The 98715-nt window shown below is 38.2% G+C and carries 116 protein-coding genes and 1 other annotated feature (1 of these 117 running past the window's edge); of the genes, 89 read left to right on the top strand and 27 right to left on the bottom strand.

Annotation, left to right across the window (positions count from 1 at the left end; all coding sequences use genetic code 11):
• From HNQ80_RS04140 to HNQ80_RS04125, 5 genes are all read left to right on the top strand, one after another.
• Window positions 1–694 (top strand): collagen-like triple helix repeat-containing protein (locus HNQ80_RS04140; protein WP_184308428.1); only part of this gene is annotated, 694 nt, incomplete at its 5' end.
• 492 nt (window positions 695–1186) lie between these two features.
• Complete coding sequence (locus tag HNQ80_RS04135; RefSeq protein WP_184308426.1) at window positions 1187–1384, top strand: hypothetical protein; 198 nt, start codon at window positions 1187–1189, stop codon at window positions 1382–1384.
• Window positions 1385–1492: 108 nt separating this feature from the next.
• Window positions 1493–2161 (top strand): hypothetical protein, encoded by a 669-nt coding sequence (locus HNQ80_RS04130; RefSeq protein WP_184308424.1) that lies wholly within the window; start codon window positions 1493–1495, stop codon window positions 2159–2161.
• Window positions 2162–2376: 215 nt separating this feature from the next.
• The gene (locus HNQ80_RS26210; RefSeq protein ID WP_279288954.1) at window positions 2377–2511 is read left to right on the top strand and encodes a hypothetical protein; all 135 of its coding nucleotides are present in this window, start codon (window positions 2377–2379) and stop codon (window positions 2509–2511) included.
• Between the two features lie 484 nt (window positions 2512–2995).
• Window positions 2996–3145, top strand: coding sequence for a hypothetical protein (locus HNQ80_RS04125; RefSeq protein WP_184308423.1), 150 nt, complete (start codon window positions 2996–2998; stop codon window positions 3143–3145).
• 112 nt (window positions 3146–3257) lie between these two features.
• Here the strand turns inward: HNQ80_RS04125 and HNQ80_RS04120 are convergent, their stop codons facing one another.
• From HNQ80_RS04120 to HNQ80_RS04115, 3 genes are all read right to left on the bottom strand, one after another.
• Window positions 3258–4196, bottom strand: coding sequence for a DUF1848 domain-containing protein (locus HNQ80_RS04120; RefSeq protein WP_184308421.1), 939 nt, complete (start codon window positions 4194–4196; stop codon window positions 3258–3260).
• A gap of 186 nt (window positions 4197–4382) precedes the next feature.
• Window positions 4383–4718, bottom strand: a complete 336-nt coding sequence (locus HNQ80_RS25565; RefSeq protein ID WP_207726842.1) for a hypothetical protein — start codon at window positions 4716–4718, stop codon at window positions 4383–4385.
• Window positions 4719–5175: 457 nt separating this feature from the next.
• Window positions 5176–5421, bottom strand: coding sequence for a hypothetical protein (locus HNQ80_RS04115; protein ID WP_184308419.1), 246 nt, complete (start codon window positions 5419–5421; stop codon window positions 5176–5178).
• A 208-nt stretch (window positions 5422–5629) separates the two neighbouring features.
• Between HNQ80_RS04115 and HNQ80_RS04110 the strand changes: the two genes are divergently transcribed.
• Both HNQ80_RS04110 and HNQ80_RS26205 read left to right on the top strand, forming a co-directional pair.
• On the top strand, window positions 5630–5806 hold the full coding sequence (locus HNQ80_RS04110) for a hypothetical protein (RefSeq protein WP_184308417.1): 177 nt from the start codon (window positions 5630–5632) through the stop codon (window positions 5804–5806).
• Window positions 5807–5992: 186 nt separating this feature from the next.
• Entirely contained in the window at window positions 5993–6127 is a 135-nt protein-coding gene (locus HNQ80_RS26205) for a hypothetical protein (RefSeq protein WP_279288953.1), read from the top strand.
• Between the two features lie 329 nt (window positions 6128–6456).
• Here the strand turns inward: HNQ80_RS26205 and HNQ80_RS04105 are convergent, their stop codons facing one another.
• Complete coding sequence (locus tag HNQ80_RS04105; RefSeq protein WP_184308415.1) at window positions 6457–6930, bottom strand: copper amine oxidase N-terminal domain-containing protein; 474 nt, start codon at window positions 6928–6930, stop codon at window positions 6457–6459.
• An 88-nt stretch (window positions 6931–7018) separates the two neighbouring features.
• On the opposite strand from HNQ80_RS04105, the gene HNQ80_RS04100 reads away from it, so the two are divergent.
• The 4 genes from HNQ80_RS04100 to HNQ80_RS04085 all read left to right on the top strand — a co-directional run bounded on the left by HNQ80_RS04100 (window position 7019) and on the right by HNQ80_RS04085 (window position 9787).
• The gene (locus HNQ80_RS04100) at window positions 7019–7249 is read left to right on the top strand and encodes a hypothetical protein (protein WP_184308413.1); all 231 of its coding nucleotides are present in this window, start codon (window positions 7019–7021) and stop codon (window positions 7247–7249) included.
• 110 nt (window positions 7250–7359) lie between these two features.
• The gene (locus HNQ80_RS04095; protein ID WP_207726841.1) at window positions 7360–7854 is read left to right on the top strand and encodes a manganese catalase family protein; all 495 of its coding nucleotides are present in this window, start codon (window positions 7360–7362) and stop codon (window positions 7852–7854) included.
• Window positions 7855–8016: 162 nt separating this feature from the next.
• A complete protein-coding gene (locus HNQ80_RS04090) occupies window positions 8017–8712 on the top strand; it encodes a DUF421 domain-containing protein (protein WP_184308411.1) in 696 nt (231 codons plus the stop codon).
• A gap of 757 nt (window positions 8713–9469) precedes the next feature.
• Complete coding sequence (locus HNQ80_RS04085) at window positions 9470–9787, top strand: carboxymuconolactone decarboxylase family protein (protein WP_184308409.1); 318 nt, start codon at window positions 9470–9472, stop codon at window positions 9785–9787.
• A 292-nt stretch (window positions 9788–10079) separates the two neighbouring features.
• Here HNQ80_RS04085 and HNQ80_RS04080 read toward each other — a convergent pair whose 3' ends face one another.
• Window positions 10080–10244: a hypothetical protein gene (locus HNQ80_RS04080; protein WP_184308407.1), complete on the bottom strand. Its 165-nt coding sequence runs from the start codon at window positions 10242–10244 to the stop codon at window positions 10080–10082.
• Between the two features lie 347 nt (window positions 10245–10591).
• The gene (locus tag HNQ80_RS04075) at window positions 10592–10954 is read right to left on the bottom strand and encodes a YmaF family protein (protein WP_184308406.1); all 363 of its coding nucleotides are present in this window, start codon (window positions 10952–10954) and stop codon (window positions 10592–10594) included.
• A gap of 463 nt (window positions 10955–11417) precedes the next feature.
• On the opposite strand from HNQ80_RS04075, the gene HNQ80_RS04070 reads away from it, so the two are divergent.
• Complete coding sequence (locus tag HNQ80_RS04070; RefSeq protein ID WP_207726840.1) at window positions 11418–12323, top strand: CsxC family protein; 906 nt, start codon at window positions 11418–11420, stop codon at window positions 12321–12323.
• Between the two features lie 134 nt (window positions 12324–12457).
• Here HNQ80_RS04070 and HNQ80_RS04065 read toward each other — a convergent pair whose 3' ends face one another.
• Both HNQ80_RS04065 and HNQ80_RS04060 read right to left on the bottom strand, forming a co-directional pair.
• Window positions 12458–12904 (bottom strand): CBO0543 family protein, encoded by a 447-nt coding sequence (locus HNQ80_RS04065; RefSeq protein WP_184308404.1) that lies wholly within the window; start codon window positions 12902–12904, stop codon window positions 12458–12460.
• Between the two features lie 361 nt (window positions 12905–13265).
• Window positions 13266–13937, bottom strand: a complete 672-nt coding sequence (locus HNQ80_RS04060; RefSeq protein ID WP_184308446.1) for a L,D-transpeptidase family protein — start codon at window positions 13935–13937, stop codon at window positions 13266–13268.
• A 414-nt stretch (window positions 13938–14351) separates the two neighbouring features.
• Window positions 14352–14577: a binding site (T-box leader), on the top strand.
• A 193-nt stretch (window positions 14578–14770) separates the two neighbouring features.
• On the opposite strand from HNQ80_RS04060, the gene aspS reads away from it, so the two are divergent.
• Both aspS and HNQ80_RS04050 read left to right on the top strand, forming a co-directional pair.
• Window positions 14771–16060, top strand: coding sequence for an aspartate--tRNA(Asn) ligase (aspS, locus tag HNQ80_RS04055; protein WP_184308402.1), 1290 nt, complete (start codon window positions 14771–14773; stop codon window positions 16058–16060).
• A 390-nt stretch (window positions 16061–16450) separates the two neighbouring features.
• Window positions 16451–17116, top strand: coding sequence for a class I SAM-dependent methyltransferase (locus HNQ80_RS04050; protein ID WP_184308400.1), 666 nt, complete (start codon window positions 16451–16453; stop codon window positions 17114–17116).
• Between the two features lie 62 nt (window positions 17117–17178).
• Here the strand turns inward: HNQ80_RS04050 and HNQ80_RS04045 are convergent, their stop codons facing one another.
• Window positions 17179–17658 carry a CBO0543 family protein gene (locus tag HNQ80_RS04045; protein ID WP_184308398.1) on the bottom strand — a complete coding sequence of 160 codons (480 nt, stop codon included), beginning with the start codon at window positions 17656–17658 and terminating at the stop codon, window positions 17179–17181.
• A gap of 464 nt (window positions 17659–18122) precedes the next feature.
• Complete coding sequence (locus HNQ80_RS04040) at window positions 18123–18311, bottom strand: hypothetical protein (RefSeq protein ID WP_184308396.1); 189 nt, start codon at window positions 18309–18311, stop codon at window positions 18123–18125.
• 234 nt (window positions 18312–18545) lie between these two features.
• Between HNQ80_RS04040 and HNQ80_RS04035 the strand changes: the two genes are divergently transcribed.
• The 4 genes from HNQ80_RS04035 (at window position 18546) to HNQ80_RS04020 (ending at window position 22115) form a co-directional block, all read left to right on the top strand.
• Window positions 18546–18713, top strand: coding sequence for an aspartyl-phosphate phosphatase Spo0E family protein (locus HNQ80_RS04035; protein WP_184308394.1), 168 nt, complete (start codon window positions 18546–18548; stop codon window positions 18711–18713).
• Between the two features lie 470 nt (window positions 18714–19183).
• Window positions 19184–19828 (top strand): alanyl-tRNA editing protein, encoded by a 645-nt coding sequence (locus tag HNQ80_RS04030; RefSeq protein WP_184308392.1) that lies wholly within the window; start codon window positions 19184–19186, stop codon window positions 19826–19828.
• Window positions 19829–19964: 136 nt separating this feature from the next.
• On the top strand, window positions 19965–20390 hold the full coding sequence (locus HNQ80_RS04025; RefSeq protein ID WP_184308390.1) for a thioesterase family protein: 426 nt from the start codon (window positions 19965–19967) through the stop codon (window positions 20388–20390).
• Window positions 20391–20561: 171 nt separating this feature from the next.
• A complete protein-coding gene (locus HNQ80_RS04020) occupies window positions 20562–22115 on the top strand; it encodes a sensor domain-containing diguanylate cyclase (RefSeq protein ID WP_184308388.1) in 1554 nt (517 codons plus the stop codon).
• A gap of 204 nt (window positions 22116–22319) precedes the next feature.
• On the opposite strand, the gene HNQ80_RS04015 is transcribed toward HNQ80_RS04020, so the two are convergent.
• The 3 genes from HNQ80_RS04015 to HNQ80_RS04005 all read right to left on the bottom strand — a co-directional run bounded on the left by HNQ80_RS04015 (window position 22320) and on the right by HNQ80_RS04005 (window position 23651).
• The gene (locus HNQ80_RS04015; RefSeq protein WP_184308384.1) at window positions 22320–22517 is read right to left on the bottom strand and encodes a hypothetical protein; all 198 of its coding nucleotides are present in this window, start codon (window positions 22515–22517) and stop codon (window positions 22320–22322) included.
• A 142-nt stretch (window positions 22518–22659) separates the two neighbouring features.
• Entirely contained in the window at window positions 22660–23346 is a 687-nt protein-coding gene (locus HNQ80_RS04010; protein WP_184308386.1) for a hypothetical protein, read from the bottom strand.
• Window positions 23347–23453: 107 nt separating this feature from the next.
• Window positions 23454–23651, bottom strand: a complete 198-nt coding sequence (locus HNQ80_RS04005; RefSeq protein ID WP_184308384.1) for a hypothetical protein — start codon at window positions 23649–23651, stop codon at window positions 23454–23456.
• Between the two features lie 283 nt (window positions 23652–23934).
• On the opposite strand from HNQ80_RS04005, the gene HNQ80_RS04000 reads away from it, so the two are divergent.
• The 4 genes from HNQ80_RS04000 to rlmD all read left to right on the top strand — a co-directional run bounded on the left by HNQ80_RS04000 (window position 23935) and on the right by rlmD (window position 28131).
• On the top strand, window positions 23935–24579 hold the full coding sequence (locus HNQ80_RS04000) for an HAD family hydrolase (RefSeq protein WP_184308382.1): 645 nt from the start codon (window positions 23935–23937) through the stop codon (window positions 24577–24579).
• Window positions 24580–24681: 102 nt separating this feature from the next.
• Window positions 24682–26052 carry an RsmF rRNA methyltransferase first C-terminal domain-containing protein gene (locus HNQ80_RS03995; RefSeq protein ID WP_184308381.1) on the top strand — a complete coding sequence of 457 codons (1371 nt, stop codon included), beginning with the start codon at window positions 24682–24684 and terminating at the stop codon, window positions 26050–26052.
• A gap of 25 nt (window positions 26053–26077) precedes the next feature.
• A complete protein-coding gene (locus tag HNQ80_RS03990; protein ID WP_184308379.1) occupies window positions 26078–26722 on the top strand; it encodes an HD domain-containing protein in 645 nt (214 codons plus the stop codon).
• Between the two features lie 35 nt (window positions 26723–26757).
• The gene (gene rlmD, locus HNQ80_RS03985; protein WP_184308376.1) at window positions 26758–28131 is read left to right on the top strand and encodes a 23S rRNA (uracil(1939)-C(5))-methyltransferase RlmD; all 1374 of its coding nucleotides are present in this window, start codon (window positions 26758–26760) and stop codon (window positions 28129–28131) included.
• Between the two features lie 406 nt (window positions 28132–28537).
• Here rlmD and HNQ80_RS03980 read toward each other — a convergent pair whose 3' ends face one another.
• The 6 genes from HNQ80_RS03980 to HNQ80_RS03955 are packed head-to-tail and all read right to left on the bottom strand — an operon-like array spanning window position 28538 to window position 36839.
• Complete coding sequence (locus HNQ80_RS03980) at window positions 28538–31045, bottom strand: DEAD/DEAH box helicase (protein WP_184308374.1); 2508 nt, start codon at window positions 31043–31045, stop codon at window positions 28538–28540.
• A complete protein-coding gene (locus HNQ80_RS03975) occupies window positions 31046–33499 on the bottom strand; it encodes a site-specific DNA-methyltransferase (RefSeq protein ID WP_184308372.1) in 2454 nt (817 codons plus the stop codon).
• 20 nt (window positions 33500–33519) lie between these two features.
• Window positions 33520–35157: a DUF2326 domain-containing protein gene (locus HNQ80_RS03970; RefSeq protein WP_184308370.1), complete on the bottom strand. Its 1638-nt coding sequence runs from the start codon at window positions 35155–35157 to the stop codon at window positions 33520–33522.
• The gene (locus HNQ80_RS03965; protein WP_069980556.1) at window positions 35141–35374 is read right to left on the bottom strand and encodes an ABC-three component system middle component 7; all 234 of its coding nucleotides are present in this window, start codon (window positions 35372–35374) and stop codon (window positions 35141–35143) included. Before HNQ80_RS03965 ends, HNQ80_RS03970 begins: the two co-directional genes overlap by 17 nt.
• Window positions 35358–36596 carry an ABC-three component system protein gene (locus tag HNQ80_RS03960; RefSeq protein WP_184308368.1) on the bottom strand — a complete coding sequence of 413 codons (1239 nt, stop codon included), beginning with the start codon at window positions 36594–36596 and terminating at the stop codon, window positions 35358–35360. Before HNQ80_RS03960 ends, HNQ80_RS03965 begins: the two co-directional genes overlap by 17 nt.
• Before the next feature lie 27 nt (window positions 36597–36623).
• Entirely contained in the window at window positions 36624–36839 is a 216-nt protein-coding gene (locus HNQ80_RS03955) for a helix-turn-helix domain-containing protein (RefSeq protein ID WP_069980558.1), read from the bottom strand.
• 362 nt (window positions 36840–37201) lie between these two features.
• On the opposite strand from HNQ80_RS03955, the gene HNQ80_RS03950 reads away from it, so the two are divergent.
• The 54 genes from HNQ80_RS03950 (at window position 37202) to HNQ80_RS03685 (ending at window position 82631) form a co-directional block, all read left to right on the top strand.
• The gene (locus HNQ80_RS03950; RefSeq protein WP_184308366.1) at window positions 37202–37345 is read left to right on the top strand and encodes a hypothetical protein; all 144 of its coding nucleotides are present in this window, start codon (window positions 37202–37204) and stop codon (window positions 37343–37345) included.
• Between the two features lie 296 nt (window positions 37346–37641).
• Window positions 37642–38190: a sigma-70 family RNA polymerase sigma factor gene (locus tag HNQ80_RS03945; RefSeq protein WP_184308364.1), complete on the top strand. Its 549-nt coding sequence runs from the start codon at window positions 37642–37644 to the stop codon at window positions 38188–38190.
• A gap of 64 nt (window positions 38191–38254) precedes the next feature.
• Window positions 38255–38917, top strand: a complete 663-nt coding sequence (locus HNQ80_RS03940; protein WP_184308362.1) for a Rha family transcriptional regulator — start codon at window positions 38255–38257, stop codon at window positions 38915–38917.
• 14 nt (window positions 38918–38931) lie between these two features.
• Window positions 38932–39153, top strand: a complete 222-nt coding sequence (locus HNQ80_RS03935) for a hypothetical protein (protein WP_184308360.1) — start codon at window positions 38932–38934, stop codon at window positions 39151–39153.
• Complete coding sequence (locus HNQ80_RS03930) at window positions 39140–39571, top strand: DUF7768 domain-containing protein (RefSeq protein ID WP_184308359.1); 432 nt, start codon at window positions 39140–39142, stop codon at window positions 39569–39571. The genes HNQ80_RS03935 and HNQ80_RS03930 overlap by 14 nt, the downstream gene beginning before the upstream one ends.
• Window positions 39568–41925: a virulence-associated E family protein gene (locus HNQ80_RS03925; protein WP_184308357.1), complete on the top strand. Its 2358-nt coding sequence runs from the start codon at window positions 39568–39570 to the stop codon at window positions 41923–41925. Before HNQ80_RS03930 ends, HNQ80_RS03925 begins: the two co-directional genes overlap by 4 nt.
• A gap of 225 nt (window positions 41926–42150) precedes the next feature.
• The gene (locus tag HNQ80_RS03920; protein WP_184308355.1) at window positions 42151–42432 is read left to right on the top strand and encodes a VRR-NUC domain-containing protein; all 282 of its coding nucleotides are present in this window, start codon (window positions 42151–42153) and stop codon (window positions 42430–42432) included.
• Complete coding sequence (locus HNQ80_RS03915) at window positions 42413–43765, top strand: DEAD/DEAH box helicase (RefSeq protein WP_184308353.1); 1353 nt, start codon at window positions 42413–42415, stop codon at window positions 43763–43765. The genes HNQ80_RS03920 and HNQ80_RS03915 overlap by 20 nt, the downstream gene beginning before the upstream one ends.
• Complete coding sequence (locus HNQ80_RS03910) at window positions 43762–43986, top strand: hypothetical protein (protein WP_018659556.1); 225 nt, start codon at window positions 43762–43764, stop codon at window positions 43984–43986. Before HNQ80_RS03915 ends, HNQ80_RS03910 begins: the two co-directional genes overlap by 4 nt.
• The gene (locus tag HNQ80_RS03905) at window positions 43983–44435 is read left to right on the top strand and encodes a DUF1492 domain-containing protein (protein ID WP_018659555.1); all 453 of its coding nucleotides are present in this window, start codon (window positions 43983–43985) and stop codon (window positions 44433–44435) included. The genes HNQ80_RS03910 and HNQ80_RS03905 overlap by 4 nt, the downstream gene beginning before the upstream one ends.
• Window positions 44436–44553: 118 nt before the next feature.
• Window positions 44554–44913, top strand: a complete 360-nt coding sequence (locus HNQ80_RS03900) for an HNH endonuclease (protein WP_184308351.1) — start codon at window positions 44554–44556, stop codon at window positions 44911–44913.
• Between the two features lie 118 nt (window positions 44914–45031).
• Window positions 45032–45571 carry a P27 family phage terminase small subunit gene (locus tag HNQ80_RS03895; RefSeq protein ID WP_184308349.1) on the top strand — a complete coding sequence of 180 codons (540 nt, stop codon included), beginning with the start codon at window positions 45032–45034 and terminating at the stop codon, window positions 45569–45571.
• Window positions 45572–45573: 2 nt separating this feature from the next.
• Window positions 45574–46737 carry a methionine adenosyltransferase gene (metK, locus tag HNQ80_RS03890; RefSeq protein ID WP_237729708.1) on the top strand — a complete coding sequence of 388 codons (1164 nt, stop codon included), beginning with the start codon at window positions 45574–45576 and terminating at the stop codon, window positions 46735–46737.
• The gene (locus HNQ80_RS03885) at window positions 46727–47962 is read left to right on the top strand and encodes a site-specific DNA-methyltransferase (protein ID WP_184308346.1); all 1236 of its coding nucleotides are present in this window, start codon (window positions 46727–46729) and stop codon (window positions 47960–47962) included. The genes metK and HNQ80_RS03885 overlap by 11 nt, the downstream gene beginning before the upstream one ends.
• Window positions 47955–49691 (top strand): DNA (cytosine-5-)-methyltransferase, encoded by a 1737-nt coding sequence (gene dcm, locus HNQ80_RS03880; RefSeq protein WP_184308344.1) that lies wholly within the window; start codon window positions 47955–47957, stop codon window positions 49689–49691. The genes HNQ80_RS03885 and dcm overlap by 8 nt, the downstream gene beginning before the upstream one ends.
• Window positions 49692–49785: 94 nt before the next feature.
• Window positions 49786–50478 carry a virulence protein gene (locus tag HNQ80_RS03875; RefSeq protein ID WP_184308342.1) on the top strand — a complete coding sequence of 231 codons (693 nt, stop codon included), beginning with the start codon at window positions 49786–49788 and terminating at the stop codon, window positions 50476–50478.
• A complete protein-coding gene (locus HNQ80_RS03870; protein WP_110133559.1) occupies window positions 50462–50692 on the top strand; it encodes a DUF4314 domain-containing protein in 231 nt (76 codons plus the stop codon). The genes HNQ80_RS03875 and HNQ80_RS03870 overlap by 17 nt, the downstream gene beginning before the upstream one ends.
• Window positions 50682–50861, top strand: a complete 180-nt coding sequence (locus HNQ80_RS03865) for a DUF5049 domain-containing protein (RefSeq protein ID WP_184308340.1) — start codon at window positions 50682–50684, stop codon at window positions 50859–50861. The genes HNQ80_RS03870 and HNQ80_RS03865 overlap by 11 nt, the downstream gene beginning before the upstream one ends.
• A gap of 4 nt (window positions 50862–50865) precedes the next feature.
• A complete protein-coding gene (locus HNQ80_RS03860; protein WP_069980575.1) occupies window positions 50866–51090 on the top strand; it encodes a DUF7678 domain-containing protein in 225 nt (74 codons plus the stop codon).
• Window positions 51091–51234: 144 nt separating this feature from the next.
• Window positions 51235–52800: a terminase TerL endonuclease subunit gene (locus tag HNQ80_RS03855; protein ID WP_202695228.1), complete on the top strand. Its 1566-nt coding sequence runs from the start codon at window positions 51235–51237 to the stop codon at window positions 52798–52800.
• 12 nt (window positions 52801–52812) lie between these two features.
• Window positions 52813–54075: a phage portal protein gene (locus tag HNQ80_RS03850; protein ID WP_456298207.1), complete on the top strand. Its 1263-nt coding sequence runs from the start codon at window positions 52813–52815 to the stop codon at window positions 54073–54075.
• Entirely contained in the window at window positions 54072–54752 is a 681-nt protein-coding gene (locus tag HNQ80_RS03845; RefSeq protein ID WP_184308338.1) for a head maturation protease, ClpP-related, read from the top strand. Before HNQ80_RS03850 ends, HNQ80_RS03845 begins: the two co-directional genes overlap by 4 nt.
• 12 nt (window positions 54753–54764) lie before the next feature.
• On the top strand, window positions 54765–55964 hold the full coding sequence (locus tag HNQ80_RS03840; RefSeq protein ID WP_184308336.1) for a phage major capsid protein: 1200 nt from the start codon (window positions 54765–54767) through the stop codon (window positions 55962–55964).
• Between the two features lie 15 nt (window positions 55965–55979).
• Complete coding sequence (locus tag HNQ80_RS03835) at window positions 55980–56198, top strand: Head fiber protein (protein ID WP_184308334.1); 219 nt, start codon at window positions 55980–55982, stop codon at window positions 56196–56198.
• A 19-nt stretch (window positions 56199–56217) separates the two neighbouring features.
• A complete protein-coding gene (locus tag HNQ80_RS03830; RefSeq protein WP_184308332.1) occupies window positions 56218–56526 on the top strand; it encodes a head-tail connector protein in 309 nt (102 codons plus the stop codon).
• Between the two features lie 3 nt (window positions 56527–56529).
• Window positions 56530–56865, top strand: a complete 336-nt coding sequence (locus HNQ80_RS03825; protein ID WP_184308330.1) for a phage head closure protein — start codon at window positions 56530–56532, stop codon at window positions 56863–56865.
• Window positions 56858–57289 carry an HK97-gp10 family putative phage morphogenesis protein gene (locus HNQ80_RS03820; RefSeq protein ID WP_184308328.1) on the top strand — a complete coding sequence of 144 codons (432 nt, stop codon included), beginning with the start codon at window positions 56858–56860 and terminating at the stop codon, window positions 57287–57289. The genes HNQ80_RS03825 and HNQ80_RS03820 overlap by 8 nt, the downstream gene beginning before the upstream one ends.
• The gene (locus tag HNQ80_RS03815) at window positions 57286–57639 is read left to right on the top strand and encodes a hypothetical protein (RefSeq protein WP_069980583.1); all 354 of its coding nucleotides are present in this window, start codon (window positions 57286–57288) and stop codon (window positions 57637–57639) included. The genes HNQ80_RS03820 and HNQ80_RS03815 overlap by 4 nt, the downstream gene beginning before the upstream one ends.
• Window positions 57640–57642: 3 nt before the next feature.
• On the top strand, window positions 57643–58245 hold the full coding sequence (locus HNQ80_RS03810; RefSeq protein WP_184308326.1) for a major tail protein: 603 nt from the start codon (window positions 57643–57645) through the stop codon (window positions 58243–58245).
• An 11-nt stretch (window positions 58246–58256) separates the two neighbouring features.
• Window positions 58257–58640, top strand: coding sequence for a hypothetical protein (locus HNQ80_RS03805; RefSeq protein WP_184308324.1), 384 nt, complete (start codon window positions 58257–58259; stop codon window positions 58638–58640).
• Between the two features lie 213 nt (window positions 58641–58853).
• The gene (locus HNQ80_RS03800) at window positions 58854–61139 is read left to right on the top strand and encodes a phage tail protein (RefSeq protein ID WP_184308322.1); all 2286 of its coding nucleotides are present in this window, start codon (window positions 58854–58856) and stop codon (window positions 61137–61139) included.
• A gap of 13 nt (window positions 61140–61152) precedes the next feature.
• A complete protein-coding gene (locus HNQ80_RS03795) occupies window positions 61153–61926 on the top strand; it encodes a distal tail protein Dit (protein ID WP_184308320.1) in 774 nt (257 codons plus the stop codon).
• A 4-nt stretch (window positions 61927–61930) separates the two neighbouring features.
• Window positions 61931–64453, top strand: coding sequence for a phage tail spike protein (locus HNQ80_RS03790; RefSeq protein ID WP_184308318.1), 2523 nt, complete (start codon window positions 61931–61933; stop codon window positions 64451–64453).
• A 14-nt stretch (window positions 64454–64467) separates the two neighbouring features.
• The gene (locus HNQ80_RS03785) at window positions 64468–64662 is read left to right on the top strand and encodes a hypothetical protein (protein WP_069980589.1); all 195 of its coding nucleotides are present in this window, start codon (window positions 64468–64470) and stop codon (window positions 64660–64662) included.
• Window positions 64663–65253, top strand: a complete 591-nt coding sequence (locus tag HNQ80_RS03780; protein ID WP_330583665.1) for a hypothetical protein — start codon at window positions 64663–64665, stop codon at window positions 65251–65253.
• Entirely contained in the window at window positions 65250–67721 is a 2472-nt protein-coding gene (locus tag HNQ80_RS03775; RefSeq protein ID WP_069980591.1) for a glycosyl hydrolase family 18 protein, read from the top strand. The genes HNQ80_RS03780 and HNQ80_RS03775 overlap by 4 nt, the downstream gene beginning before the upstream one ends.
• 86 nt (window positions 67722–67807) lie before the next feature.
• Window positions 67808–68215, top strand: a complete 408-nt coding sequence (locus HNQ80_RS03770) for a phage holin family protein (RefSeq protein ID WP_069980592.1) — start codon at window positions 67808–67810, stop codon at window positions 68213–68215.
• On the top strand, window positions 68215–69159 hold the full coding sequence (locus HNQ80_RS03765) for an N-acetylmuramoyl-L-alanine amidase (protein ID WP_069980593.1): 945 nt from the start codon (window positions 68215–68217) through the stop codon (window positions 69157–69159). Before HNQ80_RS03770 ends, HNQ80_RS03765 begins: the two co-directional genes overlap by 1 nt.
• A gap of 130 nt (window positions 69160–69289) precedes the next feature.
• Window positions 69290–69508, top strand: coding sequence for a hypothetical protein (locus HNQ80_RS03760; RefSeq protein ID WP_069980594.1), 219 nt, complete (start codon window positions 69290–69292; stop codon window positions 69506–69508).
• Window positions 69477–69800, top strand: coding sequence for an rRNA biogenesis protein rrp5 (locus HNQ80_RS03755; protein ID WP_334292684.1), 324 nt, complete (start codon window positions 69477–69479; stop codon window positions 69798–69800). Before HNQ80_RS03760 ends, HNQ80_RS03755 begins: the two co-directional genes overlap by 32 nt.
• Window positions 69793–70929 carry a DUF2800 domain-containing protein gene (locus HNQ80_RS03750; protein ID WP_069980596.1) on the top strand — a complete coding sequence of 379 codons (1137 nt, stop codon included), beginning with the start codon at window positions 69793–69795 and terminating at the stop codon, window positions 70927–70929. The genes HNQ80_RS03755 and HNQ80_RS03750 overlap by 8 nt, the downstream gene beginning before the upstream one ends.
• Window positions 70930–70934: 5 nt before the next feature.
• On the top strand, window positions 70935–71486 hold the full coding sequence (locus HNQ80_RS03745; RefSeq protein WP_069980597.1) for a DUF2815 family protein: 552 nt from the start codon (window positions 70935–70937) through the stop codon (window positions 71484–71486).
• Window positions 71470–73500: a DNA polymerase gene (locus tag HNQ80_RS03740; protein WP_330602751.1), complete on the top strand. Its 2031-nt coding sequence runs from the start codon at window positions 71470–71472 to the stop codon at window positions 73498–73500. The genes HNQ80_RS03745 and HNQ80_RS03740 overlap by 17 nt, the downstream gene beginning before the upstream one ends.
• A 55-nt stretch (window positions 73501–73555) precedes the next feature.
• A complete protein-coding gene (locus tag HNQ80_RS03735; protein ID WP_003762658.1) occupies window positions 73556–73771 on the top strand; it encodes an SHOCT domain-containing protein in 216 nt (71 codons plus the stop codon).
• A gap of 61 nt (window positions 73772–73832) precedes the next feature.
• Window positions 73833–75395, top strand: coding sequence for a recombinase family protein (locus HNQ80_RS03730; protein ID WP_069980598.1), 1563 nt, complete (start codon window positions 73833–73835; stop codon window positions 75393–75395).
• Window positions 75396–75812, top strand: a complete 417-nt coding sequence (locus HNQ80_RS03725) for a recombinase (RefSeq protein WP_069980599.1) — start codon at window positions 75396–75398, stop codon at window positions 75810–75812.
• A 1-nt stretch (window position 75813) separates the two neighbouring features.
• On the top strand, window positions 75814–77379 hold the full coding sequence (locus HNQ80_RS03720) for a recombinase family protein (RefSeq protein ID WP_179948113.1): 1566 nt from the start codon (window positions 75814–75816) through the stop codon (window positions 77377–77379).
• 588 nt (window positions 77380–77967) lie between these two features.
• Window positions 77968–78333 carry an ArsR/SmtB family transcription factor gene (locus HNQ80_RS03715; protein ID WP_061106158.1) on the top strand — a complete coding sequence of 122 codons (366 nt, stop codon included), beginning with the start codon at window positions 77968–77970 and terminating at the stop codon, window positions 78331–78333.
• A 148-nt stretch (window positions 78334–78481) separates the two neighbouring features.
• Window positions 78482–78703, top strand: a complete 222-nt coding sequence (locus HNQ80_RS03710; RefSeq protein WP_061106156.1) for a cation transporter — start codon at window positions 78482–78484, stop codon at window positions 78701–78703.
• 171 nt (window positions 78704–78874) lie between these two features.
• Complete coding sequence (locus HNQ80_RS03705) at window positions 78875–79096, top strand: cation transporter (protein ID WP_184308316.1); 222 nt, start codon at window positions 78875–78877, stop codon at window positions 79094–79096.
• 13 nt (window positions 79097–79109) lie between these two features.
• Window positions 79110–80954 (top strand): heavy metal translocating P-type ATPase, encoded by a 1845-nt coding sequence (locus tag HNQ80_RS03700; protein ID WP_069980600.1) that lies wholly within the window; start codon window positions 79110–79112, stop codon window positions 80952–80954.
• Between the two features lie 120 nt (window positions 80955–81074).
• Window positions 81075–81554 carry a Csac_0668 family 2Fe-2S cluster-binding (seleno)protein gene (locus tag HNQ80_RS03695; RefSeq protein ID WP_061106147.1) on the top strand — a complete coding sequence of 160 codons (480 nt, stop codon included), beginning with the start codon at window positions 81075–81077 and terminating at the stop codon, window positions 81552–81554.
• 42 nt (window positions 81555–81596) lie between these two features.
• On the top strand, window positions 81597–82199 hold the full coding sequence (locus HNQ80_RS03690; protein WP_003762639.1) for a CadD family cadmium resistance transporter: 603 nt from the start codon (window positions 81597–81599) through the stop codon (window positions 82197–82199).
• 273 nt (window positions 82200–82472) lie between these two features.
• Window positions 82473–82631, top strand: a complete 159-nt coding sequence (locus HNQ80_RS03685; RefSeq protein ID WP_184308314.1) for a hypothetical protein — start codon at window positions 82473–82475, stop codon at window positions 82629–82631.
• 114 nt (window positions 82632–82745) lie between these two features.
• Here HNQ80_RS03685 and HNQ80_RS03680 read toward each other — a convergent pair whose 3' ends face one another.
• Together HNQ80_RS03680 and HNQ80_RS03675 are read right to left on the bottom strand one after the other, a co-directional pair.
• Window positions 82746–83096, bottom strand: coding sequence for an MmcQ/YjbR family DNA-binding protein (locus HNQ80_RS03680; RefSeq protein WP_184308312.1), 351 nt, complete (start codon window positions 83094–83096; stop codon window positions 82746–82748).
• Window positions 83097–83236: 140 nt separating this feature from the next.
• A complete protein-coding gene (locus tag HNQ80_RS03675) occupies window positions 83237–83407 on the bottom strand; it encodes an aspartyl-phosphate phosphatase Spo0E family protein (protein WP_184308310.1) in 171 nt (56 codons plus the stop codon).
• 392 nt (window positions 83408–83799) lie between these two features.
• Here HNQ80_RS03675 and HNQ80_RS03670 point away from each other — a divergent pair, with 392 nt between their 5' ends.
• Window positions 83800–84108, top strand: a complete 309-nt coding sequence (locus HNQ80_RS03670) for an STAS domain-containing protein (protein WP_207726838.1) — start codon at window positions 83800–83802, stop codon at window positions 84106–84108.
• A gap of 89 nt (window positions 84109–84197) precedes the next feature.
• On the opposite strand, the gene HNQ80_RS03665 is transcribed toward HNQ80_RS03670, so the two are convergent.
• Window positions 84198–84428: a hypothetical protein gene (locus HNQ80_RS03665; RefSeq protein ID WP_184308306.1), complete on the bottom strand. Its 231-nt coding sequence runs from the start codon at window positions 84426–84428 to the stop codon at window positions 84198–84200.
• Window positions 84429–84672: 244 nt separating this feature from the next.
• Between HNQ80_RS03665 and HNQ80_RS03660 the strand changes: the two genes are divergently transcribed.
• Both HNQ80_RS03660 and HNQ80_RS03655 read left to right on the top strand, forming a co-directional pair.
• On the top strand, window positions 84673–85335 hold the full coding sequence (locus tag HNQ80_RS03660; protein ID WP_184308304.1) for a B3/B4 domain-containing protein: 663 nt from the start codon (window positions 84673–84675) through the stop codon (window positions 85333–85335).
• 201 nt (window positions 85336–85536) lie between these two features.
• Window positions 85537–86229 carry a TIGR01906 family membrane protein gene (locus HNQ80_RS03655; RefSeq protein WP_184308302.1) on the top strand — a complete coding sequence of 231 codons (693 nt, stop codon included), beginning with the start codon at window positions 85537–85539 and terminating at the stop codon, window positions 86227–86229.
• 58 nt (window positions 86230–86287) lie between these two features.
• On the opposite strand, the gene HNQ80_RS03650 is transcribed toward HNQ80_RS03655, so the two are convergent.
• A complete protein-coding gene (locus tag HNQ80_RS03650; RefSeq protein WP_184308300.1) occupies window positions 86288–86506 on the bottom strand; it encodes a helix-turn-helix domain-containing protein in 219 nt (72 codons plus the stop codon).
• Window positions 86507–86842: 336 nt separating this feature from the next.
• On the opposite strand from HNQ80_RS03650, the gene HNQ80_RS03645 reads away from it, so the two are divergent.
• The 4 genes from HNQ80_RS03645 to HNQ80_RS03630 all read left to right on the top strand — a co-directional run bounded on the left by HNQ80_RS03645 (window position 86843) and on the right by HNQ80_RS03630 (window position 90653).
• Window positions 86843–88078 carry an MFS transporter gene (locus HNQ80_RS03645; RefSeq protein ID WP_184308298.1) on the top strand — a complete coding sequence of 412 codons (1236 nt, stop codon included), beginning with the start codon at window positions 86843–86845 and terminating at the stop codon, window positions 88076–88078.
• Window positions 88079–88177: 99 nt separating this feature from the next.
• Window positions 88178–88645: a YkvA family protein gene (locus HNQ80_RS03640; protein ID WP_184308296.1), complete on the top strand. Its 468-nt coding sequence runs from the start codon at window positions 88178–88180 to the stop codon at window positions 88643–88645.
• Window positions 88646–88720: 75 nt separating this feature from the next.
• Complete coding sequence (locus HNQ80_RS03635; RefSeq protein ID WP_184308294.1) at window positions 88721–89239, top strand: peptidylprolyl isomerase; 519 nt, start codon at window positions 88721–88723, stop codon at window positions 89237–89239.
• A 73-nt stretch (window positions 89240–89312) separates the two neighbouring features.
• Complete coding sequence (locus HNQ80_RS03630) at window positions 89313–90653, top strand: MATE family efflux transporter (protein WP_184308292.1); 1341 nt, start codon at window positions 89313–89315, stop codon at window positions 90651–90653.
• Between the two features lie 36 nt (window positions 90654–90689).
• On the opposite strand, the gene HNQ80_RS03625 is transcribed toward HNQ80_RS03630, so the two are convergent.
• Together HNQ80_RS03625 and fba are read right to left on the bottom strand one after the other, a co-directional pair.
• Window positions 90690–91058 carry an NUDIX hydrolase gene (locus tag HNQ80_RS03625; RefSeq protein ID WP_184308290.1) on the bottom strand — a complete coding sequence of 123 codons (369 nt, stop codon included), beginning with the start codon at window positions 91056–91058 and terminating at the stop codon, window positions 90690–90692.
• A gap of 111 nt (window positions 91059–91169) precedes the next feature.
• Window positions 91170–92099 (bottom strand): class II fructose-1,6-bisphosphate aldolase, encoded by a 930-nt coding sequence (gene fba, locus HNQ80_RS03620; RefSeq protein ID WP_184308288.1) that lies wholly within the window; start codon window positions 92097–92099, stop codon window positions 91170–91172.
• Window positions 92100–92534: 435 nt separating this feature from the next.
• On the opposite strand from fba, the gene pssA reads away from it, so the two are divergent.
• From pssA to HNQ80_RS03605, 3 genes are all read left to right on the top strand, one after another.
• Window positions 92535–93050, top strand: a complete 516-nt coding sequence (pssA, locus tag HNQ80_RS03615; RefSeq protein ID WP_184308286.1) for a CDP-diacylglycerol--serine O-phosphatidyltransferase — start codon at window positions 92535–92537, stop codon at window positions 93048–93050.
• An 82-nt stretch (window positions 93051–93132) separates the two neighbouring features.
• Window positions 93133–94491: an RsmF rRNA methyltransferase first C-terminal domain-containing protein gene (locus tag HNQ80_RS03610; protein WP_184308284.1), complete on the top strand. Its 1359-nt coding sequence runs from the start codon at window positions 93133–93135 to the stop codon at window positions 94489–94491.
• Window positions 94492–94500: 9 nt separating this feature from the next.
• Window positions 94501–95223 (top strand): pseudouridine synthase, encoded by a 723-nt coding sequence (locus HNQ80_RS03605; RefSeq protein ID WP_184308282.1) that lies wholly within the window; start codon window positions 94501–94503, stop codon window positions 95221–95223.
• A gap of 26 nt (window positions 95224–95249) precedes the next feature.
• On the opposite strand, the gene HNQ80_RS03600 is transcribed toward HNQ80_RS03605, so the two are convergent.
• Window positions 95250–95957, bottom strand: a complete 708-nt coding sequence (locus HNQ80_RS03600; protein WP_184308281.1) for a hypothetical protein — start codon at window positions 95955–95957, stop codon at window positions 95250–95252.
• A gap of 151 nt (window positions 95958–96108) precedes the next feature.
• On the opposite strand from HNQ80_RS03600, the gene HNQ80_RS03595 reads away from it, so the two are divergent.
• Together HNQ80_RS03595 and HNQ80_RS03590 are read left to right on the top strand one after the other, a co-directional pair.
• Complete coding sequence (locus HNQ80_RS03595; RefSeq protein ID WP_184308279.1) at window positions 96109–96405, top strand: hypothetical protein; 297 nt, start codon at window positions 96109–96111, stop codon at window positions 96403–96405.
• 281 nt (window positions 96406–96686) lie between these two features.
• Window positions 96687–97430, top strand: coding sequence for an epoxyqueuosine reductase (locus HNQ80_RS03590; RefSeq protein WP_184308277.1), 744 nt, complete (start codon window positions 96687–96689; stop codon window positions 97428–97430).
• A 91-nt stretch (window positions 97431–97521) separates the two neighbouring features.
• Here the strand turns inward: HNQ80_RS03590 and HNQ80_RS03585 are convergent, their stop codons facing one another.
• Entirely contained in the window at window positions 97522–98040 is a 519-nt protein-coding gene (locus HNQ80_RS03585; protein WP_184308275.1) for an MltG/YceG/YrrL family protein, read from the bottom strand.
• Between the two features lie 171 nt (window positions 98041–98211).
• Between HNQ80_RS03585 and HNQ80_RS03580 the strand changes: the two genes are divergently transcribed.
• Window positions 98212–98715, top strand: the 5' portion of a protein-coding gene (locus HNQ80_RS03580) for a nucleotide triphosphate diphosphatase NUDT15 (protein ID WP_243182963.1). It continues 15 nt past the right edge of the window; the window shows 504 of its 519 coding nt (coding positions 1–504); the start codon lies at window positions 98212–98214; its stop codon lies beyond the right edge, outside the window.

Below are 98715 nucleotides of genomic sequence, written 5' to 3'. Positions count from 1 at the left end.
AGGAGCAACAGGAGTGACAGGTCCAGCAGGAGCAACAGGAGTGACAGGTCCAGCAGGAGCAACAGGAGCGACAGGTCCAGCAGGTCCAACAGGAGAGATAGGTCCAGCAGGAGCAACAGGAGCGACAGGTCCAGCAGGAGCAACAGGAGCAACAGGAGCAACAGGGGCCACCGGAGCAACGGGAGCAACAGGGCCAGCAGGTGCGGCTGTATTAGGGGAAGGTTTTTCAGCATTTCTACCGGCTGTTTCAACTGCCGCTAGTACCCAGCTAACAGGATTTACCGTGACTTCTCCGTATTTTGACAGCGCTACCTTTGATGAGGTAACGGGTAATTATACGGTTCCAGCGACCGGTGTATATATGATTGAAGCTACAATCAACTACTCGACAACTGCTGCCATTACGCTTTCCTTAGGCGCCGGTGTCAATCCCGCATTTGTTGTAAGAAGGACATCACCAGTAGTAACAGATTTGGTTAGTGGTCTGTTCCCGTTACTGAACGTGAATGTGGCACTAGTACTGACCCTAAGAACAATACTCGGAAACGGAACGGTCACTTTAGCAGGGACTGTGGAATTAACTGCAGGCGATGTTATTGGCCTCTTTTATGAGGCAAACGGTTTAACCATACCGCTGGATCTGGGAGGAGCAGGTACGCCAGGAATTGTATGGTCAATAAATCGCTTAACTTAGCATATGGTACGTGAACGGGAAAGCAGGGACTCCTGCTTTCTTGTTACTTATATGTATCAATTTTAGTTGTTTATAATATTAGGTGATTTGTTATCAATGGAGCAGTAGTTGTTTTCTTTAGGTAACTCATGGGGGAATTCCAGAAAATGCTGTGGATATAGCATTGTTAGTGAGAAATATAACAACTGGCCTTCCGCATGTTCCTTTAAGTGAGTTGGCTATTAATAACAGCAATGCTGCTATTAGTGACCAAAGATAGATAGGCAGGATAGATTAAATTTCACTTAATTTAAAAAAGGGCAGAGCTTGACTCTGTCTTTTGGCATTAAATACATATTTGGCGACAGAATACAGAAAAGAACTGTTCCCATATCGCAGAATTATACACCTCATGGATAAGCTATTTTAATTATAATGATGCACATTTTAGCTCGTCCTACATATTTATGTAGTGCCCAAGCCCCATGGACATTAGAAAGGGGAGGTGCCTATATGTATAACCAATTGCAACCTAACAAATATCCACCTCATTGCTGCGGTCAGAATTTTGACTGGATGTTCCTTTTGATAATAGTCATTTTACTATTATTATTAGGAGTTGATGACTTTGGTGGAGATGATGATAATGATTTGATATTGATCATCATAATTATCATCGTGCTATTTGTATTCTTTGGTTGTAGATTATAGGGGTAATTGAGAGCTGGGGGAAACTCCAGCTTTCAAACCAAGCTTCAGATTTTTTGTGTTAAACAACTAAAGTATTAATTTACACATTGATCGAAGGGAGGTAGAAAAATGAGAAAGTCTAAACATACAACCCCTTACTCTAATAATTCTAAAATAGCAGAGTCTTATTATAAACCTATAGAAGATCCTTATTATAGACTTGGGAAAAATCCTTATTATAATACACCTGTAGAAAATCCTTACAATGGATATTCTACTCAAAACCCAATCTATCCAGCTAATTCGAATAATGCAATTAGTATTAACATAACACCAGAACACCTATTGGCTATGGCAGGTGTTTTTATAGTGTTATTTACACAAGGAGAGAATTTGAATATAAAAGATTTTATAAATAACCTAGATATAGGAAAGATACTCAATATATTAGGAAATTTTAAGACTGAAGAGAGTAATTCTAATATGAGCCCAATAATAAGTATGTTAAGCAAAACTAAAGGAGGTCAGTCTATAGTGTCCGATATAAATATAAATCCAAGTAACCTGAAAGATATAATAAAACAAGCTGTTGAAATAGCAAATGAACTTAAAAAAGATCCCAATATAGTAGATACTATAAAAAGCTCTAAAGAAAAAGTTGACACGAATACAATTGAAAATATAATCAATAAACTAAAAAATTTAGATGGACACAAGAATATCGATCCTAGCAATCTTGAAAGTATAGTAGAACAAGTTAATGTAATAGCAAATGAACTAAAAAAAAATAACGTATAATAACCTAAAAAGACCATCTGGTATTCATTATTAGATGGTCTTTTTTAAAAATTTTAAAACATAATAATACACCTTTTAGGTTGTCCTACATATTAATGTAGTGCCAGAGGGGCCTGGGACATCCTATAAAGCGAGGTGTCTATATGAATAATCATAAGAGCCAACACAACTACCCGCAATGGTATTACGGTCAAAATTTTGACTGGATGTTCCTTTTGATAATAGTCATTTTACTATTATTATTAGGAGTTGGTATCTTTGATGGCGATGATGGTGATGATGGTGATGATTTGATATTGATCATCATAATTATCATCGTGCTATTTGTATTCTTTGGTTGTGGCTTGTAGGAATAATTGAAGCTGGGGGAAACCCTAGCTTCAATTATTATAGACACAATTATTACTCAAATATGAACTGATCCTTAAATAGAATTCTTGAGAATGAATGTCTTTTTGGTAGATACTAAGGGGGTTAATTATGAAGTAGTAAGATATTTAGTGAGCAATTGAAATTGAACACCTATCAGGCAAGGTTAGAAATCACCGTCAAATACATATTTAGAGACAGAACAGAATCGCCTTTTGTTACATTTAAATAGTTTTGTTGTTCTTCAGAATGTAATAATAATAGGTATTACCAATCTTATCATATAATAAATGCTCGAGGTAATCCAAAAAACATTTAAATGTTACCCAATTACTATTGAGTTGTGATCAGAAAAATAAATTTTTCTGGATATTCCTGACAGATTACGACAATATTTTTAAAAATAATTCTATATAATCTTTTATTGGTGATTTTTATAAAAGTAAAATGGAGGTTATTATTAAAGTGGGTAAAAGTAATTTGATCGAGGTTTTATATGAAATTTTAGATGGTGTAGATGTAGAACACCATAGCGACACTACATTTATTTGGTCTAAAGGATACCGTAAAGCAGTTCTAGATATCATTGATGCTATAGAAAATATTGAACTATAAAGCCTATATTTAAGAAAGAGCTTAACAGTGTAAATAAATTTTACACTGTTAAGCTCTTTCTTGTCGCAGATACTTTTTCGCATTTAAAGAACGTTTTACAATGAAACGTCCTTTAATAATCGAATAAACTGATCTGACTTTTCTTATAGAATATCATTTCTCGTTCATATATCCTTTCATCACCATTGAGATTATCGATCAGAAGAGGTGAGTTACTATCGTGTAATGCAACATTTTTTTGGACAGTACCTTTACTAAAATTAGCATAACAATATAAACATTCATGGTTACAAGTATTGTATTCGCCGATATCGATACTTTTCACACAACCACATTCTAGTCTCTGATTAGGGTCCTTATCAACATCAATTTTTATCTTAAGAATATCTGAAATCAATTTGGGATCAATGCATTTACCGTGTTTGATATTAAATCTCTGCAAATCGATTTCTTCGGAACAAGATTCAATAGCCAAATTATAGGAAGCAGCAATTTTAGATATATTGGATGCGATATCATTCATGTCTTCTAATTGAATCGATAATAGAGGAATAGCTTTTAAGTTACGCTTAGTTTTTCTATACAAGTCTAGAAAACTAATTACACACTTATTAGTGTAATCAGATAATCGACTTGCTAAGTATTCAAACCATTTGAAGTGATATTCTTTATCAAAACTATCAGTTAATAAGATCGGATCATATCGCCAAATGACTCTTTCCTTTCCGATCTTATTTGATAACGCGATAAATGCATCAATCAAATGCTTCTTTTTGGGTACATTAAGTTCCAAACTTAGATCATAGGAATTCAATGTAAACTGAAAATAATATGGATAATCTTTAATTTCATCTAATCTGTGGATCATTGGAGTGGGGTCTTTAGTCCAGAAGACAATGCAGTCTATAGTTTCAGGATTTAATATAACTTTGCTGATTTGCTTAGTGTTCATTGGATTTTTAACTAGAACATATCCCTCTCTCAATCTATTGAAAAACCAGTCGCTATAAAAAGCGGGAATATCAGTACGTCTACTTACACTTAGTATCATTTAAATCTCCCCGTTTCATAATTACAATAAGAAAGAAGTAGCTACCTCATCTGTAGGTGGGGCACAATTATATACATATTTTGTGCAATAAAATGAGGGTAGACAAATTCCCATACCAAAGAAATAACTGTGTAACATGCAACAGATCAGAACCATCCGAGGCCACTGAAAAAATCTAGAATTTTGTCATTCTGAATGAAACATAGTGAAATGAAGAGTCTCTAAAGCCTTTAAATACTGGATTCTTCGCTGCGCTCGGAATGATAGGCTCAAAGATTTTCCTCTAATTGAAACTTTTTCAGTGGCTTTGAGCCGTTCCCTTGTCGGATATATATCATCAAAATTTCTATACAAATAATCTATATATCTCTGATCAATAAACTCTCGGTAAAACGCCTCTAATGATTCACTTTCAAATAAGTCTTTTAGTTGTATAATATTTCGCCATTCAGTCCTTCTTACAGCGTTCCAAGGGCTTGCCTTTTGATAATCGGCTAAATCATCCAAGATTCCGAGTGCCATAATGAAAGCGGTCAGACCATACTTCTCTTTGCATAACTATAAAAGGGAATGGGATCTGTAAGTTTATTTTCATAATCATTTCACTTGAAAGTTGTTGATTAAGTCACATATTTTTAGTTCTAAAACACCCTCAAGTATTTTGATATTATCTGGATTTTTTTATATTTATGTATACTCTAAACATAACCCACTTTTATAGCTTATCACTTCGCTTATCTCAGAAACGAAAGTAATTCTATTAAGCGTAATATTTGTCATATTAATCTCTTAAAGTTACAATGCAACTGCGCTAAACATAACTTTAGGGAGGTGAGGTGGGTGGATAATTCTTTAAAAAGCAAAGTAGAGTATCTGAAAAGATTAGCTGAACTGGAAGTGTAAGTTCCAATTCAGCAAAGAGAAATTATAAAAACGGAGCAATTAATTCTGATGAAAAAGAAGCAAATGGTTGAAAAGATCATAGATCCAAGTTGATATTTAGCTGTTTAAGCTGTTGCATTAACACTTCATTATTTTTTTCAATCATCAATGCAACTGTATTAATTAATGCTTCTTCACGTGCGATAGTAAACCCAGCTTTAAGCTCGGCTACATCAGATTTTTCACCATCTAACATTTCGTTAATCTTATCAGATGAAACGCTTAAGTTTGTTATTATCCCAAAATGGAATAATTCATCAGCCGTTAATCCCAATCTTGTCATGATTTCAGCTCCTTCCAATTTACATAATTCTACAGGAAAAAGGTAAAACCTTTATACAAAAATCGACATAAGGGCTAAACGTAACTTTATTCTATGAAATGAATTTATTACAGATATAATTCTGATCGCATTAGAAATTAGGCAAATAGATCGTAAGAATCACGAACCCATTCACTTTTTTAAAAATAGTATGTATTGAGGTGATATTATGGCACGAAAAGAATTGACTGTAACTTCCTATATCTTAAGAGATGGCAAAAGAGAATTAATCAGTAGTTTACCAAAAGAAGAACAAGTGAAAATCGCTACTGCCTTGACGGATAAATTCATGGCAGCTTTGGGATACGTGCCAGAGAATAGAGAAAATATCAAAAAAGATGCTTAATATCAATCAGTACATAGGAAAAGTGCTTCATGCACTTTATTTTATAGAGAATTTGAGGACAACTTTGTGGATTAAATAATTATTTTATCAAGAAATAGGAAAGATGCTCCTAGTGAGATAGAAGCATCAGAATAGATCAATTCAAGTAAGAGGTCATTGGCTGATTACGAGACAGGAGGTACAAGGGTGAGTATTCAGCTTGCTATGTGGTTATATGAAAAATTTCAATTGATATCTATCGTTGAGAATGGGAGATTCAAAGATTTTGATAAAGAAAAAGACCAACCCACAGCGGCAAGTGTTCAGCGATCTGCATGCTAAAAAATATTTAACCATGGCTATTTTACCATAGTTACTGCTGGATAAAGGTGAGCAAATAGAATTTTAGTGCAGTTGTGATGTAATCTAGCTAGAGTATGTCGCTAGAATAAGATTTAATGCATAAAGAAACTACCCGAGGGGGATCGGGTAGTTTGAGGAGGAGTCCCTAAAGCATGCATGGAACGGACAATCCCAGGGACTTGTCCCAGTACATACTATTCACAAATGCCGGATAAGGTTACACAATAAAAATCACCCCAAATAATTTGGGGCGAATAACGACAAATGTGGCTTCTCAAATTTTCGTGCAGAGTCGCGGAGGGGGGAAACTATTGAATACCTAGTTCAGTTAATATGTTTTTGTTAAAATACGTCTTACCTTCAATTATTTGATAATCATCAGTTTCTATAGTTTTATCACCGTATGTCAATCTTACAAGTTTGGTAAGAGGACCAGGAATCGCTGATATTTTAACACCGTATTTGTCAGTAAGATCTCTTCCCAAAATAAGATTATCTTTGTTGTTTTCAATAGAAACTGAAGGTAAGTCTTTCGGAGTAGATTCAGAAACTGAAGTCACGATAACAGCTCTATATTTCTCATCCCATTCAACTTTAGCATTCAAGGCCTCAGCTAATGGACGTGCTGGAACTAGAGTACGTCCATTGATTATTTGAGGAGGAACATCAGATTGAATTTCTTTACCGTTTACAATTAACTTAATCACAGACTGATCTGCGAAGACAAAGGTCATCGAGGCAGCCATAATACCTACTATTAGTCCACTTATAAATTTTTTCATTTGTAACAACTCCTTTTTTCTTTTAATTATATATGAAAGATAGCATTTCGTGACAATCTTTTACATTTTAGGAGTATACAACTATATTTTGATAAAGGATCTAATCAAGTGGAATGTGCTATATGGCAGTGGTGATTATAAAGACCCGCTAGAAATTTGTGATGATAAGGAGATTGAGTGTTTTTATATTGAATTTGAATCTATGACACAAAAAGATAAGATTGATTCTACAAGGGGTGGATTTTTGACCTTAACAGAAGCAATTGCTGAAACAGAGCAAGTAACTAATCAGAAGATTAATTGGATACGACAGATATAGGTCAAGTTATAATATTCCTATATTGCGAACGATACACTTAATGAAGATTATTCGTAACACCATAGCAATAAGATATAAACATTTTAAACACTTGTAGATATCATATCCTATTGCGATTCGGAGGTCCAGATGGAGAACTGTCTGCTGCGTTGAGATATTTGCATCAAAGATATAATATGCCTACAGATCAGGCAAAAGCACTATTAACTGATATTGGTACCGAGGAGATGGCACACTGGGAAATGATCTGTACCATGGTAAAAATGCTAATGACAGGGGCAACCGTTGAAGAAATCAAAGAAGCTGATATGGGTGCAATGTATGCTATCCGTGATAAAGCTATCTATCCCCAAGATTCTACAGGTAACCCATGGACTGCAGCCTATATCCAATCCATTGGAGACCCAGTAACCGATTTGTATGAGGATATGGCTGCTGAGCAAAAAGCCAGGGCGGTATATGAACAACTTTTGAATTTGACTGATGATCCTTTGTTAAAGGATGCTTTGAGATTCCTAAGAGAACGTGAAATTGTTCACTTCCAAAGATTCGGAGAAGCACTCAGAAGTGTAGAAGAGTTTCATTCAGCCAAGAGAATTTTCTAGATAAAATGCCAGGAGAGATCCTGGCTTTATTTAGTAGAAATATGCCTTAATATTTAGAACTAAATTTACAAGTAACATGATCGAAATTGCTTAGAAAATAATAACAATTAAATTGTGCAAAATAAAATAGAGCATATTATTACGAACATATGAGGAGGCTATATGCATTCTATTTTTGTTACGGTATTTAGAACCTTATTGGGATTTACAGTATTGTTTTTATTGACACGTATGCTAGGGAAAAAGCAAATTGGACAACTGACTCACTTTACATACATTACTGGAATTGCCCTAGGAAATATAGTTGGAGATATGGTGGTACACCGGGATATTAAGCTTATGGACGGCTTGGTTGGTGTGACATTATGGGCCGTACTTACATTTTTATTAGAATATTTAAGCTTAAAATCTTCAAAAGCTAGAGTGCTATTAGATGGTGAACCTATGATTGTTATCAAGAAAGGAAAAATTCAGGAAAAGGCATTGTCTAAATCAAAACTGAACATTGATGATCTATCGATGCTCCTTCGTAATAAAGAAGTTTTTTCATTTTCTGATGTGGACTATGCTATTTTAGAGACTAATGGAAAATTAAGCGTATTAAAAATACCTGAATCAGAATCTCCGACTAGAAAAGATCTAAAAATACTAACTCATCAAAGAGTACATATACCTAGCGAGATTATTGTAGATGGCAAAGTAGTAATCGGAAACCTAGAAGAATTCAGTTTAAGTCAAGCGTGGCTGGATAATCAATTGAAATTGTTTGGAATTGAATCTGTAAGTGATGTGATTTATGCTGAGCTACAAAGTGATGGAAGACTTTACATAAATAAACGAAAAGAAAGGAATTCATAAAATAGCACAAAGTATAAGTTTGTTTAAAGTTTATCATGAAAAGAAAACTATATCATAATAAATAATTAAAAGCATAAAGGGAAAAAAGTATAACACATACCGATAAAGAAAAAGACAGGAGATCCCTGCCTTTACCTTTTTGACTTAACGGTTGACCAACCTAGCATATCCATAATGATTCAGTATCCAAGTATTCCTTCAATTAATAAGAATGAACCTAGAAGAATTCTTATTGTTCTATCCTTGTTTCCTAGATTTCGTTTAAATGAAATTATCATAAATACTCACCTCAAACTTATTTTTTGTCAATTGATCAACTATATGCAGAAGTGAATACACATTTAACATAAATGCCAAAGGTAAAAACTATTTTATATCAAAAAAGGAAATAATCAGGATGTGTAGAAAAATGGTGTTTTAGGAGAATAAATATAGATTTAAGAATTATATGAATCGAGAGGAAGTATTATGGACAATGGATTTGGTAAGTTTATCGCTATTTATGAGATGGACTGAGCTCGTTTTCATTTTAATGGCTAAAAGCACAGAATTTCTTTTTCGCATCGCAAGGCTAAGAATGTCTTTAATCAGATAAGTAGAAGAAATTTTATTTTTTATTTGGAAGGTAATTTATGGGATATGTAGAAGTAATAGTTTAAGAAATCTTGATTCCTATTTTTTAAACACTGCATCATGGATGCTTAAATAGTCATGGCATTGTAGTAGAGTGATAATATGGTAAAGGAGATTGGTAATTATGGATAAACCGCTTATTAGTAATGCGTTTCAGATGTTCATGACTGAAGCGCCAGAACAAGCAAAGGCGTGGATGGAAGTAGTGGAAAAATTAGATACGGCAAGTAAGCTTGACAAAAAAACAGAAGAACTTGCTTATATTGCAGTTCTTGCTGCAGCTAGGTTAGAAAGTGGAATTCCATTTCATGTAAAACAGGCGAAAGAGCATGGGGCAAGTAGAGAAGAAATAATCAGTGCTGTACTTGTAGGTCTGCCAGCAGTAGGAAATGTCGTAACAACATCATTACCTTCAGCAATAAATGCATATGATGCAGATTAGTCATTAGATAATAAGTATATATCCCTAAGTACACCTTTAAATTAGAAAAGAGTAGGTTAAAATTCCTGCTCTTTTCTAATTTAAAGGTAAAAGTGATAGATGTAGAAAGGAATTATTAAACTAAGATCTTGCAGAGCTATTTTTCTAGAGATAAGTAGCAGATATTTATTAGGATCATAAAGCAGTGCTGTATTTTATACTAATTAAACGTTTGTGGCAAATAAAATGAAATGATAAGTGTTAGGTAAGTATATCAGAAAATATAGCTCCTAGAATAACTCTGGGAGCTTGATTATGCACTTAAGCTTCGAATATAGGCTACGATATATTCATCTATTGCTCTATTAATAGAGACTACGGTTTCATCATGAAAGTTCCACTGGCATTCTTCTAGAAAACTATAAAGAATGTTTTTAAGAGAATTAATAGTTTCCAAATTACTTTCATGTTCATTCATTTAAGGTCCCCCACTAGCATTATATACAAATTATCAAAAAAATTGCTTGGAGCGAAATAGAAAGAGAGTCAAAAATTTAGAGACTCTAAAAACAGTACAAAATAGGATAAGCGTTTTTTCTGAGTCATAAGGTTGAAGCATAAAATATCTTACATATATCACCAGTATTTTTTATTCTGTGATATATAGGAAGAAGATACCATTTTTATAGTGAAAGCAAGTAAGGGTTAGTATGAGTTAAGACCTATAAATAACTGACTAGAAAGTATGATACGATCAGAATGCTGTATGTAAACTAGAGCAATCTACAAATTGCCCTAGTCTGGGAGCAACTGATTAGCAAAGAACTATCCGATGGGATCTTCTATGAGGGTAGCAAAAACTGCTTCATGTGCATGACCCAGGTCTAATGTTGTTAATGTTTCTACAAAGTGGACGTGTTTTCCACCTCCAACAGGAATTGCAGGTCCAGTTTCTGCACCAATTTCATGAAGATGCCCAATCGCAAAGTCTGTATTGGTTAATAAAGCATGCTTATGGTCGCCACCAGGAAGTGGAATTGCTTCGCTTGTGACACCTGCAAAACGATGATTGTGTGTGATTTGTCCGGCAAGTCTTGTACTACCTAAAAATTCATGAACGTGTGTTTGTGCTAGAATTGTATTATGCTTTTTATCGTATTCTGGTGTAAATTTAACTTTAACATCCATAAAAAATTTTCAACCCCCAGATAATATATTACAAGCATGGTGAAGCATAGAAAATTACGTCTGCTTCATCTTCTTGCAATATATATTACTAGCAACATGTCCCAAATGTGATATTCAGTAATACGAAATGCTTAAAATTCTTGAAGTGTCGTTATTTGAAATAAGAGTAATGTATTAAAAGTTTAGCGCTGTTAGAAAAAGTAGTTTAGATAAGATCACCTAGGTGCATTTAAACGATACAAATGAATTGAAGATGGATTATTCGTTGGCTGAAGATCGAAAGCGTTACATACTTAAATTTAATTTAGTATAGGCTATTTGGACTAAATGTATTTTTAGATACATATATCGAAAAATTCTTTTTATTTTTGTAGCATTCTTGTCTTTAAAGAATATCATGTACTAGGTGAGGGACATGCATTGGACCTTGCTAAAAATAAATTTATAAGGGGGTTCCTTCATAATGTCAATGAAGAAGCAATACGATTTTGAGAAAGGATACTATCCAACAAATGATTATTACGGTGGTAAGCAGTATGAGAAAAGTATGTATTATGGTGGAAATAATGCTGTCGATAGTGCGAATGCAGAAATAACTTCACTAAAACACTATAAACCAAATTGTGCAAAGGTAACAGGTGGGACTATAGGAGACTGCGTGAGTACACCCGCTCCTATTACTCCATTGACTACTGGTGCCGTAGCTAAAGTGCCTGTTGTTCTCGCAGAACTAACTGTCCAAGTCAATGTAAATTCAATTATCGATCTACCAGAATATGCATGGGAAATCAAAGATATCAAAAAGCATTTGAAAGTTACTCAATGTCTCCTTATTCAGGACACAAACGTGCTCTTTATTAAAGGATTCGTTCGTAAGAATATCCAATATGCAACACGTACCTGCTCTAGCAGCCAAAGTTTTTGTGGAGATATTAAGCATTGTACAGTAGACGTACCATGGAGTTGTACAACACCTGTATTCTTTAATGGTATCGCACCATTAGGTCCTATTCCTAGAACTTCTGTGGAATTTGAATATCTAAAACAGCAAAAGATTCACGGCCATGGATTTGCCGAGAAGGATCACTTAATGTCTGGTGATTTGTCAGAGTTTAATCAAATCAGCACAGAATACTTCAATGAACTTCCTTTCTGTGAATTAATAAGCAGCAGAATTGTAGAGTTTGATGAACAATTGTGCCGTACTCGACCAGACGGCTATAAAATGCCTTTTGAAGAAAAACAATTTAAGAGTATTGAAGAAAAAATGGTTATCTTCCTAACCTTAAAGATATTGCAAAATCGTCAGGTTGCTATTCCACCTACCGGTATGGGTGTCATTCCTGACAAACATTGTTATCAAGAATAGTACCATCAAGTTCTCAACTGCGTAAAAGTGGATTTGTATTTATATAAGGATGGAGCTGCTGGGCAGTTCCATCCTTATATACTAAAATTTGAATTGTATAGGTACCCTTAGATTAAAAAGGAGCTAAGTAGAATTTATGAAAAGCTTATCTTTTTAAAGTATTTATAATAGCAATGTATAAATACATAGGGGGTCAAATATGAAAAAAAAGTAAATCCAATGTTCCAACCATTATGGTAAGTAACATGTTTAAATAGTACCGCGACATATTCAGCAACTGTTGTAAAAATGGCAAAAGCTAGAATGAGCAGTTTGCTGTTAAATCCCTTATGATGAATTAGATAAATGAGTAAACTTGATAAAAATGGATACAAACCTAAATCCATGGGTAAAGCAGCTATACAACCCATTTTTTCAGGTTTAAGCATCCAATAATCTAATGTAAATCCAAATATATTGTAGATACATGCAAAACTGATGGCTATAGGATAGATGAGCATTACGAGTTTCACATCTTTCTTAAAAAGATAGGCAGAAAGCAATGTTGGTAAGATAAAACCCAATACGATATTTAGAGTCATAAAACACCTCCTAAAGCAGCTATAAGAATTAGTATATGTCTTTATGGTCCATCTATACCAATATTCGTATCAGTAAAATAAGATTTAGGACATAACGAAAGAACACAATATAGCGGGCTGATGAATAACAAAAGATGATAATACAACCACTAACATTATGTTCTCCATACAAATATTATATGAGCATAATAAGAAATTATACTAGAAAAAAATTATTATCTACAAAGAAAGTAAGTGATTTATATATTGTGAGATATACATGTAATGAAGAGATTGAGGCTATGCTACCTATTTCAGTAGATAAACCGAAAAAGTTATGAATCGAATTAGCAAAAGAGAGCATAGATCAAGTACAAATTCTTCACTCAAACAGATATATATTTAATGCCTTATAAAATTCAAGATCAATATTGTGAGATAATGATAAGCCGTTATCTTTTCGAAATTTAATTACGTAGGCTTTCATTCCTTCACCATATATCCCATCTATATAACCAGGATAATACCCCATTCTTTTCATTCGTTTCTGTACTTCAAAAACATCAGCACCTCGATCACCTGGTACTAAAACTTTGAAGCCATTTCCAAACGGACCAAAAGTTCCACCTAAAATGTTTACAGGGGTTCCCACCTTAACATAACGATATAAATCTTCCACATCTTTATTTTGCATTCTTATACATCCGTGGGAAGCAGGTCGCCCTATAGAACTAGGATTATTGGTACCATGTATGCCATATTTACCCCATGGAACATTCAGCCCCATCCACCTTGTGCCAAATCCTTTACCCCATCTGGCCTTTTCAGTAATTGTCCAGTTCCCGATGGGAGAAGGGGTTTTGGCTTTACCGGTAGCAATTAAATATCTTTTTAATACACTATTATTGTCTAGATTAACGAGTTCTAAGGTTTTCATATTGATATCAATATAAATTGCTAAATTATCATAGTCTGGATGTTTTTTCATTTCTTTTTCTTCCCAAAGCATATATTCATTGTTTTTCAGAGATTGAATGGAAATGTTTTTATTCATCAAAGTATGAGTGGGAGAAAAGAAAATTTTTAAAATTATTAATAAGGGTATATATACTATACAAATAGTCCTCCAATTTAACCATTTCTTCAAGATTTTCCCTCCTTTACCTATAATATTATATGCTTGATATATAAGCGCATTACTAAAGTCAGTAAAATAGAGAAGGGAGTTTATCCTCTTTCACCTTTATAGAATTATGATTTAACACATATTGAATATACCTGCATTGAAGTAGATCAATATAAAATCCCTCTACGCTTTAATTTTAGAAGAAAATAAATGAAACGCTGGTGGGGAATTTAAAACTGTTCTTATAACTCATATGCCTAATTGTAGAATAATTTAATTAATTTTGAATATAATAGTATTGACATATAGGTGTATAACCTATATAATAAATAAAAAATATTTTTAATTACTGTGAAGGGAAGAGTAGGTGTTAGGAGCCTCCCAGCGAGTCAGGGTTGGTGGAAGCCTGATGAGATAAATAACACTGAAGGACCTCCTGGAGTAGGTTATCTGAAAACCGATATAGGTAAATAGGATAACTCGGGTTTCCCCGTTATCGGAAGTAAAGAGAACTATTTATCAAGAATAGTTAATAAGAATGGTACCGTGGGCAAAACTCACTTCTTGCAGAGAAGTGAGTTTTTTATTATTTGTCAGCCTATGGAAAGTGGAGCTTGTGCACACTCTGCTTTATTCTTGTAATCTATTTTTAATAGGTAGTTAAAAAGAGTGGTACCGCGGTCGAATCGCCTCTTATAGATAGAAGAGGCGATTTTTTGTTTATCATGGACGTCCTTTTATTAATGAAAAGGAGGATATGTATGAAAAGAGTATTAATTAGCGAAATCAAAAATCATATGGGTAAAGAGGTCAGGATAAATGGGTGGATACACAGAATAAGAAAAATTGGTAAAATTGGATTTTTGCTAGTAAGAGACAGAAGTGGGATTGTACAGTGTGTGGTCAATACGAAAGAGGTTGAAATAAAAGGGCTGAAACTCGAGAGTGTTGTTGAAATTACAGGACAATCAATCGAGAATGAATCATGCAAAACTGGTATTGAAATACAGGTTTCTACATTAATAATAATATCTGCAGTAAAAGAAGATTTGCCTATAGAGATTAACAAAGAATCGATGGACATCAATTTGGATGTGCTCTTAAATAATCGAGTGATTGGTTTAAGAAACCCAAGAATTAATGCAGTGTTTAAGATACAGGCTGCCTTAGCTCAAGGATTTTCTCAATTCCTTATCCAGCAGGGTTTTACACAGATATTCACACCTAAAATTGTGGCAGAGGGAACCGAAGGCGGAACCAACTTATTTACTGTTAAATATTTTGACAAGGAAGCCTATCTTGCACAAAGTCCCCAATTTTATAAGCAAATGATGGTAGGTGCAGGTTATGAAAGGGTTTTTGAGATTGGACATGTATATAGAGCGGAAAGTCATGATACAAAACGTCATCTGAATGAATACGTCAGTATGGACTTAGAAATGGGGTTCATTGAGAATGAATTCGAGATTATGGAGTTAGAAACTCAGCTGCTAAGATATATGCTGCAATACGTTGGTAAAACATGTGCTTCGGAGTTAGAATTACTCGATACAAATATACCTGTCATACCAGCGGAGATACCTAGATTGAAGTTATCAGAAGCGATACAACTGTTAGGAACCCAATATGGTAAAGAGAATCTTGAAGGAGACCTAGATCCTGAAGGAGAAGTGCTCATATCTAAATATATAAAGGAAAAGTATGATTCTGATTTTGTTTTTCTTACTCATTATCCCCAGTCAAAGAGGCCAATGTATACTATGCCTGCTGAGAGTTGGGAAACCCATAGTTTTGATTTAATATTCAGAGGGCTCGAAATCACTACGGGGGGTCAAAGGATACATCAGTATGAACAGTTAAAGGACAATATGGTAAAACATGGTCTGGATCCTAACAAATTTGAAGGATATCTATCTGTATTTAAATTTGGCATGCCTCCCCACGGTGGACTTGCCATAGGACTTGAACGAATTACAGCTATGCTTTTGGGATTTGATAATGTTCGTGAAGCGACACTCTTCCCGAGGGATAAAAGTAGATTAATACCGTAGATGGAAAAAATTTTAGAAATAAAAGATAAGAATATCCTTTAGTAATTAAGGAGATCTAATTTTAAATTAGCAAATAAAAAAGACCAATTAGAGAAGGTCTTTTTTATTTGCTCAAAACGAGGCGATTATCTGCTAATGTAATAAGATAGTATAAAAAATAATTCTTATAAACTGTAATCTTATGGGATGAAAGAAGAAAATATGTGAAGATTTAAACTTTACTTTTTTCTTATTGCGCAAAGTGCAAATTTAGCGAAGGACAGCGGAATTTAGATTCTACGATCTTTTGATAGATGAAGGAAAACTTTGGGATTCGGTGAATATAAATAAAGTAGAAAAGATGAACAAGTATTATGCTGAGAGGATATGTTAAGGATAGGAGGTAAATTTTTGAATACGACTGAAATTCAATTTGATAGAGTAGCGGAAGAATATGATTTTGTAGCCAGTCTCATGAATGACAATACGTTTTTTATTTCAAATATGCCTTCGAAAAAAGAGAGGGTTTTAGACATTGGGTGCGGTTCAGGGCTACTAGCGGATGAGTTATCCACTTATTTCAATGAGGTAATAGGTATTGATATTTCAAATGAAATGCTTGAGGTTGCAAAAAGGAAACACCAGCGTTCCAATATTACTTACTTAAATATGGACGCTGAATACCTTAGTTTTGGTAACAAGTTCGATTATATCGTAAGTAGGACAACATTTCATCATCTAAACAACATATCAAGTATAATCAGACAAATGAAAGAATTAGTGAATGATGATGGAAAAATTGTTATTCTTGACAATGTATCTGAAATTGAGACTCTTCCAAGGTATGTATACATATTAGGAGCAATACAAGAGTTTATTCCTCATTGTGTCAGGTTTGGTATAAAAAATGCCATGAGAATATTCAAACATAATATTTCAAAGCCGTGGCTTGAACATTTGGCATCGGATAAGTATCTTTCCGAACAAAGCTATTATGATATATATGGACAGTTATTGCCAAATTGTAAGTTTTATAAAATGGGTTGGGCAATAGGAATTATTTGGGAAAACCAATGAGTATTACTTATAGTTTTAAGAGTGAGTGAAAACCTTATTCAGTTGAATATTCAAGTAAATAGTTAATGATGTTGTGAGTTGTTTGGAGGCTTGCAGAGTAAAATTGAAACGTGCTTCAGTGCAATATAATAGCTATAAACTAAATAATAAGGTGTCAAATAAGAAATGAAGGTCCACCAGATATTCCAACTATTTGAGTAATGAACAATGCCTAAAAAAAAGCTTAATTGTTCAAGCAAGGTTGTTGAAGCTCCAAATATAAGAATAATCAAGTGATGGTTAAGCTTAGTACGTTGAATGGTATATACTAATAAACTGCCTAGAATTGCATATAAGCCGAGTTCGAAAGGTAGTACAGAGACATCAAATAAGTGAAAAGGAGTAACTTGCCATAATCCTAGATGCATACCCAACATATTAAATAAATGAGCTACCAAACTAGAAAATGGAGCAATAGATAAAACTGTTTTTTTATCTTTTAGGTACAAATAGAATCCAAGTAACCAAGGAAATAGAAATCCTAATAGAATATTAAAATGCATAAATTTGGTTTCTCCTTTTTCTAGAGTTCGATCAATGGTTATAGTTTTGGATATATCGAAAGACATTATTCGACAAAAATAGCTAATTTATTTAAAAAATGAAGTGAACTAGGAGAGTTTCCATGCTGTACATAAGGATACCAGTAGGATTATTGGTTGGATTTGCTTCAGTAAATAGGCTAAAGTGAGATTTAGAGCATAAAAACTACCCGAAGAAATCGGGTAGTTTGATAAGGAGGAAGATAAACCATATATGAGACAAACAACCATGAACGCTTGTCCCAGTACATAGTATTCGTATATAGAGGACAAGGTTACAACGTTAGGATTTATTATTTCCTACAGAAAATTAAACTGAACTTCCTCTATTTATGGGAAAAATATGCTTGGTCCAATAATAGGGGAGAAGTGTTCTATGTTCCTGAAAATTAAAAGCATATTTAGACAAAAGAAAAGGACAGAAGTTATTTCTGTCCAAATCCTTTATCAATTGTTTCTCCACAATTGTTGAGAAACGCTACTTTTAATTTGATATGTTCTTCATAATCATCTTCGCTAATGATTCCTCTATCTTTCATTTTCCCAAGAATATCTAACATTTTAATGCATAATAATTCTAAATCCTTCCCTATTTTATATGGACTTATACTCATATAGAGACTCCTGTCTTCATAAAATGACCTTTCCTCATTTGTACTCTCCGCTAATTTGCGCGCTCCGCTACAAAACTTATATATTCGATAAGAAATCTAATTATCCTCTGAATCCAGGAAAAAAAGATAAAAAAACCAATAATTTGAAATTTTATGTATTGAAGTAAAAATATTTGAGATATATAATAGTTTTGTGTTTATTTATCAAATGTTTAAAAGTAAAGGGGCTACACTATGGATAGTTTAGAGAAGATATCATTCGAAATAGAAGAAATAAGAGTTACTATGCATGAACTGATTTCGAAAGATCCAGCGCTTATCGATCCTAAAATATTGGTAATAAGTCAGGAACTTGACATGAAAATAAATGAATTTAACGAGATTTTGAGAAAGAAAGGGTAGAGCTGTCTACCCTTTCTTTTCTATATTTTTAGCTTTTAAATACATTCTCCTAGATATAAATAAATTAGGATACTCTGAAATTTAATTGAAGATTGAACTTATAACGATATAAGGACTTAGATATATAAAATTAAAATCATCTATGGGTTTTGATTCCTTGAATATCTCTGCAAATTATTTATTACCCAAATCAGCCAAATAAATAGTAAAAGTGCTCCCAACCAGCAATAGGAGCACATTACTATTTAAGGGGGGGTTTTTACCAGCAATTATATTGTAACGTATAACTGTGAGTATATTGTGAAGAAGCGGTTAAAAAATTATGAAGAATTCAGGCTAAAATGCTCCTAAGCATACAATCAAAATACATAAATTTACGAACTCAGCTCTTTTCATTGCTCTGAAGGAAATATATGAAATGATATGGAAATATATAAATCAACGAGTATCTTTAGAAATGAGGGACAATGATGGCGGTTAAGAAGCTCTTTTGGGAAAATCCATATTTAACTGAGATGAAAGCGATGGTAACAAGCGTAAATAATGATTGTATAACGCTCGACCAGACAATTGCCTTTGCTTTCTCAGGAGGACAACAGTCTGATTCTGGAACGATAGGTGGGTATGAAGTCATCGAAGCAAGAAAAGAAGGAAAAGAAATTTACTATATCATTCAACAAAATCACAATTTAAAACCGTGGGATAATGTTTTGGTTAAAATTGATTGGCAAAAAAGATACAGACTAATGAAGTTACATTTTGCAGCGGAGATTATTTTGGAATTAGTGTATCAGAACTATAACCATCCTGAAAAAATTGGAGCGAATATAACTGAAGAAAAAGCAAGGTTAGATTTCTATTGGAAAGGAAATATATCTGAAATATTCCCGGAGATTATAAGTAAATTGAGCAATCTCGTAGACGCAAACTTGAATATAAATAGTGACTTTAGTGATGAGGAGCATGAAAGAAGATACTGGGAAATAGATGGTTTTGCCAAAGTAGCCTGTGGGGGAACTCATTTAAGAAAGACAGGGGAGATTGGACGAGTAGCTTTAAAAAGAAATAACTTGGGTAGTGGAAAGGAAAGAATTGAAATATATTTGCAATCCTAACAGAGTATAATTCTTCTGCCATTTCACATTACCATAGGTTATAGGAGATCATCATAGACCTTGATAAACAAATACATGCTTATTTATTCTATTTGGTGGTACATATAGAATATAAATGAATAAAGGGGTGATGACAATGTTAGAACTTCCTAAAATTCAGAAAGGTGCTTTCATCGTTATTCAGAAAGAAATCAAGGAGGAGGACACTGCATTAAACTATGGTAGTGGAAGGTTAGAAAATTTATTGGCTACACCATCCTTGGTTGCTTTGATGATTGAAGGAGCCGTAAAGATGGTGGACGATAAGCTTCCAGAAGGTATTATTACTGTTGGAAAAATGATTCAGATTGAGCATGAAAAGCCAACTGGGTTGGGAGCAACAGTCAGTGTAAAGGTTGAAGTGAAATCCTTCGATGGCGTAAAAATTGTATTTGATATGACTGCGTATGATGAGATCGGCAGGATTGGTAGCGGCAGTCATGAAAGATGGATTGTCAACAAAAATGCCTTACTACAGAGAGCTACAGAGAGAGCGGATAAACTGAAAAACAAAGATTTTTAATAAAAGACGGATGCTGCATTTCAATGCAGCATTTTCCTTTATAGAAAAAGTTTTTATATGTTTAGTTATAGTAGGCATAGGTATATATAAAATAATTCTTTTGGAATAAACATTTTCCTAAAGAATAGAGTTTAAGACCGAAAGGCATAAATGTTGAGAGGGGACATACCAATGAAGATGGGTATTAAGATGAAAATGAGCCTTACAATGTTTATATTGATCAGCATTCCTATCTATATGTTGGGATCCTTATCTTATGAAAAAGCGAAAGAGATATTGATAGAAGAGCTGAATGCAGCAAACCTTAGAACCATAGAACATATGAATGATTATTTTATACATCACTACATGGAGGAAATAGAATTAGCCATAGATATATTTTCAAGTGATCAGAAACTGCTAGAATCCCTGACGATGGAAAGGGATGTTTTGGTTGGGATGGATGACTGGAATATTATACGCAGATTAAATTCAGACCTTTGGCATGTATTTATAGGGACGAGCAATGGAAGATTTTATATCGTTCCAGAGTGGCAGCCACCGGATAGGTATGATCCTAGCATACGCCCTTGGTATATAGCTGCTATGAAGGAAAAAGGAAAGATTGTTTGGAGTGAACCCTATGAAGAGTTGGTTACTCATGAGAAGGTGATCAGTGCTTCCAAGACCATAGAAGATCATAATGGAGAAGTGATAGGGGTATTTGCAATCAACACCTCCCTCCAACAGCTTTCAAAGGCGGTAAAAGGAACGAATCTGGGTGAAGGCGGGTTTGTGATGATTCTAGACAAAAGAGGACAGATCATCGCCCATCCAGATGAGGATGCATTAGGAAAAGATATGACGTCACAGATGTGGTATTCTTCCCTCGACATGGAGAAGGGTGCGTTTTATACCATCGCAGATGGAAAGGGAATGTTCATAAGCTATATGATGATTCCCAAAACAGAATGGCAACTAGTGGCGCTGATGCCAAAGGAAACGTTAGAAAAGGAGATTGAGCCAATTCGGCAACGAACGATTTCTATCGGTGTGATTAGCGGTCTGGCGGCAGTTCTTGTAGGTATATTTTTCTCCCACACGGTGGTCGGAAGAATTAGAAGAATCATGGATTATATGGAAGCTGTTGAAAAAGGAGATTTACAAGTTCAGAGCTATTGCCAGGGAAATGATGAGATTGCAGAATTAAATATGAAGTTTAATCATATGGTAGCCAACTTGCATCATGTAATGTCAGAGATGAAGAAAATCTCCATGGTGGATGGTCTGACAAAGGTATACAATCATAAGTATATGTATGACCGCTTAGATCAGGAAATCAAGGAAGCTAGACGATACGGCAAACGATTATCGGTGATTATGGTAGATATTGATCATTTTAAAGCAGTAAATGATAAATATGGACACCAAGTTGGTGATCAAGTGTTATCGAAATTGGCTGCATTCATTAGGAATAGTCTAAGAAGCATTGATATCGTAGGTCGTTATGGTGGAGAGGAATTCATGATAATTTTGCCGGAAACCATGCTTGAGCAAAGCTTTATACTGGCAGATAAGATACGTCAGCGGGTGGAATGCCTTCAGTGGCAGGAAGAGGAGCTAAAGATCACCATTAGCGGAGGGGTTACGGAGTGGAAAGATGAGAATGCGTTAGAAATAGTGAAAAAGGCCGACGATCTATTATATAAAGCAAAAAATAATGGAAGAAACAGGATAGAGAAATAATTACAATGGAAGATGTAAGTTGTAATAAAGTTTGTCTTTTTCTAAAAAAAGTATGACTAGAATCACCTTCCAGAGAAAACAATATTTCTCAAGGATGATGATTTTTCTGTGGGCAAGAGAAATTTATCTATTTAGCACCAAAACGGTCATTGGCTTTGCATCTAGAATAATTGAAGCTGGGGTTTCCCCCAGCTTCAATTATTCCTATAATCCACAACCAAAGAATACAAATAGCACGATGATAATGATAATGATCAATATGAAATCATTATCATCTTCGCCATCAAAGATACCAACTCCTAATAATAATAGTAAAATGACTATTATCAAAAGGAACACCCAGTCAAAATCTTGACCGTGGCAATGTGGTGGATAGTATTGTTGGCTCATCTGGTTATTCATACAGACACCTCGCTTTATAGGATGTCCCAGGCCCCCCTGGCACTACATTAATATGTAGGACAACCTAAAAGGTGCGTCATTGTACTTTAAAATGTTTAAAAAAACCATCTGATAATGAATACCAGATGGTCTTTTTAGGTTGTTATACGTTATTTTTCTTTAGTTCATTTGCTATTACAACAGCTTGCTCTACTATACTTTCAAGCTTGCTAGGATCGATATTCTTGTTCTCGTCTGAATTTTTTAATTTATTTGTTATATTTTCAATTGTATTCGTGTCAACTTTTTCTTTGGAGCTTTTTATAGTATCTACTATACTTGGATCTTTTTTTAGTTCATTTGCTATTTCAACAGCTTGTTTTATTATATCTATCAGATTAGTAGGATTTATATTTTTATCGGGCACTATAGGATGACCTCCTTTAGTTTTAATTTTGCTTAACATATTCATTATTGGACTCATATCAGAATTACTTTCCTCTGTCTTAAAAATTCCTAATATATTGAGTATCTTTCCTATATCCATGCTATGTTTATTTATAAAATCTTTTGTATTCAAATTCTCTCCTTTAGCAAATAACACTATAAAAACAACTACTATAGTTAATAGGTGTTCTAGTGTTATGTTAATACTAATTACACTATTCGAATTAGCTGGATAGTTTGGTTTTTGAGTAAAATATATAGATCTATTATAAGGATTTTCTACAGGAGTATTATAATAAGGGTTTTCCATAGGTCTATAATAAGGATTTTCTACAGATCCATTATAAGAATTTTCTATTTTAAGACTATTACAGTGAGGGGTTACCTGTGTAGATCTTATCATTTTCTTTCCTCCCTTCCACTATTTTGTAGATTAACACTTTCGTTATTTACACTGCGAAATCTGAAGTTTAGTTTGAAAGCTGGGGTTTCCCCCAGCTTCAATTATTCCTATAATCCACAACCAAAGAATACAAATAGCACGATGATAATGATAATGATCAATATGAAATCATTATCATCTTCGCCATCAAAGATACCAACTCCTAATAATAATAGTAAAATGACTATTATCAAAAGGAACACCCAGTCAAAATCTTGACCGTGGCAATGTGGTGGATAGTATTGTTGGCTCATCTGGTTATTCATATAGGGCACCTCCCATTTCAAATGTCCATGGGGCTTGGGCACTACAATAATATGTAAGACGATAGAAAATGTGCATCATTAAAGCTAAAATATCATATCAATGAGATGAAAAATCCCAAGTGGCATCATTTTTGATACCTCAAACCCTTGTCTTTACAAATTCAATCCGATACAGATATTTATAATCTACAGAAGAATTTCTAATTTTATTGATCAAGGAGAATAGATATGGTAACCTAGATATGAAACAAAATGACCTAGGGCGAGCGAAGGGGGATTCGTAATGTTTAATAGTATTCAAGGTGTCATATTCGATTTAGACGGAACCCTTGTAGATTCTATGTGGATTTGGACACAGATCGATATCGACTATTTAGAAAAAAGAGGCTTATACCTGCCTGAGGACTTACAAAAGGAAATAGAGGGTATGAGCTTTACGGAAACAGCCCATTATTTTAAGGAAAGATTTTCTTTGCCAGATACGATCGAGGAAATTAAAGAAGAGTGGTTAGGCATGGCAGAAGATTTTTATGCCAGAAGGATCTCGTTAAAAAAAGGTGTGGTTCCTTTCTTGACTTTACTGAAAGAAAACAATATCAAGATAGGTATAGGTACAAGCAATGCTAGGGATTTGGCGGAGGCAGTTTTAAAAAAACACAATATTCTTCATTATTTTGATTCCATCCGAACCTCCTGTGAGGTGGAAAAGGGAAAACCCTATCCCGATGTGTTTTTAAAAGTAGCTGAAGATTTGCAGGTTGCCCCTGAACAATGTCTTGTTTTCGAGGATACCTATGCTGGTGTTTTGGCAGGGAAGCGAGCAGGTATGCAAGTCGTTGCCATTGCTGATGAGCATTCTTTCCCATATAAGCACGATATCTGCGCATTGGCAGACAAATATATCGAGGATTACGAAGAAATAGCCTAAAGCCGAGTATACACTCGGCTTTATAAATGTTTTGGAAAGTGCATATTCAAGGTAGAATGATAGGAAAATAGAATTAGGTAGAAATATTGGGGTGATCAATCGATGAATTTGCCAAAAGATTTTTTAGAAAAAATGCAGGCTTTGTTGAAGAATGAATATGAAGCTTTTGTTGCCAGTTATGAAGAAAACAAATTACAAGGACTGCGTGTAAACACATTAAAAGTATCTGTAGAAGATTTTTTAAAACAAAATATGTTTCAATTGGAGCAAATTCCATGGGTAGAAGAGGGATTTTATTATCCTTCCAATGAAAGACCAGGCAAGCATGCCTTTCATGAGGCTGGCTTATACTATATTCAAGAGCCTAGTGCCATGGCGGTAGGAGGCACCCTAGATCCCCAGCCAGGAGAAAGGATTTTAGATCTATGTGGAGCACCTGGAGGGAAATCCACCCATGTTGGAGCCAGATTAAAGCATGAAGGCTTCTTGCTTGCCAATGAAATCCATCCAGCCAGAGCAAAGATCCTCGCTCAAAATGTAGAGCGGATGGGAATCAGAAACTGTGTGGTAACCAATGAAACTCCTGAAAAGTTAGCTCAGCGATTCCCCGGATATTTTCATAGGATTTTGGTGGATGCCCCATGCTCTGGTGAAGGTATGTTTCGAAAGGATCCAGAGGCTTGTGAAGAATGGAGTTTAGAGAATGTGGCCCTGTGTGCCAGCCGTCAGCTTCAAATATTGGAGGAAGCAGGGAAGATGCTGATGCCAGGGGGAAGATTGGTATATTCGACATGTACATTTGCACCAGAGGAGAATGAAGGGGTCATTGACCTGTTTTTAAAGAGACACCCAGAATATTCCGTTGAAGACGCAGTTTTCTATGAAGGCTTTAAGTCGGGAAGAAAAGAGTGGGTTGGAACATCCAATGCGTCCATTGAAAAAACGATACGATTGTGGCCCCATCACCTAAAGGGAGAAGGTCACTTTGTGGCAGTGCTAACCAAAACTGATGGAGAGGATCCTGGAAAAATAAAAACCCTGACAAAGTCAGTGGATCGTAAGCTGCTGAAGGATTATTTTGACTTTGGGGAAGCCTATTTAAATAAAACCCCAGAAGGGCAATACATATTATTTGGGGAGCAATTATATATTATACCTAGGGAGATGGTGCCCTTAGAAAATCTAAAAGTCCTCAGACCTGGATGGCATTTGGGAGCTATCAAGAAAAGTAGATTTGAGCCATCCCATGCCTTGGCCCTATCTTTAACCAGGGAAGATTGCAAATATAATATTAGCCTCGGCCTAGAAGATGATCGGCTTCTTGGCTATCTGAAAGGCGAGGCTCTTAGCATAGATGGGAATAAGGGGTGGAATCTTGTTCATGTGGAGGGTTACTCTTTGGGGTGGGGTAAACTGGCAGAGGGAGTATTGAAAAATCATTATCCCAAAGGCCTAAGATGGACGGGTATTTAATCCTTTCGTAAAGTGGTGAAGAAATATGATCTTAATTTTAAAAAAAGAACAACAGGAAGCGTTAGACTACTTATACCAGCAATTAAAAGAGGATGAGTTAAGGATAAAAAGAAAGAGGAATACAAAAGAGGCTTTTCGACATAGCGCAGAGGGACGTTTCAACCATACAATGACTGTACTCTATCATGCTAGGGAGATTCTTGGCAAGGTGGTCTGCAGCAAAGAGGTTGTGGAGATGGCAGTAATCCTCCATGATATTGCTAAAATCGCAGATGATGCCAATCATGAAGAAACAGGCGCTGTCATTGCTAAGGGCTATTTGGAACAAAAAGGATATGGGCAAGCCTTTACCCGCCAAGTGATAGAGTGTATTCGACTACACAATCGAAAAGGAGAAACACCCACAGCTTCTATTGAGGCAAAGGTCGTTCAAGATGCTGATCTGTTGGATAAAAGAGTACTTCATGAAATGCAACACTTACAGAACAAAAGATTGAAAGAGGAAGAAAGAAAAAAGGCGTATAAAAGAATACTGAAGGCTTACAAAAAAGATCTGAAAGATTATGCTGATCGGGCGAATTTTCCTTTTGTAAGACTGCAAATATTGGATGTCATCGACAGGATGGAAAAAGAAATCTATCAAAACAAGGTGAAATGCCAGATGATTTGAGAATGGCATCTATGAACAAAGGAGGAGTGGCTTGGATGAAAAAAAGAGATTTGCTAGAATTGAAAATTGAAGAGGTAGAGTTTCCTTCCAAGGGTATTGCTTATCATGAAGGAAAACCTGTGTATATAAAAAATGCCCTTCCAGGACAAACGGTAAAGGTGATGATTAATAAGGTTAGAGAAGATTATGCAGAAGGGAAAGTTCAGGAAATCATAGAACGATCACCTGTGGAACAGGAGTCCTTCTGCGCCCACTATGGAATATGTGGTGGATGTGCCCACCAAACCTTAACTTATGAAAAACAGTTGGAAATGAAGGAAGAGCAGGTAAAGAGATTATTGGGTGCTGCGGGAATCGAAGATTATACCTTCCTGGGAATTGAAGGCAGCCCTGAGGAATTTGCTTATCGAAATAAGATGGAGTACTCTTTTGGCGATGCAGAGCGGGGTGGGGAGCTAACGCTAGGTATGCATGAAAAGGGGAAGTTTAATTCCGTTGTGACAGTAGACCAGTGTAAAATTGCCGATGAGGATTTTAACCAAATTCTTAGAACGACCTTGGAATATTTCAAAAATAAAGGTGTTTCCAAATACAATAGCAAATCCCATGAAGGATACCTAAGACATTTTATTATACGGAAGGCAAAGCGAACAGGAGAGACTTTGGTCAATATCGTTACCTCTACCCAGATCCAATTTGATATGGATGAATGGGTGAAATTAATCAAAGAACTTGATCTAGAAGGTAAATTGGTGGGTATTCTCCATACCTTTAATGATAATATTTCGGATGTGGTTATCAGTGAAAGAACTGATATTTTATGGGGGCAGGACTATTTTACAGAGGAGATTCTAGGCTTGAGGTTTAAGATCTCTGCCTTTTCCTTCTTCCAAACAAATTCTCTTGGAGCAGAAAAACTCTATAGTATGGTCCTGGATTTCATGGGAAATGCTGATAATAAGACCATATTTGATCTCTACAGCGGTACGGGAACGATTGGACAAATCGTAGCGAAAAAGGCAAAAAAAGTGATTGGCATCGAGCTTATTGAAGAAGCCGTAGAAGCAGCCAATAAGAATGCAAAGATGAACGGTTTAGACAACTGCACATTCCTCGCTGGGGATGTATTGAAGAAGATTGATGAACTAAAAGCAAAACCAGATATCATCATTCTTGATCCACCAAGGGTAGGTGTGCATCCAAAGGCATTACAGAAGATAATGAGGTATAAAGCACCGGAGATCATCTATGTATCCTGTAACCCTAAGACTCTGGCAGAAAATTTAAAAGATGCCCAACAAGCAGGGTACAGGGTAGACAAGGTAAAGGTCATGGATATGTTCCCCCACACCCCTCACGTTGAGACGGTAGTATTGATGTCAAGGGTTAAGGTAAATACGATGTTTTAGGGATAAAAAACTTTATAAATAAAGGGTTTCCGTGATTTGAGATCTGGCTCCAAGCCGGAAGGATAATCACGGGATTTTTCTTTGTGGGAACTTGTCCAAGATAGGCGGGTTAGATGATCAAGAAGATGATATGGATATTGATGTGGTGAGTTGACACGATTGCTGGCAAAGACGTGGTGAGTTGATAAGATGACTAACGAAATCAGCATAGGTGTCGTTGGTGAAAAGAATTCGAAGTAACTTTCCTAAGAATGATAATAATAAAATAAAGGGTTCCTGACATTGCATCTTTAGTGCCATTGTTTTTACCATGATGCTAATACCAGGAAACCCTTATTTTTTTTCGTGGGGACTTATCAGCTACTATGAAATCAATGATGTGAGGCTGACATGATATATGAAGAGATTAATCCTCTCTCACAGCATCCTCATCGAAAATTCTATCAAGCTCTTCATTTGAGGTAATACCCCTAACCTTGTTTCTGATGGTTGTTTTTTCCATATCAAGTCGATAGAAATGCTCGCGACCATCAACACCTTTTTTTAGCCTAATGAGCTGAATCCTACCAAATTTATCCCAGTGTTTTTCTGCAAACTTTGCTAAACCAACTGCTTTAGGGTAATTGTCTTTACGACTAGGATCATGTGGTTCAAGAATATCGAAAATGTAACCGTCTGTATCAACTCTTACTACTACCAAATCTGGGAACATGGAAGTGGTGACACCGTTAACTTCATATGGAATTTCAAGGGACCACTTTTTACGATCAAGATTACGCAACCAGCAGATAACTCCATTTTTAAGCTCTTCATCAAGCAATCCACTTTCCCAACTATTTAGTGTTGTTTGGAATGTACCATCTTCATTACAGTAGAGGTGTTGTTCAAACTTTACACTATCTTCTGGCAGATAAAAATCGATTGAATCTGGCATTATCCATGGAACAGAAATAGGTTGTACTGAAGCGTTGATTAATCTTTCGTAGCTTGTTTTACGAGCCTCATTTAATTTTGCAATGGAACGTTTGTTGTTTTCATACAATCTAATAAACTCTTTCTCTGCGAAATCATTAATTCTTTCCATTGCATCTGTATCGTTAGTAAGAACTATAATTTCAACTTTTACATCAATATGATCTCTAGTACTATTCCTAATCCAGTATTCTTTGTGTAACCCTTCTCCTAAAATTTTTCCAGACTGTTCAAAATGACGAGAAATATCAAAATCTGACACTGTCATAGTCTGTGAGGACTCATCAAAAGAATAGGCATTGTCACCATAGTCAAATGTCAGCGTTCCAAGCGAAAAGCCAGTGATTGTAGCTACTATGTTTTCAAAAACACCACTTTCTTTGAGATTTGTGATTTCATCAATCATTTTTAATAACACTGCGTTTTTTACAGTCTTCTGAGCTTCTAAATCGATACCATCCATGGTTAGAGCACGAGAAATCTGTATTAATAATTTTAAAGGTGCCTGTTTACGAGCTGAATCTATCCTGTATGTGATAAGATTATCCATCGCATCAAATACATCTGTATAAGTCAAGTTTCTCCCTAATGTTACTAGCTCTTTGTTGGTCCCAGTTTCAGTTGGCATAATAGCTTCACTATCACGTAAAGCATTGACAACACTTTTAACTGTTTCTTCATCAAAGTATGGAAGGAATAAACTGACGCTGTTAAGTTCAGCATCAGAAGATATCCTTCTAGCTAAAGGGGTACGAATAACTCTCCCTAATAATTGAGCAATGTAAGTATAATCCTGTGCACTCCGGAATGACATCATTGTTTCGGCACGTGGACAATCCCATCCAGTAGAGAGATTCATTTTAAAGAATACAACCATTACATTTTCTTCGTCATTTATTCTTGATGCTTCTATTTGTTGTATTTCAATGTCGCGTACTTTAAGTGTGCCGCGGTCATTGAATGTGTGAACAACCTCGCCGGGTTGTAATTTTTGTCCTATCGACTCTTCTAATAAATCAATACAAGTTCCTAAGTCTGTATGAGTTGCTTCACGATCGTTGCCATCCTCAACCTGGATAACAAGAATAGGGTTTACCATTTTCTCGTCTTCGTTCTCACAGTAAGTTTTCCAATGAGCACATTTCTTTCTCCAATTATCTACCGCCCCTTTAAACATTGTCATATCGGCACTTAATTGAATATCAGGATAGTGTATAATAATTCTATCTTTCAAGAGCCCGGATTCACGTACCTGCTCAGGAGGGACGATGACTTTCTGGACGGTTGAGGTTGTACCAGCTATTAAATTATCAAATCTCTGGGGTGTCGCTGTTACACCGATTACTAAAGGCATAATGCAAAGTCCGTCTTCTTTACTTCCTTTAATAAATTTTTGCATTATAGATTGTGCTTTGTTTTCAGCTTGAACAGATGTATAGGTGCCTCTATGAGCCTCATCAATAACTACATAAAACTTTTTAGGACTACGCTTCGCAGTATTAGTAAGTGTTTCCCATATTGAATATTGTCGTATATCTGAAGTTCCTGTAAGCAGTTTATCAGAACCAAGTTTCTGAGTATTTAAAAAGTAAATGCTGCCACCTTCAAAATATTCAGCATTAAAGGTTGAATCTATAGTTACCAGATCCCGAACACGGATTTTGTCCGACTTACTTTCGATCTTCAGTCTAGTTTGTTCATTGAGTTCTGGTGAATCTGAGAGCCAAATAAAAACGGAATCTGGATCTCCAATGCTGTCGGCACTACCATATAATAAATCTTCAAAGAGTGTTGTCATAATAATGGTTTTTCCTGAACCTGTGGGAGCGGAAAAGGATATAATCTGTGGGTCACGTTCACTCCACATTAAGTGTGCTTTATTGATTTTGTCGTGTAGCTCTGTAAGGGCCGTTTCCTGAAAAGGAAATAATATATCTCTCATTTATGAATCCCTCCTGCTTCCTAACACAAAGTTATCGATATAATCACGATAAAGTTGGTGTGTGTTATTTATTTTTACTCCAGCTGTCATTTCACGGAAAGCTTCCTCGGAGTTAGTAACGAAGTACACCACTTGGATGTTATTCTCTTCAGAGAGCTTTTCTGAGAACTCAGCAAATTTTGTTTCATCAACCAGGATAGCAAAACCGTTTTGAGGTAAAATTAGCATATCTGGCACTTCATTATTATTTATTTCAGGTCTTTTTCCAATTGCACCAGACTTAAGCCATAATAACGGCAATATTTCGCTAAACTGTTGTCCTAATGAAACACTATTTTTATCTAGGAAATCTAGTTTGAAGTATTCTGCATTGGCAGGAAAGCCTTCGTTCATTGGACGCTTAATTTGTGATGTTACATTTATGAGGCCGAGTAAGTCTGAAACCTTCGATTTAATGTTCTTGAATACTGCCGCTTCTTTTTCAATAATGTAAAAGTCTACGATGTGGTCTTGGCCTTCCAGAGCATCCAACCATTCATCAACAGCATTTGCATCAAAAAGGATCGATGCTGTATGTTTATCAGAAACAATGAATTTACTATCCGATTTTACCAATGTCTGTGGTAGTTGTGTTTTTCCTTCTTTGCTGCGAAGCAAAGAAACAAGCTGTTTCTTGGTAGTTTTCGTTAAAACTTCAAAATCTTCCGCAAAGCTAAGTTGATAGAATGAACGTTCAACTTCCTTTGTTTCAGTCAGGGTTGTAATGTAATCACCTGTCAAAATCGTACCATCGTCACGCTTGCCAAGGATGCTATATTTTGTTCTCGGCCAAGTTACTGCTCGGCAAATTCCTTGTTTTTCCCAATCAGGATCACCTGGCTGGTAGCCGCTCCTTTGTAAATTGCGTACCTCATCAACTGAAACTTCATTGTTGGTGACTAGTATGCATCGCCTGTGACCGCTGTCTTCAGAATTCAAAAGATTGACAGCGTGGAGAGTCGTACCACTTCCGGCAAAGAAATCAACAATGAGAGCATTTGGGTTATCTTTAATTACCACACCAAGTGCATCATGGACCGCATAAAGTGATTTAGGGAAAGAAAATGTATTAGGTTTATTGAGTATACTTGTAATCATGTCAGTTCCATATGTTCCAGCATTGTGAGAATTTCGGTACCAAACGGTCCGAACGAGTTGATTTGTCACACCAGCATATTCCACCTCAACGGCTCCAGTAACATTGTTGCGTCCAGTTATGATTATCTCTCCACGTTCGATCTGTTCGCGTTGTTTTTTAAACAGATATTTAATAGGCCATGTTTTTCGCTTAGCATCGAATTTTCCAACAGAAACATATCCAAGCTCTATCATCTTATTTAAAGTGTCATTGCTCATTGACCATCGGCCTTCCGATAAATCAGTTCGAACGGGCCATGCGGCTTTATATCCATCTATAGTAGCATCGTAATCAGGATGTTTTCCTAATGGTAAAACATCCCCAGCCTTGACAACCCGGTTATTTTCTTCATCAATTAATATTGGATAGTATAAATTAGGTGAATCTTGCCTATATGAATCGCTGCCTCGTCTAAGCAAAGATGCCCATGTTACCTTTTTTGAAAAAGCATCGTTTTCTCCAAGCATTCTATCGAACCAACTTGAAATATTCGCCAGTGGCATAAAAACATAAATGATATACTCTTCAACTCGAGCAAAATGTCCTTGTGATACGCCCTTATAATTAATTACGTCGGTTACCATTTGAATATGAGCTTCAGGGAAAAGCTCCTCAAGTAAAGTGCGAAGATGATGAACTTCGTGTTCATCGATAGTAACAATCAATATACCTGTATCAGGGTCTAATATTCTTCTAGCAATTTTTAATCTTTTTTGCATCATTGAAAGCCATTTGCTATGGCGCCAGTTATCACTAGAATCTACGTAATCATTATTGTATTTCCAATCCCGTGCACCTGTGTTGTATGGTGGATCAATATAAATACAATCGACCTTTTTAGGATAGAGATATTCCAGTAACTGAAGAGCATGGTAATTATCTGCTTCAATGATTGAATGCCATGAATCATTATCAGGAGCATTTTCTACAGAATCAATTGGCTGAAGAGTAGGAAATATAGGTTCTCCAAACTGAGCAACGGAAACTAACTCCATAAGCGGGGAGTTCAATATATCTCCTGTTGTTTTGTTACGGCAAATTGCAGAATTACCCTCTAATTTTATTACTGTGTATACATCATTAATGTGACCAGTTTTTAACGCAACTGTCGAACCGCGTTTGATAGGAACGTCGTAAAGAGGAGTACATTCTGGGATGTGGTCCTCAAATACAAGTCCAAATTTCTTATTTTTCGAAATACGTGTAAATTCCTGTTCCAAGCGGTTACGCAAGGAAGTGTCCGGAATTTGACGCAATAAATCATCAATTGCAGCCATTTTTTAAAATCCTCCTATATTTAATCGTTCGATTTGTACTTACTCCATGAACGACCAAAAAGTTCATTTCCGTCAGATAAACGTAATATTGCAGTTTCTTCTAAAATTCTATGTGCATTCTCGGTTGTAGAATCAGCTTTATCAAAAGCAATAAAAACTTGGCTTTTGGTAGACTGATAACGTTCCAATATATGTTCCAAGTGAACATCCTCAATACGTTTGAGAATGTTTGAGTCGTGGATGATAGCAGGAACTGGACGTAATTCAAGAATACTCAGATCATAAACAACTAGACTTTTGAAGGCAGTTCCTTCACTTGTGTTGCCAGGAGTCTCAAAAATAATATCTTTTTGAGGAGAGACATATAGAAGGGGAGCAGTTTCTTGCTTTTCAGTTACTACCCTATTAATTAATTCCATCCTAGAATTAATATCGTCTTGAATCTCACCTATTTTTTCGGATTGTTGCAACAGTAGCTTTTCTAATTTTTGTTCTGCTTCTGCTCGAGCATCCTGTAATTCTTTTTGATGAACCAACTCTGATGTCTCTTCTTCAAGTCTATCAATGCTCTTAGATACATTGACGCACTGGGAAAGCACTCTCTCAGACATTTCCTTTGCTATGCCAGACTCTTCAATTTTCCTATTTAGACGATTTATTTCCTTATCGTACTCTCGGATCAGTGGTTGCAGTCGGTTTATTTCCTGATCCATTTCTTCACCTAAAATTTCTCTAATTCTTACATGAAAATGTTCTATCTCTGCAAATGCTTTTATATTAGCATTTGGAAAGAAATTAGCTAAGGAATTAAATTCACTTTCAGTATTGGCCTTGCTATCAGGGATATTGCTCAAAATAGCATTGAGTTCTGATTGCAGGCGATTGCGTTTGCGAATAAAACTATTCAAATCTTTTTGAACTGCGGATATCCTTTCAAATGTTTGTGTATCAAAACCAAACATTGCCAATTGAGCTTCCTCACTGTTTTTCATCAGCTTTTGAAGCCTCTTTTTTAATGATTCAATTGCCTTTTTATTACTTTCGATCTTTTCAATGTCAACTTTCTGACGCTGACGATTTTTTAGTTGTGAAGCTTTAATTCCAAGTTCTTCTTCCATACTTTTGATGGATATAAGAATTTTGTAATGCCCGAAAAGTTTTAGTAGAAAATCTACAGCCTTTTCATCTTGTTCACGAGGCTTCACTAACAATGGATATTTTTCAAGAGTGTTCTCGCGCCCGTAAATACGGAAAAAACGCTCTATAATATCTGAAAACGAAAGAGCTGGAAGGCCAATTTTATATTCCTGAAATAAAAACCTTCGGTAATCTTCAAGGGACAATTTTGCTATAAAATGATGCTCTTTATCACTTTGATAAACATTTTTAGGATCATCAGTACTTCTATAAAAATAGTATGGTTGACCATCAAACTCAAATTTGAAGTAAATTGTATGAGAGCCTATTTCTTTCTTTATATCTCCAGTCAGGGAGCAATAGCTTTCACCGCCGAATACATAATCTATAATCCATAGAAATGTAGATTTTCCAATTGCATTGCTTCCACCTGTACTTCCTAGAACTGTATTCAGGCCTGAGTTGAAATAAATAGTATGATGGTCTGGAGCAAACTTATCGCATTTAATCTCTTTCAACATAGCGAAGTAGCCTCCCTTCCTCAATTAATTCAATTTCTCCTAATGCAAATAAGCAATCTAATGCACTTAGAAAATCAGCCATGTCATATTTTCTTGACTTGGTTTTTTCGAATAGCTCTTTAGGTGACATATCCTGCTGTGCCAATTCCTCAAGAATGTCAGGGAAAAGAGCAATAATGCTTTTTGCATAGGGTGTTACTTTATTTGGTAATCTCATCGAACACCTCACACCTTTGTACGAAGTAGGAGATTATGATCTCACAAGCTTCTCTATATTTTCGTCCGGTTTTTTCGAATAATGTCTCAACAAGTAGATTATAAATAGCACTTTGGGATAATTGTGATTCGTTTGCATCTTCGTACATTCGTTTGACGTTTTTTGCAAACTTATCGACGTTTAGCTTGTTTTCTCCTGCCAACCGATCTAGTGCATCGTTAACTCCTTGATACAACCGCCGAACATCAAAAAGTACCCTTTCTTTCAAACGTTTCTCAACGATTTTTTTCTCAACTTTCACAGGCTGTATTTTTAGTTGTGTGCCATCTGTAACATCCATCAAATCGACTTCACGGAGCACCTGTTCAATTTGCTTTTCTATTGTATATCTTGATGTCGCTTCTCTCGCGACTACAAGAGTTTCTAAATCATGCTTTTCAGATATTAGAGCTATTTTTTCTTCCAGAGAGGCATTTTGTATTTCCCGTTCACAGTCAACACAAAGAACAACTTCATCAGTTTCAGAAAGGCGGACGATCTTAGCATAATTAACATCGTTGCCTTCTTTTTTTATGCCTAAAACTCTACTGCATTTTTGACATTTGCCCCCAGTTTCAGTTAAGAGAACTAAAGCGCGAGTGTTAATTGAAATTTCGTTTGCGGTTTCATAAGAGAAATTACTATATGTTGAAATGAAACTTATCTTGTCTTTTTCATCATTAAAGGACTGTATGTACTCATCAGTAACTTCCTTTACGTTATCTTCACAATTCCTGTTTTCAACATTTTGCACAGTGTAAAGAAATATTCCAGCGAGAAAATCTTCCAAGACAAATGCATCACGACTCGATATGGTTTCTTTTGTCATACCGTTAACTTTTTCAATGATTGTGTCAGGTTCAATTGCATTATCTGATGCAATGATGTCTTTCAAGGCAAGAACGATTAAGCTCCTTTTGTTGCTGTCCAACATTTGAAGGATATTCTGCTTAAAGAACTCTGAAACATCCTGAGGGTCGGCTGATAAAGCAGCATCAGTTACAATACGTGAAAGATTTTTCTTGCCCTTTACTAAGTCAGAAGTAGTTCCATCATCGCTACGAACATCATAAGTAGACGCAACAGAAAGCAGCAAGGTACCGCACAACCACTTTTGTGTAATGCTCTTTGTTTTGCAATTTTTTAAAATTGTTGCCAAAGTACCAAAGCATAGCTTTTTCATACATGCGTCTCCTCTCAATAGATTTAATTAGTTGGAAGTATCATCGTCCACGTAATCGACAATGTCGCCAATGTTGACATTAAGAGCTTTACATATTCTTCCTAGCACATCCATACTTACTGGCAAATCTTTGCTCATTTTTGCTAACGTAGTCGACGTTAAATTTGTTTTCGCCATTAAATCTTTTTTCATCATTTTTTTATCAATTAAGAGCTTCCATAATTTGTTATAACTAAAAGCCATTTTAAATCGCCTCCAAGCACAATTGGATGGTAACCAAGACGTGTCTTTACTATTATAGCAATTTACTAAGCGAATTACAATCATATATCTAAAAACGCTTACTAGAACTTTATAAATACTTAGTTTTATCTTGTTTTGAGGATTAGGTAAATATTTGAGGAGTCTCAGCGGAGTGTCAGAGGAGTCTCAGCTGAGGATTCTAGGAACTCCAGCTATTAAAATTTAAATAGATGGTAAGACAAGCTGATTTCTAGGAAAGACATCTGTAAATGGAAAAGTCTGATAGCTTACCAACTATAAAAAATATCATATGCCAGATTTTCAATAAAGGCATATCGAGAAAAAGGAAGGAGGGAAAAGAAATGGCAAAACGTAATACACGCCAAACATCCAAGAGAGTTGCTTCAAAGGCAAGTAAAATTCTCAACGATGGACGTTTCAGCAAAAATTCTAAATCAGTTGCTGGCAGTGCTTTAAGTCAAACGAGACCAAGCAAAAAGAAGTAGTTTCAGTGATAGGCAGAGACAGATTTGAATAATCAGCCTGCCTATCCTCCTCAAAGGTAGTAATCAGTAAAGAGCATTTATTGCTCAACAAAATCAATCTCAAAGTCCTAGTGCGCATACGGACGGCGGGATGCATAAGAGTTCAGAACACAGTGATAAAGACTGTGTTTGGAATGAAGATGCACCCACCGTGATTTCGTGTGCCCTTTTTTAGGACAAGCGGAGTCTGTGGTCATCTTCACCACAGGCTCTTTTTGTATTCCGCCGCCCAATGCCAGGACGGAAAGGAATACTTTATGAAGATTCGAGTTTTATATGAAGACAACATCAAAAATGGTCATAAGAACTACACCACAATTGAAATTCCAGATGGAGATTACAGCGTTATGCTGGACATTGACTATGAGCAACGTCTTGCAGAGGCAAAGCCTGAAAAGAAAGCAGAAGTTAAGCGTTGTGAAACTTTACAGGAAATGTTCGAACTAATGAATTCCAAAGAATACAACCACTGGCGCCGCTATCATAGGCATCTTGGCAATCCGAAGACACCTTATCGTAAAGATGATCAGGCTGAGGATGAAACTGATGTTATGGATACATTTGCAGATAACTCTCAAGAGATAGAGCGTTCTAACCAATACGAGTACGAGGATGTTTGTAAATGGATAAGCAAGGTACTCGGTAAAAAAGAAGATTGGGCGGATATGTTTATCGCCGTTCGTATAGACGGTATGTCAATCCGTGAATATGCCAGCTCCATAGGTGCTGATGAAAACAACATTACTCAGAAGTTAAAACGAGCAACAAAAAAATTGGAACAAGAATATAAAAACCGTCAGATTTGACCTTCTCCCAAGGCTACCAGGTAGGAGGTCAAGACCTCCAAAAAAATTTAAGGAGGTAATTCTGATGAGAGAATTAATACCTAAAGATCAATATGGTGTGTTTGCCGACACCAAAGATACGGCAAGAGTGGATAGTTTGTTTGTAGCAGAGTTCTTCGAGAAGGAACATAAAAATGTTCTGCGTGACATTGCTAAAATCACTGACCCCAAATCTGGGTTAAGCACAGAATTTGCTCAGCTCAATTTTGAGCCAACCTCATACACGGATGGTTGGAACAGAAAACAAAAGGCTTATGCCATGACTCGTGATGGATTCACTATGTTGGTTATGGGATATACAGGGCAGAAAGCAATGAAGTTCAAAGAGTTATACATCAAACGCTTTAATGAAATGGAGCAGTTCATTAAAACCCTTGTTTCGGCTCGTAAGGAGTTCCCTTTGCTGACAGACAACATTAAGTTACTTCATGAAAATCCAAAGCCATACCACTTCAGTAATGAATGCGATATGTTAAATCGCATCGTTATTGGAATGACGGCAAAGCAGTTTAGATTAGCAAATGGAATTGAAAAAGGAAAAAGCATCAGGCCTTACTTATCTGATGAGCAGATTACGATGCTAGACACATTACAAAAAGTAGATGTTGGTTTGTTAGTAGCTGTTCCAGATTATGGGCAGCGTAAGCGTTACTTGGAATGGTACAAAACCAAAATAGAGAAGAATTAAGGAGGGCTCTTACTATGTTTTATGTGAAAGAAAGATTGAATGATTCCATGGAGATATCCATGGAAATAACAGATGAGAATGTTTTTTGCCACTGCCCGATGTGTGATGTTGAAGTAATGGTGGATATTGCAGAAATCCTAGGTGATGGTGAAAGTGATTTATTTGGTACTGCAGTATATTGTAGCGAATGTAGTAAAAAAATTAGAGCCGGAGGTAGCTGTGATGAACATAAATAAATTCAATGCTGAAGGATACTATGACCCTACTCCGCATGAAGCACTAACTAATATAGTAAAAAAGGAAAAGGCAGCGTCAAAACCTGCCTTCCGTCCTTTGGTTTATATATGCGCCCCTTTTCACGGAGCTGTTAAGGAAAATGTATTAAAAGCCACTCAGTTTGCAGAATTTGCTTTCAATCGTGGATGTATCCCGCTGACCCCGCACCTTCTATTCCCTTTCATGGATGACAGTAATGAGAAAGAACGTGATCTTGCTATTTTCATGGACATCATCCTCATGGGCAAGTGCCAGGAAGTCTGGGTACTTGGTGATGTTATCTCAAAAGGCATGAGTATTGAAATAGAAAAGGCAAAGAAACGTAGACAACTGGTCAGATATTTCAATAAGGATTTTGAGGAGGTAGAGGCTTTATGAAGATAGCATACGGCAATAGCCGAATGGATAAAAAGTGGAAAAACAGCGATATTAGCTGGGACGATTTCTGTTCCCGTGTTAAGACCACACAGCGTACTACTGAAACCGTTGAAGAATATCGCAAAATGAGAAAAGGCGGACAGGATTCCATTAAGGATGTGGGCGGCTTTGTTGGTGGTCACTTAAAAGATGGCAGACGTAAAAAAGGAAATGTGCTGTCACGATCTATGTTAACTCTCGATATGGATTATGGAACAAGTGGTATTTGGGAAGAAATCTGTACCTTCTTCCCTTACCAGTGCTGCATCTATTCTACCCATAAGCATACTCCAGAAAATCCAAGGCTTAGACTAATTATTCCTCTTTCCCGTGATGTGGGAGAAGAAGAATATGCTGCGGTCAGCCGTATGGTAGCAAAGGAAATTGGCATTGACCTTTTTGATGACACGACCTATGAGCCGGAAAGATTGATGTATTGGCCATCTACTTCAAGAAACGGTGTATTTGTATATGAAGAAAAAGATGGCTCCCTCCTTGATCCCGATGAGTTTCTAAATAAATACGATGATTGGCGAGATACAAGTACCTGGCCGGTATCTTCTAGGCAATCTGAAGTGATAGAACGTTCATTAACAGAACAGGCTGATCCGCTTTCTAAGGAAGGTGTGATTGGCACATTTTGCCGTACTTATTCAGTAAGTGATGCAATTGATAAATTTTTGGAAAATGTCTATGAACCTTCAGCAATGGTCGGCCGGTATGACTATATGCCAGCCGATTCAAGCGCTGGAGTCATACTCTATGATGATAAGTTCGCATACTCCCATCATGCAACAGATCCTGCAAGCGGGAGATTGCTGAATGCCTTTGACCTTGTTCGTATTCATAAGTTTGGCAATTTAGATGATAGAGCATCAGAGAATACACCACCAAGTAAATGGCCATCTTTTATCAATATGTGTGAATTTGCCATTAAAGATGATGAAGTGAAGGCGCAATTTGCTAAAGAGCGTATGGAGCAAGCAACGGTTGATTTTACAGATGATACATGGCAAACAGCCCTTGAACTTGACAAACAGGGCAAGATTAAGGATACCCTCGATAATATTGTCCTTATCATCCGTAACGACACAGAACTAGAATCCATTGCTTTTAATAAGCACCGTGATGGAATCGATGCAAGGAATGGTCTGCCTTGGGATCAAATGAAAGGCGGTTGGAATGACTCGGATAATGCCGCCCTTAAGGTGTACCTTTCCAATAGATACGGAATTTACGCTCCAACTAAAACAAAAGATGCGACTATAGCTGTGGCAGCAGAGAGAGCTTATCACCCTATAAAGGAATACCTTGATAATCTATCGGATTGGGATGGAATCGATAGAGTTGAAACCTTGCTTATTGATTACTTTAATGCAGCAGATAACTCATATACCAGAGCCGTTACAAGAAAGATGATGGTGGCGGCGGTAGCACGTATTTATCATCCTGGTACAAAGTTTGATAGCGTACTAATTCTTAATGGTCCACAGGGGATTGGTAAATCAACCTTCTTTGCAAAACTTGCAGGCGATTGGTTTTCCGATAGCTTGACGCTCACAGATATGAAAGATAAATCAGGACCTGAGAAACTCCAAGGATACTGGATCTTAGAACTTGGAGAACTAGCTGGAATGCGAAAAACTGATGTGGAGGTCGTCAAATCTTTTATATCAAGGTCTGATGATAAGTACCGTGCCAGTTATGGAGTCAATGTTGAAAGCCATCCTCGTCAGTGCATCATTGTAGGTTCAACCAATGCAGAGAGTGGATTTCTTAGAGACATCACCGGTAACCGTAGGTTCTGGCCGGTGCGTATTAATGGTGAAAGTAGAAAGAAGGCATGGCAAATGTCGGTTTATGATGTGGAACAGATATGGGCTGAAACGCTAGTGCTTTATGGGAGGGGTGAAAAACTCTATCTCGAAGGCAGTGATGTCCAACTGGCTACCAATGAACAGGCTGATGCGATGGAAAGTGATGAGCGCGAGGGTCTTGTTCGCACTTATCTTGATACTCTTTTGCCGGATGACTGGAGCACCATGTCTTTATATGAGCGTAGAAATTACCTTAACGGTAGTGAATTTGGTGGGGAGTCCCGTGTTGGTACGGTAGAACGTACCCTTGTTTGCAATATGGAAATTTGGTGCGAGTGCTTTGGTAAAGATGCCGCCACTATGAAACCTGCGGATTCTTATGCCATTGCAGGCATTATGAAGAAAATCAGTGACTGGAACAAGTATCAAGGGAACAAGAACGGAACAACCAATTTTCCAATCTACGGCAAGCAACGTTGTTACGAGCGAATTGAGTAACGCTAGTTCCTTGTTCAATGGTTGTTTCCTATGGTTGTTCTCTTAAAAACCTAGGTAATACCGATACTTTAGCGTTATGGGAATGACAGGAACAAGATTTTTACTACTTAGTAATAAATAAAAAAATAGTAGTAGTAACGCATCGTGGACGTGTATATGCGCGCGTATAGGAAAAAACGGTTAAAGTTGTACCTGTTGTTCCTTATAAAAATTATGGAGGATATTATGCAAGAAAAATATATAGAGAAAAAACTTGTAGCAGCAGTTAAAGACATGGGAGGTATTGCACTAAAGTTTGTAAGTCCAGGAGTTGATGGTGTGCCAGATCGCATTGTACTACTTCCTATGGGGAGAATGGCATTTGTTGAGTGTAAAGCAACGGGAAAAAAGATGCGCCCTATACAAGAAAAAAGAAAGAAACAACTGGAGGCATTAGGTTTTTCGGTGTATTGCTTGGACAGTGTAGACCAGATTGGAGGGATACTCAGTGAAATACAATCCACATGAATACCAAAGCTATGCAACAGATTTTATTTTATCCCATCCCATATCTGCAGTTTTTCTTGAAATGGGTCTTGGTAAAAGTGTGATTACCTTATCGGCAATATTTGACCTTTGCTTGGATAGTTTTCTCGTTTGCAAGGTGTTAGTCATTGCTCCTTTAAGAGTAGCAAGGGATACATGGCCTGCAGAAATCAATAAGTGGGATCATTTAAAAGGGCTCTCTTACTCGGTGGCAGTGGGAACTGAAAAAGAAAGAATCGATGCTCTCAAGAAACAATCCACGCTATACATTATCAACCGTGAGAACGTGGATTGGCTGGTTCATAAAAGTGGTATTCCTTTTCACTTTGATATGGTGGTCATTGATGAGCTGTCATCCTTTAAGTCCTATGGTGCAAAGCGGTTTAAAAGTCTACTTAAAGTAAGACCCTCTGTAAAAAGAATAGTCGGTCTTACCGGTACTCCCTCCAGTAATGGATTGATGGATTTATGGGCAGAGTTTCGAATTCTTGATTTAGGTCAAAGGCTGGGACGCTACATTAGCCATTACCGAAACACCTATTTTAAGCCAGATAAGAGAAACGCACAGATTATATTTTCATATAAACCACTGCCCGGTGCTGAAGAGGAAATCTACAAACAAATATCAGACATCACCATTTCTATGAAATCTACCGATTATCTCAAGATGCCTGAATATGTCAGTAATGAAGTGTTTGTCACTTTAAGTGAAAAAGAATGGAAAGTCTATTCAGATTTTAAGGAAGACATGGTGGCTAACTTAGGTGATGAAGAAATTGATGCTGTTAATGCGGCAGTCCTTTCTGGAAAACTGCTACAGATGGCAAATGGTGCAGTATACGATAGCGAAAATAAAGCTCATGTGATTCATGACAAAAAGCTAGATGCCTTGGAAGATTTAATCGAAGGAGCAAATGGGAAACCAGTCCTTGTTGCTTATTGGTATAAGCATGATTTAGAACGGATTAAAGAGCGATTTCCAGTCAGACAGATTCAGTCATCAAAGGATATTGAGGCTTGGAATGATGGAAAGATCCCCATTGCTGTTATTCATCCGGTCAGTGCCGGTCATGGTCTTAATCTTCAAAGCGGCGGTTCAACGCTTATCTGGTTTGGTCTGACCTGGTCACTAGAGCTGTATCAACAAACTAATGCAAGACTTTATAGGCAGGGTCAAAAGGATACAGTTATTGTTCACCACATCATCACCAAAAACACCATCGATGAAGACGTACTGCTTGCACTCACAAAAAAAGAGAAAACTCAAGATGCCTTGATTGATGCGGTAAAGGCAAATTTAGAGGTGATGCGATGACAGAACCTTATCAAAACTTAGCCAATGCCATCATTTTAATGGCTGTTAAGGATTATCGGACAGCCTTAAAGAAACTAAAAAAGCGTCCAAAGTATGGACCTGCACAAGATTTGAAAAACGAGGTGGAGAGGTTCTTCCGCTCTGATTGGTATAGAGAACTTACCTCTGTTGATGGAGAAATCCTAATCAAAAAGCTACAAGCGGAGGTGAGCGAGAAATGAAAGCAAAAGAATATTTACACCAAGCCTACAGGCTAGACAAACGAATCCAATCAAACATTGAGGAAATGGAAAGGCTGAGGGAATTATCGACCAGTGTTTCCTCCCCCAGCTGGGGCGAGAGAATACAAACACAACGGCATACCGATGCTTTGTTTGTCAGATACCTTGAGCGAATTGAAGAACTACAAATCAAGATTAATGATGAGGTAGATCATCTTGTAGCACTTAAAGCAGAGATTCGAGATGTGATTAATAAAGTAACGGATATCGATGAACGCATGGTGTTACGTTACCGCTACGTTCATAACTTTACCTGGGAGCAAATCGGTGATGAGCTGAATGCTGATAAGAGTACCATTCGCAGATGGCATGGCAATGCCTTAAATCACGTTGTCGTACCTGAAAATCCAATTGTTATTCAAATGTTGAACAGCAATGAGCACTTTTGAGCAGAGATAAGCACCTCATCTTTATGTTACATTATAATCAGCAAGATAGAATACTTACTAAGCCTTGTGGGTCATACCCTGCAGGGCTTTTTCTATGCCCAGAAAGCGAGGTGATATGATGCCAAGAAAACCAAAACGACCATGCAGTACACCAGGCTGTCCCAACTTAACCGATGGCCAGTACTGTGAAGACCATCGAGTAGAAGAGCGTAGGCGCTATGACAAGTACCAACGGTCAAGTGATGTTAATAAGAAATACGGCAGAGCCTGGAAAAGAATCCGTGACAGATATGCACGAGAACATCCCCTGTGTGAGATGTGTAAAGAGGATGGAAGACTAACTCCCACTGATGAAGTGCATCACATCCTCCCTGTCTCTCAAGGTGGTACACACGATAGAAGTAATTTGATGTCCTTATGTAAATCCTGTCACAACAAGATTCATTTAGAACTCGGTGATCGACAGATTCGTAGCTGAGCCAAGGGGGAGGTCAAATCTCTAGACCTCTTATGGCGGACAACGGCCTGGGGTCTTGCGTGTAAAAATCAGAAATCAAAGGGGGTATTAAAGACTTTTAGAAAAGTGAGGTGGAAAAATGGCAAAGGACGGTACAGCAAGAGGTGGCCAGCGTGTTGGCGCAGGAAGAAAGTCAAAAGCTCTAACAGATAAAATTACTGACGGCAGATTAAACGGGGCTCAAGTACTACCGGAGCCAGCAGAAATGGAAGGCACGGATGTTCCTCCAGTAAAAGATTATCTAAAGGCGACTCAGAAAAACGGTAAAGACCTCTGTGCAGAAGATATTTATATAGAAACATATAAATGGTTAAAGGATCGTAGCTGCGAAATGTTAGTAAACAACCAGCTGATCGAGCAATATGCCATGAGTGTTTCTCGTTGGATTCAGTGCGAGGAGTGTATTTCAGAATATGGATTTCTTGCAAAACATCCTACTACATCAGCAGCCATAGCATCACCGTATGTTGCTATGAGCCGTGAATACATGAAACAAGTAAATCAGTGTTGGTATCAGATTTACCAGATTGTAAAAGAAAACTGCTCTGTAGAGTTTGGTGGCAGAAGTCCACAAGATGATTTAATGGAGCGGTTATTATCTGCTAGGAAAGGAAAATGATAATGAAAAAATATAGAACTTGTGAAAGTGTGTGTAAAGGGCATCCCGATAAATTGTGTGACCTAATCTCTGACAGCATCTTAGATGCGTGTTTGAGAAAAGATAAATCCTCTCGTGTGGCCTGCGAGGTGATGGCAACCAAAGGACGTATCATTGTTGCCGGTGAGATTACCTGTTCAAAGAAAATTGATATCAAACGAGTAGTTCGTAATGTTCTAACTGATGTCGGCTACAATCCAAGAAAGTTTCTCGTGTTTGTCCATGTACATCAGCAAAGCAAAGATATCGCAGGTGGTGTTGATAGAGCCTTGGAATCCCGTGAAGGCGATACTTCCTGGTATTCCATGCTAGGTGCAGGAGATCAAGGCACAGTTTATGGCTATGCCACCAATGAAACAAGTGAGAAGTTGCCGTTACCTCTTGTTCTATCTCATGCTATCTGTGAAAAGCTGGATAAAGTTATGAAGAATGGTGTTATTAAAAACATCGGTCCAGATGGTAAGGCACAAGTTACAGTAGAGTATAAAGATGATAAGCCAAAGCGAATCAAGACCATTGTTGTTTCCCTTCAGCACGGTGCTGATAAAGACTTAAATGATTTAAAAAATGAAATCATCTCTCAGGTGCTTTGGCCTGTCTTTGAAAAATATCCATTTGATGATGAAACGGAGATACTCATTAATCCAAGCGGGCGCTTTGTGGAAGGTGGACCTGCCGCTGATACAGGATTGACAGGAAGAAAAATAATGGTAGACACATACGGCGGCATTGCATCCCACGGGGGCGGTGCTTTTTCCGGTAAAGACCCGACAAAAGTGGATCGCAGTGGTGCCTATATGGCAAGAGCCATCGCAAAGAACATTATTTGGTGTGGGTATGCAGAACGATGCCAGGTTGCCATTTCTTATGCGATTGGAAAAGCAGATCCAGTTGCTGTGGAGATTGATACATTTGGAACAGGCAAAGTTGCTGAAAGTATCCTTTGTAGTGCGGTTCAAGAAGTATTTAATCTTAGACCTGCAGCAATTATCGAAAAGTTAAGGCTGACCGATGTCATTTATGCGGATACTGCTACCTACGGTCATTTCAGATATGGATTGCATTCTTGGGAGTTTTTAGATTGCTATAAAGAACTAAGGGAGGCGGTAAAAAGGTATGTTGATTGAAAAAAAGAATACAAAAGACCTGCTTCCTGCTAAATACAATCCTCGTAAAGATTTAAAGCCAGGTGATGCAGAGTATGAAAAGCTGAAACGCTCGATTGAGCAGTTTGGATATGTGGAGCCGGTTATCTGGAATAAGGTGACAGGCAATGTTGTAGGTGGCCATCAAAGACTTAAGGTACTCATTGATATGGGTATATCAGAAGTCGAATGCGTCATCATTGAGATGGATGAGGAAAAGGAAAAAGCCCTCAATATCGCTCTAAATAAAATTAGCGGTGATTGGGATAAGGATAAGCTTGCCCTTTTGATTGCTGATTTACAAGGTGCAGATTTTGATGTTTCGCTTACTGGATTTGATCCTAAAGAACTGGATGACTTATTTAAAGATACCATCAAAGATGGAATTCACGATGATGACTTTGATGTGGATGAAGAATTAAAAAAGCCTGCAATCAGCAAATTTGGTGACGTATGGACGCTAGGTAGGCACAGGCTAGTATGTGGTGACTCCACGGTGAAAGAAACCTATGATGTGCTGATGAATAAAAACAAGGCTAATTTGTGTGTGACAGACCCTCCCTACAACGTAAATTATGAAGGCTCTGCAGGGAAAATCAAAAACGATCATATGACAAATGATGCCTTTTATCAATTCCTCTTAGATGCTTTCATCAATATTGAAGAAGCATTAGCAGACGATGCCTCCATCTATGTATTTCATGCCGACACCGAAGGGTTTAATTTTAGAAAAGCCTTCTCGGATGCCGGTTTTTATTTATCCGGTTGCTGTATATGGAAAAAGGACTCCCTTGTACTTGGACGTTCACCATATCAATGGCAACACGAACCAGTGCTTTATGGTTGGAAGAAGAAAGGAAGACATCAGTGGTATACGGGAAGAAAAGAAACTACCATATGGGAGTTTGATAAACCAAAGAGAAATGGTGATCATCCTACGATGAAACCAATTCCTCTTCTTGCCTATCCTATTTTGAATTCCTCTATGAGTAACACAATTGTACTCGATCCCTTTGGTGGAAGTGGAAGTACATTAATTGCTTGTGAGCAGTCAGAGCGTATTTGCTACACAGTGGAACTAGATGAGAAATTCTGTGATGTTATTGTAAAACGCTATATTGGGCAAGTCGGGACATCAAAAGAAGTAAGTGTTCAAAGGGATGGACTCAGTTATAGATACGATGAATTGGAGGTAGCCAATGAATAAACTGACCCTAGGCAGTCTTTTTGACGGCTCGGGCGGTTTTCCTTTAGGCGGTTTAATTTCCGGTATTACCCCAGTATGGGCATCGGAGATTGAACCGTTTCCTATTAGGGTGACAACCAAAAGGCTGCCTTTTATCAAACATTATGGAGATATTTCTTGCATGGATGGCAGCAAGATAGAGCCAGTAGATATTATTACCTTTGGCTCCCCTTGCCAAGATTTATCCATAGCAGGTAAGCGTGATGGCTTGGATGGGAGACGTTCAAGTCTTTTTTATGAAGCCATCCGAATCGTAAAAGAAATGAGGTGTGCAACAGATGGCAAAAAGCCAAGATATATCGTCTGGGAAAACGTGCTTGGAGCGTTCTCATCAAACAAAGGAGAAGATTTCAGATGCGTCCTTGAAGGCATCTGCCACATCGAAGATGAAACCATATCAATTCCTAAAACTGATAAATGGAAACAAGCAGGAAGTATCGTGGGAGATCATTTCTCCCTTGCCTGGCGAGTGCTGGATGCTCAATACTGGGGAGTTCCCCAACGAAGAAAACGAATCTTCCTTGTCGCAGATTTTGCGGGTGGGGGTGCCGGAGAAATACTATTTAAGTCAGAAGGCTTGTCTGGGTATTCTAAGGAGAGCATCCGCTCGTGGCAAGGTACTGCCAGCTATATTGCAGACAGCACTGGAGAGGCAGGCACAATCTGCTTAAATGACCAGGGCGGTAATCGTATGGATGTGACAAAGGATATCACTTGTACCCTACGTGCTAAGTCAAATCATCCACCTTTTGTTATGGACTCGGCTGTTTTTGATAATCACGGAAAGGATACTCGTTTTAGTGGGCCGATTGATGTTGCACCAACTATTTCTGCTACTTATGGAACAGGCGGCAACAATCAGCCATTTGTTGTGGAAAATCCTAAGACCTACGATGTGCGATTTACCTCAGAAGGAACAATCAATGCACGTTCAAATGTCTATGAAAGTGATACGGCAAGAACCATTGATACGTCAGGCAATGCTCCGGATAGCAATCAAGGTGGTATTGCTGTGGTAGAAAGTTATGCCTTGCAAGGCTCTATGATAGGCAGAGATGACAAGAATGGCCCACGAGGAGATGGTGTTAACGAGGAAGTCAGCTTTACTTTAAATACTGTAGATAAGCACGCTGTCGTTTATGCGATTGATAGGGAGTCTTTCAACTGTGGTCAAAATTATGCTAGAAATCTTGGGATTACAGAAGATGGGATAAGTTCAACACTGAATGCACAGGGTCCCAGTGCAGTGGCAACTCCTACCTACTCATCAAGTAAGGCATCATTTTTTACAAATGCCGAGAAAGAACTTGCTAATACTTTAGTTGCCACAGATTATAAAGATCCACCGCTTATTAATGGTAATGACGGTATAGAATACACAGTCAGAAGGCTGACACCAACAGAGTGTGCAAGGCTGCAGGGTTTCCCCGATTGGTGGTGTAGTGATTTAGGGATAGAAAACCCAACGATGGATGACCTTCGCACCTGGTATGACATATTTGAAACACACCGTAAAGTGACCGGCAGTTATTCAAAAGCCAAGACACTAAAGCAAATATCTAAGTGGCTAAAGAATCCGCATTCTGATTCTGCTGAATATAAGATGTGGGGCAACGGAGTAGCCCTTCCAAATGTATGTTTTGTGCTGTCTGGCATTGTTTGGTATACACAATTAGAAGGAAATACTTAATCCATGTTTCTATTCTAAATTAGCGATAAAAAGCTTGATAAATAAGTGTTTTAGAGTGATATATGTACATACCAAAACAAAGGAGGTTTTGTACATGATCATTAATTATAACGTAACAGGGTCAGAGCGAAAGAGGTTAGTCACAGCACTTAGCGACATCACAGGTGTTAAAGCAAAGTACCTTGGAATGCCCAGCATGGCTTACGAGGTGGATGCCTTTATCATCGACAAAAATGGGAGTCTTGAATTTAGTGATAAGGCAGACAGCGAAGAAATCGAAAACGTAGCCCAGTGTTTGGCAAGGGAGGGTTTTATCGCAGAGGAGCAAATTAACGTCACTGAGGGCAAACAAACCGCAGACAGTGAGGCTTTAAGCCTTTATGTATCAATGCCAAGGAGTAGCTTTACAGAAAAGGCACTTGAAAACCTAAAAGCGATTATTGAGGCAAAAGGCGATCTTATCCGTCATGCACTTGAGGCAGAAGACTTACCTGTTGAAATTTCTGAAGATGAAGTTTCATTCCCATGGTTTAAAGAAATACCAACACCAGAAGAGGTTAAGGCTTACAACCATTTTATTTCTGCGCTTTGCGAGATGGCAAGAAACCAGAAACGCATTACTGCAAAAGAAAAGGAAATCCCAAATGAAAAATACGCATTTAGATGCTTTTTGCTCCGCCTTGAATTTATTGGAAAAGAGTATAAAGAAGAACGAAAAATATTGCTCAGAAATCTAACCGGTTCTGCGGCATTCAAAGGAGGAGTAAAAAATGAGGATAATCAGTAAAGAACAACTGCTAAACCTTCGTGAGAAGTACCCTGCTGGATGTCGAGTAGAACTATTAAAGATGGATGATATTCAAGCTCCAAAGATTGGTACAAAAGGAACAGTTGTAGGAGTAGACGATATTGGTTCTATTATGGTGCGTTGGGATTCAGGCTCCAGCCTCTCAGTCGCTTTTGGCGAAGACCTGTGCAGGAGGATTCACGATGACAGATAAGATAAAACAACAGATTCATGCTATTCGTGAAACAGGTGAAACCAATATGTTTGATGTACGAAAAGTACAGGAAATCGCTCTAAGGGAAGGATATGACGAGTTGCTTCTTTACCTTGCAGATAACATTGGGGCTTATTCCAGGTTCATTCTGACCGGTAAGGAGGAATAAAGCCATGTGGAAAGAAGGTAGCATCAAAGTTCATGACAGTATCATCCATTATTGGGTAAAGTGCTATGAGAAAGGCTCGGAATTTGGAATTGACGAAGGACGCATCTCTAAGCTGATGCTTAAACGTAACGGAAAGATTATTGCAAATTATGACCGGGGCTGGGACATTGAACCTGTGGATGAGGATGCAGAAATTGCGCTTGCAATCCTATTGCTAGAACACAACTAAATAGTAAAAGAGGACAGTGCCAAAGTTGGCTCTGTTTCTCGTATGGATAGAATGATAAGGCTTGCTTGATGCAGGTCTATTTTTATGCTTGTTGGGAGGTGACCGCATATTAGAAAGTTGAAGAAATATAAACCGACAGCTTTTATGGCAAAGGACTCTTATTACGATAAAGATGCTGCAGACTATGCGGTCAACTTTATTGAGTGCTTAAGCCATACCAAAGGTAAATGGTCAGGAAAGCCTTTTGAACTCATAGATTGGCAAGAGCAAATTATCAGAGATATTTTTGGAACACTTAAACCAAATGGATATAGACAGTTTAATACAGCTTATATTGAGATACCAAAGAAAATGGGTAAATCAGAACTTGCGGCTGCTGTTGCCCTACTTCTTTGTTGTGGTGATGGTGAAGAAAGAGCGGAGGTTTATGGTTGTGCTGCAGATCGTCAGCAAGCATCGATAGTATTTGAAGTTGCAGCTGATATGGTGCGTATGAGCCCAGCACTTAGTAAACGAGTTAAGATCCTGTCGGCAACAAAGCGTATTGTTTTTCAGCCGACAAATAGTTTTTATCAAGTGCTTTCAGCTGAAGCCTATTCAAAGCATGGTTTTAATATACACGGTGTTGTTTTTGATGAACTTCATACCCAGCCCAATAGAAAACTCTTTGATGTTATGACCAAGGGTTCTGGTGATGCAAGAACCCAACCGCTGTATTTTCTTATTACCACTGCAGGGTCAGACACCAAATCTATCTGCTATGAGACACATCAAAAAGCGAAAGACCTCTTGGAAGGGCGAAAGGTTGACCCTACATTTTATCCAGTTATTTATGGAGCAGACGAATCTGATGATTGGACTGATCCAAAAGTATGGAAAAAAGCAAATCCAAGCCTAGGGATTACAGTGGGAATCGACAAGGTAAAAGCCGCTTGTGAATCTGCAAAGCAAAATCCTGCAGAAGAGAATACATTTAGGCAGTTAAGACTTAATCAATGGGTCAAACAAGCAGTTAGATGGATGCCAATGGATAAGTGGGATAAATGTGCTTTTGCCGTAAATGAAGAAGACTTATTTGGAAGAGTTTGCTATGGCGGTCTAGACCTTTCAAGTTCCATAGATATAACAGCCTTTGTACTCGTGTTTCCACCGGAAGATGAAGATGACAAATATGTTGTTCTTCCCTATTTTTGGTTACCGGAAGAAACCCTTAATCTCAGAGTAAATCGTGACCATGTTCCCTATGATGTATGGGAAAAGCAAGAACATCTTAAGACTACAGAAGGCAATGTGGTGCATTATGGTTTCATTGAGAAGTTTATTGAAAGTCTTGGTGAAAAGTACAACATTCGAGAAATTGCCTTTGACCGCTGGGGTGCAGTCCAGATGGTACAAAACCTTGAAGGCATGGGATTTACCGTTGTTCCATTTGGACAGGGATTTAAAGATATGAGTCCACCAACCAAGGAACTTATGAAACTAACCTTGGAGGAAAAGGTCGCACATGGTGGACATCCTGTTCTTAGATGGATGATGGATAATATTTTTATTCGTACTGATCCGGCGGGCAACATTAAACCGGATAAAGAGAAGTCAACAGAAAAAATAGATGGTGCTGTAGCCACTATTATGGCTCTAGATAGAGCAATTCGCTGTGGCAATGATACGAGTGCTTCGGTTTATGACGGTCGGGGATTACTCGTGTTTTAGGAGAGGAAAGTGATGCAGATGGGGCTATTTACAAATATTTTTAAAGCACGTGACAAACCACAAAATCGAACTGCAGGGAGCAACTATAGTTTCCTTTTTGGCGGCTCGACAAGCGGCAAGCCTGTTAATGAGCATACAGCCATGCAAATGACTGCAGTGTATTCCTGCGTGAGGATATTAGCAGAGGCTGTGGCAGGGCTTCCCCTTCATCTATATAAATACACCGATAGCGGTGGTAAGGAGAAAGCACTTTCTCATCCGCTATATTTTTTATTACATGATGAGCCAAATCCAGAGATGAGTTCTTTCGTTTTCCGCGAGACGATGATGACTCATCTTTTATTATGGGGCAATGCCTATGCTCAGATTATTCGAAACGGCAAAGGTGAAGTCATAGCACTGTATCCATTAATGCCAAATCGAATGTCTGTGGATCGAGATTCCAGTGGCAATCTCTATTATTCCTACACCAGATATTCCGATGATGCACCAACGATGAATGGTGTGGCGGTTACATTAAGACCAAGCGATGTACTTCATATTCCAGGTTTAGGCTTTGATGGTCTTGTGGGTTACTCGCCGATTGCTATGGCTAAGAATGCTATAGGTATGGCAATAGCATGTGAGGAATATGGAGCTAAGTTCTTTGCTAATGGGGCAGCACCAGGAGGGGTACTTGAACATCCTGGCACCATTAAAGACCCTCAGAAAGTAAGGGAAAGTTGGAATGCAGCCTATCAAGGGAGTAGCAACTCTCATCGCGTGGCAGTACTTGAAGAAGGCATGAAGTACCAGCCAATTGGTATCTCGCCGGAGCAAGCTCAGTTTTTAGAAACAAGGAAATTTCAAATCAATGAAATCGCTCGAATTTTCCGTGTACCTCCACATATGGTTGGAGACCTGGAAAAGTCGAGCTTTTCTAATATTGAACAACAATCACTGGAGTTTGTGAAATACACCTTGGACCCTTGGGTAATTCGGTGGGAGCAGGCCATTAGCAGAGCGCTTTTAAGATCAGATGAAAAGAAGCAGTATTTTTCCAAGTTTAACGTAGATGGTTTACTTCGTGGAGATTATGTTTCTCGAATGAGCGGCTATGCAACCGCCAGACAAAACGGATGGATGAGCGCCAATGATATTAGGGAGCTTGAGAACCTAGACCGAATTCCACCTGAGCTTGGAGGAGATTTATACCTAATTAACGGCAATATGACCAAACTTGCGGATGCGGGCATATTTGCAAATAAAGAAGGATTGGAGGAAACAGCCAAATGAAAAAGTTTTGGAACTGGGTGCGTGATTCAGATACACAAACACGAACCCTCTACCTTAACGGTGCAATTGCAGAGGAGAGTTGGTTTGAAGATGATGTTACTCCTGCAGCTTTTAAAGCAGAGCTTATGAGTGGCGAAGGAGACATTGTTGTTTGGATCAACTCTCCCGGTGGCGATTGTATCGCAGCATCACAGATTTATAACATGCTGATGGATTACAAGGGCAATGTCACTGTAAAAATTGACGGTATTGCAGCATCAGCCGCATCGGTCATTGCAATGGCAGGAACAGAAGTCTTGATGTCACCAACCTCACTCATGATGATCCATAACCCATTCACCATAGCCATTGGTGATAGTGAGGAGATGCAAAAGGCAATGCAAATGTTAGATGAAGTAAAGGAAAGTATCATCAATGCTTATGAACTGAAAACCGGTTTATCACGAACAAGGCTATCCCATCTGATGGATGCAGAAACATGGCTTAATGCCAATAAAGCGATTGAGCTTGGTTTTGCTGATGACATCATGTTTAGAACTGGAGAAAGTACTGTGCAAGATAGTTTTGTGTTTAGCCGAAGAGCAGTGACCAATTCATTAATGGATAAGCTTAAGAAACCAGTTGTCAAACAATCAACCGAGCCGCTTTATGAGCGGCTTAATTTATTAAAATATTAGGAGGAAATCAAAATGAGTAAAATTCTTGAACTGCGTGAAAAACGTGCAAAAGCATGGGAAGCGGCAAAGGCATTTCTTGATTCAAAACGTGGCAGTGACGGGCTTGTTTCTGCGGAGGATGCGGTAACCTACGACAGAATGGAAGAGGACATTGTTAATCTTGGAAAGGAAATCACAAGACTGGAACGCCAAGAGGCACTTGAAGCAGAACTTAACAAACCTGTGAATATGCCTCTTACTGGAAAACCAAATATTCCAGGGATGGAAACAAAGACTGGAAGAGCAAGTGATGATTATAAGAAGGCATTCTGGAATGTCATGCGAAGCAAAAATCCTAGACATGATGTACTCAATTCCCTCTCTGTAGGAACTGATTCTGAGGGTGGATATCTTGTTCCAGATGAATTTGAACGTACCCTAATTCAAACCCTTGAGGAAGAAAATGTGTTCCGTAAGCTGGCAAAAATTATTCAGACCTCAAGCGGTGACAGAAAAATTCCTGTTGTAGTGACCAAAGGAACTGCGGCTTGGCTTGATGAAGGCGAGGAATTTGATGAGAGTGATTCTGTATTTGGTCAGACTTCCATTGGTGCATATAAGTTGGGTACGATGATCAAAGTCTCGGATGAACTCTTAAATGATAGTGTATTTAATCTTGAAAGCTATATTTCCACTGAGTTTGCAAGAAGAATTGGAGCAAAGGAAGAGGAAGCATTTCTTGTTGGAGATGCTGATGGAAAACCTACAGGCATTTTCAATGCTACGGGTGGAGCACAGCTTGGGATTACTGCAGGTTCGGCTACAGCTATTACAGCAGATGAGATTATCGATCTTGTATACTCATTAAAAGCACCATACAGAAAAAATGCAGTGTTCTTAATGAATGATGCAACGGTGAAAGCAATCCGTAAACTAAAAGACGGACAGGGCCAATATCTATGGCAGCCTTCGCTGACTGCGGGTACTCCAGATACATTGCTAAACCGTCCAGTATATACTTCAGCCTATGCGCCAATTATTGAGGCTGGGGCAAAGACCATCGCATTTGGTGACTTTGGTTACTACTGGATTGCGGACAGACAAGGACGTTCTTTCAAGCGTTTAAATGAGCTATTTGCAACCACTGGTCAAGTTGGTTTCCTTGCAAGTCAACGTGTAGACGGTAAACTGATCCTTCCTGAAGCTGTTAAAATCCTACAGCAAAAGGCTTAATGGGAGGTGCAAATGATGAGTTATAACACGAAGAATTATACAGAGCAAGGTGGAGAAAAGACCGTAATCGGTGGTGAACTTGTCATAGAAGAGGGGGCCAAAGTAACCGGCCTCCCTGTTCTTGAGAATCAACCAGCAAGCACTGCGGCTACTGTAGAGGACTTGGTAACGGACTTTAATGCCCTTCTTACCAAGTTAAAAGCCACTGGGATAATGGTAGAGGATACTCCGTAGATAAAGGAAGGTGACGGTGATGACACTGTTTGAAAAGGTAAAGGCAAATCTAATTCTTGAGCATGATCGTGATGATGAACTTCTTCAGACATACATCACCACTGCAACCTCCTATGCCGAGAGTTACCAGCATCTGCCGGAAGGTCATTATAGCGAAAATGCAATGCCGCCAACTACGGAGCAAGCCATCATCATGCTGTCATCCCACTTCTATGAAAGTCGGGATGGCAGTACGGGTGGCTTTTTTGCTGACAATGTGCAGGCGGGCCAGCAGGTTTGGAATACGGTAAATTTACTGCTCAGGCTTGATCGGGATTGGAAGGTGTAGCGTATGAGCTTTGGAAAAATGAATACCTTTATAGATATTATTTCTGTTGAAACAGCAAAAGACAGTGAGGGTTTTAGTAAACCCACTGACACCATTGTTGCGTCTGTTCGTGCTTATAAGGAAGATCGTCACGGGAATGAAAAATGGGCCAATAGAGCAACCTTCTCTGAAGCCACCGCACTGTTTTGCTTTCGTAAGATACCGGATATTCCGGTGTCTACTAAGATGGTCATTGCGTGCAGTGATGGACGATACGAAATCACAAGTGTGGAGGATGTAAAAGGAAAAGGTATGTATATTGAAGTTTTGGCGAAAAAGGTGGTGGCATCAAGTGGCTAAAGCAGATGTTAAAATGCCAGAGGATTTTCTTCTAAAACTTTCAAAGCTGGGTGATAAGACAGATGAAATTATACCGAAGGTGCTGGAGTCAGGAGGAGAAGTAGTTGTAGAAACAGTAAAGTCAAATTTACAAGGGACTATTGGAAGTGGAACAAAAGAAAAAAGCCGGTCTACGGGTGAACTAGTCGATTCCCTTGGTGTCTCCCCTGCTAAGCTAGATCGAAACGGTAATTTCAATGTAAAAGTGGGTTTTAAAGAACCAAGAAGAAATGGTGAAAGCAATGCCAAGATAGCCAATATCATAGAGTATGGGAAATCCGGTCAACCACCAAAACCATTTTTAAAGCCTGCAAGAAGGACTTCAAGAAAAGCCTGTATAGAAGCAATGAAACAGCGATTTGATGAAGAGGTGGATAAAATATGAGCATCTTAAAAGAATTAAATCTCATAGCAGATATGTGTAGCATTCCAGTAGAGACAGGTGTTTTTTCTGGTGTGCCTCCTGATGTTTATCTTGTAATCACACCTCTTGTCGATTTGTTTGAGGTTCATGCTGATAACAAGCCTGAATATGAAGTGCAGGAAGTTAGACTTTCCCTATTTGTAAAAGGTAACTATATTGGCATTAAAAATAATTTAGTCCGCACTCTTTTGGGTGCGGATTTTACAATAACAGACCGTAGGTATATCGGCCATGAAGATGATACAGGCTACCACCACTATGCCATTGATGTGGCAAAACCCTATGAATTTAAATTAGAAATGGAGGAATAAAATATGGCTACAATTGGTCTTGATAGACTTTATTATGCAAAAATCACCGAGGATGCAAGCGGTGATGAAACCTATGAAACCCCGGTGCCCTTGGCAAAAGCCATAAGTGCAGAACTGTCGGTAGAGCTTGCTGAGGCAACGCTTTATGCCGATGATGGTGCGGCTGAAATCATTAAAGAGTTCAGAAGTGGCACATTAGCGCTTGGTATTGATGACATTGGAGTGACTGCCGCAGGAGATCTTACAGGAGCAACCATTGATGACAATCATGTGCTCATTTCAACCAGTGAAGATGGCGGTGACCCTGTTGCGGTAGGCTTTAGGGCTAAAAAAGCAAACGGAAAGTATCGTTATTTTTGGCTGTATCGTGTCAAGTTTGGTATCCCAGCAACTAATCTGGCTACTAAAGGCGATAGCATTACCTTTTCAACTCCAACCATTGAAGGGACAGTGCTACGCAGGAACAAATTGGATGGTCAGGGCAGACATCCTTGGAAAGCAGAAGTTAACGAGGGTGATGAAGGAGTCACACAATCAATTATTACTGGATGGTACAACGAAGTATATGAACCTACATTTGCCGCATCCGGTGGCACTGAAGAATAGGAGGATGTTCCATGGATAACGAACGCAGCGCCAAGATTACTATTAGTGGTCAAGAGTATGAGCTTATTTTAACGACTAAGGCTACAAAAGAAATTGCAGGAAGATATGGTGGGCTTGAAAACCTGGGTGAAAAGCTTATGAAATCAGAAAACTTCGAGATGGCACTGGATGAGATTGTCTGGTTGATTACATTGATGGCCAATCAAAGTTTGCTTATTTATAACCTGCGAAATCCGAATGATAAGAAGAATCTTCTCACGCAAGAGGAGATTGAACTTCTTACTTCACCTTTGGAGCTTGCCACATATAAAAACGCACTGATGGAAGCGATGTTTAAAGGGACGAAACGAAATATTGCATCGGAAGATGACTCAAAAAACGCACAAACCGGGTAAATGAGGAGGAGCTCTTTACTCGGCTTTTATATTACGGAACAGTCCATTTAAATCGTACTGAAGAGGAAACATGGCTTACACCTCTTGGGCTTTTGATGGATTTATGGGAATGTCACAAACAGTTCCTTGGAGTGAGCAAGCAAAAAAGGGAGATTTCCATAGATGATGTTATTCCCTATGGTATTTGATTTTTAAAGGAAGGAGGCGGTGATTTTGGCAGATAACTTTGGGCTCAAAATTGGTGTTGAGGGCGAGAAGGAATTTAAAAGTGCACTTCGTGACATCAATCAGACATTTAAGGTTCTGGGATCTGAGATGAAACTGGTATCCTCACAGTTTGATAAGCAGGATAAATCTGTCCAGGCCTTAACAGCAAGAAATGAAGTTTTAAATAAGGAAATAGATGCACAAAAGAATAAAATCGGTACTTTGGAAGCTGCCCTTAAAAACGCCGCTGAATCCTTTGGTGAAAATGATAAGAGAACGCAGGCTTGGCAAATCCAGCTTAATAATGCCAACGCTGATTTAAATAAGATGGAACGGGAGCTTGGTGAAAATAACAAAGCACTAAATGAAGCCAGTGAAGGTTTTGATGAAGCGGGAAATGAAGCGGACGATTTTGGTGATGAGATAAAAAAGAGTGCTAACGTTGCAGATGATGCGGGAGGAAAATTTGAGAAACTAGGCAGTATTGTCAAAGGAATCGGTGTGGCAATCGGAGCGGCTATGGCTGCCATTGGAACTGCTGCAGTTGCCGCCGGTAAAAAGCTTTATGACATGGCTAATGATGCGGCTGCAGCTGGAGATGAGATTGATAAAGCAAGTCAACGCATAGGACTTTCCAGAAAAGGCTATCAAGAGTGGGACTATGTGCTTTCGCAAAATGGTGCAAGCATATCTACTTTAGAAAATGGCATGAAAAAACTAAATAACACGGTTGATGACTCCATCAATGGTAGTACTTCTGCCACTGATAAATTCAGGCGATTAGGAATCTCAATGGAAGATCTCCAAGGGAAATCAAGAGAAGAAATCTTTGAGATGACTGTGAGAGGGCTGCAGGGTATTGCTGATGAAGGCGAAAAAGCGGCCATTGCCAATGATCTCCTTGGAAACTCATCCGTGGAACTAGCAGCCCTTTTAAACCAAACTGCAGAAAGCACAGAAGACTTGAAGAACAAAGCCAGCGAGCTAGGGCTGGTGATGAGTGATAAATCCATCGATGCTGCAGTCGAGTATACCGATGCCATGGATAATCTTACCCGTTCTTTTACTGGTGTGAAAAACAATATCACTTCCCAACTCCTCCCCGGCTTTACCATGATCCTTGATGGTCTTACAGGTCTAATCACAGGGCAAGAAGGTGCAGCGGAACAGTTAAAAGCTGGAGCCAAAGAAACAGTTGACCAGATAGCAGTAATTCTTCCTCAAATCTTAGATGTGGTCACTGGACTGATAGCTGCCATTGCAGAAGTTGCTCCTGAGCTAGTCATTGCTCTTGTTAACGGTATTTTGGATAATTTACCAACACTGATTGATGCAGCGACAAATATTATTATGACCATAGTGGGCGGTCTTATTGAGGCATTGCCACAGATAACTCAAGGGGCGCTTCAATTGGTACTAACTTTAGTGGATGGAATCATTGCCAATCTCCCTGCCCTTGTTGAAGCGGCACTTGTGATGATTGTTACCCTTGCAACTGGCATTGGTGAAGCACTGCCGGAACTGATTCCGTCCATCGTAGAAGCAGTGATTTTGATTGTAGAAACATTGATTAATAATCTGGATTTGGTCCTAGAAGCGGCTTTCCAAATTATCAGTGGTTTGGCACAAGGTATCTTAAATGCACTGCCTACCTTAATTCAGGCTTTACCGCAAATTATTAGTAGCATTATTACTTTTATCACCACAAATCTACCTAAGATTATTGAAATGGGTGTTCAGCTGACTATTCAGCTTGCGGCAGGATTGATTCGGGCTATTCCTCAGTTAATGGCACAAATTCCTCAGATTATTACAGCAATAGTGACTGGTTTAGGAAAAGCCATACCGGCCATTATTGATGTGGGTAAAAACATCGCCAGAGGACTCTGGGATGGTATTGCCTCCATGGTGACTTGGCTTAAAAATAAAGTCAGTGACATGGTTGGTGGAATTGTCAAAGGAGTTAAGGGACTTTTAGGCATCCGATCTCCATCTCAAGTTTTCGCAGGTATTGGTGAAAACATGGGTGAAGGTATCGGTGTAGGCTTTGAGAAGGCCATGGATGATGTTAGTGAAGATATGCAAAAGGTCATCCCCACAGATTTTAATTTAGACTCCGATGTAAATGTAAATGGTGGTGCAGGTGGCGGATATGGAATGCTTGGTGGCTCTTTAATTACCATTCAGCAGATGATTGTACGAAGTGAAGATGATATTAGAAAGATATCACAAGAACTCTACAATTTAATGCAGACCGGTTCTCGAGCACAGGGGCGCTTTATAACGACGTAAAGGAGGGCGATGTATGGGATTTATTTATAACGGTATTAGTTCAAAGAACATGAAGATAAAAGCAAGACTCACAAGCTGGCAGGCATCGCCCGCCCTTAGAAACTCTTATGAAATGGTGCCGGGGAAAGCGGGTGTTGCTGATTTTGGTTGTGATAGCTCAGAGCGAATCATTATCGTTAATTGTAATGTATACCCACAAAAAAGTTTTGCTGATCTAGTAGGTGTATTGGATGGGTTAGCTGAATGGTTAAACCCCATGAATGGTTTGAAACAACTTGTATTGGATGATATTCCGGATCGTTACTTTTATGCCCGTCTTACTGAACAGGTGGATTGTGAGAGGCTACTTAGAACGGCAGGGGCATTTGATCTTAAGTTTATATGCCCAGATCCTCATGCTTATGCTCTGACAGATGAGCAATTTACAATTTCTAGTGAAGGCAACCATGAGATTGAAAGATTAACCGGAAATGCTGACTCAGAACCCGTTTATCAACTAAAGGGTACAATTAACAGTTCATCCTCCACCTATATCTCGATTACAACAAATGGTGAAGAATTACGAGTTGTTGGAGCTTTGACAGCAGATGAAGTTCTTGTCATTGACAGTGGACTAGTGACAGCCAAAATAACGGATACAAACGGAAACACATTGAGAAATGGTTTGCCAGGCTTGGATGAGCTGAATTTTCCTGTTCTTCATAAGGGAGATAATGAAATAGCAATCACTGTGGCGGGAGCAACATTTTCTGAATTAAGGATTCTGGCTAAGAGCAGATGGAGGTGATAAGGTGGCCATTAAGTCGATTTTAACAGTGCAAACAGATTTCACAGGCGAGTATCCAGTAAGTGATCAAACCGTTGGACTTTGGCGATTTAATGAATCAGCGCCAGATGGAAACACCATGCTTTTAGATGCATCGGGCAATAACAGAAACTTCTTTGTTTCCGGATGGTCAGGAACTTCAGCTAGTTTGGTTTTAGGTAGACTCGGGAGATTTTTCAGGCAAAACATTGTCAATCCTACAAGTGAAAGAACCCATTTAGTGGCTACCAATGACGGTAGCTTTTTTAGTGATTTAGGAGAAAAAATCGTAGTGGGTGGATGGATTAACCCGACAACTTATTCTATTGGTCAAAATTTTATTCCCATTTTTAATACCAGACATGGACCAGGACAACCGATTTTCTATGTCTCCTTATACCAAGGAAGATTAAGACTAATGCTTTACAATGCATCGGGTTCGCTGATTTATGATCAAACGGAAACACCAAGTATTACGCTTAGGAATAATGGTTGGTATTTTATAGCGTCCATTATTGAAGTAAATAGCAAAAGAGTACAAAATTTGGTCTGTGACCGAAGTGATGGTGATGTTTGGCAATCGCCCCTTAGAACTTTTACAGGAGATTTGAATCAAAATTGTGTTGCCAATATTGTCATGGGAATGCTGGCTGATACTTATTATTATGCGGGCGGATTTGATGATTGGTTTTATGAAAAGAATTCTGAGCTTACCATGGAGGAGCTTATTTCCTACTTCAAATCTTCTATCTTGGCAAACGGTGGTGACAGTACCGCTGATGTAGATGCTCTAACGGAACCGGGTACTGTTATGCTGAAGGCAACAAGTGGTGTTTATGCTCAAAATGGTCAGCTTTATACAACCGCAGCTGCCTGTGGTCTTGCAGGAACAGGACGAGTATCAGTAACCAGCGAATACACAGCAGGAGTAACTGCCATCTCCCTTGTTGAAACCTCTACCTCTGATGATTTAGTCAGTTGGACACAGTGGCAGTCAGTGGGACCCAGCGGAGAACTTCAGTCACCGAATAGAGCTTATATTCGTTATCGAATTACTTTGACCACTCAAGATACAACAAGAACACCTAAGCTTATAGAAATACAGCTTCATGATATTCCGAAACCACCTTATGAGAGGCTCGGATTTGCAAGACCAGTTGTTTTGGATACCAACGGTGCGTGGGAAGCGGTGTTAGAAAATGCCTTTGACATCATTGTAACCAGTGAGGTAAACGGTGCTGATATTTTGGAATTTAAGTTGCCATTTCATGATCCTAAGCGAGAGTCTTTGGATAATGAGAAACAGGTGCAGATTGTAAATGATGTGTACCGAATTCGGACCACGACAGATGAGAAAACTTCTGATGGTCGAGTGATTACACAAGTGTATGCGGAAGCTGCCTTTTATGATCTTTCATTCAGCGCGGCAAAAGAGCCGATGGATTTTGTCGCTGAAACACCAGAGGCTCCTATGCATTATGCCCTGATTGGTACAGGGTGGGCTTTAGGGAATGTCACGGTAAGTACAAGGAGAACATGGCAATCTACGGAGAAAAACGCGCTATCAATTCTTCGAGCCACACAGAACATTCATGGAGGAGATTTAATATTTGATAGTGCTAATAGGTTGGTGCATCTTCTGACATTTGGTGGCACAGACAGTGGAGCATTGTTTTGCTACAGAAAAAATATGAAAAGCATACAAAGGGTAGTAGATACAAGAAGCTTAATCACTCGACTTTATGCATATGGAAAAGATGGGATGACATTTGCCTCTATTAATGGCAATAAAGAATATGTGGAGGATTACAGTTACTCATCAGAAGTAAGAGTGGCAACCCTTGATGCCTCATCCTTTAGCAATCCTTATCAGATGCTCGAGTTTGCTAATATGCGATTAGCACAGTATTCAAAGCCTAGAATTTCCTATGTTCTTTCAGCTATGGATTTATCTGTGCTGACGGGCTATGAACATGAAGCTTGGAATCTTGGAGATATCGTTACCGTGGATGATAAAGACTTAAATTTGTCAGTAAAAACTCGTGTGGTGCGCAGGCAGTACAATCTACAAGAGCCATGGAAAACAGTGCTGGAGCTATCCACCACCTTAAGAGAATTAGGGGATGCATCTGCTGGGTGGGATAAAGCTGCCGATATTTTATCCTCAGCCGATGTCCTTGACAGGCAGGAAGTAAAAGATTTAGTCCCCTTTAACCATCTAAGAAATTCAAGAGCCGATGACGGGATCACCTACTGGCTCAATTCAGGGTTTGATGTTGATCCAAACAATGGTGTCTCAGGAGATGCTTCCTTTAAAGCTGATGGGGTTTTAGGTATGACAAAAAGTCTATCTCAAACTATTTATCCAGCAAGTAGGAGGAGTTACACATTCTCAGCTCAGATTGCATCAGAGAATCTTCAAAAAGGCCCTAATGGGCAAGTCGGCATTGAAGTTATGATTGAATACGAGGATGGTACAACCGAAACAAGGTTTATTGATCTCTTTTAGGAAGGAGTGGTGCTATGGCTTATTTTTTCCATACAGCTCATGTTATCTCACCGCGAGGGTTTAGCAAGATAAAGGCTCTAACCATTCGTATATATGTTTCTGATTGCACAGGCGCAGTATTCTTTACTGATATGCTTTTACAAGGAGGCTCTATTGCTACAGGCTGGACTCCCCATGTATCAGAAATTAAATGGACACTAGATGGGTAGGTGGTGATATTGTCAGTTTCTTTTACTAGATTTGCAGAGACCATTCATTGCAAAGAAGAAAAGCGTGTTGTTAGCATAACGGTGGAACTACTTTTAGAAGACTGCACCGGTACGGTTTATTTTACCGACATTCAAGCGCAAGAAGGAGACCGCTTGACGGGTTACACAATCAATACAGAAACCATGCTCCAGAAATTTAGGCAGAATAATAGCATTGTGCCTGTTCGTTTTTATAACGGAGTGGTTCGTAGTAGTGAAACAATCATTCTCTTTAATCTTGGTAAAACCTCAGCTGGTCTTGATTGTCACATTTACCCGATACAGGGTATGCAAGCAGGAGGTATTGAGTTATCTCAAGGAGCTGGAGCACATAAGGTTAAGTTTAAAGATTCCATAAACCCAGGAGACACACTTTCTCTTTTAGCCTCTACCAAGCAGTGTTTGAAAAATGGGAGCCCTTCTGAAAAAGAGGGCTTTTTTCAATACACCGTAGCTAGTGATAGTAAGCATGTGGTGAAGTTAGAAGATAGAAAATCTGCCAGGGTATTATTCGAGTTTCAAGAAATGCAGGAAGGAAGTGAACGCCCATGAGAGATTATTTAAAAGGAAAGCGGTGCATGGTTTGGAGTTTCATGGGCAATGCTCGTATGTACCAAGCCTTACGTGATTATGGTGATCGCTTGGATACCGTAGGGATTTTTACCTTTGAAGTAGATATTACCGGAACAATAACAGAAACAGGTACAAGCATCTCCAGCATGCTTACTTACATCAACCGATGGCCACACATCAAATGGCTGCTTACTATCATGAATCATGGTACAGCATCCATTTTTACAGCCCTTAGAAATAATACAAATGGTGCAAAGGATAAATTCCTTACTGAGATTATTCGTATTATGAATAAATACCCTTGGTGCGCTGGAGTGGATATAGACTTAGAGCGTGGTGGTGGCTATGAAAATAAGGATGCGGCCAATGCTCTCTTTCAAGATATCTATAATACGGTTAAAGCATACAATCCATCTAAACTCGTGAATATTTGCTTACCCGGCATGACAGGGGTACAAGGCTCCGTTGGTGGTGAAAACTGGTGTGTTTATGAAGATTTAGATCCCTACTGCGATACAGCAGCAATCATGAGTTATGGCATGGCTTGGGCGGGTTCTGCACCGGGACCTGTATCCCCTAGGAATTGGCTGGAAGGGACCTATGATTATGCGGCTCGCGTAATGACTCCTGAAAAAGTGTTCTTTGGACTGCCTGCTTATGGTTGGAACTGGAGGATACACGATTCTCCTGCGAATCTAGGCATTACCTACCGAGGAATTTCCAACACCTATTATGCAGCCCAAAACTGGATGACTGGAGTCTATAACTTCACAAATGATGCTCCTCCCCAACCTCGTATTCCTATCATTGCGTATTGGGATGATTACGATAAGGTTCCTTGGGCTTTACCGCAGGTGTATGACTACATGGAAGGGTGGGATGCGGTTTCAAGAACGTATCCGTTAATTGGAGAAACCTATAACAGGCGCAGATATTTGACAGCTTATAGTAAACAGCAAAGAACTGAGTTTGGCACAATCTATGTAGACCGGACTGGAGGAAGTCCAGATAGCCATACTGGGAACGTGTCCGTTTCTACTCAAATGGTAACCCTTGGAGAAGGAGGCGAAGCAGAATATGAATTTGAAATAGCTACTGCCGGTGTTTATGATGTTGCATTCCGTATCTCTTTTCCCTTTTGGGATAAGAATGGTATTCATGTTGCTTTGGATGGTGTAAGTTCTACTTTTAGTGAGAATAGACTATGGTGGCCATATTGGCGCACAACTTGCTGGCTTTCCTTGTCTTCGGGTGTATATCTTTCAGCTGGCATGCATACGATCAGCGTCAGTGCGCTAGTACCAGGTGTACAGTTTTATGGATTTCGTGTATGCTCTAATTTCTCTGAGAGTCCTTCTGCAGGAGAGGCAGAATTTATGTTATCACCACGAATGTTTAAAGATGTTAACGGAGTGATGGCTGAACCGGATCGAGGATTTAAACTAACAACAGAGGTACTTCGTCGAAAAGCAGACTCTGCACTAGTTTGGTATGAAGACTTTAGGGATGACAACCCCTTACCATCTAGTTATTGGACAGCTTTAAGTGGACAGTGGCAGGTGTGGAGAAATCCTAATCAAACAACTAGTCGTCCCTACTCACAGCTTGATGGCTCAGGAGAGTTGGCATGGAATTATCAAGGGTTTTCAGATGTTCATTTACGAGCAAGAATAGCTTTTACACCGGAAGGAAATGGGCGAGCAGGGGTGTTTTGTGGGGACGTATTTTGCTGTCTGAATTTCAATACGCAACGCATCGAACTCTATAAGGGGTCTTCCCTGCTAGGTAGTACTGCCACTGGGATTATAAAAACAACTGAGGCAAATCTTCGTTCCAATCCGAGAATGTACACTATTGAAATAAGGATTAGAGGTAACTCGGTAAGGGTCTATTCAGGGGCAAGTAATACTCTTCGATTTAATGCAACCCTTAATGGGTTTTCAGGAGGTTATGCAGGGGTTCGTTCTGATGGTCGCATTCTTTGTGAACTATTAAGGTTGGGAGATGCTTGGGTCTATGAACCGTATGAAAGGTTTGATGTGATATTTCCAGGAGGAACGACCGTAGAGTATGGAAGGCTTTCAAGGACTGGTGTGACTTGGGATAATGAGTTTCAGGTATTCGCTGTAAATATTGATGTGGAGGAGTCTTCAACAAGAAGCCAAGACATCTCCATGGATTATGATTTCTTTCACTCAGGAGTCTTGCCACTTGTATGCGGAAATGATTATTCAGTAAAAGTCGTGCCTAAGGATATCAATGTTTGGATCTCTCGCCTATTTCTTGGAGATGCTGATGGTTTTTCAATTCTTTATTACCAGGACGTAGACAGCCTTGTTTATTGGGCAAATGAAGCGGCATATCGATGGAAGCTTAGAGGAATTGCCATTTGGTCTTTAGGACAGGAGGACATGAGATTATGGGAGGCACTGCCTAAACAAATATAAACGAATCAATTATAACGATCCAAGAGTGTTTGCGAAGATGCAGGCACTCTTTTTATATATTCAAAATCATGAAGGAGGTAAAAGTCATGAAGGAAATTTGGAACTGGGTACAAGTGGCACTAACTGCATTAGGCGGATTCTTGGGATGGTTTTTAGGAGGGTTTGATGGGTTTTTATATGCATTAGTTACATTGATGGTGGCTGATTATATCACTGGTGTCATGTGCGCCATCGTTGATAAAAAGCTATCCAGCGTGGTCGGTTTTCGAGGCATTTTTAAGAAGGTGCTTATTTTTGTAATGGTTGGAATAGGTCATATTATCGACACGAACCTTATAGGAGACGGTAGCATGCTCCGAACCGCCATCATCTTTTTCTATTGCTCCAATGAAGGGGTTTCCATGTTGGAAAATGCAGGGCGCTTAGGATTACCGATACCAGAAAAATTAAAGGATATTCTTGCTCAGCTGCATAACAAAGGAGGAGAGCAATAATGAATCTCAGAAAGCTTATATTTACAGAGAATGCCTGCTACAAGGCAGGAAGAAAGATTACACCAAAAGGCATCATGGTTCATAGCACCGGAGCGAACAATCCAAATTTACGCAGATATGTTGGACCGGATGATGGTCTGTTAGGAGTAAATCAATATAATAATCATTGGAATCAAGACAGACCAGATGGAAGACAGGTTTGTGTCCATGCCTTTATAGGGAAACTTAAAGATGGCTCCATTGCAACTTATCAAACCCTACCATGGAATCATAGAGGTTGGCATGCTGGAGGCGATGCGAATAATACACATATTGGCTTTGAAATCTGCGAGGACGGTTTGACCGACGCCTCGTATTTTAATGCGGTCTATAAAGAAGCGGTGGAGCTATGTGCATACCTTTGTAAGGAGTATAAACTCGACCCGATGGCTGCCGGTACGATTATCGGCCACTATGAGGGGTATCAACGAGGGATTGCATCCAATCATGCTGATCCAAGACATTGGTTTTCAAGATATGGTAAGAGCATGGACACTTTTAGAACAGAGGTTAAAAAGTTACTTTCAGCAGGTGAACCACCTGCTGGGGGCTCTGAAAATACAACCTATCCTGAAAAGCTGACTACAGGCTATTACCGCGTTAGAAAAACTTGGGCAGATGCGAAATCACAGCTTGGTGCATATCGTATCCTTTCCAATGCAAAATCACAGGTTGATAAAAACCCAGGTTATTATGTTTTCAACAACGAGGGTATGATTGTATATACCACCGGTAGCACCTCTTCACCAACTTACAAAGAGTATACGGTAGTTAAAGGTGATTCTCTCTGGGCAATTGCAGCCAAGCTACTCGGTAGCGGCACAAGATACACAGAGATTGTTAAACTGAACAATTTGAAATCAACGATTATCTATGCCGGTCAAAAACTGAAAATCCCTAACTAAGCATGATGCCCTTGGAGGTTTAAAACTTCCTTGGGCATTTTTTTTATTAAACCGTCAGATTTATGTATCTCCTGAGGCTACCAGGTAGAGGGCAACAAATAAAAGCGCCCTTTAGAAAGAGGTGATGGATATGAAGCACAATCTAAAAATTAGTGTTTCAAAGAAACCACAGACAGGTGGGATTGTTACTTACCGTAACTTTTCCGTGAGGGAGCGCATCCTTCGATTCCTTCTTGGGGGAAAACAGCGTGTAACGATTGTAATCCCCGGAGACAGCATCGAGGAACTCTCTATCTGTGAGATGACGAAAGGAGGAAATGACCTTGAGCAAAATAAAGTTACTGCTTGATGTGGTAAATGATATGCGAAGGCTTGCTGATAGCATACAAGCGGTTTGTGATGCAATGGCAGATAGCGATTCTGCTCCAAAAGAAACACCTACCACAAAGACAGAAAAAGCAAATGAGCCGGATATTTCGCTGGAAAAAGTGAGAATGGTACTTGCCGAAAAAAGTCAGCTTGGCTTTACCGCTGAAGTGCGGGGCATCATTGGGAAGTATGGTGCTGACAAGTTAAGTGCTGTTGATAAGGCTTATTATGCTGATATCTTGAAAGATGCGGAGGTTCTTGGGAATGGGTAATCATGCAATATTATCTGCATCTTCATCACACAGATGGCTTCATTGTTTACCATCTGCAAGGCTTGAACTTGAGTTTGAAAACACAAATGGAGAAGCAGCAAAAGAAGGTACAGCAGCCCATGCCCTCTCTGAACACAAGCTAAAAAAGGCACTTCGCATCAGGAGTAAGAGGCCTACATCAGAGTATGATTCAGATGAAATGGAAGAATGCACGGATGCCTACGTTGACTTCATCATGGAGCAGGTAGAACTTGCAAGAAAGTCTTGCACAGATCCTATCGTTCTTATTGAACAACGTCTTGATTTCTCTTGTTATGTTCCAGATGGTTTTGGGACAGGAGACTGTGTAATCATTTCAGATGACAGACTTCACATCGTAGACTTTAAATATGGACAGGGTGTGCTAGTTGATGCAGTGGACAATCCACAGATGAAACTGTATGCCCTAGGAGCACTTGGAATCTATGATCACCTGTACGACATTAAAGAAGTGTCCATGACGATCTTTCAGCCTAGAAGAGAAAATGTCAGCACCTGGACAATACCGGTGGAAGAACTAAAATGCTGGGCGGAAGAGGAACTAAAGCCCAGAGCTGACAAAGCCTTCAACGGTGAGGGTGAATACATCCCCGGTCCATGGTGTACCTTCTGTAAAGCGGCAAACAAATGTAGGGCTAGAGCCGAAGAAAAACTAAAACTTGCTGAGAAAGAATTCAAGATACCACCTCTTCTGACGGATGCTGAAATAGAAGAAATCTTACTTGTTCTTCCCGACCTTACCAAATGGGCAAATGAAATAACTGCCTATGCCACTGATGCAGCAGTCAATCACGGTAAAGAGTGGAATGGTTTTAAAGTTGTGGAAGGTCGCTCGGTTCGTAAGTATAAAGATGAAGAAGCCATCGCAGAAAAAGCTGTAGCAGGTGGATATAAGGATATTTACAGAAAGAGCCTTATTCCGATGACAGAGATGCAAAAACTGATGGGTAAAGCCAAGTTTGAGGAACTCCTTGGTGATCTCGTTTTCAAACCACCGGGTAAGCCGACTCTTGTTCCAAACTCAGATAAAAGACCGGCGATTAACGTAGTAAATGCTAAAAACGAATTTAACGAAATTATGGAGGATTAAATATTATGGCAAATATGCAAAACAAAACAAAAGTTATCACAGGTGTAAACTCAAGATTTTCTTACTTCCACGGATGGGAGCCTGTATCTATTAATGGTGGTGCAGAAAAGTACAGCGTATCCGTCCTTATTCCAAAGGATGACAAGGAAACCATTAATGCTATCCATGCAGCAGTTGATGCTGCCATTGAGGAAGGTATCGCAAAATTTGGTGGTAAGAAACCAAATAAGGCAGCCATTAAAATACCGCTGCGTGATGGTGATGTAGAGCGTGATGATGAGGCTTATAAAGGCCATTACTTCATCAATGCGAATAGCAAGACAGCGCCACAGATTGTAGACAAAAGTGTTAAGCCGATACTGGATCGTAGCGAGGTATACAGCGGTTGTTATGGAAGGGTTTCTCTTAACTTCTATGCTTTCAACTCAAATGGTAATAAAGGTGTAGCTTGTGGACTTGGTAACATTCAAAAAATTAGAGACGGAGAACCTCTAGGCGGTAAGACTTCTGCAGTAGATGATTTTACGACTCTTGTCGATGATGACTTCCTTGCCTAATAGAAACAATAAACTTGACGGTGGTGGAGGTCTTCCCTCTACCACCTTTTTTGATTTAGGAAAGGTGGTAGCTATGAAGAACTTAGAAATTGATATCGAAACCTATTCATCTACCAATCTACAAAAAAGTGGTGTTTATCGTTACGTAGAAACAGATGATTTTGAGGTGATGCTGTTTGGTTATGCGGTTGACGGTGATGAAGTTAAGGTCATCGATTTGATGGATGGAGAAAAGATTCCAAAAGAAATCCTAGATGCCTTAACCGATGAAGCCATTACGAAGTGGGCATTTAATGCTCAGTTTGAGCGAGTATGCCTTTCACGTTATTTGGGATATCCCACTGGGACTTATCTAAATCCTTCCTCATGGAAATGTTCCATGGTTTGGTCTGCCTATATGGGACTTCCTCTTTCTTTAGAAGGTGTAGGTGCAGTGCTAGGACTTGAGAAGCAAAAGCTGACGGAGGGTAAAGACCTGATACGATACTTTTGTGTTCCATGTACTCCGACTAAAACAAATGGTGGTAGGACCCGTAACCTACCCACTGATGAAATCGATAAGTGGCAAAAGTTCAAAGCATATAACAAGCGTGATGTGGAGGCAGAAATCCAGATACAACAAAGATTGATCAAGTTTCCAGTGCCAGAGGACATCTGGGATGAGTATCATCTCGACCAAGAAATTAACGATCGAGGCATAAAGGTTGATATGGATTTTGTTAAGCAGGCCATCGCTATGGATGACATCTCTCATGAAAAACTACTAACCGCCATGCAGCAGATAACAAATCTCGATAACCCAAACTCTGTACAACAGATGAAAAGCTGGCTTTCCGAAAACGGTCTAGAGATGGAGACCCTCGGCAAAAAGGCGGTTGCAGAGAAACTTAAGGAAACCGATGGTGAACTAAATGAAGTTCTTTCGCTACGTCAGCAACTGGCAAAATCCTCGGTAAAGAAATATACAGCAATGGAAAATGCGGTCTGTAGTGATTCAAGAGCCAGAGGTATGTTTCAGTTTTATGGAGCCAACAGAACCGGCCGCTTTGCCGGAAGGCTTGTGCAATTGCAAAATCTCCCTCAGAACCATATGCCAGATTTAAAAGAGGCGCGAACTATTGTCAGAAATGGTGATGTTGAAACACTAGAACTGCTCTATGAAGATATACCCGATACACTCTCACAACTAATTCGTACAGCCTTTGTACCAAAAGAAGGTCATAAGTTTATTGTGGCTGACTTTTCAGCCATTGAGGCTCGTGTGCTTTCATGGCTTGCAGGTGAGACATGGCGAACGGATGTATTTGCTAGTGGTGGTGATATCTACTGTGCATCTGCCTCACAGATGTTTGGTGTTTCCGTTGAAAAGCATGGTGTGAACGGTCACTTGAGACAGAAGGGTAAAATTGCTGAATTGGCACTTGGCTATGGTGGTTCTGTTGGTGCATTAAAAGCCATGGGCGCATTAGAGATGGGGCTTGAAGAGGAAGAATTAAAACCGCTTGTGAATGCCTGGAGAATGTCTAATCCCAACATCACACAGTTCTGGTGGGATGTAGATCGGGCGGCTAAACAATGCGTAAAGGAAAATAAATCACAAGAAACCCATGGCATCGAGTTTCATTGTCTTAGTGGCATGCTTTTTATCATTCTTCCCTCAGGTAGACGGCTTGCCTATGTAAAACCTCGAATCGGCGAGAATCAGTTTGGTGGTGAGTCTGTTACCTATGAAGGAGTAGGTGGAACAAAGAAATGGGAGCGTCTTGAAAGTTACGGTCCTAAGTTTGTAGAGAATATTGTTCAAGCTATATCCCGTGATATTTTGATGTATTCAATGAAGATGCTTAGTACTTATCGTATTGTGGCTCATGTCCATGATGAAGTCATTATTGAAGCCAATACTCAAATATCTGTTACTGAAGTATGTAAACAGATGAGTCAAGTGCCACCTTGGGCAAAAGGGCTGCTCCTTGATGCCGATGGCTATGAATGTGAATTTTATCAAAAAGATTAATGAAATCATCAGATTTCACCTCCTGCCATGGCTACTAGGTAGGAGGTGTTTTTCTATGAACATTTATGAAGTAAAAGATGGTTGTCCGTTAAAGGGTAAGACCGAGCAGATGACAGAGGAAGAATTACAAAAGGAATATGATTTTCACATAGCGGAGAGCATTGTCGCAAACCTATATAAAGAGGGCAAAATCACAGCGGATGAATTACACAAAATATCAGCCTTGAACAGGCAGAAATTCTCTCCCCGTTTAGCCGAGATTATGTCCTAAAAAGCTTGCTATTAATAGCTTTTAGAGTGATGTATGTAATGGGCGAAAGCGAGGTGAGATGATGAAAAAGATAACAAAAATAGATGAACTGCCCCAGGGACAACTACCTAATACGAAACTTAGGGTTGCCGCCTATGCCAGGGTCTCAACCGATAGTGATGAACAGCTTGAAAGCCTTAAAGCACAGCGTGAACACTATGAGCGCTATATTAAGTCTAATCCAGAATGGGTATTTGCTGGTCTTTATTATGACGAAGGGATCTCCGGCACCAAGATGGAGAAACGGACTGAACTGCTCCGTATGATACGAGATTGTAAGCAAGGTCGGATTGATTTTATTATCACCAAATCAATCAGCCGCTTTGCTCGTAATACAGTAGATTGTCTAGAGTTAGTAAGAAAACTGATTGATATCGGTGTTTATATTTATTTTGAAAAAGAGAATCTAAATACGGGTGATATGGAAAGTGAACTGATGCTTTCTATTCTTTCAGGGTTTGCTGCAGAAGAGTCTGCATCCATTTCACAAAACAGCAAGTGGTCCATTCAAAAGAGATTTCAAAATGGCAGCTATATTGGTACTCCGCCTTATGGCTATACCAATATAGATGGTGAAATGGTAATCGTCCCAGAAGAAGCTGAAATCATCAAACGTATTTTTTCGGAGTGCCTTTCAGGGAAAGGTGGAGGTACTATAGCAAGAGGTTTGAACAAAGACAAAATCCCAGCAAGAAGAGGTAATCACTGGAGTGCAGGCACGGTGATAGACATGCTCCGAAACGAAAAATACATGGGAGATGTTTTGTTACAAAAGACTTACACCGATAGTAACTACAACCGCCATCCAAACACAGGGGAAAAAGACCAATACTACTACAAGGATAATCATGAACCTATTATAAGTAGAGAAGACTTTGCTAAGGCACAAGATCTCATTGATGAAAGAGCCAAGATGAAGTGTAAGGGCGTGAAAAAGAACGTTTATCTTAATCGATATGCTTTAAGTGGCAAGATTGTCTGTGGAGAGTGTGGTCGCAATTTTAGGAGAAAGACAAACTACTCAGCTGGTAGGAGTTACATTGCTTGGAGTTGCATCGGTCATATCGAAGACAAAGAGAGTTGCTCCATGTTGTTCTTGCGAGATGGAGAAATAAAAGCCACATTGACAACCATGATGAATAAGCTTGCTTTCAGTCATAAGCTAATCTTAGAACCGCTATTCAAATCAATTAGCCAAATTGATGAAGAAAGCGACCGTGAAAGAATGGATGCTATTGATAAGCGAATGGAGCAACTCATGGAAGAACGCAACACCCTTATTACACTGATGGCCAAAGGTTTCCTTGAGCCAGCTCTTTTTAATCAGGAACGTAAAGTCTTGGATAGTGAGATAAAAAATCTTACAACTGAAAAAACAAACCTGGTAACGAACTCTACGAGTGGGGTTTTACGAGCAAACGATATAAAGGACCTCATTGATTACGTGTCAGCAGATAATTTTAATGGTGAGTACACAGAAGAATTATTCGAAGAATTTGTAGAAAACATCATTGTAAATTCCAGGGATGAGCTGACATTCAATTTGAAATGCGGTCTTTCCCTGAAAGAAAAGGTGGTGAGATAAATGGCATATATTCCATATGGATACAAAATTCAAGATGGAGAGGTTACTGTCGATGAAAAGGCAGCAGGTCAAGTAAAGGTATTCTTTGAGAAATACATATCAGGACTATCCCTTACAGTGGCTGGCGAACAGGCAGGTATTGATAAGACACACTCTGTGATGGGACGCATTTTGAAAAACGTCAACTACCTTGGAAATGATACGTATCCAGCAATCATTGATAAAGAGATATTTGATAAAGCTGAAGAAGTTAGAGATAAGCGTGCAAAGGATTTAGGACGAGTGGTAGAGCTTGCCGCTTTCACCTCTCCCCCTCCCAAAGAACGATTTAAAATGAGAAAGGCAGATAATAAGATGCCAGTTGATCCTTTTGAACGAGCAGAATACTTATATAGTCTGATAGAAAGCGAGGAATAAAGTGACAGAGAAAAATATAATGGTTATTCCTGCTCGTAAAAGAGTAGGAAGTACAGCCGCAAAAGAAAAGATAAAGAAACTTCGTGTTGCTGCCTATTGCCGTGTTTCTACAGAAACAGAAGAACAAAATTCTAGCTATGAGGTTCAGGTCGCACACTATACAGAGTTTATAAAAAAGAATACGGAGTGGGAGTTTGCCGGCATCTTTGCAGATGATGGTATCTCCGGTACGAACACTAAAAAGCGTGAAGAGTTTAATCGTATGATTGCAGAGTGCATGGACGGTAATATTGACATGGTTATTACAAAATCCATCAGCCGATTTGCGCGTAACACCCTAGACTGCCTTCAATACATTAGACAGCTCAAGGATAAAAACATATCTGTCTATTTTGAAAAAGAGAACATAAACACAATGGATGCCAAGGGTGAGGTTTTGCTGACTATTATGGCATCTTTGGCACAGCAGGAAAGCCAGAGCCTTTCACAAAACGTTAAGCTTGGACTACAGTACCGATATCAACAAGGAAAGGTACAGGTCAACCATAAACGGTTTATGGGCTACAGCAAAGATGAAGATGGAAATTTAATCATTGTCCCCGAAGAAGCTGAGATTATCAAACGCATCTACCGAAAATACCTTGAAGGTCAGAGTTTGGTAGGCATTGGTCAAGGTCTTGAAAAGGATGGTATTTTAACAGCAGCAGGAAAACCAAGATGGCGACCAGAATCAGTTAAGAAGATCCTTCAAAACGAAAAATACATCGGAGACGCTCTTCTGCAAAAGACCGTCACAGTAGATTTTCTTACCAAGAAGCGAGTTAAGAACGAAGGCCATGTTCCGCAGTACTATGTTGAAAATAGCCATGAAGCGATTATTCCCAAAGACTTATTCTTGCAGGTGCAGGAGGAAATTCATCGAAGAAGGAACATCTACACAGGAGCAGACAAGAACAAACGAATTTATAGCAGCAAATACGCTTTAAGTGCCATCACCTTCTGTGGAGATTGTGGGGATATTTACAGGAGAACATATTGGAATATTCACGGCAGAAAAGAATTTGTCTGGCGATGCGTGACTAGAATCGAGCAAGGACCTGAGGTCTGTAAGAATAGAACGGTAAAAGAAGATGAACTCTATGGTGCTGTAATGACTGCGACTAATAGGCTACTTGCAGGTGGAGATAACATGATTAGAACACTGGAAGAAAATATTCATGCAGTAATCGGTGACACTACAGAGTATCAAATTTCAGAACTTAACAGCTTGCTTGAAGAAAATCAGAAAGAACTAATCAGCCTAGCCAATAAGGGAAAAGACTATGAATCCCTTGCAGATGAGATTGATGAGCTGCGTGAAAAACGTCAGACACTCCTTATTGAAGATGCATCCTTGAGTGGTGAGAATGAGAGAATCAACGAGCTGATAGAATTTGTTCGTGACAACAAATATTGTACCCTAAGATATGATGACACGCTTGTAAGGAAGATTATCCAAAACGTTACTGTGTATGAAGACCACTTTGTAATAGGCTTTAAATCTGGCATTGAAATTGAAGTTGAATGAGAAAAACCCGTGATTCCACTGATAAAGGAGTCATGGGTTTTTTGATGGGTATGGGCGGTTGAGGCTTCTTCTCAATCTCAGTGCTTGAATGTGGAGTACATCATTTTATTTTCTAAATGTTCTTCTAAAAGTTTAGTGATTAGAACAAAGGAATCAAAAGCATCTAGGCCCGAATCCACTAATCTTTCAAAAACCTCATCGAAAATTTTTATTTCCATTAAATATCGTCCTTCTGCTATGTAATATTCATGATGAGCAGCTTGCAAGGCGGCTTGTCGAGAAAGTAAGAGTCTTTGATTAGAAGCTAACTATTGAGTTTAAGTCTGGGATGGAGATTGACGTAGAAATATAAGATATAGAGTTGGCATCCAATCAAGGGAGCTATTACCCGTTTGGCGGTTTTTCCACATGAAAACCTATGGTAGGTATTAATAATCAATATGCTACTCGTTTATTTGAATAAGTTTTTTAGAAAGAATTCACTTGAATAATTGTTCAAGTGTCTATTGACATCTTATCGATAAGGTATTACAATATACATATGAACACTTGAACAAGTATCCAATAAGTAAAAAACGAGGTGATAATATGGCACGTAAAATCCAACCAGTTGAAAAATGCGACTGTGAAGTAATACATGAGGAGACTGTAAATCAAGTCCGAGAAAAAATGCCTGAAGAAGAAACTCTCTATGACTTAGCAGAAATATTTAAAGTATTTGGAGATTCAACGCGAATCAAGATACTATGGGCTCTTGATGAAGCTGAAATGTGTGTTTGTGATATTGCTGTATTACTTAACATGACACAATCAGCAATTTCCCATCAGCTGAGAGTCTTAAAGCAGGCTAACTTAGTAAAAAACAGAAAAGAAGGTAAGGTAGTATATTATTCCTTAGTTGATGAACATGTAAGACAAATATTTGACCAAGGTTTAATTCATATCAATGAGTAATGAAATAAACCAGTTAAAATAGAATTGAATGTTTATTTGACTATATATGAATATATGAACATATAATTAAATATTCGAAAATTGGCAGAAAATACTCCAAGAAAAAACTTGGAATATATAATAAATAATATTTAGGAGGATGGATGTTATGAAAAAGAAATTTATATTAAAAGGATTAGATTGTGCAGATTGTGCAGCAAAAATGGAGAGAGCTATTAATAAGCTTGATGGTGTAAAGGAAGCTACAGTTAACTTTATGACTCAAAAGCTTGTTATTGAGGGCGAAGATGAGAAGATGTCTACAATTGTACAAGAGGCAGAAAAAATCGTAAGGAATATTGAACCTGATACTGTTATGAAAAAGGCATAAATGACTTTTAAACTAAAGATTAACTTTATATAAATCTAAATTTAAAAAAATATAATTAAAACTATATTTTTTAATAATCAAGATGAATATATATTCAAGTGTTCATGTTGAAGATAAATAGTCTAAGAATATTTAATGATAATACACAAATAATATAGGAGGATGAGTGTTATGAAAAAGAAATTTACATTAGAAGGATTAGATTGTGCAGATTGTGCAGCAAAAATTGAACATGCAGTAAATAAGCTTGATGGTGTGAAGGAAGCAACAGTTAACTTTATGACTCAAAAGCTTGTTATTGAGGGTGAAGATGAGAAGATGCCTACAATTATGCAAGAGGCAGAAAAAATCGTAAAGAAAATTGAACCTGGCACTGTTATGAAAAAAGCTTAAAGGGAGTGTGAAAATGAATAAACGTCTTTGGAGAATAATCATTGGTGCAATATTATTTATTGTGGCCATAGTAATTGATGTAAATATTGAATGGTTAAATATTGCTTTATATCTAATCAGCTACATAATTGTAGGTGGAGATATAGTTATGAAAGCAGTTAAAAATATTTTTAGAGGTAAAGTTTTTGACGAAAACTTTTTAATGTCTATTGCTACGATTGGTGCAATGTTAATCGGTGAGTATCCAGAAGGTATTGCAGTTATGCTGTTTTATCAAGTTGGTGAACTATTTCAAAGTTACGCAGTTGATAAGTCAAGAAGATCAATTGCCGAGGCTATGGATATACGGCCAGATTATGCCAATGTTAAAAAGAACGATGAAGTTATAAAAGTTGACCCTGATGAAGTACAAATAGGTGATATAATTGTAATTAAACCAGGAGAAAGAGTTCCTCTTGATGGTAAAGTAATTGAGGGAAATTCAACGGTTGATACATCAGCACTTACAGGTGAGTCTGTTCCGCGTGAGGTAGAAGTAGGGCATGAAATTCTAAGTGGATGCATCAACATTAATGGAGTTATTACTGCAGAAGTTACAAAGGAATATGGAGAATCTACTGTAAGTAAGATTCTTGATTTAGTTGAAAATGCAAGTAGTAAAAAATCTCAGTCAGAACAATTCATTACGAAATTTGCAAGATATTATACTCCAATTGTTGTAATTATTGCAGTTTTCCTTGCTACTATTCCGCCTCTTGTTATAGATGGGGCAACCTTTAGCGACTGGATATACAGAGCATTAACATTCCTAGTAGTTTCTTGTCCATGTGCTCTTGTAGTCTCTATTCCTTTAAGTTTCTTCGGTGGAATAGGTGGAGCATCTAGAAAAGGTATTTTAGTCAAAGGTAGTAATTATTTAGAGGCATTAGCAGAAGCTGAAATAATCGTATTTGACAAAACGGGAACACTTACAAAGGGTGTATTTAATGTACAGGAAATTCATCCAGAAGGAATTACTAAGGAAGAGTTATTAGAGTTAACTTCATATGCAGAAAGTTACTCAAACCATCCAATTTCTAATTCCTTAAAACAAGCATATGGCAAGGAAATTGACAATGGACGCATTTCGGATGTAGAAGAGATTTCAGGTCATGGCGTTATTGCAGCGGTTGATGGGAAAAAGGTTGCAGCAGGAAATATAAAACTTATGAAAAAGTTAAATATACCTTGCTATGAAGGTGAAGCTGTTGGAACTGTTGTACACGTAGGAATTGATGACAAGTATGCAGGTTACATCGTTATTGCAGATGAAGTTAAAGAAGATTCAGCTCGGGCAATTAAGGAACTTAAGGAAGCTAAAATTAAGCAAACTGTTATGCTAACAGGTGATACAAAAAATGTTGCATCAAAGGTTGCCAAGCAGCTTGGATTAGATAAGGTATACTCCGAGTTACTACCAGGAGATAAGGTTGAAAAGGTAGAGGAATTATTAGCACAGAAATCTGCAAAGGGTAAGCTTGCCTTTGTAGGTGACGGAATCAATGATGCTCCTGTTTTAGCCCGTGCAGATATTGGTATAGCAATGGGTGGTTTAGGTTCTGATGCCGCAATTGAAGCTGCGGATGTTGTAATTATGACCGACGAACCTTCAAAAATTGCCACAGCAATAAAAGTTTCTAAGAAAACATTAAGAATTGCTCGTCAAAACACAGTATTTTCAATTGGAATAAAAATAATTGTTCTTATTTTGAGTGCTTTTGGAATAGCTACTATGTGGGCAGCTATATTTGCAGATGTAGGTGTAACTATTATCGCAGTATTAAATGCTTTTAGGGCACTTAATGTTAAAAATCTGTAGCATTACGAAAATATAATTTTTTATCGCCGATTGGGAGTAGAATTTATCTTAATCGGCGAATTTTAATAGCAAGTAGAGTATATTGTCTTTAACGAGAAGCAAAAACGAGGAGGTTATATAATGAGCACTATTAATGAATGTTGCCATGGGCACAATACACAAAAAATAGAACAAACTAAGGTTCATTGTCCAGTATGCAATACAGAAGGTATTTCCGTTAGTAAAGTGACAGTTGAGCACTTAGTAACAGACGATTATCTCAAGTTAGTAGATGGGGAGCAATATAAGATTTGCATGAATGGAGATTGTAGTGTTGTCTACTATAACGTTGATAATGGGGTAAGATTCTTAAAAGAACAAGTTAAAGTTCCTGTCTGGTTTAAGAAAGATGCAGATCCTAAGTATGCTTGTTATTGTAGCGAAGTCACAGAAGGTCAGGTAATTGAAGCAGTTGTAAAGCATGGTGCGAAAACCGTAAAAGAAATAAATGCCATAACAGGAGCAATGAAAAATCCTAATTGTAAAGAAAACAATCCGTTGGGGGTTTGTTGTCATAAGATTATTCAGGAAGCTATCGATAAAGGCTTAAAAATGGAATAATTTCAACTGAATGTTAAAAATCTATAGTATAAGGAGAAAATTATGCAAACACTTATTTCAGCGTTACTTGTATTCATTTCTACATCGATTGACTATTTAGTTGTTTTAATAATTCTTTTTGCCAACCAAGGAACCCGAGGGATAAAATCTATTTATATCGGGCAATATTTAGGGACTGGTATATTAGTCGGGGTAAGCCTCATTGCTGCCTATTTCCTCAATTATATTCCTCAGGATTGGATGATTGGGTTTCTAGGTTTGATTCCTTTGGGTTTGGGGATTCGTTCGATATTTGTTGATGAGGATGTGGATGAAGATTCCATTGGAAATCAAATTAAAAACAATCAATCCCAAATTTTTGCTATTACAGGTCTGACTTTAGCTATGGGAGGAGATAATCTTGGGATTTATATTCCATATTTTACAGGAATGAATGTTGGTCAGATTGTTATAGTTCTTGCAGTCTTTATTATTGGCATATTCCTTCTATGCCAGTTAGCTAAAAGATTTGCTACTATCCCAATGATTGGTGGAATTATCGAACGCTATGGGCGTATTATTGTGCCCGTTATCTTTATCGGGTTAGGAATTTATATTCTTGTCGAAAATGGCACAATTAACTACCTGATTTCTTTTTATAATTGACTATATTCTTGATAAGTTCTTATAGTTAGTGTAAGTTTGAAAACCGAGATGCGCCACATTTCTTTTCGGTGAATTAGGTTTTTACAATAAACTCACACGAAAGTCTATAGTTGATTTGTTCCCACATACGTACACCCTTAGTCGATATGTTCCCTCGGAGAGAATTTCAGTCTAAAAAATACAGGCTGCTAATTCTTGACAGCTATCCCCTCCTCTCAAAACATGTGGAAACGGTAGTAAGGCTATATAAGAGAAAATAGAGGAGCGTAGCATATGTCAAAGCACGATATTGAACGAATGAAACAGCTAATTGAAGAAAAAAAGAAATTAAGCGCACAACAAGGTAGCACTGCTGAAAAACCAAATCAAAAAATGGGAAGCTATCGGAAGGCTTTTAAGAGCACGAAACGAGGGGGATTTTTCGATAAATAGGGAATCGCCATAATAAGTTATAAAACCGGATTGAAGATATAGAAGGCAATATGAAGCTGAATGTTTAAATAATATAAAAAGCGCCTATCGAATAGGATAGGCGTTCTTATTTTTCTAAGCTAGGGTTTGTCTTTCTGCCTTTGTGAGGCTTTTTAAAACCAGTTCATGAGAATGATGAATCATCCATATAATTTCATCTTCTGGTACTGAATCATTCATAATAATGGTATTCCAGTGCTTCTTATTTAAATGATATCCAGGTGTGACAGAAGCGTATTGCTGGCGAAAATGCTCAGCCAATTTAGGGTCACACTTTAATGACAGATGCAGTTCATCATCTTTAAAAGTAATAAGGGCAAACATTTTTGAAAGAACCTTTATTACCAATACATCATCCCCAAAAGGATAATCCTCTCTAGCACCATTTAGAGCTAAACAATATTTTTTTAAATCTAGTATATTCATAATCTCCATCTCCTTGATGAGTCGGCTATCGTGAAATAAGTATATCATGAAAATAGAGCACTAGAAAAGGAGATTATATTCGTCATGGTGTGATAGAACTTTAGATATAAAATTCTAGGATAGAAAGGATAATCAAAAAGTTATATTTTTTTGCGAATCATTTCATTATACTTCGCGATGGCTGCGTTTAGGGTTTGACTAGAAGCGATGACCTCAGGATCTTGTAGATCGATTCCTTTTTTTTCAATTAATTCATACAAAATAGTTCTAAGCTTTTCAATGTCTTCTAGTAGTTTCTGTAGTTCACACAAATCTATCACCACCTAGTAGATAGGATAGACAAAGTCACACAAAATATGCACGATCGTCTGATGGATAGGATTGTTAGGTAGTGAAAGACAACGGGGTTCCCTTTAAAAAGAGAACCCTATGTAAAAAGGAGGAGTGTATAAAGCTTACACACATTTTTAGTTTACGCTAAATATGTGTGAAAAATGTGAGGAAATCATTAAAAAAATATTACAAAAACAGGATAAATGTATTTTTAAATCTATCCCTGTGAACACAAAGCCATAGGCTAGTTTGTCATAAAAAGAAAAATAGTTTGACAATTCTACAGCGACAAATGACAAAGTTTTTATCATGAAAATGCTATAATGACGTCATGGAGAATATTTTAATTAGGAAATTTGCATAGTGAGGGATGGACAGAATGAAAGAAATATTCTTACAAAAGGAGCTGCATCAGTTTGATCCAATTGCATTGAGGTACATTTTCTTGAATCTAATCGAGGAGCATGATGATGCGAAGACCATATCTGTAGATTTCACAGCCATTGAGTATGTTACTGGTATCTTTTTAGGTGCCTTGGTATTTTTTCTAAAAAAAGCAAAGGATAGGGGAATCACTATTCAATTGGTCAATGTAAGACCAGATATCGAAAGGATATTCAGGCTGACCGCACTGGATAGAATATTTACCATCAATTCATCGACATGGCTAAAAAAGTAATAGGCAGAATGTACTCTGCCTATTACTTTTTATCTATTTTGAAAAGTTATGTAATAGAATTGGGAAAACCCAATTCTATTTGAACATTATTATACTCTTCCGAAGCCAAAGAATGGTCCGCCGAATAGTACGATCAATAATAGGAAGAAGAAAAGCAAGCTGGAGTCATCGCCGAAGCCACCAAAGAATCCACCTGTGCCACAGCCAGTTCCCTTAAAACATCCACCAAACAATACTACGAGCAAAAGGAAGAAGAACAATAAATTTGTGTTATCACCAAGAAAACCGCATCCTGGTTTTACTGCCGCACTCTCACTCATAAAAAACAAACCTCCTCTATTGAATATGATGTCTGAGATATTTCTGTTCTATTATAAAGTATGCCTTATGATGAGTATTGGTTACCTATTTTATAGTGAAGCATGAGAAATATGCTTTTTTTATTTGAGATGCCTTGTTGGAACAAAAATATGTTATCATAGGGTATAACGATTGCATGGGGCATGGGAGGAAGGGAAATAATTAGGAAAGCAGAGAAACTGGAGTAAAGGAGAAAGTCACAATATGATGGAGATTCAAATCGGAGAGAAGTTAAGAAAACTATGGAAAACAATTCTTTTGGGATGTATAGAAGCAGATGTTGAAGTAGGCGATTCCCCAAAAGAGCTTTGGGATCAATTGAACAGTGCTTGTCAACGAATTGCTAATGAAATGAAAATGGAAGATATCGTGAAAATAAAAAATATTATGGATGGTAGAGCCGCCTATAGGAGACTAGGAAATGATCCTACCCGCTATAGATTATCTTCTGAAGCGTTGTTGAGACGTATTGTGAAGGAACGCGAGCTATATCAGATTAATAGTGTAGTGGATATCAACAATCTCATTTCTATTTCCTCTTGCAATCCGGTATGTGCTTATGATTTAAACAAACTCCAAGGGCCTATTTGCTTTACCGTAGGTGAAACGGGAGAAAGTTATGAAGGAATCGGAAGAGGAAATATTAATATTGAAAATCTTCCTGTATTCACTGATAGATATGGAGCGTTCGGAAGTACTACATCTGATTCAGAGCGGGCAATGGTAAGTATGGATACAACGAAGCTTTTGTTATGTATCGTTTCTTTTAATGAGGATGTCCATATGGACAAGCACTTGGAGATGGGGAAAGAATTATTAGAGAAATATGCAAGGGCTCATGGAATAGAGGTTTATAAGGTACGTTAGCATATCGCTGTAGGTTGGAAAAAAGGAATAAGACGATAGAAGGCATCTACAGAAAAGTAGATGTTTTCTTTATTTAAAAGGCTTATTGATGGGGAATTCATGATTTTGTTATAAATATTGTAAAATAATATAGTATAATAGTGTATGTAATCAAAATGAAAACAACAAAAGGCAGAACTTTTAAGAAATGGAGTAGGATATATGAAAAAAGAAAACAAAGGGCTTATACATATGATACGCTGGGGTATCACACTATTTCTACCACTAGTGATCTTATTAACCACTCTCCAGGTATTTGTTTTTGATAAAGATTTTTACCTAAAGGAATTCAGCAAATACGAAATTCCTAAGGTGACAGGGATGAGCATGGCGGATCTGGAAAGGGTTGCAGAAAAGATGATTCGATATCTAAAAGATGAGGATAAGGATCTGGTGATAGAGGGAACGGTAAAGGGTGAGCGTCGAGAGGTTTTTGGGGAACGAGAAAAACAGCATATGGTAGATGTAAAGAATCTGTTTCAAGGTGGATATTTTTTGAGAAATATAGGAATATTCTCAATAATTGCAGCAATCCTCTTGCTAAGTAGACTGGCGCATAGGGCTTCCACAGAAATTTATAAAGGTATATTCCATAGTAGTATCTTAACCTTTATGCTTATGGGTTTACTTTTGATCTTGATGCAGATTGATTTTTATAAATACTTCACATATTTCCACGAGATTTTCTTTGACAATGATCTATGGCTGCTAGATCCGAATAAGGAGGTTCTTATTCAAATGCTGCCGTTAGAGTTCTTTATTGATATAGCAACTAGGGTTGTCCTCTGGTTTGTAGGGATCATGATTGCTATGGGCGGAATCGCATACGTTAGATTAAGAAAAGCGACATATTAAATAAATCAGCCAAGATTATGATCTTGGCTGATTTTATTTCTATACATTTTATACAATTTTATAGAGCCATCGATGAATTTACCGGAATCCGTAAATCATCGATGAGTACATTTAGTGCATCTGCCAGCTTTTCAATGGTGGCAAAACTAGGATTTTGTTTGTCTCCCCTCTCCAATTCTTCAATATAGCTTTTAGACAAATTACTTCGCAGTGCCAAATCTAACGAGGTATATCCCTTCTCCTTGCGCAATTCTCTGATCTTTGTACCATTGATCATTCAGAATTCCTCCTTTAGATAAGTATTTTCCTAAGATGTCTTTTAGTAAGAAGATGACAAGACTCATACCAGTAAGAGGTATACTTTTATATATGCTGTATATCCAGATGCTATACTATTATTATAACATGGAAAAAAGAGAAATTATTTAGAAATTGTTAAATATTCTTAGGAATGAAGTACCAATTTTCACGAATAAAGTCATAAATTGACGAATAATAGGTGTGAAATTCTCTAAAATACCTTAGTCTGATTAAGAAAATTTAATATGATTGAAATATTCTATCCAATTCATTATGATGAATAAAGAGGGATATTTTGGGAGGCTAAATAAATATGGTCAAGTTGAAGAATCACTTAAAGCAGTATAGTAAAAATGGAAAACTATTTTTAGTCAATAGCTTCATATCCTTTTTTACCATGAGTGCTTTCAGCATTCTATTGGGTATATTTTTAAAAGAAAAGCAATACGGAGAAGCCTTTGTAGGGTCCATCATGTCTATTCAGATCATTGCCATGGGCATAGGATCTCTCCCCTCTGTGTTTATGCTGAATCATTGGGGTAGTAGGAGAAGTTTGATTCTATCTCTACTGTTGATTGCCATAGGTGGGGTTGGTCAAGTAGTTACGAACCATGAAATAATGATTATCATCTATTCCATTTTGTATGGAGTCGGATTTGGAATACAGTTTACCGTAGAGCCCTTATTTTTGACTGAGAACAGTTCTCCAGTAGAGCGGATGTCTTTATTCAGTCTAAATTTTGTCCTTAAAAATATCGCTATGATGATTGGAAATTTTTCTACAGGATATATTTCAGATTACTTAAAACAGCATATGAGCAGTGTAGAAGCAATAAGATGGATACTTGTGGGCTGTAGCTTCCTAACCTTAACTGGCATTTATGCTGTACTTAAAATGGAAGAAAGCACAATGAAAGAGAAACAGACTCACAACAGCTTTCTGGCAGGATATAGGGAAATGATGAATCTTCCCGTAGTTTTGTATCTTCTTTATAATGCGTTGATTGGACTAGGCGCAGGTATGGTCGTACCCTTTTTTAGTGTTTATTTAAAATATTCATTGCACGTTGATGACATGATGGTAGGAAGCATCTTATCCTTTGCCCAACTTGGAACGGTTCTTGGGGGAATGCTTATCTCAACTTTAGCGCGAAAGATAGGGAAACCTCAGTCCGTTGTATTATGTCAGATGCTTTCTATTCCATTTTTACTTTCTATTGCTTTTCCTCAGGGACTGATGATGGTAGCTGTTTCTTTTTTTATGCGATCATCTCTAATGAACATGGCCCAGCCTGTATTACAAAATCTTTCTATGGATTTGGTACAGAAGGAAAGTAGAGCGTCCTTCAGTAGTTTTCTGGCTCTTTCTAACAATATATTAAGAGGATCAGGTGTTTATTTAGGTGGCATTATTATGGAGCGATTTACGTATAATACACCGTACTATTTCACTGTATCCATGTACTTCATGGGAACCATACTATTTATGATGATTTTCATGAAAGATCAGCTATGGAAGGTTAAAAAACAATTTCAGAAGCAAAGCTAACCAACGCTAGTATGTTACTATCTAGGGTATAACTGAAATAGATTCTCACCATACTAACTGGGTAAGAACTTCCTTATTTAAAAAGAAGATGGTGAAGCCATGAAGGGTAAAGAAAGAAACGAGATATTGATAGTGATTAAGAGATTGCCGAAATATACCAAGTTGGTCTATCATTTGTACAAAGCATCTTTTGTGACGAGAAAACAAAAACTGCTTCTTTCCACGGCCATGGGCTATCTCATTTCTCCCATTGAATTGATACCAGGATTTATTCCCGTGATGGGACAGGTAGATGACTTGATCATTGTACTGACGATACTTAAAAGGGTATTGAAAGCTAATAAAAATGAGATGATCCAAGATTTATTGCTAAAGCAAGGGCTTACCCTGGAAAGCATTGATGAAGACATTCGCATCAGTATGGAGGTAGCCAAGGGGATGATGAGGAAGGCAGGTCGCTTTATGGGAAGGAGTCTCCTTTGGACAGGGAAGGCTAGCATTTCTTTTGGGAAGAAAGTGTTTGGCAGAAAATCCAAAAAAAATATGGAGATTGAAAAAGAATCTTAATCTGATATTGCATAAAAAGCCAAAATATAGTAAAAATGAATAGAGAGTAAAATACAGCAAGAGAGGATGATATGTATGAGCAATCCAATCGTAACGATTACAATGGAAAGTGGTAATGAAATAAAGGTAGAACTATATCCTGAGGTAGCACCAAATACGGTAAACAATTTCATATCATTGGTCAAGAAAGGCTTTTACAATGGTTTGATTTTTCACAGGGTAATTCCTGGTTTTATGATTCAAGGAGGTTGCCCTCAAGGAGCAGGTATAGGCGGTCCTGGATATAGTATTAAGGGTGAATTTAGCAGCAATGGATTTAAAAATGATTTAAAGCATACAAAAGGTGTAATCTCTATGGCAAGAGCTGCTCATCCTGACTCCGCAGGATCTCAATTCTTTATCATGCATGAGAATTCCCCGCATCTAGATGGACAGTATGCAGCCTTTGGCAAAGTCATTGAAGGAATAGACGAAGTAGATAAAATTGCAGGAACAAAAACAGATTTTAGGGATAGACCTGTTGAAGATCAAAAAATGGAGAAGGTTACTGTGGAGCTTTTCGATAAGGAGTTTGCAGAACCTGAGAAAAAATAGCTAGGAGAGTTCTCCTAGCTTTCCTAATCCTATAGGATATTTAGGAGATACGTGATTTATAGGGAGTGGTGGGATGGTTGTGAATACCTTAGAAATAAGAAATAATATATTTAAACTAGCTGGACCAGCAATATTAGAAATGACTTTACAAACCTTGGTTTGGACAGTGGATACTGCCATGATTGGCAGATTGGACCCAGCGTCCATCTCTGCTGTTGCCTTGGGTGCCCAGATGATGTTTATCACCATGGCAGTTTTTGGATCCATAGGGATAGGCGCCACCGCCATGGTGGCGAGAAACGTGGGAGCAGAAGATCTAAAAAGAGGAGAAAAAGTTGCTGCCCAAGCCCTTACCATAGCTATAGTGATTAGTATATTGCTTTCGACCCTAGGGATTTTATTTTCCAAAGAAATTTTTGCGTTTGTGGTCGATGATACCCAGCTTATTGCCTATGGAAGTATTTATTTAAGATATGTATTAATTGGTGGATTCTTTTTAATACCGTTAGGCGTGAGTAATGCCATATTAAGAGGGGCAGGAAATACAGTTGTACCCTTGAAAGCTGCTTTGTTTGCCAATATTTTTAATATCGTGGGTGATTATGTATTGATCTTTGGTAAATGGGGATTTCCGCAGCTCGGTGTAAAAGGTGCTGCCATTGCCACGGGTCTAGCTCAGATGCTGGGAGCATTCATATCATTATATTATCTATTCTCAGGAAGATGTGGTATCAAGGTATATGTGCGGGATTTATTTATTCTAGACAAGGAAATATTATCAAAGCTCTTTCGATTAAGTATACCCGCGGCATTCGAGATAACAATGAATGATGGCAGCAGATTGTTATCTTCTTTCTGGATCGCAAAGTTGGGGATTATCCATTTTGCTGCGAATGCGGTGGCTGTCGCTGCTGAATCTATTTCTTTTATGCCTGGATATGGCTTTGCCATAGCAGCGACTACCTTAATGGGGCAGCGCCTAGGAGCCCAGGAAGTGGATGTAGCTCATAAGAGCACCATGAAATCTGTACAATATGCTGTGATTCTGATGGGGATCGTAGCGATCTTATTTTTTGCTGTTCCTCGACCCATCATGGCTCTATTTACATCGGACCCTGAAACGCTGGACTTGGCGGCCCGGTGTATTCGCGTCGGAGCCTTAGAACAAATTCCTATTGCTATTGCTATGGTGATTTCCGGTGCTTTAAAGGGGGCTGGGGATACGAAGGGACCTTTCTATATTTCTTTGGCTACAAATTTGGGTGTCAGACTGCCGCTGATCTTTGCGATTGTATTCTTTTGGAAATTAAGTATTGTCTATGTCTGGATTGCAACAGCTCTTCAATTTACATTAGAGGCCGTGCTGATGATCCTTCGTTATAAAAGAGGAAAATGGAAGACCTTAGAGATTTGATAGAGAATAAATAAGCATCCACCTATAGGTGGATGCTTATTTATTCTCTAATAGTTGGATCGCTTTTTCAAAAATAGATACATCAGGAGATAGGGGAGCAGGCAGTTGATTGACAACAAACCATCCCACTTCATAACTTTCGAAACTGCATTGTAATTCGCCGGAAAGGTATTGGCAGGCATAGACGGTAATATGGGAATCTTCGTAGGTGAACTCATGAATTTGTTGTTCAACTCGACAAAGGATGCCTGTTTCTTCCCAAATCTCTCGGCAAACAGCTTCTTCCTTAGTTTCCCCAGGATCTACAAATCCGCCAGGAGGACCCCAAAGCTTTGGATACCATTTTCTATGAACAAGAAGCACTTGATGATTTTTCACAACAATTCCCATTGCTGCAATTTTCATTTTCGTTCCTCCTATGGTTGTAATAGCCAGGAAAAATCCTGGCTATGATCATTCTATATAACATCACATTCTTGAAATACATAAAACAAGAAGAAAGAAGGGTATTAAGTTCTATAGTCTATTGCTTGAACCTAATACATTACGGATCTTATGTTGTACCATATCCTTAATAGCAGTTCTCGCTGGGGCTAGATATTTTCTCGGATCAAATTCCTTTGGATTTTCTACAAGTAATTTTCGAATAGCCGCTGTCATGGCAAGTCTTAGGTCTGTATCGATGTTTACTTTACAAACACCGAGGGTAGCTGCTTGACGAATCATACTTTCTGGAACTCCTTGGGCACCTGGAATGTCTCCACCATATTTATTGCATAGCTCTACAAATTCAGGAAGAACTGTGGAGGCACCATGCAATACAAGAGGTGTATTGGGGATAAGATTTGCGATTTTTTCAAGACGAGCGAAATCTAATCGTGGCTCTCCTTTAAATTTATATGCTCCATGGCTAGTACCGATGGCTATGGCTAAAGAATCGACACCAGTTCTTTCTACGAACTCGGCTGCCTGATCTGGATCTGTAAATGTAGCATCTTTTTCACTTACTTTTACATCATCTTCTATGCCAGCTAGCTTACCTAATTCTGCTTCAACAACAACACCCCGAGCGTGGGCATATTCTACCACCTGCTTCGTAAGGGCAATATTTTCTTCAAATGGGTATTTAGAACCGTCAATCATAACGGAAGTGAAGCCGTCATCTATACACATTTTGCAAATTTCAAAATCTTCGCCATGATCAAGATGCAGAACAATGTCTAGGCCACTATCTTCCACGGCAGCTTCAACTAGTTTACGAAGATAGATTGGGCTCGCATATTTCCTTGCACCTGCAGAGACCTGTAGAATAAGAGGAGACTTTTCTTCCTTAGCAGCTTCAACGATACCTTGAATAATTTCCATATTATTCACATTGAATGCACCGATTGCGTATCCTCCAGCAGCAGCTTTTTTAAACATTTCAGTAGATGTAACTAATGGCATGGTAAAACCTCCTAACGTTGAATTCATTTCGTTTTTAACCGCTTGTATGTATAGCATTTTCAACTGTAATTATATAACAACAAGTTTAAAAAAACCATAAAAAATAAAATTGCTATAAAAAATAACTAGGAATTGACAAAAATTTAATGTAAAATAAGATATAGAAAAAACAAGAAGTATAGCTCGACCTAGAACTTAGCAAACTAAAATAAGCACAAAATTCAGGCCTATGTTTATGTCCATAAATGAATTTATAGTGTGTACAATAGTCTACTTAACTAGTTTTATACTTTTTTATTGGATTTTATTCCATAATAATGCTACTTATACGGACTTTTGTTGCATGAAAATATCTTGCTATTGCGTTACTGGGTGATTTTGGACAGAAACATAATACCAGCCATGGTGAGCCTATAAAGGCGGGGGTGATTCTTGATGAAGTATAAAAACCAAATTCCAAATATATTTACATTTTTAAATCTTTCCTTCGGGATACTTGCAATTATTGCTGTTTTTTATGATCAATATGGAACGTCTGCATGGTTAATTATTTGTGCTGGTTTGTTGGATCGTATGGATGGGCAACTGGCGAGGAAGTTAAATGCGGTAAGTGATTTTGGAAAGGAATTAGATTCTTTGTGTGATTTGATTTCCTTCGGTGTGGCACCTGCTATTCTGATGTGGCACTTGAATCTTATGGGAACTGGTGCATTAGGTATTGCGATTACGTTAATGTTTGCTCTATGTGGCGCTTTTCGATTGGCGAGGTATAACATATCTGAATTTGAAGGTGTCTATATGGGAATACCGATCACGATCTGTGGTGGTTTGGTAGCGTTGATGTCCTTGTATTCCACTCGTTATACAACAAGCTTGCCAATAGTGTTTGTTACAATGATTTTTCTTTCCTATGCGATGATAAGTAAAAGAATTAAATTGAGGAAGAGATAAATAAACCCACCGAATTGGTGGGTATATTTTTGTGTTCATACTGGAGATGCTAGTAAAAACAAGGAAGCAGAGGAGATATATCATGCAGCTACCGAAACGGTTTTTAGATAGGATGAAGTCTTTGCTAGGGGATGAATTTGAAGACTTTATTCATTCTTATGATAGATCAAAACATCAAGGGTTAAGGGTAAATACATTGAAAATATCCGTCGAGGAATTTTTAAGAATATCTCCTTTTAAGTTAAAGCCCATTCCTTGGACAAAGGATGGTTTTTATTATGAGGAAGGAGAGCGACCAGCAAAGCATCCTTACTATCATAGTGGATTATATTATATACAAGAGCCCAGTGCCATGGCACCAGCTTCTGTATTAGATGTTCTACCAGGAGATAAGGTGTTAGATCTGTGTGCTGCACCTGGAGGTAAGACAATACAGCTGGCAGCAAAGCTCAGCGAAGAAGGAATCATTGTTACTAATGATATCAATTTACAGCGTGTAAAGGCTCTGATCAAGAATATAGAATTATTTGGTATCAAAAATGCGATCGTAACCAATGAAACACCAGAGAAACTAAAAAAGTATTTCTCAAGCTACTTTGATAAAATTCTAATTGATGCGCCTTGCTCTGGAGAAGGAATGTTTCGTAAAGATGAGAAAATGATCAAAAGCTGGGAGCGGCAGGGAATTGAACCTTATGTGGCCATGCAACGGGCTATTATGGATTGTGTGGATGGCATGCTGAAGGAAGATGGAGAATTGCTGTATTCAACCTGCACCTTTTCTCCAGAAGAAAATGAGGGAATCATTGAGGAATTTACTGCAAAACATAGGGACTATATGATTCTGCCAATACCCAAAGCATTAGGCTTTGATGAGGGCAGGCCTCAGTGGATCGCAGGTAAGGAAGCTTTAAAAGATAATGCTAGACTATGGCCCCACAAGATAGATGGTGAGGGACATTTTTTAGCATGGCTGAAAAAAGAATGTGATGTGCCAATGGAGATACATGTCGGTCATCCTGCTGAAATGAAGGCGCCAAAGGTATTTTCCAATTTTATGGAAGAGAACTTAAATATTCAGATTGAGGGTAGTTTTGAAATACATAATGAGCAGTTATACCTATTGCCAGAAGGGTTACCACCATTAAAGGGGTTGAAAATTCTAAGATCTGGATGGTTGTTGGGAACGATAAAGAAGGATAGGTTCGAACCGAGTCAAGCTATGGCCATGGCTTTATCCTATAGGGATTCGAAAAGGGTTGTGAATTTTCATGGAAAGGACCCGATGATTATTAAATATCTCAAAGGAGAAACTTTGGATATCGAGGGAGCAAAGGGTTGGACCCTTGTATGTGTAGATCACTTTCCTGTGGGATGGGCAAAGCAGACGGGAACCATGTTGAAAAACTATTATCCACCTGCCTGGAGATGGATAGATTAGGAGGTTTATATGGCGAAAACTCAGAGATTGGATAAAATCCTCAGTAATATGGGATATGGAACTAGAAAAGAAATAAAGATATTTATAAAAAAAAATAATGTCAAGGTCAATGGTGTAGGCGTAAAAGATGGAAGTTTTCATGTCAGTCCCCATGAAGATATGATTGAGATTAACGGGGAGCGGCTTGACTATCGAGATACGGTCTACCTCATGATGAATAAGCCGCAGGGGGTTATTTCTGCGAGCTTTGACCCAAAGGTAGAAACGGTGGTGGATCTGCTAGATGAAGGCTATCGAATATTTGAACTGTTTCCTGTGGGTAGGCTGGATAAAGATACCGAGGGTTTACTCATATTAACAAACGATGGAAAGCTTGCCCATGAATTGCTGGCACCCAAAAAACATGTTCCTAAAACATACTTTGCAGTGGTTGATGGGAAGGTTACCAACCAAGACCAAGAAAGTTTTCAAAAGGGTGTAACTTTGGATGATGGATATGTAACCCAGCCAGCAGAACTTATCTTATTGAAAAGCGATGACATTTCCGAGATCGAACTAACCATTTATGAAGGAAAGTTTCATCAAGTAAAGAGAATGTTCGAAGCTGTAGGAAAAAAAGTTACTTATTTAAAGCGGATTGCCATGGGAAGCCTAAAGCTTGATTCTAATCTTGATTTGGGAGAATATCGGGAGCTGACAGAAGAAGAAATGCAAATACTTATGAATAGATAGAGGTGAAACCAAGGTTTCACCTCTATCTATTCGGTGGGGGCATCTTCATCTTCGCTGTTTTTATTTGTATCAAACATAGACATGAGCTTCATCATCTGAGCCATTTTTTTGAACTGATCGATATTTTTTGCTTGCTCTTCTGGCAGCATTGGTCGGATGGCTTCAATCATCGCATCGATTTGCATTGAAGAATCGCCACCATTGTCGGTTTTCATTTGTCGCTGGATGTCTAATACCTTCTTTACATCCTTAAACTTATCCATCATGGACATCATATTGGTAAAGTTGTGGATTTGGGCTTTGCTTTCACTACTTATGTTATCCCCCAGGAGTCCAACGATCTCATTAACGACTTCTTTATTAAATTTACCCGAGGAGCTTTTAGCCTTTGACAGGGTTTTGCTTAGATCCTGAATGGAAGAAACCTTCTTTACGCCCTCCAATAACTTAGTTAGCCGTTCGATTGAATTTGAGTCAATACTTGTAGTTGGAGCAGGAATAGGTTTTAATGAGATCAGCTTTCTGTCAAAACTCTGGGTAGATAATTTTGGTCTAGACAGTATGAAAGGATTTTTATCTTTCAAAAGAAATAGTAGTGCAAATGGAATAAGTACAAAAATTAGTTTCTTATTGTTATCTGAGGTGAGCTGTGCGATACCAAGCTCTTCAAATGATTGTAAGATCTCATTAGACTGCGGAGCTTCGTTATTATTTGAGGAAATTAACTCATTCATAGTTTGCCTCCTAACATAAAAATGCACCTTTATTCTATACTATGCACGCCCTCCATTATTGTTACAATATTCTAGGAGAATTCTATGTGATAAATGGCAAAAACAATACATACATATAAATGAACGCCAAATCATACTTGGAGGTGCTATGATGGGAAGCATAGATAAGAGGAGGTTACAAGGACTGATGCGGATGATGGGTGGCATGAACATCAATCCACAACAGTTGAAAATGTTTGAAGAAATGTCTAATAAGTATGGAGATAAAAGTGAGGAAGAGATTATTCAAGAACTTAATCAATTAAATAAAACGTTGGGTAAAGATAAGGAAAAATATTTGAAGCAAATGGAAGCTTTGGCTCAAATGAAAGATTTCCTTGGTGAAGAACAGCAAAAGAAATTAGATCGGATCATAGAATCTTTGAATAAAACGGAATGCCAGGAATAGACGTCATAGATAGGATATATAGTGAACTGTAGAAATATGATTCACTATATATCTTTTTTATAGTATAAAAAAGCAGGGGTGCAAGGGAAGTATTCCCATGCCGCAGTCAGAGGGGTGCTCAGGCTGCTTAGCAGCCGTCGAAGGGGAACTAGGTTCCCCTAGCGAAGCACACGTAGTGTACCTTTTTTATATTTGCATTAAGAAAACGGAAGGCCTCTTTTGAGAATAATTTTTTGTATTTATAGATCTTTTTTGTTATGATTCTTGTAGGGGGGATTGAAATGGAAAATATGAAAGAATATATAGAAGGATGTATAAAGGATTTGGTTAAAAACACCAGTGGAAAGACAAAGTATAGAGAACCAATTATCGGTTTTGCAGATCCGATAGATCTTGAGTTTAGCAGAATAAAGAGCTTTACCCATGAAAAGCATCTGTTGCCTCAAGATTTAATGTCTGAGGTGAAAACCGTTGTTTCTTTCTTTATACCTTTTACAAAGGAATTGGTTATGGGGAATAAAGGGGACCCGTATGTTTCAAAGGATTGGGTGGAAGCGTACATTGAGACAAATCAACTGATTCGTGAAATTTACAACCATTTAGAACATCAACTTAAGATGTATAAGATAAAGGTGGCTTGGGAGATTCCACAACCTAGTTTTGATGAAGAGAAACTAATGTCTATGTGGTCTCAACGGCACGTCGCCTATATCGCAGGAATTGGAACCTTTGGTATCAACAATCTGCTAATAACCGAAAAAGGTTGTGCTGGTCGTTATGGAAGCTTTGTGATTGATTACCTAATTGAACCCACCAAACGGGTAAACCGGGAAAGATGCCTCTTTAAATATAATGGAAGCTGTGGGCAATGCATAGCATTATGTCCTGTCGGTGCCTTATCCGAATCAGGCTTTGACAGATATAAATGTAATGAAAGAGTATGGGAAGTAGATGCATACTATAAGGAACTAGATACATGTGATGCTTGTGGAAAGTGCTCGTTAGGACCTTGTGCCATATGGTAGACTGAGATCAATAGAACCAAGAATGTGAACAAAAAAGGCTAGGAAACTCCTAGCCTATCATTATGAGCCTATTGATTTATAAAAGATACTTTTAAGAAGGTTTCTTCGTACCTGTAATGATATAGATCACATCGTCAAGGGAGGATCCGGACGGTACTGAAAACTGACCAGATTTTAATTTTGCTTCTAATTTTAACTCCTGTATCCGAGCAATAAATTTTGCAGTGTTGTCAATCAGTCCCTTTTGCTTTAAAATATTAGCGATACCGCTGCCTGGTGTACCGCTGGGGATGTCTACTTGTATGGCGGTAGGTTGAGGCGCTACAGTTGTGACGACAGTTTCCAAATCTGATGGAGTCTGTGATTCAGATGACGGCGTGTTTTGGCTGGCGTCTGGAGCCACTTTGGAAGAAGGTTCTTTCAATGGCTTTTCATCAGATGAAGATGGCTCTTGTTCAGCAACAGTAGGTCCGTTGGTAAGTTTATCGGTTGAAAAAGCCAAGGAATCAGAAACTTTCCAAGTAATTACCGTAGACATAATCAAAATAATAGCAAAAGCAAGAAGTACATCACTGGCTTCGTATAACAAATCTTTGAATTTTTCAAACATCTTGCATCCTCCTCTTAAGTAGCGCAGAAACTTATATATTAAGGATAACATAATCCTAAGGCTGGTTTCAACATCAATCAAAAATATATCGATGCGGGCCCACGGGATAAAGTGAATATTGGATGGTTAGGATATGGTAGGAGTATTTTATGGATAGGGAGGCGTGGAATGATGACGCAAGAACAGAAGTACCAGTATTGTCCTAAATGTGGAGGAAAACTATGTGTAAATCTCATTCATGATCGTCAACGATTGAGATGCCAAGAATGCAGTTTTATCTTGTATGAGAATCCTATAGTTGGAGTGGCTGCAATTCTTCTTAAAAATAAAAAAATATTATTGGGGAAAAGAAATACTAGCTATAAGAATTTATGGTGTATACCCTGTGGCTATGTGGAATATGATGAAGACGTTTATGATGCGGCTGTGAGAGAGTTTAAAGAAGAGACTGGGCTAGATATTACCATTGAAAGGGTGTACACCGTGCAATCCAACTTTCATAATCCAGAGAGACATACGGTAGGCATCTGGTTTTTAGCCCATGAAAGCGGAGGAAAGTTGGAAGCCTCTGATGATTTAGATCAAGTTGATTATTTTGATTTGGATAATATGCCACCATTGGCATTTCCAACGGATGAGATCGTCATAGAGATGTTGAGAAAAGATATAGAGGGA

The sequence above is a fragment of the Anaerosolibacter carboniphilus genome, from assembly GCF_014205875.1.
Classification (GTDB): Bacteria; Bacillota; Clostridia; order Peptostreptococcales; family Thermotaleaceae; genus Anaerosolibacter; species Anaerosolibacter carboniphilus.
The sequence above is the reverse complement of the archived record's forward strand: the minus strand, read 5'-3'. Positions and strand labels throughout refer to the sequence as shown.

What these genes read in the sequence shown, in the direction of transcription:
- HNQ80_RS04135 (WP_184308426.1), top strand. Translation starts at nt 1,187, where the DNA reads ATGTATAACCAATTGCAACCTAACAAATATCCACCTCATTGCTGCGGT.
- HNQ80_RS04130 (WP_184308424.1), top strand. Translation starts at nt 1,493, where the DNA reads ATGAGAAAGTCTAAACATACAACCCCTTACTCTAATAATTCTAAAATA.
- HNQ80_RS04120 (WP_184308421.1), bottom strand. Translation starts at nt 4,196, where the DNA reads ATGATACTAAGTGTAAGTAGACGTACTGATATTCCCGCTTTTTATAGC.
- HNQ80_RS25565 (WP_207726842.1), bottom strand. Translation starts at nt 4,718, where the DNA reads ATGGCACTCGGAATCTTGGATGATTTAGCCGATTATCAAAAGGCAAGC.
- HNQ80_RS04115 (WP_184308419.1), bottom strand. Translation starts at nt 5,421, where the DNA reads ATGACAAGATTGGGATTAACGGCTGATGAATTATTCCATTTTGGGATA.
- HNQ80_RS04110 (WP_184308417.1), top strand. Translation starts at nt 5,630, where the DNA reads ATGGCACGAAAAGAATTGACTGTAACTTCCTATATCTTAAGAGATGGC.
- HNQ80_RS04105 (WP_184308415.1), bottom strand. Translation starts at nt 6,930, where the DNA reads ATGAAAAAATTTATAAGTGGACTAATAGTAGGTATTATGGCTGCCTCG.
- HNQ80_RS04090 (WP_184308411.1), top strand. Translation starts at nt 8,017, where the DNA reads ATGCATTCTATTTTTGTTACGGTATTTAGAACCTTATTGGGATTTACA.
- HNQ80_RS04085 (WP_184308409.1), top strand. Translation starts at nt 9,470, where the DNA reads ATGGATAAACCGCTTATTAGTAATGCGTTTCAGATGTTCATGACTGAA.
- HNQ80_RS04080 (WP_184308407.1), bottom strand. Translation starts at nt 10,244, where the DNA reads ATGAATGAACATGAAAGTAATTTGGAAACTATTAATTCTCTTAAAAAC.
- HNQ80_RS04075 (WP_184308406.1), bottom strand. Translation starts at nt 10,954, where the DNA reads ATGGATGTTAAAGTTAAATTTACACCAGAATACGATAAAAAGCATAAT.
- HNQ80_RS04070 (WP_207726840.1), top strand. Translation starts at nt 11,418, where the DNA reads ATGTCAATGAAGAAGCAATACGATTTTGAGAAAGGATACTATCCAACA.
- HNQ80_RS04065 (WP_184308404.1), bottom strand. Translation starts at nt 12,904, where the DNA reads ATGACTCTAAATATCGTATTGGGTTTTATCTTACCAACATTGCTTTCT.
- HNQ80_RS04060 (WP_184308446.1), bottom strand. Translation starts at nt 13,937, where the DNA reads ATGAATAAAAACATTTCCATTCAATCTCTGAAAAACAATGAATATATG.
- aspS (WP_184308402.1), top strand. Translation starts at nt 14,771, where the DNA reads ATGAAAAGAGTATTAATTAGCGAAATCAAAAATCATATGGGTAAAGAG.
- HNQ80_RS04045 (WP_184308398.1), bottom strand. Translation starts at nt 17,658, where the DNA reads ATGCATTTTAATATTCTATTAGGATTTCTATTTCCTTGGTTACTTGGA.
- HNQ80_RS04040 (WP_184308396.1), bottom strand. Translation starts at nt 18,311, where the DNA reads ATGAGTATAAGTCCATATAAAATAGGGAAGGATTTAGAATTATTATGC.
- HNQ80_RS04035 (WP_184308394.1), top strand. Translation starts at nt 18,546, where the DNA reads ATGGATAGTTTAGAGAAGATATCATTCGAAATAGAAGAAATAAGAGTT.
- HNQ80_RS04030 (WP_184308392.1), top strand. Translation starts at nt 19,184, where the DNA reads ATGGCGGTTAAGAAGCTCTTTTGGGAAAATCCATATTTAACTGAGATG.
- HNQ80_RS04025 (WP_184308390.1), top strand. Translation starts at nt 19,965, where the DNA reads ATGTTAGAACTTCCTAAAATTCAGAAAGGTGCTTTCATCGTTATTCAG.
- HNQ80_RS04020 (WP_184308388.1), top strand. Translation starts at nt 20,562, where the DNA reads ATGAAGATGGGTATTAAGATGAAAATGAGCCTTACAATGTTTATATTG.
- HNQ80_RS04015 (WP_184308384.1), bottom strand. Translation starts at nt 22,517, where the DNA reads ATGAATAACCAGATGAGCCAACAATACTATCCACCACATTGCCACGGT.
- HNQ80_RS04010 (WP_184308386.1), bottom strand. Translation starts at nt 23,346, where the DNA reads ATGATAAGATCTACACAGGTAACCCCTCACTGTAATAGTCTTAAAATA.
- HNQ80_RS04005 (WP_184308384.1), bottom strand. Translation starts at nt 23,651, where the DNA reads ATGAATAACCAGATGAGCCAACAATACTATCCACCACATTGCCACGGT.
- HNQ80_RS04000 (WP_184308382.1), top strand. Translation starts at nt 23,935, where the DNA reads ATGTTTAATAGTATTCAAGGTGTCATATTCGATTTAGACGGAACCCTT.
- HNQ80_RS03995 (WP_184308381.1), top strand. Translation starts at nt 24,682, where the DNA reads ATGAATTTGCCAAAAGATTTTTTAGAAAAAATGCAGGCTTTGTTGAAG.
- HNQ80_RS03990 (WP_184308379.1), top strand. Translation starts at nt 26,078, where the DNA reads ATGATCTTAATTTTAAAAAAAGAACAACAGGAAGCGTTAGACTACTTA.
- rlmD (WP_184308376.1), top strand. Translation starts at nt 26,758, where the DNA reads ATGAAAAAAAGAGATTTGCTAGAATTGAAAATTGAAGAGGTAGAGTTT.
- HNQ80_RS03980 (WP_184308374.1), bottom strand. Translation starts at nt 31,045, where the DNA reads ATGAGAGATATATTATTTCCTTTTCAGGAAACGGCCCTTACAGAGCTA.
- HNQ80_RS03975 (WP_184308372.1), bottom strand. Translation starts at nt 33,499, where the DNA reads ATGGCTGCAATTGATGATTTATTGCGTCAAATTCCGGACACTTCCTTG.
- HNQ80_RS03970 (WP_184308370.1), bottom strand. Translation starts at nt 35,157, where the DNA reads ATGTTGAAAGAGATTAAATGCGATAAGTTTGCTCCAGACCATCATACT.
- HNQ80_RS03965 (WP_069980556.1), bottom strand. Translation starts at nt 35,374, where the DNA reads ATGAGATTACCAAATAAAGTAACACCCTATGCAAAAAGCATTATTGCT.
- HNQ80_RS03960 (WP_184308368.1), bottom strand. Translation starts at nt 36,596, where the DNA reads ATGAAAAAGCTATGCTTTGGTACTTTGGCAACAATTTTAAAAAATTGC.
- HNQ80_RS03955 (WP_069980558.1), bottom strand. Translation starts at nt 36,839, where the DNA reads ATGGCTTTTAGTTATAACAAATTATGGAAGCTCTTAATTGATAAAAAA.
- HNQ80_RS03950 (WP_184308366.1), top strand. Translation starts at nt 37,202, where the DNA reads ATGGCAAAACGTAATACACGCCAAACATCCAAGAGAGTTGCTTCAAAG.
- HNQ80_RS03945 (WP_184308364.1), top strand. Translation starts at nt 37,642, where the DNA reads ATGAAGATTCGAGTTTTATATGAAGACAACATCAAAAATGGTCATAAG.
- HNQ80_RS03940 (WP_184308362.1), top strand. Translation starts at nt 38,255, where the DNA reads ATGAGAGAATTAATACCTAAAGATCAATATGGTGTGTTTGCCGACACC.
- HNQ80_RS03935 (WP_184308360.1), top strand. Translation starts at nt 38,932, where the DNA reads ATGTTTTATGTGAAAGAAAGATTGAATGATTCCATGGAGATATCCATG.
- HNQ80_RS03930 (WP_184308359.1), top strand. Translation starts at nt 39,140, where the DNA reads ATGAACATAAATAAATTCAATGCTGAAGGATACTATGACCCTACTCCG.
- HNQ80_RS03925 (WP_184308357.1), top strand. Translation starts at nt 39,568, where the DNA reads ATGAAGATAGCATACGGCAATAGCCGAATGGATAAAAAGTGGAAAAAC.
- HNQ80_RS03920 (WP_184308355.1), top strand. Translation starts at nt 42,151, where the DNA reads ATGCAAGAAAAATATATAGAGAAAAAACTTGTAGCAGCAGTTAAAGAC.
- HNQ80_RS03910 (WP_018659556.1), top strand. Translation starts at nt 43,762, where the DNA reads ATGACAGAACCTTATCAAAACTTAGCCAATGCCATCATTTTAATGGCT.
- HNQ80_RS03905 (WP_018659555.1), top strand. Translation starts at nt 43,983, where the DNA reads ATGAAAGCAAAAGAATATTTACACCAAGCCTACAGGCTAGACAAACGA.
- HNQ80_RS03900 (WP_184308351.1), top strand. Translation starts at nt 44,554, where the DNA reads ATGCCAAGAAAACCAAAACGACCATGCAGTACACCAGGCTGTCCCAAC.
- HNQ80_RS03895 (WP_184308349.1), top strand. Translation starts at nt 45,032, where the DNA reads ATGGCAAAGGACGGTACAGCAAGAGGTGGCCAGCGTGTTGGCGCAGGA.
- metK (WP_237729708.1), top strand. Translation starts at nt 45,574, where the DNA reads ATGAAAAAATATAGAACTTGTGAAAGTGTGTGTAAAGGGCATCCCGAT.
- HNQ80_RS03885 (WP_184308346.1), top strand. Translation starts at nt 46,727, where the DNA reads ATGTTGATTGAAAAAAAGAATACAAAAGACCTGCTTCCTGCTAAATAC.
- dcm (WP_184308344.1), top strand. Translation starts at nt 47,955, where the DNA reads ATGAATAAACTGACCCTAGGCAGTCTTTTTGACGGCTCGGGCGGTTTT.
- HNQ80_RS03875 (WP_184308342.1), top strand. Translation starts at nt 49,786, where the DNA reads ATGATCATTAATTATAACGTAACAGGGTCAGAGCGAAAGAGGTTAGTC.
- HNQ80_RS03870 (WP_110133559.1), top strand. Translation starts at nt 50,462, where the DNA reads ATGAGGATAATCAGTAAAGAACAACTGCTAAACCTTCGTGAGAAGTAC.
- HNQ80_RS03865 (WP_184308340.1), top strand. Translation starts at nt 50,682, where the DNA reads ATGACAGATAAGATAAAACAACAGATTCATGCTATTCGTGAAACAGGT.
- HNQ80_RS03860 (WP_069980575.1), top strand. Translation starts at nt 50,866, where the DNA reads ATGTGGAAAGAAGGTAGCATCAAAGTTCATGACAGTATCATCCATTAT.
- HNQ80_RS03855 (WP_202695228.1), top strand. Translation starts at nt 51,235, where the DNA reads ATGGCAAAGGACTCTTATTACGATAAAGATGCTGCAGACTATGCGGTC.
- HNQ80_RS03850 (WP_456298207.1), top strand. Translation starts at nt 52,813, where the DNA reads ATGCAGATGGGGCTATTTACAAATATTTTTAAAGCACGTGACAAACCA.
- HNQ80_RS03845 (WP_184308338.1), top strand. Translation starts at nt 54,072, where the DNA reads ATGAAAAAGTTTTGGAACTGGGTGCGTGATTCAGATACACAAACACGA.
- HNQ80_RS03840 (WP_184308336.1), top strand. Translation starts at nt 54,765, where the DNA reads ATGAGTAAAATTCTTGAACTGCGTGAAAAACGTGCAAAAGCATGGGAA.
- HNQ80_RS03835 (WP_184308334.1), top strand. Translation starts at nt 55,980, where the DNA reads ATGAGTTATAACACGAAGAATTATACAGAGCAAGGTGGAGAAAAGACC.
- HNQ80_RS03830 (WP_184308332.1), top strand. Translation starts at nt 56,218, where the DNA reads ATGACACTGTTTGAAAAGGTAAAGGCAAATCTAATTCTTGAGCATGAT.
- HNQ80_RS03825 (WP_184308330.1), top strand. Translation starts at nt 56,530, where the DNA reads ATGAGCTTTGGAAAAATGAATACCTTTATAGATATTATTTCTGTTGAA.
- HNQ80_RS03815 (WP_069980583.1), top strand. Translation starts at nt 57,286, where the DNA reads ATGAGCATCTTAAAAGAATTAAATCTCATAGCAGATATGTGTAGCATT.
- HNQ80_RS03810 (WP_184308326.1), top strand. Translation starts at nt 57,643, where the DNA reads ATGGCTACAATTGGTCTTGATAGACTTTATTATGCAAAAATCACCGAG.
- HNQ80_RS03805 (WP_184308324.1), top strand. Translation starts at nt 58,257, where the DNA reads ATGGATAACGAACGCAGCGCCAAGATTACTATTAGTGGTCAAGAGTAT.
- HNQ80_RS03795 (WP_184308320.1), top strand. Translation starts at nt 61,153, where the DNA reads ATGGGATTTATTTATAACGGTATTAGTTCAAAGAACATGAAGATAAAA.
- HNQ80_RS03785 (WP_069980589.1), top strand. Translation starts at nt 64,468, where the DNA reads ATGGCTTATTTTTTCCATACAGCTCATGTTATCTCACCGCGAGGGTTT.
- HNQ80_RS03775 (WP_069980591.1), top strand. Translation starts at nt 65,250, where the DNA reads ATGAGAGATTATTTAAAAGGAAAGCGGTGCATGGTTTGGAGTTTCATG.
- HNQ80_RS03770 (WP_069980592.1), top strand. Translation starts at nt 67,808, where the DNA reads ATGAAGGAAATTTGGAACTGGGTACAAGTGGCACTAACTGCATTAGGC.
- HNQ80_RS03765 (WP_069980593.1), top strand. Translation starts at nt 68,215, where the DNA reads ATGAATCTCAGAAAGCTTATATTTACAGAGAATGCCTGCTACAAGGCA.
- HNQ80_RS03760 (WP_069980594.1), top strand. Translation starts at nt 69,290, where the DNA reads ATGAAGCACAATCTAAAAATTAGTGTTTCAAAGAAACCACAGACAGGT.
- HNQ80_RS03755 (WP_334292684.1), top strand. Translation starts at nt 69,477, where the DNA reads ATGACCTTGAGCAAAATAAAGTTACTGCTTGATGTGGTAAATGATATG.
- HNQ80_RS03750 (WP_069980596.1), top strand. Translation starts at nt 69,793, where the DNA reads ATGGGTAATCATGCAATATTATCTGCATCTTCATCACACAGATGGCTT.
- HNQ80_RS03745 (WP_069980597.1), top strand. Translation starts at nt 70,935, where the DNA reads ATGGCAAATATGCAAAACAAAACAAAAGTTATCACAGGTGTAAACTCA.
- HNQ80_RS03740 (WP_330602751.1), top strand. Translation starts at nt 71,470, where the DNA reads ATGACTTCCTTGCCTAATAGAAACAATAAACTTGACGGTGGTGGAGGT.
- HNQ80_RS03735 (WP_003762658.1), top strand. Translation starts at nt 73,556, where the DNA reads ATGAACATTTATGAAGTAAAAGATGGTTGTCCGTTAAAGGGTAAGACC.
- HNQ80_RS03730 (WP_069980598.1), top strand. Translation starts at nt 73,833, where the DNA reads ATGAAAAAGATAACAAAAATAGATGAACTGCCCCAGGGACAACTACCT.
- HNQ80_RS03725 (WP_069980599.1), top strand. Translation starts at nt 75,396, where the DNA reads ATGGCATATATTCCATATGGATACAAAATTCAAGATGGAGAGGTTACT.
- HNQ80_RS03715 (WP_061106158.1), top strand. Translation starts at nt 77,968, where the DNA reads ATGGCACGTAAAATCCAACCAGTTGAAAAATGCGACTGTGAAGTAATA.
- HNQ80_RS03710 (WP_061106156.1), top strand. Translation starts at nt 78,482, where the DNA reads ATGAAAAAGAAATTTATATTAAAAGGATTAGATTGTGCAGATTGTGCA.
- HNQ80_RS03705 (WP_184308316.1), top strand. Translation starts at nt 78,875, where the DNA reads ATGAAAAAGAAATTTACATTAGAAGGATTAGATTGTGCAGATTGTGCA.
- HNQ80_RS03700 (WP_069980600.1), top strand. Translation starts at nt 79,110, where the DNA reads ATGAATAAACGTCTTTGGAGAATAATCATTGGTGCAATATTATTTATT.
- HNQ80_RS03695 (WP_061106147.1), top strand. Translation starts at nt 81,075, where the DNA reads ATGAGCACTATTAATGAATGTTGCCATGGGCACAATACACAAAAAATA.
- HNQ80_RS03690 (WP_003762639.1), top strand. Translation starts at nt 81,597, where the DNA reads ATGCAAACACTTATTTCAGCGTTACTTGTATTCATTTCTACATCGATT.
- HNQ80_RS03685 (WP_184308314.1), top strand. Translation starts at nt 82,473, where the DNA reads ATGTCAAAGCACGATATTGAACGAATGAAACAGCTAATTGAAGAAAAA.
- HNQ80_RS03680 (WP_184308312.1), bottom strand. Translation starts at nt 83,096, where the DNA reads ATGAATATACTAGATTTAAAAAAATATTGTTTAGCTCTAAATGGTGCT.
- HNQ80_RS03670 (WP_207726838.1), top strand. Translation starts at nt 83,800, where the DNA reads ATGGACAGAATGAAAGAAATATTCTTACAAAAGGAGCTGCATCAGTTT.
- HNQ80_RS03665 (WP_184308306.1), bottom strand. Translation starts at nt 84,428, where the DNA reads ATGAGTGAGAGTGCGGCAGTAAAACCAGGATGCGGTTTTCTTGGTGAT.
- HNQ80_RS03660 (WP_184308304.1), top strand. Translation starts at nt 84,673, where the DNA reads ATGATGGAGATTCAAATCGGAGAGAAGTTAAGAAAACTATGGAAAACA.
- HNQ80_RS03655 (WP_184308302.1), top strand. Translation starts at nt 85,537, where the DNA reads ATGAAAAAAGAAAACAAAGGGCTTATACATATGATACGCTGGGGTATC.
- HNQ80_RS03650 (WP_184308300.1), bottom strand. Translation starts at nt 86,506, where the DNA reads ATGATCAATGGTACAAAGATCAGAGAATTGCGCAAGGAGAAGGGATAT.
- HNQ80_RS03645 (WP_184308298.1), top strand. Translation starts at nt 86,843, where the DNA reads ATGGTCAAGTTGAAGAATCACTTAAAGCAGTATAGTAAAAATGGAAAA.
- HNQ80_RS03640 (WP_184308296.1), top strand. Translation starts at nt 88,178, where the DNA reads ATGAAGGGTAAAGAAAGAAACGAGATATTGATAGTGATTAAGAGATTG.
- HNQ80_RS03635 (WP_184308294.1), top strand. Translation starts at nt 88,721, where the DNA reads ATGAGCAATCCAATCGTAACGATTACAATGGAAAGTGGTAATGAAATA.
- HNQ80_RS03630 (WP_184308292.1), top strand. Translation starts at nt 89,313, where the DNA reads ATGGTTGTGAATACCTTAGAAATAAGAAATAATATATTTAAACTAGCT.
- HNQ80_RS03625 (WP_184308290.1), bottom strand. Translation starts at nt 91,058, where the DNA reads ATGAAAATTGCAGCAATGGGAATTGTTGTGAAAAATCATCAAGTGCTT.
- fba (WP_184308288.1), bottom strand. Translation starts at nt 92,099, where the DNA reads ATGCCATTAGTTACATCTACTGAAATGTTTAAAAAAGCTGCTGCTGGA.
- pssA (WP_184308286.1), top strand. Translation starts at nt 92,535, where the DNA reads ATGAAGTATAAAAACCAAATTCCAAATATATTTACATTTTTAAATCTT.
- HNQ80_RS03610 (WP_184308284.1), top strand. Translation starts at nt 93,133, where the DNA reads ATGCAGCTACCGAAACGGTTTTTAGATAGGATGAAGTCTTTGCTAGGG.
- HNQ80_RS03605 (WP_184308282.1), top strand. Translation starts at nt 94,501, where the DNA reads ATGGCGAAAACTCAGAGATTGGATAAAATCCTCAGTAATATGGGATAT.
- HNQ80_RS03600 (WP_184308281.1), bottom strand. Translation starts at nt 95,957, where the DNA reads ATGAATGAGTTAATTTCCTCAAATAATAACGAAGCTCCGCAGTCTAAT.
- HNQ80_RS03595 (WP_184308279.1), top strand. Translation starts at nt 96,109, where the DNA reads ATGGGAAGCATAGATAAGAGGAGGTTACAAGGACTGATGCGGATGATG.
- HNQ80_RS03590 (WP_184308277.1), top strand. Translation starts at nt 96,687, where the DNA reads ATGGAAAATATGAAAGAATATATAGAAGGATGTATAAAGGATTTGGTT.
- HNQ80_RS03585 (WP_184308275.1), bottom strand. Translation starts at nt 98,040, where the DNA reads ATGTTTGAAAAATTCAAAGATTTGTTATACGAAGCCAGTGATGTACTT.